This is a genomic window from Streptomyces sp. NPDC001843 (assembly GCF_042891955.1).
In the GTDB taxonomy this organism is placed as follows: Bacteria; Actinomycetota; Actinomycetes; order Streptomycetales; family Streptomycetaceae; genus Streptomyces.
This window is the reverse complement of the sequence record NZ_JBIATQ010000022.1, coordinates 1-101,496: the sequence shown is the minus strand read 5'-3', so window position 1 is coordinate 101,496 and position 101,496 is coordinate 1. Positions and strand designations below refer to the sequence as shown.

Sequence of the window (101,496 nt, the reverse complement as noted above, 5' to 3'; positions counted from 1 at the left end):
TTGCCGGCGCCCTGCGGGCCGGTGAGGAACGGGGCCGGGACGGGCACGTCGGGGCCCAGGCAGCCGATGAGCCAGGCGATGGCCAGGCACTCGGTCTCGGCAGTGGCGAAGTTGCACAGCCGCATCAGGAGATCGATGCCCTTGCCGTCGGTGTCCTTGACCGGCAAGGGCAACTCCCCAGTGAGCTGGGTACGCCGCCAGCAGACGTCCTGCGGGTCCGGGATACGGATGTCCCATCCGGTGGGGTGGATACGCACGGACTGCCCGTCACTGCGCCCCAAGTCCAGCCATGTCGCACCGTCGTACCCGGGGGCGACGCGGATGTGCACGGGCTGCACGTCCTCGGTCAGCGCCAACGCTTCGATCAGGTCGAGCGCTTGTCCCAGCTCCTTCAGCTCTCACCGGGCGAATGGGTGGTGGAACTGCACCGGACCACCTACACCGCAGACGGAACCGTGTGGAATTTGCGATCGGCGTTCACGCGGCAACACGCTTCGCGTGGACCTACGACTTCAAGGTGCCCGACTCGGCGAAATCGGAGGGCGAGGCCAAGTGATTTCAGCGCAGGCGTGGACGGACGCTCAGCGGCTTTGGGACTTCCAGCAGATGGGCCACGAGGTACGCCCCTGCTCTGTGGCGATCGGGCTCGGCAGCCACGATCTCGGGGTTGCCGACACGACTGCTGACCTCTACCACCACGGCATGGCGCCGCTGATTGTGTTCACTGGCGCGACCAGCCGCACGACCCGCGACCGCATGCCACGAGGTGAGGCCGAGCACTGCCGCGAACGGGCAATAGAACTGGGCGTTCCCGCGGAAGCCATCCTCGTTGAGCCGCAGGCACGGAACACAGGCGAGAACATCCGCTTCTCCCGGGCCCTCCTCGAGGAACGGCACGTCCCCGTCTCCTCGGCCCTACTGGTCAGCAAGCCGTACGAGGAACGACGGGCCTACGCGACAGCTTGCAAGCTGTGGCCTGAAGTCGAGTGGTTGTGCGCCTCCACGCCCATGGCGCTGAGCGAATACGTCGACTCGATCCGAGACGCGCACCTAGTGATCGACATGCTGGTCGGCGCTCAGCAGCGACTCATGATCTACCCCCGACAGGGGTTCATGATCAAGCAACACATCCCCGCCGACGTGGCCGCAGCGTACGAGCGACTGCGTGATGCGGGCTTCACCACCCGGCTCGTACGGGACGCCGTCGCGAAGGACTGACGGGACGCGAGCTGCAAACTGGACCGTCCGAGGGTGGCCTGTGGCAGTGATCTCCGCAAATCTGAGACCGTTTGGGGGATGCTGCGGCAAGCTGATCAGTTGTGAATAGTGAAGGCAGCGCGGGCGGGCGTGCAAGGTCGTACTTCAAACACTGGATCGGAGGAGGGGCCCTTGTCCTAGGGGCAGCTGCGGTGGTGGCCCTGGTAGATAAAGCCCCGCTGGCTATCCTTCTCGGCTGGCCGCCGCCGCTGCCTCTGCCGTTCCGGCTCCTTATGTCTGGCGCTGTCGTTGGGGGCGGGGCATGCGTCCTACTGGCGAAGTGGGGCACGAAGTCCGATGACTCGCTAGCACGCTTGCGCGAGGCGGAGCAGGGCCTGACGGAGGCATTGCGGGCTGCTCCGCTTCCATATGGCCAAGGCATTCCACTTCCCTCACAGACAGCTCACGGCGATGCCGCAGGGCCTGCGCAAGCCTCTTACGACTTGACACTCGCGGCTCTATGGGATGTGACGCACGAACAACTGCACGCCTACCACGGGATCGCGACGCGTCAGGCGAAATTGTCGTTCTGGAGTGCACAGGCGGCAATGGTTCTCGGCTTCGTAATGCTGGGTTCATTCGTGCGGGTGGCGTTCACTGCAAGCACGACGGCGGGGGCTGTGGTTGCCGGTGGCCTGGGCGTAGTGTCTGCGGCTCTGGCGGGATTCATCAGTCGTACGTTCGTGAAGTCGCAGGAGACAGCAGCCGGGCACCTCAAGGCGTACTTTGATCAGCCATTGGAGTTCTCCAGGTACCTCGCCGCTGAGCGACTGATCGCCAATGCGCCCCTAAGTCCGGAGCAGAGAGCGGACACCATCTCGGCATTGGCCCAGGCAATCGTCGCGGGCCCTGGAGCTGGGGCATCTCAGCCACCGGCGGGGACTGTCGTCGGCAGCGGCATGCCGACGCCTGTGGCCGCACCGCAGGGGCAGCCGTAGAGGGCAGCCCGCTAGCCCTGAGGGCTAGCCTTGACTGGGCCGTCTGGGGGCCGTCCGAGGGCAGCCAATGACGACCAACAAGGACCAGCAGCGACGGCGATGGCGCAGCTATCCGGAGGGGTGCGGGACAATGCCGCACCCCGTCGGCGAGCCGGTTCAGAACCAGCGCTACTGAGCAGCCCGGGACGATCACGCGCGCCCTCAACTGGCTGCGCGCGCCCTCTTGTTGACTCGTCCTTTACCTGCGACCCTAAAAGCACCCTCACTTGTGAACTTGTGAATCGATGAACCATGTCCTTCACGGGTTCGCCGGACTCGTTGGAGGTGGCTCCTTCCCATGCTCGTCCGCGACGCCATGAGCACGGTGGTCCTCACCGTCGGTCCCGCCCACACCCTCCGCCAGGCCGCCGCCCTGATGTCCGCCCGTCGGGTGGGTGCCGCCATCGTCCTCGACCCGGACGCCGGCGGCATCGGCATCCTCACCGAGCGCGACATCCTCAACTCCGTGGGCCTCGGCCAGAACCCGGACACGGAACGCATCCACGCCCACACCACCAACAACGTCGTGTTCGCCACCCCCACCTGGACCCTCGAGGAGGCGGCCCGCGCCATGGCCCACGGCGGCTTCCGTCACCTCGTCGTGCTGGACGGCGGCGAGCCCGCCGGGATCGTCTCGGTGCGTGACATCATCCGCTGCTGGGCACCGGTGCCGGACCGGCCGCTCGCCGTGCGGGCCTGAGAGTCCAATAGTCTGGATCGAGTCCAAAAACAGGTGATGTCCAAAGTCACACCTGTTCGGAAACTGGTCCGATTGCTGATACGCTGAGACGTATGAGCGACCTTCTGGAACGGCTGCGCGGACGCGGATGGCGGATGACCGCGCAGCGACGCGTCGTGGCCGAGGTCCTCGACGGCGAACACGTCCACCTGACGGCCGACGAGGTCCACGCGCGGGCCGTCGTCAGGCTGCCCGAGATCTCCCGGGCGACCGTCTACAACACGCTGGGTGAGCTGGTCTCCCTCGGCGAGGTGATCGAGGTCTCCACCGACCAGCGGGCCAAGCGCTACGACCCGAACGCGCACCAGCCGCACCAGCACCTGGTCTGCGCCCGGTGCGGCGCCATTCGGGACGTGCATCCGACCGGCAACCCGCTGGCCGACCTCCCCGACTCCGAGCGCTTCGGCTTCACGGTCTCGGACGTCGAGGTGACGTACCGCGGCGTCTGCCCGAACTGCGCCGCCGCCTGAGACGCGCCCACCGAAAGCCCCGGCCCCCCAACGGTGCCGGGGCTTCGTGCTGTCCACGGGGTTCCTGAATCTGACGGGTCGTCATATCGTCGACGGCACCCACCAGTCCGTTCCGCACTCCGCGAGGAGACCCCGTGGGAGAGCCGTATCCAAAACTCGAAGCGACCGACCTCACCCGCACCTTCGGCCGAGCCCCCCACCAGGTCCACGCGCTCGGCCCCGTCGACCTGGCCGTCTCCCCCGGCGAGTTCGTCTGCCTCGTCGGCCCCTCCGGCTGCGGCAAGTCCACACTGCTGCGCATCGCCGCCGGCCTGCTGCGACCCAGCAGGGGCCGCCTGGAGATCCGTACATCGAGCTCCCACCCGGCCGCGATGATCTTCCAGGACTACGGCATCTACGACTGGAAGACAGTCCTGGCCAACATCCGCTTCGGCCTGGACGTCCAGCGCGTCCCCCGGCGCGCCGCGAACGCGCGAGCCGCCGACTGGCTGGCCCGGATGGGCCTCGCGGACTTCGCGCACGCCTACCCTGCGGCACTGTCGGGCGGAATGCGCCAGCGCGTGGCGATCGCCCGGGCCCTTGCGGTGGAGCCGGAGCTGCTCCTGATGGACGAGCCCTTCGCCGCCCTGGACGCCCAGCTGCGCACGATCCTCCAGGACGAGCTGCTGGAGCTCACCCAGTCCACCCGCACCACCACCCTCTTCGTCACCCACAGCCTGGAGGAGGCGCTCGTCCTGGGCGACCGCGTCCTGGTGATGTCGGCCCGCCCCGGCCGGATCATCGCCACCCGCCGCCCGCCTTTCGCACGCCCGCGCACCGGCGGCATCCGCTCCACGGCCGAGTTCACGGCCCTGAAGGACGAGCTGTGGGACCTGCTGCGGAAGGAGGCGGTACCGGCATGACGACCACGGCACCCGTGAAGGAACCGGTACTGGTCCGGCGCCCCGGCCCCGGCGAACTGCACCCGGTGCGCACCCACCGCCGCCGGCGTGCCCTGGAGGTGTCACTGGCCACGGCCGTGCCGCTGCTCCTGGTCCTGCTCTGGCAGCTCGCCGCGGCCCGGGGCTGGATCGACGACCGCGTCTACCCCGCCCCGTCCACGATCCTCGCCGACGGCTGGGACCGGGCCACGGCGGGCGAGCTGTGGCCGGACGTGTGGGCGACACTGCGCCGCGTCCTGGCCGGGTACGCGCTCGGCACCGCGGCGGGCTACGTCCTGGGCCTGCTCATGGGCTCCGTGCCCCTGGTCCGCGCCGCGCTGGAACCGCTCCTGGACGCCCTGTACGTCGTACCGAAGCTGGCCCTGCTGCCCGTCTTCCTGAACATGTTCGGCCTGGGCGAGGGCCCCCAGGTCGCCCTGGTCGCGGCCACCGTCTTCTTCTTCGTGTGGATCTCGACCATGTCGGCGGTGATCGCCGTGCCGTCCGGTCACCGCGACGCGGGCCGGGTCTTCGGCGCCTCGCCCTGGCAGATGTTCCGGCATGTCCTGCTGCCCGCCTCCCTCCCGTCGGTGCTGGTCGGGGCGCGGATCGCGGCCGGCGTGGCGGTGCTCGTGATCGTCGCCTCGGAGCAGATCGCCGCGACGGACGGCCTGGGGCACCTGATCTTCGACTCGCGTGCACTGTTCCAGAACGACGTGATGTTCGTCGGCATCGTCTGTGTGGCCGTCCTCGGCGTGCTGTTCTCGGAGCTGGTCCGGCTCGCGGGCCGGCTGCTGACACCGTGGGCGCCGCGGGACCGAGGACGGGGGCAGTCATGAAGGGGCGCACGAGGCGCGAGTTCGGCGTGGCCCTGGCGGTCGGCCTGCTGCTGGCGTCGGCGGGGTGCTTGTCGAAGCATTCCGGGGACGCGGAGCCGGAAACGGGGGCGGGCAGCCGTACGATCCGGCCGGTGGACGGGTGCGGCAGGACGTCCTGGACGGACCCCGCGGACCGCTCGCCGGACCGCGCACCCGCCCGCTGCGAGGCGCGTGCGCCCGCCGCGCGGCCCCTGCCCGAACGGCGGAGGATCACCATCGCGACGGGAACGCTGAGCGCGGAGTACGTGGCCCCGCTGGAGGTCGCTCTCGACAAGGGTGAGTTCAGGGCGGAGGGTCTGGACGTCACGCTCAAGGTGCTGCCCACGCCGGACGCGCTGCCGCTGCTGGCCAAGGGCGACATCGACGCGCTCTGGGCGGCTCCCGAGGCAGCCGTGATGAACGGCGTCCGCGGCGGCTTCGACATCAAGTGGGTCGCCGGGAACTTCTCACCGGACCCGGCATCGAAGAGCGGCCTGTGGGTGAAGCTCAAGAACGGCGAGACGGCCGCGGGGGTCTGGATGGCCGACCGCAGCATGGGGACGATGATCGGCAAGGGGTCCGTGATCGCCTACCCCATGCAGAAGGCCCTCGGCGAGCACGGCGGCGGCCTCGACAGGATCCGCTACCAGCAACTGGGCTCGGCCGACGTTCTCACGGCTCTGCGGAACGGCGGCGTCGACTCGGCCTGGCTGCTGGACCCGGTGTGGCGCCGGGTCGACGGAAAACCCGGCTACGCCTTCCTCGGCGGCCAGCCCCTCGGTGAGCCGCTGGGAGGCATGCTGTACGGACGTGCACTGCTCCATGACGACGGGGACGCGGGAGTGGCACTGCTGCGCGCCTACATCCGCACGGTCAACACCTACTTCTCGGGCGACTACAAGAAGGATGCGACGTTCGTCACCTACCTGGCGAAGCTCCTGAAGACGGACGCGGACATCCTGAGATCGACCCCGCCCCTCCGTATGGACTGGGAGATCCGCTCCGGCACGACGACCCGGCTCCAGTCCGCCTACCGCGCCCAGGGTGCCACCAGGGGGCCCACCCTGCCGGAATCGAAGGTCGTGGACCGCTCGCTCTACGCGGAGGCGGTCGGCCACACCCCTTGAACCGTCACACGCCGAGGTGCAACACCGAGGGCCGGAACCCATTTCTGGATTCCGGCCCTCGGCTTCAGTAGCGGGGACAGGATTTGAACCTGCGACCTCTGGGTTATGAGCCCAGCGAGCTACCGAGCTGCTCCACCCCGCGTCGGTGAACACGACATTACGTGAAGGATGCGCGGGGAAGCAAATCGCTTCCCCGCGGGCACCGTCATGCCTGCACCCTCACGCCGACAGCTCCTGCCGCAGGGCGTCCCGCAGCCGGGCAGCCCGCTCGCCCACCTCGGGGGGTCCGAGCGTCACCGCGCGATCGGCCCACCGCTGCGCGACCGCGAGCTCCCCCCGACGCGCGTAGACCAGGGCCAGCCGGAGTGCCGCCCGCCCGTGCCCGGCGCCCGCGGCCCGCTCCCACCACACCGCCGCCTCGGGCTCGCTGCCCTCCCGGGCCAGCAGCAGCCCCAGGTTGAACGCCCCGTTCCGCGACCCGGCCTCGGCCGCCTGCCGGTACCACCGCGCCGCCTCGACCACGTCCCCCCGGGCGGCGGAGAGCATCCCGACCCGCACCTGCGCCCGCCGGTGCCCCTGGGACGCCGCCCGCTCGTACCACTCCTCGCACTCGGTCTTCTCGTGCACGACCTCGCCGAGCTCGTGGGCCGGCTCGGCCGGCCGTCGCGCGTCCAGCACGGTCGCCAGCCGGTACGCCGCCTCCGCGCTGCCGCCGCCCGCAGCGCACCGCAGATGCCGCTCCGCCTCCTGCTCGTCGCCCTCCCTCAGACGCGCGATGCCGACCTGCAACGCCGCCTCCGTGTGCCCGGCGGCGGCGGCACGCTCGTACCAGTCCAGCGCGGCCCCGTCCTCGCCCCGCCCGGCGTACAGGATGCCCAGGTTGAACGCGGCGTCCACGCTCCCCGCCTCGGCCGCCTTGGAGAACCACGGCTCAGCGCCCACCGTGTCGCCCTCCTGCAGCAGCAGGATCGCGAGCGCGTTCGCCGCCTCCCGGTGCCCGGCGTACGCGGCACGCCGGTACCACTGCTCGGCCTGCGCGGTCCGCCCCTGCTCGGCGCAGAGCAGCCCGAGGTTGTACGCGCCGTTGTCGTCCCCGGCGTCCATGGCCGCGCGGTACCACCGCTCGGCGGTCTGCGTCTCGCCCCGCTCCGCGTGCAGCGCGCCGAGCGCGTTGGCCGCGTTCCCGTCGCCGTCCTGCGCGGCCCTGAGCCACCACACGGCCGCGCTCTCGGTGTCCCCCGCGTCGCGCAGCAGGAAGCCGAGCGCGCAGGCGGCCCGCGCCTCGCCGTCCTTGGCGGAGGTCAGGTACCAGCGCCCGGCCTCCTTGAGCTTCCCCCGCTTCTCCAGGATCGCGCCGAGGTGCAGGGCGGCGCGCCGGTGCCCGCGCGCGGCGGCCTGGCGGTACCACTGCTCGGCCTCCTCGACGGCGCCGCCGGGCTCGGCCTCCTCCTCGTGCGCGGCTCTGCGGTCCAGGGCGCGTGCCAGCCGGTAGGCGGCCTCGCGGTGACCGCGCTCGGCGGCGGCCCGCATCCACTGCTCGGCGGTGCCGTCCCCGCGGTGCTCCAGCAGGTCGGCGAGCGCGTAGGCGCCGAGCACATGGCCCTGCTCGGCGGACTGGCGCAGCCAGTACTCGGCGGCGGGCTCGTCGCCCCGCTCGCGGTGGTGCCGGCCCAGCGCGTGCGCGGCCGCCGCGGAGCCGGCCACGGCGGCGATCCGCCACCATCCGGCGGCCTCGTCGGCGTAGCCGCGCTGGTGCAGGAGGACGCCCAGGTTGTTCGCGGCGGCCCGGTCACCGGCCGCCGTCGCGGCACGCAGGTGGGGTTCGGCTCCGTCGAGGTCGCCGCGGCGCAGCAGCATGGCGCCGAGGACGCTCATCGCCTCGACGTCACCGGCCTCGACGGCGAGCCGCTGACGCGCCTCCTCGGCGGCCTCACCGGCCTCGTCGCGGTCGGCGGGCGGCACGAGGTCGACGGACTGCTCAAAGTCGGCATCCCGCACAAAGGATGCAGGCTGCACAAAAGACCCGGTCTCCAACAGAGTTGCCTTGTCCCCCATAACGTCCATCGTCGCACCACCTGCAGCCTGGGTACACCCGGTATACCGCAAGCCTGTGAGGTCACTTCAGCGTTTTGTCGACATGCCCACAGAGAGACAAGTCAAACACAAATCGCCGAACTCCCCACGGCGGCGCGGCGGCTCGGCGTACCGGCACAAGCGTTCGCCGCCCGTCCGCACACCACGAAGGCCCGGATCCTGTGGTAAGGATCCGGGCCTTCGTTTCCAGTAGCGGGGACAGGATTTGAACCTGCGACCTCTGGGTTATGAGCCCAGCGAGCTACCGAGCTGCTCCACCCCGCGCCGTTGCGTTGCAACCGTATCACGACGCGGGGCGGCTCTTGATCAACCCGGTCAGCCGCCGCTGGGCTTGCCGGGCTTGCCGGCCTCGGACTGTGCCTTCTCGGCCCGCTTCAGCGCGTCCTGGAGGTCCTTCTGCGCCTGGCCGTACGCCGTCCAGTCGTTCTTCTTCAGGGCCTCCTGACCCGCGTCGAACGCCTTCTGGGCGTCGTCCAGGGCCTGTCGGACCGTCGGGTTGCTCGACGTGGGCGGCTCGGTGGTGCCGGTGTCCGGCGGTGTGGCCGCAGGTTTCGTGCCGAAGACCGCGTCGAGGGCTTCGTCGAGGGTGTCCTTGAAAGCGGTCTTGCCTCCGTAGGTCACCAACACCTTCTTCAGCAACGGCAGCTTGAGGCTGCCACCGCGCACGTAGACCGGCTCCGCGTACAGCAGGCCGCCGTCGAGCGGCACGGTCAGCAGGTTGCCGTACTCGATGTCGGAGTCGCCGCCCTTGAGCAGCCTGATGGCCGCGGCGATCTCCTGTTCGGAGTTGAACTTGCTCTGGACCTGTTTCGGCCCTTCGACCGCCGTACTCGTCGGCAGTTTCAGGATTCTGATCTTGCCGTAGTCACTGCTGCCCGCATCGGCGTCCACCGACATGAAGGCGCTGAGGTTGTCCCGGCCGTTGGGCGTGAACGTCGTCGACAGCGAGAACGCCTGCGACGCCTGGCCGGGCATCTTCATGCTCAGGTAGTACGGCGGTACCGCGTTGCCCGACTTGTTGGTGGGGTCGTTCGGCACCTGCCAGACCTCGCTGCCCGTGAGGAAGGTCTGCGCGTCCGTCACGTGGTAGCGGGTGAGCAGCTCGCGCTGGACCTTGAACAGGTCCTGCGGGTACCGCAGATGGGCCTTGAGGGACTCGGAGATGTCGCTCCGGGGCTCGACCGTGCCCGGGAAGGCCTTCATCCAGGTCTTCAGGACCGGGTCCTTGGTGTCCCACTGGTAGAGCTTGACCGCGCCGGTGTACGCATCGACGGTCGCCTTCACCGAGTTGCGGATGTAGTTGACCTGATTCTGCTGGGCCACCACCGCCCGGTTGTTGTTGGTGGCGGTCAGCGAGTCGGCGGTCGTGTCGCCGAGAGTGGTGCGGGAGGCGTAGGGATATCCGTTCGTCGTCGTGTAGGCGTCGACTATCCACTGGATGCGCCCGTCCACGACCGCCGGATAGGCGTCTCCGTCGATGGTCAGCCAGGGGGCGACCGCCTCGACACGCTCCTTGGGGGTGCGGTTGTAGAGGATCCGCGAGCCCTTGCCGATGGCACCCGAGTAGAGGATCTGCGGCTCGTTGAAGGCCACCGCGTAGGCGGCGCGGTTGATCGGACTGGAGAGACTGACCCCGCTCTTGGCCTTGTAGCTGGTGGTCTTCTCGCCCTCGTTGTCCGAGTAGTCGACCTCTTTCTGCGGGCCGCCGACGATGGAGTACGTGGTGGTCTTCTCGCCGTAGTAGACGCGCTGCTGGTACGTCGGCAGGTCGCCCCTGGACGGCAGGTTGGACTCCGTGAAGACCGGCTGCCCCTGGGAGTCCGCCTCGGTGCCCTTGGCGGCGACCACCCCGTAGCCGTGGGTGTAGCGGAAGTGGTTGTTGATCCAGTTCTTCTTGGGGATGCCGGCGAGGTTCAGCTCGCGCAGGCCGATGACGGTGTCCTGCTCCTGGCCGTCCTTGGCGTACCGGTCGACGTCGAGGTTGGTCGGGAAGCCGTAGTAGTTCCGCATCTGCTGCATCTGCTGGAACGTGGGCGAGACGATGTTCGGGTCGAGGATCCGGATGCTCGCCGCCTTGCCGACGTCGTCGCGCAGGGTCGTCCTGTCCTTGGCGGTGCTCTTGCCCGCGTACTCGGAGACGCTCGCGTCGTCGATGCCGTAGGCCTCGCGCGTGGCCTTGATGTTCTTCTCGACGTACGGGGCTTCCTTGGCCTGCTCGTTGGGCTGGACCTGGAACTTCTGGACTATCGCCGGGTACAGCCCGCCGATGAGGATCGCGGAGAGGACCATCAGCCCGAAGCCGATCATGGGCAGCTGCCAGGTGCGCCGCCACAGGGTGGCGAAGAACAGCAGCGCGCAGATGACGGCGATGCAGAACAGGATCGTCTTGGCGGGCAGATAGGCGTTGGCGTCGACGTACCTCAGGCCGGTCCAGTGGTCGCTGGCCTTGAAGTCGCTGGACTTGACCGCCAGCCCGTACCGGTCGAGCCAGTAGGCGACCGCCTTCAGTGCGACGAAGACGCCGAGGAGCACCGACAGGTGGCCGGTCGCCGCGGCCGTGGCGCGCGCGCCCGGGCTGGTGACGCGCAGCCCGCCGTACAGGTAGTGGGTGAGTGCGGCGGCGATCAGGGAGAGGATCGTGGCGGCGAAGCCGAAGGCGAGCAGGAACCGGTACCAGGGGAGGTCGAAGGCGTAGAACGAGACGTCCAGGTGGAACTGGGGGTCCTTCTGGTGGAAGGGCACGCCGTTGACCCACATCAGCCAGGTCCGCCACTGGCCGGCCGCGGACGCGCCCGCGATCAGGCCCACCAGCGCGGTGATGGCGAACAGCAGCCACTTCTTGTACGGGGCGATGCCCATCCGGTAGCGGTCGAGGCTCTGCTGCTCCACGGACATGGCGCTCAGCGGGGGCCGCAGCCGGTGCGCGAACCAGATGTTGAAGCCGACCGCGACGGCCATCAGCAGCCCGAAGACGAAGAAGAGGCCGGTCTTCGTCGACAAGGTGGTGGTGAACACGGACGAGTAGTGCACCGAGCGGTACCAGAGCCAGTCGGTCCAGAAGCCGGCGAACATGGTGAACGCCATGCCGAGCGCGGCGAGGACCCCCAAGGTCATGAGCAGGGTCCTGGCCCGCCGGGACGGGCGGCCCACTCTGATACGCGGCCCCGTCGGGCCTCCGCCGCGGTCCGGCATCTGGAAAGCCAAGGTGCGCCCCTCGAAGTTCGCTGTCGATCCGTCAGGCCCTCGTGTTCTCGGGCCGTCCGTGGTCCCCCGTGATCGCGGTCCCACACCTATGCAACTTACTCACGGTTTACTCGGTTCCCGCTTCCGGCCAGGAACGAGGCAGGATTGTGACCATGTCCAACACTCCCATGGCAGCGAGCCCGCTCACCCGGGCGGTACTCGAGATCGACGAGTACGCCTCCGGCCTCGGCTGGGACCAGCCCGCTCGCCTCTTCGCCCTTGTAGACACCGCGCGGCTGCGCGCCCAGGAACCCTCGCTCGCGGCGCAGCTCGGCCTGCAGGACGAGCCGGAGACCACCGGTCTCACACCGATCGAGCAGGACGAGATTCCAACGAACCGGGCGCTCGACGAGTTCCTCGGCACCATCGCCTGGCCCGACGCGGTGACCGGCTGCGCGCTGACCGTGGAGCGTCTGATGCTGCCCCCGTCCGCTGAGGCCCAGGTCCCCGAGGGCCTGGACGAGAAGAGGCTGGCGAAGTGGGTGGCCACCCACCCCGAGCGCCAGGAGGTCCGCATGACGGTCGCGGTGCTGCGCGACGGCACCCGCGAGTCGGCGCTGCGGCTGCGCGAGAAGGATTCCCCCACGGAGGTCCTCACCGGCCCCGACCTGGTGCCGGGGCTGGCGGACGCGCTGACGGCGACATTCGCCGACTGAGCCGGGCTGAGCCGGCCGACTGACCAACCGGCTGAGGTGACGGAGCCGAGCTGAGCCGGCTGTGCTCCCGGGCGGCCGGGGTCAGCCCTTGGTGGTGCACTTCGGCAGGTCGGCGGTGTCGCCGCCGCGGATGTCCTTGAGAGCCTTCAGGGCGTCCGCGATGGTGTTCACCTTGACGAGCCGGAGGCCGCTCGGGGTGTCCTTGGCGGCTTCCGCGCAGTTGTCGGCGGGGGTCAGGAAGTACTGGGCGCCCTTGCCGCGCGCGCCGATGGTCTTCATCTGGATGCCGCCGATCGGCCCGACCTTGCCGTCGTCGTCGATGGTCCCGGTGCCGGCGACGAACTTGCCGCCGGTGAGGTCCCCGGGGGTGAGCTTGTCGTAGATCCCGAGGGAGAACATCAGGCCGGCGCTGGGGCCGCCGACGTCGGCGAGCTTGATGTCGATGCTGAACGGGAAGGTGTGGTCGGTCCCGGCGGAGATCCCGACGATGGCGCGCTCGGGGCCGGTGTCGTTCGACGTCTTCGTGGTGATCTTGACGTCCTTGGTGGTGGTCGCCGTCCGCTTCTCCTTCTCGGCGGCGGCCTGCTCCTTGGCCGGGACGACCCTGAAGACGACGTCCTGACCGGGCTTGTGCTTGGTGACCAGCTTGGCGACGTCGTCCGGCTTCCTGACCGCCGTGCCGTCCACGGCCTTGATCACGTCACCGGCGTGCAGTCTGCCCTCGGCCGGGGTGTCCTTGCCCACCGTGGAGACGATCACCCAGGACTTGACCGGGATGCCCAGCTCCTTCAGGGCGGCGACCTTGGCGCTCTCCTGCGACTGGGTGAACTCCTCGGCGTTCTCCTGGGTGGACTGCTGCTCCGTCTTGCCGTCCGGGTAGAGGGTGTCGTGCGGCACGACCTTGCTGTCGTGCGCGAGCCAGCCGTAGACGGCCTCGACCAGGTTCATGCGGTAGTCGGCACTGGTGACCCTGACGGTGGTCATGTTGAGGTGCCCCGAAGCCGCGTACGTCTTGTGCCCGGAGATCTGCAGCACCGGCTCGCCGTCGTGGTCCCCGAGCGTGTTCACGGTCGGTCCCGGAGACATCTCCGAGTACGGCACGGGAATGAAGACCCCCGCGCACAGGAGCGCGATCAGCATCAGGGTGGAGGCGAGCATCGTCGCGGTGCGGCGTGGCATGCATCGACAGTACGGGACGCCCCTGTCAGCGCACCGTCAGGGCCGCCCTTGAACCGTGCCCGTCAAGTGCCGGAGTGGGACCTCTCCATGGCCTCTCGGAACCGGGCGTATCCGTCCAGCTCGGGACCGTCGCTCCGTACTCTCCGCGTCCGGTTGGCCCACGTGCCCCACAGACCGGCGCCGATCGCAGCCACCAGCGGAATCAACAACCAGGCGAGCGCCGCCATGCCGACCTCCCAACCCCATGCGAGTGTCCGCAACTGACTGATCAGCAGATTAACCTTCCGTCCTGACAACGCTCGCGGCAGGGGTGCGGTTACGCAACCGGGCGACGGCGCGTGGACTCAGCAGGCGCCGACCCACTCCTCGGTGCCGTCGGAGAACTTCTGGTGCTTCCAGATCGGCACCTCGTGCTTGAGGTCGTCGATCAGCTTCCGGCAGGCCTCGAAGGCCTCCGCCCGGTGCGGACACGCCACCCCGACGACGACGGCGAGGTCCCCCACCCGGAGGTCACCCACACGGTGCACGGCCGCCAGCGCCCGCACCGGATACTCCGCGACGACCTTCTCCGCGATCCGCCGCATCTCGGCCTCCGCACTGGGATGACACGAATACCCCAGCGCGTCCACGTCGGCACCCCCGTCGTGATTGCGCACGGTCCCCACGAACAGCGCGATCCCGCCGGCGGCGTCGTCCCCGACGGCCTGGAAGACCTCGTCCACGGAGAGGGCGGTCTCCCGGACTCCGATCAACCTGACGGGGTCCTGGGCGGCGCGCTCTCCGGGGTGCTCATTGCTGGATGCCATGCCCCCATCGTGCCGCACACGACGTGGCGGAGGGGCGGAGCCCCTGGAGACCGGGAAGGGCAGGGGCGGCGGGCACCCCCCTCAGATCCGCCGCCGCGCCTTCCGGGCCCGCCGCACCACGGCGGCAGCGCCCAGCAGAGCCACCGTCGCCCCCGCGGCCCCCGCCGCGGTCGCGTCCTTCCGCCCCAGCCGCCGCCCGGCCACCGTGTGCCGTCCGGAGACCTCCTCCAGCAGCTCCTCGAGGACCTCCTCGTTGGTCCACTTGGGCCGCCACCCGGCGTCGTGCAACCGGCTCCCGCTCACCACCCACGGGTACATCGTGTACGCGAGATCCCCGGCCGGCGACGGAGTGAGCCCGATCCGGTGCAGCCGCGCCGCCGCCCCCAGCGCCACCGCCGACGGCAGCTCCATCCGCCGGATCCCGCTGAGCTCCTCGACCTCCTCCTGCTCCAGCCACCCGTCGCACCCGACGGCCAGTTCCCCGTCGACCTTCTCCAGCACGGCGTACTCCAGCGCGCTGCACAGGTCCTCGACATGACAGAACTGCCAGGCCGGCCGCGACCCGGCCACCACCAGCAGCCGGGGCGACTCGAAGTAGCGCGTCAGCGCGGTGTCGGTGCCGCCGACCAGCACCGCGGGCCGGACCATGGTGACGTTCAGCCCCGGATGCGCCCGCGGAGCGCGCCGCGCCAACCGCTCGATCTCCAGCAGGTCCCCGACTCCGGTCGCCTCGGCCGTCGCCCGCAGCTCCGCGTCCTCCGACAAGGGCAGCTCGTTGTCCGGCAGCGCCCCGTAGACCATCGCGGAGGTGCACAGCACCACCCGGTGCACCCCGGCCGCCGCCGCCGCGGTCAGCACGGTCTGCGTCCCCCGGACGTTGTAAGCCGTACGCGCCGCCGGGTCGGTCTCCAGATCCAGGTCGAGCGCGAGGTGGACGACGACGTCGGCGCCCCGCAGCTTGTCCGCGATCGCCGGGTCGCGCACGTCGAGGATGTGCCACTGCGCCGCCGCGCACTCCCCGCGCCGCTCGTCGATGGCCACCACCTGCTTGACCCCGTCCGACTCGGCGAGCCGCTGGGTGAGCAGCGCCCCGACCCCGGTGGCGGCACCGGTGACGGCGACGACGGGCCCGCGCGGGGCAGGACCGGTTGCAGGGTTTCGCGCTGCGCGAACCTGCGGATCTGGGGAACTCACCAGGCGTCTCCAGCGGTTGTCTTCAGTACGGGCGCGGGTGACGCGTACGTACCAGGTGGCATCCATCCTGCCGCAGGCCGAGAGTCGGCGAAGCACCGAGGCCCGATCGGGTCGGGGTGTCTACGCTGGGTGGTGTTGTCGGGCAGCCGCGCCGCCGGAAGAACCGGTGGCCTTACCAGCCGAGGAACCCAGTGAGTGACACCCCATTCGGATTCGGCCTTCCGCCGGAGGAGCCGGACGACGGCGACGAGGGCAAGATGAAGGACCACGAGAGCGGTGGTGGGCAGGGACCGGCCAACCCGTTCGGTTTCGGGCTGCCCGGAGCCGGAGGCTTTGGCGGCCCCGGCGCCGACAATCCGCTCGCTGCCATGTTCGGTTCGCTGAACCCCACCGACCTGGGCGCCGCCTTCCAGCAGCTGGGCCAGATGCTCTCCTACGAGGGCGGCCCGGTGAACTGGGACATGGCCAAGCAGATCGCCCGCCAGACGGTCGCCCAGGGCAGCCCCGACGGCGTCAAGGACTCGAGCGTCGGCCCGGCCGAGCGCCAGTCCGTGCAGGAGGCCGTCCGGCTGGCCGATCTGTGGCTGGACGACGCGACGTCCCTGCCGTCCGGTGCCGGTACCGCGGTGGCCTGGTCCCGCGCGGAGTGGGTCGAGGCGACCCTGCCGGCCTGGCAGGAGCTCGTCGACCCGGTCGCCGAGCGGGTCGGCGCGGCCATGGGCGACGTCCTGCCGGAGGAGATGCAGGCCATGGCGGGCCCGCTGATCGGCATGATGCGCTCGATGGGCGGCGCCATGTTCGGCACGCAGATCGGACAGGCCGTGGGCGTGCTCGCGGGCGAGGTGGTCGGCTCCACCGACATCGGTCTGCCGCTGGGCCCGGCCGGCAAGGCCGCGCTGCTCCCTGTGAACGTGGACGCGTTCGGCCAGGACCTGGGCGTGCCGAAGGAAGAGGTGCGGCTCTACCTCGCCCTGCGCGAGGCCGCCCACCAGCGTCTGTTCGCGCACGTGCCGTGGCTGCGCTCGCACCTGTTCGGCGCGGTCGACGGCTACGCGCGCGGGATCAAGGTCGACACCGCCAAGCTGGAGGACGTGGTCGGCCAGTTCGACCCGCAGAACCCCGAGCAGCTGCAGGACGCCCTCCAGCAGGGCATGTTCCAGCCGGAGGACACTCCGGAGCAGAAGGCCGCCCTGGCCCGTCTGGAGACGGCTCTGGCGCTCGTCGAGGGCTGGGTCGACGCGGTGGTCCACGCGGCCGCCAAGCCCCGTCTGTCGTCCGCCGACGCGCTGCGCGAGACCCTGCGCCGCCGCCGCGCCACGGGCGGCCCGGCCGAGCAGACGTTCGCCACGCTGATCGGCCTGGAGCTGCGCCCGCGCCGCCTGCGCGACGCCTCCCGCCTGTGGGCCTCGCTCACCGACGCGCGCGGCGTGGACGGCCGGGACGCCCTGTGGGCCCACCCGGACATGCTGCCGACGGCGACCGACCTCGACGACCCGGACGGCTTCGTCCACCGCGAGCAGCTGGACTTCTCCGAGCTGGACAAGATGCTCGGCGAGGCGGCGGACAAGCCCGACCTGCGCAAGAAGGACGACGGCGAGGCCAAGGGCGACGACGCCGAGTGAGCCTCCACGACGACGCGGTCCTCGTGCTGAAGGGGTACGAGAACCACTACGAGGGCCAGGAGGAGCTGCGCCAGATCTATCTGGCGCACCTGGACGCGCATCCGGACGGGATGTGGAAGGCCTGCGAGGACGGGCACATCACGGCGAGCGCCCTGGTGATCGACCCGGAGCGCGAGCGGGTGCTGCTGACCCTGCACAAGAAGCTGCGGATGTGGCTGCAGATGGGCGGTCACTGCGAGCCGGACGACACCGCGCTGGCGGGCGCCGCCCTGCGCGAGGCGACGGAGGAGTCGGGCATCGCGGGGCTCGCGCTGCTGCCCGGTGGGCCGGTGCGCCTGGACCGCCATCTGACGCCGTGCGCCTGGCACCTCGACGTCCAGTACGCGGCGCTCGCTCCGGCCGACGCCGTGGAGGCGATCAGCGACGAGTCCCTCGACCTGCGCTGGTTCCCCTACGACCGGGTGGCCGGCGTGGCGGACGAGTCCGTCGTACGACTGCTCGAGGCCACACGCGCGAGGCTCTGAACGGGCCGGGCAGAGGTGGACGTAAGGGGTGACCGCCTGGGCGGTCACCCCTTACGCATGCTCAGCTCCAGACGTTGCCCTGGTTCTGCCCACGCGCTCCCTGCTGCCCCATGCCGAACTGCGCGGCCATGCCCTGACCGATCTGGGCGTTCTGCGGCGGCAGCAGTTCACTCGGCTGGACCAGCGCGAAGCCGCTGCCCATGAAGCTGAGCTCCCAGCCCTCACCGGTGTTGCCCCGGCGCCGCCACACCCCCGACGAGTGCGTCTGGGCCTGCATCTGCACCCGCAGTCCGGTCGACCAGGCGACGATCGCGTCGGCGTCGCAGTTGACGTACTTGTCGGGCGTGACCTGCATCAGCAGCGGGGCGCCCGAGGTCATCAGGGCCACCTTGCCGCGTCCGGTGATGTTGAGCTGGTACTTCCCGGAGCCGGAGATGCCGTACAGGCTGTCGACGGCGATGACCTCGTGGTGCAGGGAGGAGTCCATGGCGAGGACGTAGCTGCTGTCGACGGTCAGCCCGTCCTGCTCCACCTCCATGACGTGGACGTGCTGGGCGAGGTTGGCCAGGTAGACGGTGCCCTGCCCGTGGCAGCGCATCAGGTCCAGGCCCTCCCCGGTGTAGGCACGCGCGCGTGCCTGGTTGTTGCTGCGGTACTCGGCGTCGAACTCGACCAGGCCCTGGTAGGCGACCATGGTGCCCTTGCGGGCGAGGATGTCGTCGTGGCCCTCCAGGACGACGCGGAGCATCTGCTTGTTCTGCAGGCTCCAGCGCTCCTGCGTCTGCAGGTCGTTGTGGGCGAAAAGCGGGCTCTGCATGGTGTGTGCTCCCCCTCAGCCCCGGATCCGGAGGCGGTCGGTGCTGTCCTCGCTGGGCTGGACGACGACGATGCCCTGGCCGGAGAAGGCCATCTGGTAGGCCTCGCCGCTGCCCCGGCCGATCAGCGACTGCGCCTTGAAGCTGCGCTTGCCCTTGACCTTGAGGTTCGGGGACCAGGCGACGAGCGCGTCCGGGTCGACGTACGTCTCGTCCTCGCCGCCGCCGCAGTCGACGACGATCGGCTTGCCCCGCGAGGTCAGGGCGACCCAACCCTGCCCGGTGATCTTCGTGTTCCACAGGCCCTGACCTGCGAACTTCGCCAGGCCCTTGACCCGCTCGACGCCCCAGGTGAGGTGCGCGTCGAAGGCGAGCAGATTGGTGGCGTTGACGGAGATGCCGTCGCCGTTCAGGTTGATCACTACGACGTCGGCGCCGTAGTCGGCGAGATAGAGCAGGCCGTCGCCGGTGCACTTCATCAACGGGGCGCCCTCACCGGTGATCCAGTCCCGGGCGATCTGGCGCACGGCCGGCGGGTTGGGCTCGTACTGGATGAAGCCCTCGTAGGCGACCATCGAGCCCACGCGCGCGAAGAGGTCGTTCCCGGTCTGCATGGCGACCTTCAGCATGTGGTTGCCGTGGTTCTCCATGCGGGCGGTGACGGGTGCGGGAGCGTAGCCCGCGAGCGGCTGGTTCATGACGGGCTCCCTCAGACCTCGTACGGCTGGACGACGATGAAGTTCCCGGGCGCTCCCCGGAACTGCAGGTTGACGCTCTCCCCGGTGTCGCCCGGGTAGGCGTTGCGGCGCATGCGCACCTGGCTGGAGACGATCACCTGCGAGGCGGCCGACCAGGCGACCACCGCGTTGCAGTCGGCGAACGTGGTGGGCGTGACCGGCAGGACGACGGGGGTGCCGTGTGTCTTGACGACGATCGTGCCGGTGCCCTGGAACTGCATGGTGAACAGGGCGCCGCCGGGGATGCCGTGCCCCTCGATGCGGCGGACCTCGTACTGCAGGCTCTCGTCGAAGGCGAGGACGTTGTCGGCGGAGACGCAGATCGCGTCCCCCTGGAGCTCCACCGGGTGCAGATGGGTGGAGTTCTCGGCGAGGAACACCTGGCCCTGGCCGGTACAGCGCATCAGCTGCATCTCCTGGCCGGTCGCGTTGCCCACGATCCGGCCGGCGAAGCCCGCTCCCTTGTAGCTGAAGTCGACCTTGCCCTGGTAGAGCACCATGCTGCCCTGGCGGGCGAGCACGGGCTGGCCGCCGATGCCGAGGTCGACGCGCATGAGCTTCTTGTTCTGCTGCGTCCAGCGCTGCCCGGTGGGCGTCTCCTTGAACTGCTGGAGCGCGGCGCTGACACCGGCGCCCTGCGGGGCGCCCTGGGGCACGCCGTACGGCGCGGTCTGCTGGCCCGGGACCTGCCCGAACGGCGGCTGCTGACCGTAGCCGGGCGGCGCGGTCGGCTGGCCGTAGCCGGGCGGCGGGGCCGGGGCGTGCGGCGCCTGGGGCTGGCCGTAGCCCGGGGGCATGGGCGCGCTCGGGGCGGCCGACCCCCCGTACTGGGGTGCCGGGGCCGGGGGCGGGACCGTGCCGGGCGGGGTCAGGGGGGCGATCACGGTCGGCGCGGCGTGCATGTCGTGCGCGGGGGCCGGGGCGGACGGGGCCTGGGGCGGCGTGGGCGCGGGCGGCGGCGTGAAGCCCTGCGGGGCGGGGGCCGGCGCCGGGGCGGACGGGACACCGAACGCGGGGGGCGGGCCGGCCTGTGCGGGCGGGGCGAAGCCGGGGGCGGCCCCGGTCTGCGGCTGTTGGGGGGCGGGCGCCTCCTCCTCGGCCACCTCGCCGCCGAAGTTCTTCAGCAGCGCCTCCAGGCCGCCGTCGAAGCCCTGCCCGACGGCCGCGAACCGCCACACGTCCTTCAGGTAGAAGTCGCCCAGCATCACGGCCCGTTCCGTGGAGAACTCCGAGCCGTCGAACGAGTACCGGGCCACCTCCTCGCCGCCGGCCACGATGCGCAGGTACCCGGGGTTGATCTGCGACATCTGCCCGGCGCCGTCGATGGTCGCCGTGAACGACAGCTTCTGGATCTGCGGCGGGATCCGGTCCAGAGTGACGCGGAAGGACTCGGTGTCGCCCGCCTGCGCGCCCAGCAGCTGGATGGACTCCTCGGGGGACTTCGGCTGGTTGAAGAAGACGAAGTACCGGTCATCGGAGAGACGTTCGTCGGCGTCGAGACCGAAGCAGCTGATGTCGAAGGTCAGTCCGGGGGCGGTGATCTGCACGCCTACGTACAGATCGGTGCCCGCCGTGAGGTCACTGATCCTGGCCTTGTGGCCGCGTTGGAATTCCCTGGCCATGCGTTACGACCGTCCCCCATCCCGAGTGCGAGTGCGTCGCGCCAGGCTAACGGCAAACCCTGACACCGGACGAAGCCGGTACAGAGCCGGTACACAACCGTGGTCCGCGGCGTCAGGGGGCGTGTCGCGCCGCCGTCACTCAGCCACGCCCGGCGCGTGGGGCAACCGGTCGGCGGCGACCACTCCTTCGAGGTAGCCACGGGCCCGTTCGGTGCGCGGATAGGCCTCCAGCAGCTGCCAGAACCGCGGGCCGTGGCCGGGGACGAGCAGGTGCGCGAGCTCATGGAGGAGGACGTAGTCGACGACGTACTCGGGCATGCCCTGCAGCCGGTGCGAGAGCCGGATGCTGCCCTCGGCAGGGGTGCACGAACCCCAGCGTGTGTTCTGGTTGGTGACCCAGCGCACGGTGGTGGGCCGGGCCCGGCCGCCGAAGTACTGGGCCGACAGCCGCTGTGCCCGCTCGGCCAGTTCGGTGTCGGGCAGCACCCGCTTGCTCTCCTGGGCGGCCAGCTTGTCGAGCATGACGCTCACCCAGCGCTGCTCCTCCGCCTCCGACATCCGGGCAGGGATCAGTACGACGGTGCGATCGCCCTCGCGGTACGCGGATACCGTCCGGCGGCGCCGGGTGCTCCTGCGGACCTCGATCGCGCTCGCCCCCGAGCCGCTCGGCGGCTGGCTCGTCGTGCTGCGCTGTGGCTTTCCGGCGCGGTGCAGTGGATCGGCGGGCACGCCCCGACGTTACCCGCTGCGCATGCGGGAAGTCCCGGGTCCGGAAGGGTTGGCGGTGGATCCCCCGCCATGCGTTTGATTCGTAGCACTGATCCACGCACTGATCCGCGGACTTGATTTATATGACGAACCCTGCCGCTTGTGGACAACTTCGGGCACCGGTCCGGCGGACCGGGCATGCTGTCAGTCGTCGGCGGAGCGTGACCGGCTCCACCGCACGGAAGACGTTCGGGGATTTTTCAGGGTTACGGGGGCCTGCGATGCATCCGATGGTGAAACCCGCGCTGCGGCGCGGCTGGCGTGACCTCAATACCGTGCAGTTCGGGATGACTCCGGCGCATGCGATGACGCTCGGTCCGATGGACACGGCGACGGGCAGTTTCCTGGATCTGCTCAACGGCACTCGCGGGCTTCCGCTCCTGCGGGAGGAGGGGCGCCGCATGGACCTGCCCGACGGCCATGTCGACGGGCTCGTACAACAGCTGGCACGGGCGGGACTCGTCGACGACGCACAGGGCGGCGGCCAGGGCGCCGACGCCCTGCGTGCCGAGCCGGATGTGCTCGACCGGCTGCGGCCGGACCTGGCGTCGCTGTCGCTGACCGCTTGCGAGCCGGGCGAGGCGATGGCCCGGCTGGCGGCCCGCCGATCGCAACGCGTCCAGATCAGGGGTGCCGGCCGAGTCGGTGCCCTGCTGGCCTCGTTGCTGTCGGGCGCGGGTGTCGGCGAGGTGGACGTGCGTGACGTCGGGTGCGTCGAGCCGTGGGACGTCGGGCCGGGCGGGCTGCCGGTCGAGTCCGTCGGCGAGCGCCGGGCGGAGGCCGCGCGGCAGGCGGTGCGCGCAGCGGCCCCGGGACGACCGTCGCGCCGTGGTCGGCGGCCGTCGCCGGACAGCGGCGACCCCGGCTTCTCGCTGGTGATCCTCAGCCCTCGCGACGACGTGACCGTGCACGCCCCCGACCCGGCCGCGACCGAGCCGCTGATGGTCTCCGGAACGCCTCATCTCCATGCCGGCGTGGTGGAGGGAACCGGCATCGTGGGCCCGCTCGTACTGCCCGGCGAGACAGGCTGCGCCGGCTGCCTGAACCAGGGCCGTACGGACCGGGATCCGGCCTGGCCCCGCCTGGTCGCGCAGTGGCGCTCGGGGAAGGCCCACCCCGTGCCGCCGTGCGATCTGGCGCTGGCGACGACGGTCGCCGGGCTGGCGGCCGCGCATGCCCTGGCCTTCCTCGACGGCGGGGCGCCGTCGAGCACGGGGGCGCGCTGGGAGGTCTCCGTGCCCGGTCTGAACTGGCACGCCCGGCCGATCTGGCCGCATCCCGCATGCCCGTGCGGGGCCGCGGACAGAGGAAAGGGGGCACACTCCTCCACTAACGGAGAGCCGCACGAGACAATGGCGGTGCAACGGCCGTCGACGAATCGACGAAGCACGGAAGACGCGGCGCGGCCGACTGGGACTTGGAGGGCTCATGTCTGATCTTCCCCGGAAGGCGGTCACCCGGACCGCCAAGCTCGCCGCGCTCCCGCTCGGCTTCGCCGGGCGGGCGACCTGGGGCCTGGGCAAGCGGATCGTGGGCGAGTCCGCGGAGATCGTCGGCCGCGAGCTGCAACAGCGGACTGCCGAGCAGTTGTTCAAGGTGCTCGGCGAGCTGAAGGGCGGGGCCATGAAGTTCGGGCAGGCACTGTCCGTCTTCGAATCGGCGCTGCCCGAGGAGGTCGCCGGGCCCTATCGCGCGGCACTGACGAAGCTGCAGGACGCGGCTCCTCCGATGCCGACCCGGACGGTGCATGCCGTGCTGGAGGAGCAGCTGGGGCCGCGGTGGCGTGAGCTGTTCCTGGAGTTCGAGGACAAGCCCGCGGCGGCGGCCTCGATCGGACAGGTGCACCGCGCGCTGTGGCAGGACGGCCGCGAAGTGGCGGTCAAGGTGCAGTACCCGGGGGCGGGCGAAGCCCTCCTGTCCGATCTGAGCCAGTTGAGCCGCTTCGCCCGTCTGCTGGGTCCGCTCATCCCGGGCATGGACATCAAGCCGCTCATCACGGAACTGCGGGACCGTGTCTCCGAGGAGCTGGACTACGGTCTCGAGGCCCAGGCACAGCAGGCGCACGCCGAGGAGTTCGCGGACGACCCCGACGTGGTGGTCCCCGCGGTGGTGCACCAGTGCGATCAGGTGCTGGTCACGGAGTGGATCGACGGCATCCCGCTCTCCGAGGTGATCGCGGACGGCAGCACGGAACAGCGCGACCGCGCCGGCCAGCTCCTGGCCCGCTTCCTGTTCTCCGGCCCGGCCCGCACCGGCCTGCTGCATGCCGACCCGCATCCGGGCAACTTCCGGCTGCTGCCCGACGGCGAGGACAGCTGGCGTCTGGGCGTCCTGGACTTCGGTACCGTCGACCGCCTCCCAGGGGGCCTGCCGACGCCGATCGGCGAATCCCTGCGCATGACCCTCGAAGGCAGGGCCGACGAGGTCTACGAACTGCTGTGCACCGAGGGCTTCGTCAAGGAGTCCATAGAGCTGGATCCGGACGCGGTCCTGGACTACCTCCTGCCGATCATCGAGCCGGCCCAGGCGGAGGAGTTCACCTTCACCCGCTCCTGGATGCGCAGCCAGGCGGCCCGCATCGCCGACCCCCGCTCCCCCGCCTACCAGCTGGGCAAACAGCTCAATCTGCCGCCGTCCTACCTCCTCATACACCGGGTCACCCTGAGCACCATCGGGGTCCTGTGCCAGCTCGGGGCGACGGTAAGGCTGCGCGAGGAACTCCAGGAGTGGCTGCCGGGGTTCATGTCCGAGGAGACGACGGAGGAGCCGGCGGCAGAGGCGTGAGCACCCAGCAACATGCAACCGAAAAGTTGCACAAAGGGTCGTGTGGGTGCAACCTTTGGGTAGCACTTCCTGACGAGAAGAGGTTGCCATGACCCCCGACACGATCGAACGCGGCATAGTGATCAACGCCTCGCCGGAACGGGTCTGGACGGTGCTCACCGAGCCCGCGTTCCTCGGACGCTGGTTCGGCAGCGGGGAGCCGGTCAAGATCGACCTGCGCCCCGGTGGTCTGCTGCTCTTCGATCACGGCGTCCATGGCGCCATCCCCGCCCGCATCGAGCGGGTCGAGCCGCCTCGTGTCCTGTCCTGGCGGTGGTCCCAGGGTGCCGCCGGAGAGGAACCGGACGACAGCAATGCCACCCTGGTCGAATTCACCCTGACCACGGACGGCCCCGCCGGAGACACCCGGCTCACCATGGTCGAGAGCGGCTTCGCACGACTCGGGCTGCCGGGCGACGAGGCCGCCGTCCGCCACCGCGCCAACAGCCAGAACTGGCCCGGCAAACTCGATCACCTGCGCACGGACTGCGAACACCCCGCTCCATGACCGCCAGCACCGATACCGAACCGGCCCCGGAAGACGTCCTGGTGGCCCTGGCCGATCCGATCCGCCGTCAGATCCTCGCCACCCTCACCGGGCAGGGCGGTGCCACCTCGACATCGCTGGCGGCGGGACTTCCCGTCACTCGGCAAGCGGTGGCCAAACACCTGGCCGTCCTCGACCGTGCCGGGCTCGTCCGTGCCCACCGCACCGGACGCGAGGTGCGCTACGAAGTCGAACTGCACCCGCTGAAACAAGCGACGCGCTGGATGGAGGCGCTGGCCACCCAGTGGGAACACCGACTGCGGGCGATCAAGGACCTGGCGGAGAAACCCCCCGGGACCTGAACACGGCGTTCCGTAACACGGCGTTCCGTCGGACACCTCCGCCCGGCACGACGCACCGCGGGGGCCGGTCCGTGCGGACGGACCGGCCCCCGCGGGAAGCCACCGCCTCCCCCGATCGGGAGGCCACCGCTTCAGGTGTGGTCGGTTACTGCATGACCGCCATGGCGAGCGCCCGGCGGGCGCGCAGCGAGGCGCGCTCGGCCCGTCGCTGCATCCGGCGGGCGGTCGCCAGGCGCACGGCCCGGCGTTCCCGCTCGGCCTCATGCAGGCGCTCGTGCATATGGGCACGAGCCAGGGCTTCTGGGATGAGTTGCATCTCTCGGGTCCTGTTCTGACGCGAGTCGGTCGCGCCGGTGGTGGTGAAGTCTGGAGTCGCGGAGCCTGTGGGCTCGCTGGTGGACGGCTTCATCGGGGCCTGCTTCTGGGGATCGTGCGTGAGAGGGCGGTCGATTGTTCCTGCGATGTTCATGCCGTGACCGGGTTCTTGCGCGGGCGACCACGCGGCCGCTTCCGGGCGACGACGACACCCTGGACGAACAGCTCGCCACCCCAGACGCCCCAGGGCTCACGCCGCTCCTTGGCCCCGGCGAGGCAGGCCTCGATCAGCGGGCAGGTGCGGCAGAGGGACTTGGCGTACTCGACGTCCGCCGGCGACTCGGCGAAGAAGACCTCCGGGTCGTAGGAACGGCAGGGGACGGGTACGCCGAGGTTCTCGATGGCGTCGTCGAGCGCGGTGAGCGCAGTGAGCGGGATCAAGGTGGGGTCCTTCGTGAGGCCGGGCGGGGGGATCGTTTCGGAAGGCGGTACGGACGGGGCGTGCGCTTCGAGTTGCACGATTCGTCTTCCTCGTCTGGTCGGTCCGGCCGGTTGACCGGGTGTCGGCTTGGTACCGGGTTCTTTTCTTGTCCCGAGGCCCCTTCTCCGCCCTCCCCGTTCGGGGAAAACAGAAGGGCCGCGGATCCCGGATGGGGTTCCGCGGCCCTGAAGGCGCCGACCTGATCGTCGATCAGGCTGGATCACTCCAGGGTTTTGGCCCACGGAAGGCCCACATCAGGTGGTGCTGCGTCGTCTGCTTCCGGTATCCGGCACCGGCCGCCGTAAAGGCATAGGCCTGCGCCTGTGCCACTACTGCTTCCAGTGCCTTGGTCGGTCGCTCATTGCGCTCACGGACGGGAAGGCCCGCGAGGGCAACGGAGGACGCCGGACGCACGGCAGAGCTGCCGGACAGACCGGTGCCCAGGTCGGAGGCGCCGAGAATGCACAGGGAGACGGTCGAGCGATCGGTCAGTTTGGCCGTGCTGATGGTGCTGGTGTTGATGCTGATCACTGGACTCGCCTCCTCTCGGCGTCTATGGGACTGGGGTGAACCAGCCCGTTCGGATATGCAAGTACATCACGGAATCGGGGTCTTGGAGAAGGCCGCCGCTTCCGTGCCTAGAACCTATGGGGATTCCCACGGCATGCGCAAACTATTTTTTCGACGAGTTCGCGTCAGTCTTCCCCGGCGTCTGCCGAACCTTCCTGGCCTGCGCAGATGGCCAGAACATCGGCTCCGTAGCGGTTGAGCTTGCGCACGCCGACGCCCGGGATGCGGGCCAGCTCCCCGTCGTCCTCGGGGACTGCCTCGGCGATGGCCATCAGTGTCTTGTCGGTGAACACGCAGAACGCCGGCTGTCCGCTGCGCCGGGCCTGCTCCGCACGCCACTCGCGCAACCGCTCGTAGAGCCCCTCGTCCATGTCCGTGGGGCAGTCCTCACAGCGCATCAGTTTCATCTCGCCCGCGTCGGTGAGTGTGCGGCCGCAGACGCGGCAGCGGGCCGGGGTGCGCCGGACCCGCCGTGGGGCGAGGGCCTCCGAGCCGTTCACCGAACCGCGCTCGACGCCCCCCGAGGCTCCGGCGGCCGGACGGCCGACGGTGGCGGCCGAGCCAGGACGCAGGCCGTCGAGGAAACGGCTGGGCCGCCGGACGGCGCGGCCGCCGGGCGATCGAGCCAGCGCCCAGGAGACGTGGAGCCGTTCTCTGGCGCGGGTCACGCCGACGTAGAGCAGGCGGCGCTCCTCCTCGATCTGCTCCTCGGTCTTGGCGTAGGTGATCGGCATCATGCCCTCGGCGATGCCGACCAGGAAGACCACGTCCCACTCCAGGCCCTTGGCGGAGTGCAACGAGGCGAGCGTGACGCCCTGGACGGTCGGGGCGTGCTGGGCGTTCGCCCGCTCGTCGAGTTCGGCGACGAAGTCGCCGAGTGTGGCGTCGGGTTTGGCGGCCGCGAAGTCATGGGCGAGGTTGACCAGCGCGGCCAGTGACTCCCAGCGCTCCCTGACCACGCCGGACCCGGCCGGGGGCTCGCCGGTCCAGCCCTCACCGGACAGCACCGCGCGCACCTGCGACGGCAGGGTCACGGCGTCGTCCAGGAGGGAGTCGTTGCCGCCGAAGCGGGCCGCGCCGCGCAGCGCGATGCCCGCCTTGCGGACCTCGGGGCGGTCGAAGAAGCGCTCGGCTCCGCGCAGCTGGTACGGGACACCGACGTCCGCGAGAGCCTGTTCGTAGGTCTCGGACTGGGAGTTCGTACGGAACAGGACGGCGATCTCGGCGGCCGGGACCCCTGCGTCGATGAGTTCGCGGATACGGCGGGCGGCGCCCTCCGCCTCGGCCGGCTCGTCGGTGTACTCGGCGTAGACGGGCTCGGGGCCGGGGGCGCGCTGGGAGACCAGTTCCAGCCGGTGGTCGGCGGCGCGGCCGTGCGCCTGGGCCAGCAGGCCGTTGGCGAGATGGACGACCTGCGGGGTGGAGCGGTAGTCGCGGACCAGTTTGACGACCGTGGCGCCGGGGTGCCGGATGCGGAAGTCGAGGAGGTGGTCCGGGGTGGCACCGGTGAAGGAGTAGATCGTCTGGCTGGCGTCACCGACGACGCACAGGCTGTCCCGGTCACCGAGCCACAGTTCAAGGAGGCGCTGCTGGAGGGGGCTGACGTCCTGGTACTCGTCGACCACGAAGTGCTGGTACTGCGAGCGGACCTGATCGGCGACGTCGTGCCGGTCCTGGAGGACGGCGACGGTCAGCAGCAGGACGTCCTCGAAGTCGATGACCGCCCGGTCGCGCTTGAGGTCTTCGTAGACGGAGTAGAGCTGGGCGATCTCGGCCGGGTCCCGGGGGACCTCGCGGCCCGCCTTGGCGGCGGCGAGCGGGTAGTCGGCCGGCACGGTCTGGGTGACCTTGGACCACTCGATCTCGGCGGTGACGTCCCGCAGCTCGCCCCGGTCGAGGCGGAGGCGGCAGGCGGCGGCCGCGTCCGCGACGAGCTGGATCTTGCGGTCGACGAGCCGGGGCATGGAGCCGCCGATCGCTTTCGGCCAGAAGTACTGGAGCTGGCGCAGCGCGGCGGAGTGGAAGGTGCGGGCCTGGACGCCGTGTGCGCCCAGCTGCCGGAGCCGGCCGCGCATCTCGCCCGCGGCACGGTTGGTGAAGGTGACGGCGAGCACGCTCGAGGGCTGGAGGATCCCGGCGCGCACCCCGTAGGCGATGCGGTGGGTGATCGCCCGGGTCTTGCCCGTGCCGGCGCCCGCCAGGACGCACACCGGACCGTGCAGGGCGGTGGCCACCGCGCGCTGCTCGGGGTCGAGCCCTTCGAGCACCGCGTCGGCAGAGTCCGGTACCTGCGGGAAGAGGGTGGAGTGCGTTGCTGCTGTCACACAGCCATGCTGCCAGGTCGCCGGAGACGGCTGTGACGGTTGTCCACAGGCATGGCCTCGCGGTCGTACTAATGCGGCAGGCGTCGCGCCGGGGCGCATACCCCGGGCGGGAATGGCGGCCCGGTCGTCTGCGTTCCTCTCCTGGACGACCTTCCCCGATGCCACAGAGGAGCGCGAACGAGATGCAGGGCACCGTGACGATGTACAGCACCACGTGGTGCGGCTACTGCCGCCGGCTGAAGAGCCAGATGGACCGCGAGGGCATCGCGTACACCGAGATCAACATCGAGCAGGACCCGGAGTCCGCCGCGTTCGTGGAGAAGGCGAATGGCGGAAACCAGACGGTCCCGACGGTGCTCTTCGCCGACGGTTCGACGCTGACGAACCCGTCACTGGCCCAGGTGAAGCAGAAGATCGGCGTCTGAGCACCTCGCGGCAGCGGCAGAGGGCGGCACCCGGGTCCGGGTGCCGCCCTCTGCCGTGCTGCGACTCACACGAAAGTGCGGGTCGGCAACGGCTTGCCGTACCAGAGCTCGATCAGCCGGGCGGCGATGGAGATGCCGTACGGGGGCAGCACCTCGCCGGATTCGAAGGCGGCGCGCAACTCCTCCCGGGAGAACCAGCGGGCCTCGTGGATCTCGTCGCCGTCGACGTCGATCTCGGTAGAGGTGGCCTGGGCCATGAAGCCCAGCATGAGGCTGGACGGGAAGGGCCAGGGCTGGCTGGCGACGTACTCGACCTGGCCGATGCTGATGCCGACCTCTTCCTGGACCTCGCGGCGCACCGACTGCTCGATGGACTCGCCGGGTTCGACGAAACCGGCGAGCGTGGAGAAGCGGCCCTCGGGCCAGTGGACCTGGCGGCCGAGCAGGATGCGGTCCTCCTGGTCGGTGACGGCCATGATCACGGCGGGGTCGGTGCGCGGGTAGTGCTCGGCGCCGCAGGCCGGGCAGCGGCGGATGTGGCCGGCGGCCGCGATGACCGTGCGTTCGCCGCAGCGGGAGCAGAAGCGGTGGGTGCGCTGCCAGTTCTCCAGGCCGACCGCGTGCACCATGAGGCCGACGTCGCGGGGCGAGAGCAGCAGGCCCGCCTCGCGCAGGCCCGCCGGGCGGGCGGACTGGTCGATGCGGCCGGGCAGCGAGTCCTTCTGGAGCGCGAAGTAGCTGACGCCCTCCTCGTCGATGCCCAGGAAGTAGCGGTGGGCCTCGGTCAGCGGTGCCTCGAAGGAGGGGGTCATGACGAGTTCGGTCCGGCCGTCCGGCGTCTCGTCGATGAGGACCTGGCCGCCGGAGACCACGAAGCAGCGGGTCGAGGGGTGGCTCCACGCCGCCGCGAGCCAGGCCTCGTCGAGCCGGTGGTGGGCGGCCCGGTCGATGCCGCTCGGGGCGGTGAGCGAGATGGGTCGGTCGGCGGTGTGGTCGGTCCAGGTGGTCACGGGTGCTTCCAACTCCCCCGGTGGAACGGATGTGTTTCGGCGGGATGTGTTGCGGCGGGCGGTTCGGCGGGACGTGCGGCAGTGGGACGGTCAGGGCGCATGGCGCCAGTGCTCGGCGAGGTCGTCCCACAGGTAGGCACTGGTTTCGACGCCCTTGAGCAGGAGGTCGAGCTCGACCTTCTCGTTCGGGGCGTGCCAGCCGTCGGAGGGGACGGAGATGCCCAGGAAGAGCACGGGTGTGCCGAGGACCTCCTGGAGGTCGGCGGCGGGCCCGGACCCGCCCTCGCGGGTGAAGCGGACGGGCTGCTGGAAGGCACGGCCCATGGCGCGGACCACGGACTGCAGAGCGGGGTGGTCGAGCGGGGTCAGGCACGGGCGGGTGGCCGGGCGGAAGGTGATCTCGTACCGGATCCCGGCGGGCACCTGGTCGGCTGCCCAGGCGCGAACGGCCTTCTCGATGTGGTCGGGGTCCTGTCCGGCGACCAGCCGGAAGGAGAGCTTCACCATGGCGGAGGACGGGATGATCGTCTTGCTGCCGGGGCCTTGATAGCCGCCGCCGATGCCGTTGACCTCGGCCGTGGGGCGGGCCCAGATCCGCTCCAGGGTGGTGTGTCCGGCCTCGCCATGGGTGGCGTGCGACTTGGCGGTGCGCAGCCACTGCTGTTCGTCGAAGGGGAGCTCGGCGAAGAGGGCGCGTTCGCGGTCGGTGAGTTCGACGATGCCGTCGTAGAAGCCGGGGACCGCCACGCGTGCGTGCTCGTCGTGCAGGGCGGCGACCAGGCGGGCGGCGGCGGTCGCCGGGTTGGGCACGGCTCCGCCGAATGAACCGGAGTGGATGTCCTGGTCGGGGCCGTACAGGTGGATCTCGCACTCGGCGAGACCACGCATGCCGGTGCAGACGGTGGGGGTGTCCTCGGCCCACATGCCGGTGTCGGAGACGATCACGGCGTCGGCTGCCAGACGCTCGGCACACCCCTCGACGAGGGTGCGGAAGTGCGGGGAGCCGGACTCCTCCTCGCCCTCGATCAGCAGCTTCAGGTGGACGGCGGGGGCGGTGCGGCCGGTGGTGGCGAGGTGGGCGCGCACGCCCAGTGTGTGGAAGAACACCTGGCCTTTGTCGTCGGCCGCACCGCGCGCGTAGAGGCGGTTGTCCCGGACGACGGGCTCGAAGGGCTCGCTGTCCCAGCCGTCCTCGCGGGCGGCCGGCTGGACGTCGTGGTGGCCGTAGACGAGGACGGTCGGCGCGTGGGGGTCGTCGGCTGGCCAGTGCGCGAAGACCGCCGGGGCGCCCGCGGTCTCCCAGACCTCGGCGGTGGGAAAACCGGTGTCCTTCAGCTTGGCGGCGAGCCAGTCGGCGCTGCGCCGCACATCGTGCGCGTGGTCGGGCTGGGCCGACACGGAAGGAATGCGCAGCCACTCGGCGAGGTCGCCGAGGAAGGCGGCGCGGTGCTGCTCGATGTACGCGCGGACGGCGCTGTCCGGGGTCTGGCTCATGCTCACGAGCCTATCGGCCCGCCCGGGCATCCTCGGCGGGCGGTTCGTCACACTCTGCCTGTCCCAGGAGCAGCCTCTCCAACTCCTCCCGGCCGGGCAGCCGCCCGGGCCGTACGACCTCGCCGGTGCGCACGTACAGGAACACGGCGGTGACCGACTCCGGCGGCACCCCCTGCTGCTCGGCCCAGGCGAGCCGGTAGACGGCGAGCTGCAGTGGGTCAGCGGTGCGGTCGCGGCCGGTCTTCCAGTCGACGATCTCGTACGTCGTCCCGTTCCCGTCCCCCGTGCCGTCGTCGTACCGGTAGACGGCGTCGATACGCCCTCGTACGACGCGGCCGGCGAGGGCGAGCTGGAAGGGGGCCTCGACGCGGTAGGGGGTGCGGTGCGCGTACTCGGTGCGTTCGAAGGCGTCCTTGAGCGCCTCGAGGTCGCGTTCGTCGGCGATCTCGGCCTCGCCGCCGGGCAGTTCCTCCGGCTCCAGCATGGGCAGGGTCAGCTCTTCGAACCGGGCCTCCACCCAGGCGTGGAACCGGGTTCCCCGGCGCGCGGCCGGTTGCGGGGGGCGCGGCATGGGGCGCGCGAGTTCCTGCGCGAACCCGTCGGGGTCGGCGGCCAGGTGCAGCAGCTGGGACGCGGTGAGCGTGGTCGGCAGCGGGACCTCCGTGACGCTCTGCCGGGCGCGCTGGAGCTCCCCGGTGAGGGCGTCGAGGTCGCGGTCCCAGGAGGCGATGGTGCGGGCCTCCTCGGGGGTGAGCGGCGCCGGGGCTTCCGGCTCGGGGGGACGGGGCCGGGCGACGGGCGGCTCGGGGGCCTTCGCCTGGTGCGGGACCGCGGGGCGGTCGGTGGCCCACGCGTCCCAGTCGGCCGGATCCTCCGCGAAGGGGTCGGGTTCGTCGTACGGGGGCTGTTCGTCGTACGGGAACCCTTCCTCGTCCGGCGGGGCCGGCCAGTCCGGGGCGTCGTGGGCGCCGGGGTCATGGGCGGCGACCGGGTGACCGGTGTCCCCGATGGCCAAGGCCTCGAGGTGGGCCAGGACGGTCTCCGCGGCGGCACGGCGGCGGGCCAGTGCGGCGTCGTCGAGCGGCAGCGGCCAGACCTGTTCGGCGGTCGCCCCGTGCAGCACGGGGTTCTCCTCGTCCTCCTCCGGTTCGTCGGCCCAGGCCTCGATCTCGCCGTGGCCGGCGGTGCAGTGGTCGTAGAGAGCCTGGAGGAAGTCGGACGGGCCGCGGGGTTTCTTCTGGCTGGGGCCCCACCAGTGGCCCGAGCCGAGGAGCAGGGAGCGGGGGCGGGTGAAGGTGACGTAGCCGAGGCGGAGTTCCTCGGTGTGCTGGTGGTCCTTCATGGCCTCGTGGAAGGCCTTCATTCCCCGGGAGTCCCAGCTCTCGACGTCGGGCAGGGTGTCCGCGTCGCCCCGCAGCCGGTGCGGCAGCACCTTGGCCTGGGAGGTCCACTTCTCTCGGCCCTGGCTGCTGGGGAAGGCGCCCTTGACCAGGCCGGGTACGGCGACGACGTCCCACTCCAGGCCCTTCGACTTGTGCGCGGTGAGCACCTTGACGGTGTTCTCACCGCCGGGCAGGGCGTTGTCGAGGCCTTTCTCGTACTGGGCGGCGGTGCGCAGGAAGCCGAGGAAGGCCAGCAGGGAGGCCTCGCTCTCGTTCGCCGCGAAGGACGCGGCGATGTCCAGGAAGTTCGACAGGGTCTCGCGGCGGCGCGCGGCGAGGGCGTGCGGCGACGCCGACAGTTCCACCTCCAGGCCGGTGACGGCGAGGACGCGGTACAGGACGTCCATGAGGGGGTCGGCCAGTGAGCGGCGCAGCTCGCGCAGCTCGGCCGCCAGGCGCGCGAACCGTACGCGCGCCTCCGCGGAGAAGGGCAGCCCGTCGTCGTCCGCGTTGTCCTCGACAGGCGATTCGAGGAACGTGTCGAGTGCGTCGGCGAGCGATGTCACCTCGGACGGGTCGACTCCCTCGACGGCCTCGGCGAGCCGACGGTCAGGGTCGTCCTCGGCGCCTGCGCGCGCGTGGGACACGAGCAGACGCGCGCGCCGCCCCAGCAGGGCGAGGTCGCGGGGGCCGATGCGCCAGCGCGGGCCGGTCAGCAGGCGGACCAGGGAGGCGTTGGCGCCGGGGTCCTGGAGCACCTCGCAGACGGCGACGAGGTCGGCGACCTCGGGCAGGTGCAGCAGTCCGGAGAGGCCGACCACCTCGACCGGGATGTCCCGGGCGACGAGGGCGCCCTGGATCTGGGCGAAGTCGGTCGCCGCGCGGCACAGCACGGCGATCTCGCCGGGGGCCTTCCCGGTGCCGACGAGGTGGGCGATGGAGTCGGCGATCCAGTCGATCTCCTCGGCGTGGGTGCGCAGCAGGGCACAGCGGACCATGCCGTCCCGCTCGGCGCCGGGGGCCGGGCGGAGGGCCTCCACGCCCGCGTGCATGGCGCGCAGGGGCTCGGCGAGGCCGTTGGCGAGGTCGAGGAGGCGGCCGCCGCTGCGGCGGTTCTCGCTGAGTGCCTGGCGGGTGGCGGAGCGGCCGTCGGCGTGCGCGAAGTGCTCGGGGAAGTCGTCGAGGTTGGCGACGGAGGCGCCGCGCCAGCCGTAGATGGCCTGGCAGGGGTCGCCGACGGCGGTCACCGGGTGCCCGGTGCCACCGCCGAACAGGCCCGCCAGGAGGACGCGCTGGGCCACCGAGGTGTCCTGGTACTCGTCGAGGAGCACCACGCGGAACTCCTCGCGCAGGGCCCGGCCGACGTCGGGGAGCCGTGCCAGGGCCGCGGACAGGGCGATCTGGTCGCCGAAGTCGAGCAGGTCGCGCTCGCGTTTGGCGGCCCGGTAGCGCAGCACCAGCTCGGCGAGTTCGCGCCGGGCGGCGGCCGTCTCGGGGACCTTGCGCAGGTCGGCGTTGGTGAGCTTGGCGCCTTGCAGGGTGCGCAGCAGGTCGGCGTCCCAGGTGCGCAGGTCCTCGGGGCGTACGAGATGTTCGGCGAGTTCGGCGTCGAGGGTGAGCAGGTCGCTGACGAGGTCGGCGAAGGAGCGGGTCAGCGCCGGGTACGGGCCGGGTGCCTCGCGCAGCACGTGCGCGGCGAGCTGGTAGCGGGTGGCGTCGGCGAGCAGGCGGGACGTCGGTTCGAGGCCGATGCGCAGACCGTGGTCGGTCAGCAGGCGTCCGGCGAAGGCGTGGTAGGTGGAGATCACCGGTTCGCCGGGCGGGTTGTCGGGGTCGATGAGGTCGGGGTCGGTGACGCCGGCCCGAATCAGGGCCTTGCGGACGCGTTCGGCGAGTTCACCCGCGGCCTTGTTGGTGAAGGTGAGGCCGAGGACCTGTTCGGGCGCGACCTGCCCGGTGCCGACCAGCCACACCACACGTGCGGCCATGACCGTGGTCTTGCCCGACCCGGCTCCGGCCACGATCACCTGCGGAGCGGGCGGTGCGGTGATGCAGGCCGTCTGCTCCGGGGTGAAGGGGATGCCGAGGAGCTCCTTGAGCTGCTCGGGGTCGGTGATACGTGCGGGCATTCCTCAGAGGCTAGTGGCGGCCACTGACAGCCGATGCCGAACCGTCCCCCCGCGCCGGTTGATGCCCAGGTCAGCACGGGGGGTGCGGTCCGTCACCCGGGTCACTCGACGACGTGTCGGCCTTCGGGCCGTGCGCTGCAGGACGCCCGGAAGGCGCAGTGGGTGCAGTGCTGACCGGTGCTCGGCGTGAACCGTTCGTCGAGGACCTTCCCGGCGGCGTTGGCCAGCAGTTCGCCGACCCACTCGCCCTCCAGCGGTTCCTGGGACTGCACCTTGGGCAGGGTCTCGCCGCCGTCCCGCTGGGCGGCGCCCTGCCTGAGGTGGACGAGTTCGGCGCCGCCGGGCTCTGGGCGCCCGCCGTCGAAGGCGTCGTCCACGGCGCCCTCTCGGACGGCGAGCTGGTAGACGGCCAGCTGCGGATGCCGTTCCACCTCGCGCGCGGTCGGCGCCTGCTTGCCGGTCTTGAAGTCGACGACGTAGGCCCGGCCCTCGCCGTCCGCCTCGACCCGGTCCATCTGGCCGCGGATGCGCACCTCGTAGTCGCCGGCTGCGAGGGTGACGTCGAAGTCGTGTTCGCTCGCCACCGGTGTCCGCACGGCCCGGTCGAGCACGTGCCATTTCAGGAAGCGTTCGAGGGCCGCGCGCGCGTGTCCCTTCTCCTGCTCCGACTTCCAGGGGGCGTCGAACGCCAGCGCGTTCCACACGGAGTCCAGGCGTTCCATGAGGACGTCGAGGTCGGCGGGGGTCCGCCCGGAGGCGACCTCGTCGGCCAGGACGTGGACGACGTTGCCGAAACCCTGCGCGGCGGTGGCGGGCGTGTCGGCCTTCACCTCGCGGCCCAGGAACCACTGGAGGGCGCAGGTGTTGGCGAGCTGATCCAGGGCGCTGCCGGACAGCACGACCGGCTGGTCCCGGTCGCGCAACGGCACCTTGCTCTCGGTCGGATCGAACATGCCCCACCAGCGGTACGGGTGCGCGGAGGGGACCAGCGGGCGGCCGTCCTCGTCGGCGAGGGCGGCGAGCCGGGCCAGGCGTCGGGCGGCGGCCTCCCGCAGGGCCGCTGAGGCGCGCGGGTCGACCGTCGTGGCGCGCAGTTCGGCGACCAGCGCGGCCACGGACAGCGGGCGGCGCGGGCGGCCGGTGACGTCCTGTGGTTCGACGCCGAGTTCGCTGAGGAACCGGGAGGGCTGGTCGCCGTCGTCCGCGGGCGCCTTCACGGCGGTGACGACGAGGCGTTCACGCGCGCGTGTGGCGGCAACGTAGAACAGGCGGCGTTCCTCGGCGAGGAGCGCCCCCGGGGTGAGCGGTTCGGCGAGTCCGTCACGGCCGATGCGGTCGGCCTCCAGCAGGGAGCCGCGGCGACGCAGGTCCGGCCACAGTCCTTCCTGGACACCGGCGATCACGACCAGGCGCCACTGGAGGCCCTTGGAGCGGTGCGCGGTCATCAGGCGCACGGCGTCGGGTCGCAGCGCCCGTCGGGTGAGGGTGTCGGCGGCGATGTCCTCGGCCTCGATCTCCTCGAGGAAGTTCAGGGCGCCCCGGCCACCGGTGCGCTCCTCCGCGCGCGCGGCGGTCGCGAACAGGGCGCACACGGCGTCCAGGTCGCGGTCGGCGTTGCGGCCGGCCGCGCCGCCGCGCCGGGCCGCCCGCTGCAGGCGGTTGGGCCACGGGGTGCCCTCCCACAGGTCCCACAGCGCCTCCTCGGCCGTACCGCCGCCCGCCAGGCGCTCACGGGCCTTTCTGAGCAACGCTCCGAGGCGCTGGGCCCCGCGCGCGTACGCGGGGTCGTGCGCGACCAGACGTTCGGGTTCGGCGAGCGCCAGCGTGAGCAGTTCGTCCGAGGGGCGCGGCAGCGGGTTGCCGGCCGCCCGCTCCTCCTCGCGCAGGGCGCGGCCCAGCCGGCGCAGGTCCGCGGCGTCCATGCCGGCGAGAGGGGAGGTCAACAGGGTGAGGGCGGTCTCGGTGTCGAGCCAGCAGGAGTCCTGGCCGGACTGCTGGGAGTCTTGACCGGACTGCTCGGAGTCTTGACCGGACTGCTCGGAGTCCTGGCCGGGCTGCTGGGGGGCCTGACCGACCTGCCGGAGGGCCTGACCGGGTTGTCCCGCCGCCTCGGCGGAAGCCACCGCGCGCAGCGCCGTCAGCAGCGGTGCCACCGCCGGTTCATGGCGCAGGGGCAGGTCGTCGCCGTCGATGTCCAGGGGGACGCCGGCCGCCGTGAGGGCGCGGCGGACCGTCGGGATGGTGCGGGACCCGGCGCGCACGAGGACAGCCATGTCGCACCAGGCCACCCCGTCCTCCAGATGTGCCCGGCGGAGGATGTCGGCGATGTTGTCCAGTTCCGTGCCGGGTGTGGGGTACGTGTGGACCTCGACGCGGCCGCCGTCCCGCACCGGGGTGAGCTCACGGTGGGCGCGTACCTTGTCGGCCGGGAGGCGGGTCAGCGGCATGCGCTGGGTCAGCAGCCGGGTCGCGTCCAGCAGGCCCGCGCCGGACCGGCGCGAGGTGCGCAGCACCTCGACGGGGGCCGGGCGGCCGTCCGCGCGCGGGAAGGTCCGCGGGAAGTCCAGGATGCCGTTCACGTCGGCGCCCCGGAAGGCGTAGATCGACTGGTCGGGGTCGCCGAAGGCGACCAGCGTGCGGCCGCCGCCGGCCAGGGCGTGCAGCAGGCGGACCTGGGCCGGGTCGGTGTCCTGGTACTCGTCGACGTACACGGCGTCGTACCGGGCGGCGAGGTGTGCGGCGACCTCCGGACGGCGGGCGAGGAGCACCGCGCGGTGGACGAGCTCGGCGTAGTCCAGGACGCCTTGCAGGTCGATGACGTCGAGGTACTCGGCCAGGAAGGCGGCCGCGGCCCGCCAGTCGGGGCGGCCGATCCGCCGGGCGAAGGCGTCCAGGGCATCGGGGCCCAGGCCCAGCTCGCGGCTCCTGGCGAGGACCGCGCGGACCTCGTCGGCGAAACCCCGGGTGGTCAGACAGGCGCGCAGCTCGTCCGGCCAGCGCACATGGTGCAGCCCTAGCCGCTCCAGCTCCGGCTGTCCCGCGAGCAGCTCACGGACGGTCACGTCCTGTTCGGGGCCGGAGAGCAGGCGCAGGGGCTCCATGAACAGGTCGCTGTCCTGGTGGGCGCGGACCAGGGCGTAGCAGTAGGAGTGAAAGGTGGTCGCCTGGGGGGCGCGGGCGGCCCCTGAGCGCCGGGCCATGCGGTCGCGCAGGTCGACGGCCGCCTTGCGGCTGAACGTCAGCACGAGGATGCGCTCGGGGTCTCCGCCCCTGGCGATCCGGGCGGCCACGGACTCGACGAGCGTGGTGGTCTTGCCGGTGCCGGGGCCCGCGAGGACGAGCAACGGGCCGGCCCAGTGATCAACCACGGCACGCTGGGCGGCGTCCAGACGGATGGGATCCGGCTCGGCCGGAGGGGTACGCACCAGTCTGTAAGCGCCACTGTTCCCCTGCCGCACCGGGGGGTGGGGCAGGCGCCTGGTGGAAGAAGAGGAGCTCACGTGGTTCGCCGGTCCTGGTGGGTGTGCTGGTTGGCAGGCGGTCACGCGTACGTGACGGTGGCCGCGCGGTGAGGGGAACGCGCGCAGCCGACGCTACGCCGGGAAAAAGAGCGGAAGCAGGTTCTCCGCTTCATCCCTCCCGACCCTCGTGCCACGCGGGTCCCGTCTCACACGAACGTACGTCATGCCACGGACGTGCCCCCTGTCCCCCTTACGGGCCACAGGTTCCCCCCTTCGGTGTCCGATGGCGGAAGCTGTCAGGTGTGAACCTCCGCGCACTCGTCGCCGCCCCATCGGGCCCGCCTCATGTCGAGGCGGGGCAGATGGCCCTCGGCCGCTCTGGCCGCTTCCTTCAAGGGGGTGCCCTCGGCGCGGTACCGCTCGAGTGCCCGCAGCTCGTGGCCGGGCAGCAGGACGCCGTCCGCGCGGACGACCCGCCACCACGGAACGGCTCCGCCGTACAGGGCCATCACCCGGCCCACCTGGCGCGGGCCGCCCTCCTGCAGCCACTCCGCGACGTCCCCGTACGTCATGACCCGCCCGGGCGGGATGTGCTCGGCCACGTCGAGGACCCGCTCGGCGTACTCCGGGAGCGCGTCCGCGTACCCCGCGCCCGCGTCCTCCGGAAACCCCTGCTCGCTCATCCGCCCCATCCTGCCGCACGCCACCGACAAAGGGACGCGGGCCGCGGCAGGACCACCCCTCGCCCTCCGGCGGCGCTTCCGGCAGACTGTGCGCCCCCGCATTTGCTCCCTGATGCCCCCGTGTGTCGGTGCGGCATGCCACCATCGTGCGGGCGGTGACTGGTGATACGAGACCAAGAAGAGACGATGAAACAGCAGGGCGTGCACCCCGAAGGCGCGGAGGGCACCTCTGCAGCGGCGTCGCGCCCTGACACCGCCGGACCGCGCGAACAGGACTCCGACCCCGGGGACACCCGGCGGCCGGACAAGGACGCCGCTCCCGGCCCCGACCCCGCTGAGGAGGTGCACGCCGACGCCGTGGAGGGCGACGAACCGCTGCTCCCCGCGCGCGTGCACCGTCCCTCCGACCTGATGCGGCTGCTGGTGGGCATCCTCGCCATCGCCGTACTGCTGGCGATCGCCGCGTTCGCGCACGGGACCACCTCGGGGCTCGAACAGGACATCAACAAGGGCACCGGCCAGGCGCCCGATCTGCTGATCAGGTTCGCGGGGCTGGCGTCGAGCATCGCGATCCTCCTGGTCCCGGTCGCGTTCGCGATCGAGCGGCTGATCAAACGGGACGGGCTGCGCATCGCCGACGGCGTGCTCGCGGCGGTCCTCGCGCACGGTGTGACGCTCGCCACCGACCTCTGGGTCGCCCGGGCCGCCCCGCCCTCCATCCAGGACGCGCTCACCCAGCCCTCCCCCGGTGACATCCACGCCCTGACCGACCCGGTGCACGGCTACCTCGCCCCCGTCATCGCCTACATGACGGCCGTGGGCATGTCCCGGCGGCCACGCTGGCGGGCGGTGCTGTGGATCGTGCTGCTGCTCGACGCCTTCTCGATGCTGGTCACCGGCTACACGACACCGTTCTCGATCATCTTGACCGTGCTGATCGGCTGGACGGTGGCCTACGGCACCCTGTACGCGGTCGGCTCCCCCAACGTCCGGCCCACCGGCCAGACCCTGATGGCAGGGCTGCGGCACGTCGGTTTCCACCCGGTCAGCGCGGCCCGCGAGGACGCCCCGGACACCGACGGGGACCGCGGCCGACGCTACTTCGTCACCCTGGAGGACGGCCCGCCGTTGGACGTCACGGTCGTCGACCGGGAGCAGCAGGCCCAGGGCTTCTTCTACCGGGCGTGGCGCAACCTCACCCTGCGCGGCTTCGCCACCCGTTCCAGCCTCCAGTCGCTGCGCCAGGCGCTGGAACAGGAGGCGCTGCTGGCGTATGCGGCCATCGCGGCGGGTGCCAACGCGCCGAAGCTGATCGCCACCTCGGAGCTGGGTCCCGACGCCGTCATGCTCGTCTACGAGCACACCGGCGGGCGCACCCTCGACTCGCTGGCCGACGAGGAGATCACCGACGACCTGCTGCGCAACACCTGGCACCAGGTGCAGGCCCTGCAGTCCCGGCGCATCGCACACCGCAGGCTCGCGGGTGACGCGATTATGGTGGATCGTTCCGGCACGGTGATCCTCACCGACCTGCGCGGCGGCGAGATCGCGGCCGGTGACCTCCTGCTGCGCATGGACGTCGCCCAGCTGGTCACGACGCTCGGCCTCCGGGTGGGCGCCGAACGGGCGGTGGCCTCCGCGGTCGGCGTCCTCGGCCCCGACGCGGTCGCCGACTGCCTGCCGATGCTCCAGCCGATCGCATTGACCCGCTCCACTCGCGCCACGCTGCGAAAACTGGCCCGGGAGCGGGCCCAACGCGAGCGTGACGCCGTGCTCGAGGCGTCCCGGCAGGCCAAACAGGCCCGCCTGGAGGAAGCCTCGGACGACAGCAGACCCGCACTGGAGAAGCCCGACAAGAAGACCGTGCGGGCCGAGCAGCGGGCCGAGAAGCGGGCCATCGACGAGGCCCTGGAGGAAGCGCGCGAGGAGGACCTGCTCACCCAGATCCGGCACCAGGTGCTGCGCATCAGGCCGCAGGCGCCCGTGGAGCCGGCCCGGCTGGAGCGGGTGCGACCGCGCACGTTGATCAGTTTCATCGCCGGCGCGATCGGTGCCTACTTCCTGCTGACGCAGCTCACGCACATCGAGTTCGGACCGCTCGTGGCGAACGCCCAGTGGGGATGGGTCGTCGCGGCCGTGCTGTTCGCCGCGCTCAGTTATGTCGCGGCGGCGATGCAGCTCCTCGGGTTCGTGCCGGAGCGGGTGTCGTTCGCGCGGGCCGTGGCGGCTCAGGTGGCCGGCTCGTTCGTGAAGATCGTGGCACCGGCCGCGGTCGGCGGTGTGGCACTCAACACGCGGTTCCTGCAGCGCGCCGGAGTGCGGCCGGGGCTCGCCGTGGCGAGCGTCGGCGGCTCGCAGCTCGCCGGGCTCGGCTGCCACATCCTGATGCTGCTGTCCTTCGGCTATCTGACCGGGACCGAGAAGACGCCGTCGCTGTCCCCGTCCCGGACGGTCATCGCCGGTCTGCTGACGGTGGCGGTGCTCGTACTCGTGGTGACGTCGGTGCCGTTCCTGCGGAAGTTCGTCGTCACGCGCGTGCGGTCGCTGTTCGCCGGTGTCGTGCCGCGCATGCTGGACGTTCTGCAGCGCCCGCAGAAGCTGGTCACCGGCATCGGCGGCATGCTGCTGCTGACGGCCTGCTTCGTGATGTGCCTGGACGCGTCGATCCGGGCGTTCGGCGACGGCACGACCTCGCTGAGCATCGCCAGTGTCGCCGTCGTCTTCCTGGCAGGCAACGCGCTCGGTTCCGCGGCGCCCACCCCGGGCGGCGTCGGAGCGGTCGAGGCCACCCTGACCGTCGGGCTCATCGCCGTGGGCCTGCCCAAGGAGGTCGCCGCACCGGCCGTCCTGCTGTTCCGGCTGCTGACGCTGTGGCTGCCGGTCCTGCCGGGCTGGCTGGCCTTCAACCAGCTGACGCGCAAGGGCGCACTGTAGGGCCTGCCCGGCGTACGCCCCGCCCGGACGCACGCGGGGCGTACCTCGTACGGCCTGCGCCCCGCGCGCCCCGGCGGACGCGCCCCCAGGATGGGAGTATGCGCCGCTTCCGGATCCGAGCCGCCGCCCTGGTGTCCGCCGTGCTGCTGTCCTTGCTGCCGGCGGGGTGCGGTGACGGCAGCAAGGACGGGGACCTGACGGCGCAGAAACTGGACTGGAAGGACTGCCCCGCTCCTTCGGCCGCGGAAGGCGGCGGCAGCGCCCCCTCGCCGCTGCCGGACGGGACGGTGTGGCAGTGCGCCACGCTGCAGGCGCCGCTCGACTGGAGCAAGCCGAAGGGCGATCGCATCGGCCTCGCGCTGATCCGGGCCGCAGCGAGCGGACCGGCCAGCAGGCGGATCGGCTCGCTGGTGTTCAACTTCGGCGGGCCCGGCGGCAGCGGTGTCAGCACGCTGCCGGCGTTCGGCGAGGACTACGCCAAGCTGCGCACCCGCTACGACCTGGTCAGCTTCGACCCGCGCGGCGTGGGCCGCAGCTCCCCCGTGGAGTGCGAGAACGACGCCCAGCTCGACGAGTACTTCCAGCAGGACGCCACACCGGACAACGGCGCCGAACGGGCCCGGCTCCTGGACCGCACCAAGATGTTCAACGCGGCCTGCGAGAAGCACTCGGCGAAGATCCTGCCGCATGTGCGCACCACGGACGCGGCCCGCGACATGGACCTGATGCGGAAGGTCCTCGGCGACGCCAAGCTGTACTACTTCGGCATCTCCTACGGCACCGAACTCGGCGCCGTCTACGCCCACCTGTTCCCGAGGCACGTCGGCCGCGCGGTGTTCGACGCGGTCGTCGACCCCACGCAGAACGCCGAACAGAGCTCGCTCGGGCAGGCCAGGGGCTTCCAGCTCGCGCTGGACAACTTCGCCGAGGACTGCACCTCCAAGACGACCGAGTGCCCGATCGGCGACACCCCGCAGGACGTCAAGGCCCGCATCGCCAAGCTGCTGAGCGACCTCGAGCGCAAGCCGATCCCCGGGGTCTTGCCGCGTGAGCTGACCCAGACCGACGCGACCAACGGCATCGCGCAGTCCCTGTACTCGAAGGACTTCTGGGAGTACCTCACCGAGGGGCTCCAGCAGGCCTACGGCGGCGACGGCAAGATCCTCATGCTGCTGTCCGACTCGATGAACGGCCGCGACGAGAACGGGGAGTACAGCAACATCACCGCGGCGAACATCGCCATCAACTGCTCCGACGAGAAATCCCGCTACACCAGCGCCTACGTCCAGCAGCGGCTGCCCGAGTTCCGCGCCGCCTCGCCCCTGTTCGGGGACTACCTGGCCTGGGGTCTGGTCGGCTGCACCGACTGGGCCGTGCCGGGCGCCGCCGACCATCCCGACGTGAGCGCGCCCGGATCGGCGCCGATCCTCGTCGTCGGCAACACCGGGGATCCGGCGACGCCGTACGAGGGTGCGAAGAAGATGGTGGACTCGCTCGGCAAGGGCGTCGGAGTCGAGCTGACGTACAGGGGACAGGGACACGGCGCGTACGACAGCAAGAACAGGTGCGTACAGGACGCGGTGAACGGTTATCTGCTGGACGGGAAGGTGCCCGCCGCAGGGACCGTCTGTTCCTGACGACCTCGAACGTCCCCATGAATGCGCAGGTCAGAAGGTTATCCACAGGTCGGAACCGGTCCGGGAAGATCCGCCTACCATGGCCGGAGAGCTCACCGCCACGAGACGCGGAGGGCCAGGGAACGGGGGTGCGCATGTCGCGTTTCGTACGGTGGTCGGCCGCGGTCGCCGCCACGCTGCTGCTGGCCGGCTGCAGCGGCGGATCGTCGGGCGGGGACGAGGGCAAGGGGCGGTCCGGCCCGCCATCGACGGCGCCGAGCGGCGCGTCCGCCGCGGACCTCCCCGCCTCGCTCGCGTCGCAGAAGCTCGGCTGGGGTCGTTGCAAGGCCACTGGGGGCTCCTCCGCGCCGAGCGGTGAGTGGCAGTGCGCGACGCTGAAGACGCCGCTCGACTGGAGCAGGCCCGAGGGCGACACCATCGGCCTGGCGCTTGTCCGGGCGAAGGCCACCGGCGGTGACCGCATCGGCTCGCTGCTGTTCAATTTCGGCGGACCCGGCGGCTCGGGCGTGTCGACCATGCCCGCCTTCGGGCCCACCATGTCCGCGCTGCGCGAGCGGTACGACCTGGTGAGCTGGGACCCGCGTGGGGTGGGGGCGAGCGAGGGCGTCCGCTGCCGCAGCGACAAGGACATCCAGGCCGCCGAGACGGTGGACGCCACACCCGACACCCCGGCCGAGGAGAAGGCCTATCTTCAGGACGCCGCGGACTTCGGCAAAGGCTGTGCGCGAGCCGCCGGGAAACTGATGGCCCATGTCTCGACCACCGATACCGCCCGCGACATGGACCTGATCCGCCAGGTGCTCGGCGACACCAGGACGCACTACTTCGGCTTCTCCTACGGAACCGAACTGGGCGGCGTCTACGCCCACTTGTTCCCGCGACACGTGGGCCGTCTGGTCCTCGACGCGGTGGTCGACCCGAGCGCGGACGCCGTGGGCCACGCCGAGAACCAGGCCAGGGGCTTCCAGCGGGCACTCGACGACTACCTGAGGTCGCGGAGCCAGGACCCGAAGCAGGGCACGCAGAAGATCGCGGACCTGCTGAAGCGCATCGACGCACGGCCGCTGCCCGCGTCGTCCGGGCGGAAACTGACGCAGACACAGGCCGTCACCGGCATCGTCCTGCCGCTGTACAGCGAGTCCCGCTGGCCGGAACTGACCAGCGCTCTCGCGGCGGCGGAAGCGGGAGACGGTACGGAACTGCTCGCACTCGCCGACGACTACAACGAACGTGACTCTTCCGGGCACTACGGCACGACGACCCACGCCCAACGGGTCATATCGTGCCTGGACAACAAGGAGCGGCCCACGCTCCGGGAGACGAGGAAGCTGCTGCCCGAATTCGAGAAGATCTCGCCGGTCTTCGGGGACTTCCTGGGCTGGGACACGGCCGGCTGGTGCCACGACTGGCCGGTGTCCGGACAGTACGAGACCCCGGAGGTGAGCGCACCGGGCGCGGCGCCGATCCTCCTCGTCGGCAACACCGGCGACCCGGCGACACCGTACGAGGGCACCCGCAGAATGGCCGACGAACTGGGCCCGGGCGTCGGCATCGAGCTCACCTGGAAGGGCGAGGGCCACGTGGCATACGGCCGTGGGAGCGACTGCGTCGACTCGACGGTGAACGCCTATCTGCTGAACGGCACGGTCCCGAAGGACGGCAAGGTCTGCTCATGACGACGTCGGGGGCTCCGCGCACCCTTGGTGCGCGGAGCCCCCGACGCGGGACGAGTGGAGCGAACCGCGGTTCAGTAGACCGGCTTGTCCGGTTCGATCTGGTTGACCCAGCCGATGACGCCGCCGCCGACGTGTACGGCGTCCGAGAAGCCCGCGGACTTCAGGACGGCGAGGACCTCCGCGCTGCGGACGCCCGTCTTGCAGTGCAGGACGATCTTCTTGTCCTGCGGGAGGCCCTCGAGGGCGGTGCCCATGAGGAACTCGTTCTTCGGGATCAGCCGGGCGCCGGGAATGGAGACGATCTCGTACTCGTTGGGCTCGCGGACGTCGATGATCTCGATGCTCTCGCCCTCGTCGATCCACTCCTTGAGCTGCTTGGGAGTGATCGTGGAGTCGGCGGCCGCAGCCTGGGCCTCCTCGGAGACGACGCCGCAGAAGGCCTCGTAGTCGATGAGCTCGGTGACGGTCGGGTTCTCGCCGCAGACGGCGCAGTTCGGGTCCTTGCGGACCTTGACCTGGCGGTACTGCATCTCCAGGGCGTCGTAGATCATCAGGCGGCCGACCAGCGGATCACCGGTGCCGGTGAGGACCTTGATCGCCTCGGTGACCTGGATGGAGCCGATGGACGCGCACAGCACGCCCAGGACGCCGCCCTCGGCGCAGGAGGGGACCATGCCGGGGGGCGGGGGCTCCGGGTAGAGGCAGCGGTAGCAGGGGCCGTGCTCGGACCAGAAGACCGAGGCCTGGCCGTCGAAGCGGTAGATCGAACCCCACACGTACGGCTTGTTCAGCAGCACGCACGCGTCGTTGACCAGGTAGCGGGTCGCGAAGTTGTCCGTGCCGTCGACGATCAGGTCGTACTGGCTGAAGATGTCCATCACGTTGTCGGCCTCGAGCCGCTCCTGGTGAAGGATCACGTTCACGTACGGGTTGATGCCCTTGACGCTGTCACGCGCGGACTCGGCCTTGGAGCGTCCGATGTCGGACTGGCTGTGGATGATCTGACGCTGCAGGTTCGACTCGTCGACCTCGTCGAACTCCACGATGCCGAGCGTGCCGACGCCCGCGGCGGCCAGGTACATCAGCGCCGGCGAGCCCAGGCCGCCGGCGCCCACACAGAGCACCTTGGCGTTCTTCAGCCGCTTCTGCCCGTCCATCCCGACGTCCGGGATGATCAGGTGGCGGGAGTACCGGCGGACCTCGTCTACGGTGAGCTCAGGAGCGGGCTCGACCAGGGGTGGCAGCGACACGGGGACTCCGTTGGTCGGTCAAACAGTACGGTTGTTCTTCCCGTAACACTGCCACGGCCTTTTTCATTCCGAGACACCCGTTCCGACACGCGAGACGATCTCGTCCCAGTAGCCGGGCATGCCCTGCCAGGGGTCGGCGCGGCCGCCGCGGTCCGTGCGGTCGGTGAACCAGATGGTCGCCGCGCCCTGCCAGCGGGCGATGCGCAGCGCCTCGTCGAGGTGGCCGCGGGGCACCCCGTGCACGAAGTGGCAGAAGCGGTCCGGCGGGTAGTCGGCGGTCCACTCGGCGACCTGCGACCAGCGGTAGTCGCTCCAGGAGCCGGAGAAGGTCACCAGTTGGTCGGCGTTCTCGGCGTACCCCGGATACGGGTGGGTGCCATGGCCGAGGACGATGTGGGCGTCGTCGCGGATCACACGGAGGGTGGCGACCGTGCGGCGGACCTCGCCGAGCGCGGCGCGTTCGGCGGGGCAGCGGTCCAGCAGGAAACCGTCGGCCTGGTACCAGTCCAGGAAGCGGTGGGCGTCGGCGACCAGCTCACCGAAGGCCCGGGTGCCGTACGCGACGTCCAGGTGGCCGAGGACGCGGACACCGGCGTTGCGCAGCCGGCCCGCCGCCTGGAGGCAGTCCGGGTCGGGGCGGACGCCGGGGCCCCGGGCGACGTCGAGGACGACCCAGTCCAGGGGCGTGCCGGGCCGGGCCAGTCCGGCCCACTCGGCCGGGGCGAGGAGGGGGTGGGCGTAGCCGGGCACGCCCAGGCCGGTGCGGACGCCGGTGCTCGCCGCGCCCGACCTGGTGCCGGTCACATGCGGCATGCCGCCTCCATCCAGATGTCGGCCAGGGACTCCTCGAGGTTGATCCGCGGTCGCCAGCCGAGCCGGTCCCGGGCGGTCCGCACGTCGGCCTGCTGCCAGCTGCCGCAGCCGTCCGGGTACGGGTACGCGACCGGGGAGTGGTCGCCGTCGGGGCGGGGGTGGCCGATGGGGGGCCGGAGCGGTCCGGGCGGTCCGTCGAGTTCGTGCAGGGCGCCGCCGTACCCGGCCACCCGGGCCAGGACGGAGGCGGCGTCCCTCAGTCGCACCGCGCGACCCGAGCCGATGTTGATGACCCCCTGCGCGGCGGACAGCGAGGCGGCGTGGACGGCGCGGGCGACGTCGCGTACGTCGACGAAGTCCCGCTGGACACCGAGACCGCCGAGCTTGAGCTCGCCGTCGCCGGACTGCATGGCGCGGCGCATCGCCTCGGCGAGGCGGCCGAGCGGGGAACCTGCCGGCGTACCGGGGCCTACGGGCGAGAAGACGCGCAGCACGACGGCGTCGAGGCCGGAGCCGAGGACCAACTCGGTGGCCGCGAGCTTGCTGACGCCGTACGGACCGCCGGGGCGGGGCACGGCGTCCTCGGCGGTGGAGGAGCCGGGCTGGCTGGGGCCGTACTCGGAGCCGCATCCGATCTGCACCAGCCGGGCGACGCAGCCACTGCGTCGCATGGCTTCGCAAACGGTGGCGACGGCGACGGTGTTGTGCCGGGTGAGCTCGCGGGCACCGCCGCGGGTGGCGCCCGCGCAGTTGATGACGACGCCCGGGTGGACCGCGTCGAGGAAGCGGGTGAGGGCTCCGGGGCTGCCCGTCGCGAGGTCGAAGCGGACGTCGGCGTCGTCGCCGCGGCCGAGTGCGGTGAGCTGGACGGCCGGGTCGGCGAGCAGGCGGTCGGCGACGAAGCGGCCGAGGTAGCCGTTGGCTCCGATCAGCAGGACTCTCATCGGGCGGCTCCCGGGATGCGTGCTCCGGATGCTCCGGTGGCTCCGGACGCTCCGGGTCGGGAGGTGGTCATCTGGTGTTCTCCTTCAAGGGCGGTGGTGCGGTTGCCTCCGGCGGTGGGCCGGCGCCTGCGGCTGGGTGGTCAGATCACGGGGCGGCCTCCATGGGGCGGGGAGCCGGTCGTGGGTCCGTCATGTCCGGTCTGGCGTCATGTGTGGTCTCGCGTCCCCTCTGCCGTCGGCTCTTCCGTCCGGCCCGTCCCGCCCGCCGGGCCCGTTCGGTCTTCCGCCGATGCGTGGGCCGAGGCCCGGGTCAGGGTGCGGCCGGCGTGGACCAGCAGGGCCATGGCCGCGCTCGCGCAGGCGAGAGTGGGTACGCCGCCCGGACCCCAGGTGTCCACGAGGAACTCGACGGGGGTGGCCAGGAAGGGGCGTCCGGTGAGGCGGCCCGCGAGGACCAGGGCGGGGGCCGCGGCCTCGGTCGCGGCTGCGACGGCCAGGACGAGAGCCGGGGCGTGGCGGTGACGGTGGACGGCGAGCAGGCGGGCCGTCAGGAGGAGGGCGCCCAGGGCGAGGGCCTGGGGGTGGACGGCGGGCTGGTGCAGGGCCGCGCCGCAGAGGGCGAGCAGGGCCGCTAGGGCGCCGAGGTAGAGGACGAACGTGCCGAACAGCAGCGGTCGCGCGGCGGCGGAGAACTCCTCCAGGCCCCGGCTGGACGCGAGTCTGCGGCGGGCCCGCACGGTGAACAGGTGGGCGCACCAGGCCGCCGGGGCGCAGCTCAGGACGAGGGCCAGGACGGGCGCGGTGGCCAGGGGCCAGGGGCCGTCCGCCGTGCCGGTCGGCAGCCCGTGGGGGCCGCCGTCCAGGGCGGCTCGGAGCAGGCCGTCGCCGAGCAGGGCGTAGACCAGCAGCCACGCGGTCGACACGCGTGTGCCCGTCGCCGTGCGCCACGCGCGTGTGCCGGCCGGCGTGCTCAGCGGGCCCCGGCGCAGGGCCGCGCGTAAGGCGAGGAGCACGGCGAGGAGGCCGACCGCGGCGGCCAGGGGACGCGGCCGGCCGGGGGTGAGGTGCAGTCCTGTCACCACCGCCGCGCCGAGGGCGCCGGGCAGGAGGGTGAGCAGCGCCCAGCCGAGGCGTGCCCGGGGAGGTGCGGTGGCGCCGGTGGGCGGAGGGGTCTCGCCGTCGCGGGACACGCGGGCGAACATCTCCTCGGCGAGCGAGAAGACGTCCCGGTGCCGGAAGCGTGCGGCAGTGCGGTCGGTGACACCGTGTGCCTCGAGACCCGCCGCGATCTCCAGCGGGTCCACGGCCCCTTCGCACAGCTCGCGGTGACGGTGCATCAGGGCCTTGACCGGGTCGGCGGCCCCTCGGCGGCGGGCCTGCCCGCGCGTGCCGCCCGAGTCCTCGGTGCCGTCGTGGGTGCCGTCGTGGGTGTCGTCGTGTGCCCATGCTCCGGGGCCGTCGGGGACTCCCGGCTGGTCCAGTTCCTCCAGGCTGCTCATCGTGCCCCCTCCGCCGCCGGCCCGGTGGCCTGTGCCAGTGCGTCGCCGCCGGCCCATCCCGGGCCGGCGCGGCCGACGACGCGGGTCGCGGGGTCGGGCCAGTGGCCGGGCAGGTGGGCCTCGGCGGGGACGGCGAACGGGAGGGGGTCACCGGTCTCGTCGAGGATCGGGCGGCGCACGGGACAGTGCGCGACGATCTCCAGGTAGATGCGGTGGAACGCGGCGACGTTCTGCTCGACGGTGAACAGTTCGAGGGCGCGGGCGCGGGCGGCGGCGCCCAGGCGCGCACGGCGCTCGGGGTCGCGCAGCAATGCCACGCACGCCTCGGCGAGTGCCCGCGGATTGCGCGGGGGGACGACGAGTCCGGTGCCGCCGACGGCCTCGACCACCGCGCCGACGTCCGTGGAGACCGTGGCCCGGCCGCAGAGCATGGCCTCGGCCAGGCTGATCGGGAAACCCTCGACGACGCTGGAGAGGACGACGACGGTGCCCGCCGCGTAGGCGTCGGCGAGGGTGGGTGCCTCCGGAGCGCCGATCTCCTCGAAGGAGACGGGGTTCTCGCCGACCGCGTGGGCGCCCGTCGCCTCGTCCGGGAAGAGCTGGGCGGCGAGCACCTTGCAGTGGCCCAGGTACTCCTGGGCCTCGCGTCCGGTCGCCGCGCCCACGATGCGCAGCCGGGCCGCGGGCTCGGCCCTGCGCACCTCGGCGAAGGCGTGCAGCAGCGACACGAGGTCCTTGGCGGGGTCCACCCGGCCGACCCAGACCAGGGTGTCCGGATCGGCGCGGTCCGGGGACTCGCCGGTCTCCGCGAAGCGGGACGCCTCCAGCCCCGGGTAGACGGTGCGGATCCGGGTGCGGTCCGCGCCGCAGCGCTCCTGCCAGCGGCGGGCGTGCGCGTTGCCGGGCGTGATGATCGCGGCCCGCCGGTAGACCTCGGTGGCGAGCAGGCGGTGGAAGGAGGCGAGCAGCGATCGTACGGCCGGGGCCGCGGTGCCGGGGCCGGAGGCCAGGTAGTGGGAGCGCAGCTGTACGCCGTACTCGGTGACCAGCAGCGGCACCTCGCAGAAGTGGCCGGCGAGGAGTCCGGTCAGGGCCGCGGAGCCGCCGGTCGCCGCGTGGCACAGGTCCACCGAGCCGAGGCCGTCGTCCGCGTACCAGTCGAGGGAGAGGGGGCGCAGGACGCGTTCGAGATGGGCGGCGACGGTGAGCAGTCCGGGAACGCGGGCCTCGCGCGCCGCACGTTGGGCGCCGGGCGCGCGACAGGCGCGCTCGAGGGCGCGTACGGCGGTCTCGGAGCGCAGCGTGCCGGGTAATCCGCCCTGTTCGCGGGCCAGTTCGGCGAGTTCGAACAGCGCATTGCCGAAACGGTCCGTCAGGTGAGTCGAGGCAGCGGCGGAGGCCCCATGCGAGGCTGCTCCGGAGGCCGTGCCCGAGGCAGTACCCGAGGCGGCGTCGGACGCGGCGTCGGATCCGGTGTCGGACGTGGCGTCCGGCCCGGCGCAGACCGCCGCGGCGAGTTCGCCGTAGCACTCGGTGAAGCGTCGGCGCGCGCGCCTGCCGTATGCCGCCCCCTCGTCCTCGGCGGTCCACAGTGGTGCGGTGCGCACCCGGCTGACGTGCGGTGGCAGCGGGACCCATCCCTCGTCCTCCTGCCGCCGGCTGCGGCTGAGCGCGTAGATGTCGAACTCGTGCTGCCCGAGCCCGCGTACGAGCCGGTCGCACCAGAGTCCGGCGTCACCGCCCACATACGGGTAGCCACCCTCCGTCAGCAGTCCGATGCGCACGTGTGCACCCCCGATCTCACGTCTGGCCGGCCGCCGTTCGTCCCGGCGGCTCGCAGCGGGACGAACGTATGCGGACAAGCCGGTGGCGCGACGGACGGTTGTCCATCGCGCCACCAAAAGGGGTGAACGGTCGTAACTTTCCCGTGCGGGTCGCGTTCTGTCGCGCTAGGCAATCGGGCGGACGCGCCGGGTCACGTCTCGCCCGGTCACGCCGCGGCCGGCTCCCGGCGGGCGGCCCGCCGCTCGGCCGCGACGTCGGGGTCGAGGGCGGGTACGGCGGCCAGCAACTGCTGGGTGTACGGGTCCTGCGGGTTGTCGTACACCTCGTCCGCGGGCCCGGACTCCACGATCCGCCCGCGGCGCATCACCGCGACCCGGTCGCTGACCTGTCGCACCACGGCGAGGTCGTGCGCCACGAACACCAGCGCGAGTCCGAGTTCCCGCTGCAGCTCACCGAGCAGCGCCACCACCTGGGCCTGGGTGGTGACGTCCAGGGCGGAGACGGGTTCGTCGCAGACGATGACGCGCGGGTCGGCCGCGAGCGCCCGCGCGATGCCCACGCGCTGACGCTGTCCGCCGCTGAACTCGTGCGGGTAGCGGTCGTAGTGCGCCCCTTGGAGTCCCACGCGTTCCAGCAGTTCCGTCACGCGTCCGCGGATGCGCTCCTCGTCCCGGTCTCCCCGCGCGCGCAGCGGGTCGGCGATGGACTCGCCCACGCTGCGGCGGGGGTTGAGGGAGGAGACGGGGTCCTGGAAGACCATCTGCACGGCCGGGTTCACGCCGCTCACCGCACCGCCCTCGAAACGGACCTCGCCCGCCGTCGGCTCCAGCAGTCCCACGAGCATGCGCCCGAGCGTCGTCTTGCCGCTGCCGCTCTCACCGACGACACCGAGGGTCTCGCCCCGGTGGACCGTCAGCGACACGTCGTCGACTGCCGTGAACGAGCCCTTGCCGCGGCCGAACTCGCGTCGCAGACCGGTCGCCTCCAGTACGACCTCCTCGGTCGCCCCGGAGGCGGCACGGGGCGCGTCCACGCGGGGCACCGCGCCGAGCAGCTCCCGGGTGTACGGCTCGGCGGGCGCTCCCAGGACGGAGCCGACGAAGCCGCGCTCGACCGCCTTGCCGTGCCGCATGACCAGCACCTCGTCGACGCTCTCGGCGGCCACGCCGACGTCGTGGGTGACGAGCAGCAGGCCCATGCCGGTCTCCTCGCGCAAACCGTGCAGCAGGTCGAGGATCTGGGCCTGGACGGTCACGTCGAGGGCGGTGGTCGGCTCGTCGGCGATGAGCAGTTCCGGCTCGCAGGCCAGCGCCATGGCGATCAGTGAGCGCTGGCGCATGCCGCCACTGAACTCGTGCGGCCGGGAACGGGACCGCCGCGAGGCGTCCGGGATGCCCACCCGGTCCAGCACCTCGACGGCCCGCGCGCGTGCCGCCCGCCGTGACGCGCGTGTGTGCACGCGGTACACCTCGGCGATCTGGTCGCCGATCGCGTAGTACGGGTCGAGCGAGGACAGCGGGTCCTGGAAGACCATGGCGGCCTTCGCCCCGCGCAGCCGCCGCAGTTCCTCTTCCGAGGCCTGCTGCACATCGGTGCCGGCGACGTGGACCGAGCCGCCGACCCGGGCTCCCGTGCCCCGGTGCAGGCCGAGCAGGGCACCGGCGACCGTCGACTTGCCGGACCCGGACTCTCCGACCAGGGCGAGGGCGGCGCCGGGCTCCAGCCGGAACGACAGCCCGTCCACGGCCCTCAGGGACCCGAACGCGACGCTCAGGTCCGTGACTTCCACCAGGCTCATGCGAGCACCACCCGTCGGTCGGCCACCGCGTACAGCACGTCCGCGACGGCGTTGGCGAGGACCACGAAGAAGCCGACGACCAGGACCATGCCGACGACCACCGGCAGGTCGACGACGTTCACCGCGTGCACCAGCTCCTGGCCGATGCCGGGCAGGCCGAACAGGGTCTCGGTGAGGACCGCGCCGCCGACGGCCGAGCCGACGTTGTTGGCGTTCAGCGCGATGACGGGCGCCAGCGCGCCGCGCAGCGCGTGCCGTCCCACGATCGACCGCTCCCCCACGCCGTACGCGCGGAAGGTGCGGATGTGGTCCTCGGCGAGCGTCTCCAGCATCGCCGCCCTGGTCAGCCGGGCGAACGCGGCGGCCTCGATGAGCGCCAGCGACAGCCAGGGCAGCAGTAGGTTCCACGCCCACTGCTCGGGGTCGTCGGTGAAGTTCACGTACTCCGGGAAGGGCAGCAGCTGCAGTTCGCCGCAGACGACGATCATCAGGACGAGCCCGATGACGAACACGGGGGTGGCCGTGCCGGCGAGCGTGACCGCGGTCAGGACCCGCTCGGAGATCCGGCCGCGTCGCCAGGCCGACAGCACACCGGTCCCGACACCGAGGACCAGCCACAGCACCATCGCGCCGAGCACGAGCGAGAGGCTGACGGGCAGTTTCGTCAGGATGAGGTCCGTGACCTGCTGGTCGCTCCGGTACGACAACCCCAGGCAGGGCGCCGGGCAGTGCGCCACGGACGTTCCCGTCGAGTAGTCCTGGCCGGCGACGAGCCCCAGCAGGAAGTGCCAGTACCGCACGTACAGCGGGTCGCCGAGCCTGAGCTGCTGGGCGACCTGGTGCACCTGCTCCGGCGAGCAGCGCGGACCGCAGGTGATCTGGGCGACGTTGCCGGGGGTGACGTAGAAGACGACGTAGACGATCACCGAGATGGCGAACAGGGTGACCAGGGCGCCGACGGCGCGGCGCAGGACGAATCCACCGAAGCCGTTCATGCCTTCCCCTCCCGCTTCCGGCCCGTGCCGACGCGCAACCGGGAGGCCGCGCGCGGGTCGAGGGCGGTGCGCACGCCGTCGCCGAGGACGGTGAGCGCGAGGACCGTGAGGAACAGCGCGCCGGCGGGCAGCAGCAGGTACTGCGGTGCCGCCTGGTACCAGACGTCGGCGGCGGTGAGCATCTGTCCCCAGGAGGGCGTGGGCGGTTTCACGCCGACGCCGAGGAAGGACAGGGCCGCCTCCACGGTGATGTTGGTGGGGACGAGCAGGGCCGCGTAGGTGATGACGGGGGCGGCGAGACCCGGCAGGAGTTCCCGACGGGCGATGCGCCAGGTCCCCCAGCCGCTCAGCCGGGCGGCCGAGACGTAGTCGAGCCCCTTCAGGGTGAGCGTCTGGGCGCGCACGATCTTCGCGACGTTGCCCCAGGCGATGAGGCCGATGACCAGCGAAACCAGGACGGGCCGCGGGAAGCTCGACGGGACGATCGCGAGCAGCGCCAGCGACATGATCATCAGCGGCATGGCGACGATGACCTCGGTGGCCCGGCTGAGCAGTTGGTCGACCCAGCGGTTGCCGATCGCGGAGGCGACCCCGATGGTGACGCCGATGGCGATCTGCACCACCGTCGCCGCCAGCGCGACACCGAGGGACACCCGCGCCCCGTACACCAGCCGCGCGAACAGGTCACGGCCGGTCTGCGGCTCCACGCCGAGCCAGTGGTCGGCGCTGACGCCGCCGAACGAGCCGACGGGCACGCCACCGCGCGCGGAGTCGATGAGGGAGGGGTGGTACGTGGTGGGGTCCTGGCCCTCCAGGGCGGTGAGCAGCGGCGCGGCGAGCGCCACCAGGACCAGCAGGGCGACGACGGCCGCCGCGACGACGGCGGCGCGCTGCTGCCGCAGCCGCCGCCAGAACTGACGGGCCCCCGAGACCGCCGGGACGGAAGCGTCCGCCCCGGCGGCCTCGACGGCGACAAGTGCCTCGCTCACGGTGCTACTTCACCGCGACCTGCGAGATGTCCAGCACGCCGGTCCAGTCGCTGATCACGACGTTCTTGATGTCCTTGCCGACCAGGCGCTTGTAGACGGGGTGGAACAGCGGCACGACGAGGGCCTGCTCGCCGATCTTCTTGTCCAGCGCGCCCCACCGCTTGGCTGCGGCCTGCAGATCGGTCAGCTTGTTGATCGCGTCGATCTCGTCGTTGACCGACTTGTCGTCGAACTGGCCCGTGTTGAAGTTGGCGCCGTCCTTGACGATCTGGCGGCCGTCGAAGATCGGGGCGAGGAAGGGACCGCCGGAGGGCCAGTCGGCACCCCAGTGGGCGAGGAAGAGACCGGGTTCGGTCTTCACGCTGTGGATCTTGTCCCGGTAGTCGTTGTCCTCCAGGCCCTGCAGCTTGACCGTGATGCCGGCCTTCTTCAGCGCGTCCTGGACGGCGGTCGCGATCTCCGGGCTGGTCTCGAAGTCCTTGCTGTTGGAGTGCGTGAGGGTGATGGTGAGCCCGGACTTGTAGCCGGCCTCCTTCAGCAGCTCCTCGGCCTTGGCCGGGTCGCCGGTCCTGCCTGCCGGGAAGGGGTCGTACGGCGTGTAGCCGAAGGACTTCTGGTTCGGCAGGAAGGTGGTCGCGGGTTCGGCCAGCGCCGAACCGCCCGCCGCGTTGATGACGGAGGACCGGTCGATGGCGTAGGAGATCGCCTGCCGCACCTTGGCGTTGTCGAACGGCTTCACCTTCGGGTTGAACGCGAGGTAGTTCGTGTAGCCGAAGTGGCCGGTGCCGACGCGCGCGGCCAGTTCCTTGTCGCCGGACACCTTGGCGAGTTCGGCCGGGCCGAGGTTGGTGTCGGTGGTGACCGCGGCGGCGTCCGCGCCCTGGGAAGCGGACAGCCGCTGGTTGATCACGGAGGAGTCCAGCCCGGACCGTACGTCGACGGTGTCGGGGTAGGCCTTGCGCTCGGCGTCGACGGCCGTCGACCAGTACTTGTTGCGCTCCAGGACCAGGTGTTCGCCGTCGTTCTCGTTCTTGACGACCTTGTACGGACCCGAGGAGATCGGGTGGCTCTCGTACTTGGTGCCGGTATCCTTGCTCTTGGGGACCGGCGTGAACTGGGTCTGCGTTGCCAGGTACGGGAACTCGCCCTCGGGCTTGTTCAGATGGAAGACGATGGTCCGGCTGTCCGGCGTCTCGATGGCCGACAGGCCCTTCTTGTCCTTGTACGGCCCCTGGTAGTCCGCCGCGCCGACCAGCCAGTCCCTCAGGTAGGGCGCACCGCCGGAGAGTTCGGGGGCGAAGGAACGCTCGACGCCGTACCTGATGTCGGCCGAGGTGATGGGGGTGCCGTCCTCGTACTTGAGGCCCTTCTTCAGGGTGTACGTCCACACGGTCGCGTCCTTGTTCGGGCGCCCGGTGTCGGTGGCCAGGTCGGGGACGACCTTGGCGCCGGCCGCGCCGTTCTCGCGGTTGCGGGTGGTGAGCGTACGGAAGACGAGGGACGGGACGTTGCCGCCCCCGGAGGTGTACAGGCGGGCGGGGTCGAAGTCCGTCTGCGGCTCGGAGTTGAGGACCGTGAGGGTGCCGCCCTTGTGGGGCGTGGAGTCACCACCGGAGGCCTTGGCATCGTTGTCCTTCGGCCCGCACGCGGCGGCGCCCGCTGCCACGACCAGGCTGACGGATGCCGCGGCCAGGCGGCGCGCTCTGATGGACGGTTGACGCATCGGAATGACGACCTCTCGGATGATGAGACAGATGGACGAGGGGTGAGACGGAAGTGAACAGACGTCTGCCCCGGCGCCGGGTCGTCGAAAAAACCGTGACCAGGTCACGGAGAGGTGAGGGAACGTCGCGACGCGAACGCCAGGAGGCGGCGTCAGCGACAGTGGATGTCGGCCACGCAGAGCGCGGTCACGCCGATGAGCGCCAGCTCGATGGCGGCGCTGCTGTCGACGGCATGACTAGACCACATGCGCAGAAATATGAACGAACTTTCGGCGCGTGTCAATGTGACGCAAGCGCTCTCTGTCAACTCTTCGGGTACGGCCAGGGATTGGGCAGGCAGTGGATCCCGTCGTGGTTCAGGAACTTGGTCTGCTGCTGCATCACCGGGGCCAGTTCACCGTCCTTGTCGCAGGTGACGTGGCCGTAGCCGAGCCGGTGGCCGACCTCGTGGTTGATGAGCATCTGACGGTAGGGGTGGATTTTGTCGCCGTATGTCTTCGAGCCCTGCGCCCAGCGGTAGGCGTTGATCATCACGCGCTCGGTGGCGGCCGAGTCGCAGGACACGTTGTCCTCGGTGGTGTCCAGACCCGACTTGGCGCACCACTCGGCGGTGGTCCCGGGGCTGGCGAGCGTGATCACGAAGTCGGCCTTGCCGGAGCCGACGCGCTCGAAGGTGCGGGCGCCTGCGTGGGCCCAACTGCGGTCGTCGTTGAGGGTTTTCTGCACGGCCTCGGCGAAGAGTTCGCCGTCCAGGCCGAGTCCCTGCTCGATGTCGACGCGGTAGGTGTACTTCCGCCCCTTGCCGGGGGCCTTGTCCGCGCCGGGGACCGCGTCGAACTTCCCCGGGCCTTTCAGGGTGGCGCTCAGCGGGTACTTCTCGCTCATCTTCTGCGCATACGTCAGCGTCGCCACGCCCGGAGCCGCGGAGGTTCCCTGCGAGGCGGAGTCGCCGGTGCCGGGGGCTTGGTCGGTGGCGGCCCCGGACCGTGCGGCGGTGCCGTCCTGGCCGTGGGTGACCTGCCCGGCCACGATCACCGCGAGCACGGTGGTGACGGCGGCCGCCGCGATGCCGGCGAACGTCCGACCCTTGGCTCCCTTCGCCTGCTTGGGCTCACCGGTCGGCGGTGCGACGTCGTCCGCGTCGGCGGTCCCGGGGGCGGGGACGTACGAATCGGCGCGCTGCCTGCCGACTCCCGGCCGGGGCGCGAAGACGCCGCCGTCCTCGTCGAAGGCGTCCAGATACTCCTTCCGGGGCCCGCCCGGACCCCCTTGTCCCGGCACGCCGGTCCCGGTCCCGGCCGCGCCGGGACGCACGGCCCGGCCCCGGAACTCGCCCCAGCCACCGCCGGGTTCCCGCTGCTCGGGGTGACCGCCACGGGCCTGGGGGCCACTGTGGCCGACGGCACCGCCGGGAACCCGCGACACACCACCGGCCTCGGTGCCGTCCGGCAGACGCGGCACACCACGGGCGGGCGTGCCGTCGGCCGGCCGCGAAGTCCCCTTCGCCGGAGTGCCGTCGGCCGCGCGCGGCGCACCCTGAGCGGGCCCGCCACCCCGGGTACGCGGCACACCACGGGCGGGCGTGCCATCCGGTGGACGCTGCACACCACGGGCAGGCGTGCCGTCGGAGAGTCGCGGAGCCCCCTTCGCGGGTGTGCCCTCGGGTACCCGCGGCCCTCGGTATGCCGGTCCCCCGCTCAGCGGGGCCCGGCGTTGTCCCGGCAGCGGCACGGGGGCGGTGTCCGGCCGGGCCCCCGGCGTCGCCGGCCGGGCCGCGCCCGGCTGGTGTCGGTCCGGCGCCGGGCCGGGCCCGGTGTCACTCCCGGCGGCGGTCTGTGCGGTTGTCTCCGCGGAGTCGGCGTCGGGCGCCTTCCCGCGGCGGCTGTGGCGTCCCACGTCGCCCCTCAGCCCCCCGTACCCGTGACGGCGCTGTCGCCCCCGGCATCCGCACCGGTGGCGCCCGCGGCTCCCGAGCCCGGGCCCGAGCCCGCGGCAGCACCCCGAACCGGCCCCAGGTCCCCGACCTCGGCGAGGAGTTCCCGGACCGCCGCGCCCACCGTCTCCGGGTACTCCATCATCGCCACGTGCCCGGCGTCCGGCAGGGACAGCAGACGGGAGTCACGGAAGGCACGGGCCGCCTTCTGGGCCATGCGGTAGCCGACCAGCTGGTCACGGCCGCCGTAGATCAGCAGCGTCGGGGCGAGGACCCGCTCGGCCTGGCGCCACAGGCCGTGCTGGCCGCCGAGCGTGTAGGCGTTCACGATGCCGCGCGCGGAGCGCGTCATGGCGTCCCAGAAGTACGGCAGCCGCAGCCGCCGCTCGAGCTCCTCCACGGCGTGCCGGAACGCCTCGGGCGACACCCGCCCGGGGTCCCCGTAGCACAGGGCCATGACGCCGCGGACGCGCTGCTCGGCCGTCCACTCCTTGGTGAACCGGGTGAAGAGCGCGGCGACGCCGGGCACGCCCAGCAGCCCGGTCGGCACCGCGGTCCGCTGCACACGCAGTTCGGGGAGGGCGGGCGAGACCAGGGTGAGGGTCCGTACGAGATCGGGCCGGACGGCGGCCACGCGCGTGGCGACCGCGCCGCCCAGGGAGTTGCCGAAGAGGTGGACGGGACCGCGCCCGGCCGCGTCGAGATGGCGGATCACCGCGCGCGCGTGCGCGGTGACGGAGTAGTCGCCGTCGTCCGGTGGCGGGGAGTCCCCGAAGCCCGGGAGGTCGACCGCCTCGCCGTCGAGGACGCCGTCGAGCTCGAGCATCAGGGCCGACCAGTTCTGCGAGGAACCGCCGAGCCCGTGGACGTACAGCGCGGGCGGCAGCCCCTCGCGCGCGGGCGGCCGTGACCGGACGGTCAGCGTGACCCCCGGCAGTCTTACCGACCTGAGCCGCTCGCCCTCCGCGACCCTGACGGGCGACACCCTCGGAAGGACGCTCGCGGCCGGGACGGACGGCAATTCGGTCGAAGACATGCGGCAATGTTACGAGACGATCACGTAGTGGTTCATGTGTTCGCCGTCACAGAGTGGAACGTTCCTCCCCGGTCAGTCACTGGTGAGCCGCACAACGATCGGCGGCACACGGCATAGCGCCCACATCGGGTGTCTCCTACGCTCTTACACAGGGCACCCGCATGTGGCCCCTGCTGATTCCAGGGACGTTCGAGGAAGGGAGCCCACCATGGCCTATGACCCCACCGATCCCGAGACCTTCGAGGATCACGAGGCCGAGAACGGCCTCACGGAGATCGACGTCGAGGCCCCCGAGGGCGACGCCGCCGAGCAGCACGCGGACATCGCCCCCGCCCACGACGACCCCCTCACCGGCGTGGACCCGGACCGCGCGAACGAGGCGGACCTCGTCGAACAGGCACGGGTCGTCACCCTCGACGAGGACGACTACCGCTGACCGGCGGCCGGCCATCGGCGCCCCGGTCCACGGCGACCTGCCCTGTTTAGGGGCGTCCGTACGTCTTTCGCCGGCGTCCGGTACGTGAAATTCTGCGCTCTCACCGCGCACAGCACGGTTACCGAAAAGTACGATGGCCGCGCGGCGCACACCGCATGTGGACGTGATTTTGGAGGCGGCGTGACAGCCATCGAGCAGACAGAGGCGGCACGCCCGCGGGGCACTCGCCTGCCGCGCCGTGCCCGCCGGAACCAGCTCCTGGGTGCCGCCCAGGAGGTCTTCGTGGCCCAGGGGTACCACGCGGCCGCCATGGACGACATCGCCGAGCGCGCCGGGGTCAGCAAGCCGGTGCTCTACCAGCACTTCCCGGGCAAGCTCGACCTCTATCTCGCCCTGCTGGACCAGCACTGCGAGTCGCTGATCCAGGCCGTGCGGAACGCGCTGGCGTCGACGTCCGACAACAAGCAGCGCGTCCGGGCGACGATGGACGCCTACTTCGCGTACGTGGAGGACGACGGCGGCGCCTTCCGCCTGGTCTTCGAGTCGGACCTGACGAACGAGCCCGCGGTGCGCGAGCGCGTCGACAAGGTCACGAACGAGTGTGCCGAGGCGATCTGCGACGTGATCGCCGAGGACACCGGCCTGTCGCGGCCCGAGTCGATGCTGCTGGCCTCCGGTCTCGGCGGCCTCGCCCAGGTGGTGGCACGCTCCTGGCTGCACAGCGACCGCAGCGTCCCGCGCGATCAGGCGGTGCAGCTGCTGACCTCGCTGGCCTGGCGGGGCATCGCGGGCTTCCCGCTGCACGGCATCGAGCACCACTAGGACCACGTGCCTCCGCGGCATCACACGCTTCGGGGCGTTTGTTCCCGCGTGCTGTTCGCTCCTGGCGTTCTCGCCCGGAGCATGCGGGTCCCCTCACCGGGCTAATGTGTGCTGGGTACGGCGCGGAAGGTCGCGCACTCACTGACCGTCGGAGGGACATAGCCGTGGAGGTCAAGATCGGCGTGCAGCACGCGCCCCGCGAGATCGTTCTGGAGAGCGGTCAGAGCGCGGAGGAGGTCGAGCGCGTGGTGGCCGAGGCGCTGGCCGGGAAGACGCAGCTGCTGAGCCTCGAGGACGAGAAGGGCCGCAAGGTCCTGGTCCCGGCGGACCGTCTCGCGTACGTGGAGCTCGGCGAGCCGACGGTCCGCAAGGTGGGTTTCGGCCCGCTGTAGTCCGTACGCGGGAGACGCCCTGAGCGCAGTGTGAAGGGCCCGGTGGCCGGTCGCCGCCGGGCCCTTCATCATGTCCGCGCACGGACCCACGAAGCCTGCACAGGACGCACACAGCGAGGATTGCATTCCGCAGGTCACGGGTATGACGGGCTACGACCGTGAAGCGCAGCCGGCCGTGTGGGAGGGACCCCCGTCATGATCTTGGAAGCTCTCGGCTCCGCCCTGATCGGTCTGGGACTCGCCTGGGCCGCGGCGCACCGACTGGCGCACCGGCTGCCGGCCCGCGCCCTGGTGTTCGGCACGGGCGTCGCCGGAGCCCTCTTCGGTGACTTCGTCACGCACAGCGCGCTGGGCACCGGCACCGTCCTGCCGAGCCTGCTCGGTGCGGCGGTCGTCTCCGCGGCCTCGCTCTCGCTGCTGCTGCGCCCGGCGGGCCGCCTGCGCCGACGATCGGCGCCGGCGTAGCCGGCGACCGGCGGGGGCGCGGCCACCGGCACGGCCGGGACCGCGCCCGACGAAGGGCTGGGCCTGTCCTGCGGATCAGGTCGCAGGAAACGGGCAGTGCCTCATCGGTGCTGGTGAGCGGGGCTTGGTGCGTCCAGCTGCAAGGCGGAGGAGGGCGTCGACGCGATGGGGGTCCCCCCGCTCGAGCGAAGCCGAGAGTGGGGGAGGGCGTGCCAAGCCGCGCGTCTGCGACGTGATCCGCCGGACAGGCCCTAGGCCGCCAGGCCCAGGGCCGCCATCCGCTTGGTGTGGCCCTCGGTGATGCGGGAGAACATCTTGCCGACCTCGGCGAGGTCGAAGCCGTCCGCGACGCCGCCGACCAGCATCGTGGACAGCGCGTCCCGGTCGGCGACGACCCGCTGGGACTGCGACAGGGCCTCGCCCATCAGACGCCTCGCCCACAGGGCGAGGCGGCCGCCGACGCGCGGGTCCGCGTCGATCGCGGCGCGCACCTTCTCCACCGCGAAGCCGGCGTGCCCGGTGTCGTCGAGGACGGCCAGCACCAGCTCACGGGTGTCGGAGTCGAGGCGGGCCGCGACCTCGCGGTAGAAGTCGCTGGCGATCGAGTCGCCGACGTACGCCTTGACCAGGCCCTCCAGCCAGTCCGAGGGCGCGGTCTGCTTGTGGAAGCCGTCCAGTGCCGCGACGAACGGCTCCATGGCCGGGGTCGGCTCCGCGCCGATCTCCGTGAGCCGGTCCCGCAGCCGCTCGAAGTGGTGGAACTCCGCCGATGCCATCTTCGCCAGCTCCGCCTTGTCCTCCAGGGTGGGCGCCAGCTTGGCGTCCTCCGCGAGCCGCTCGAACGCCGCGAGCTCTCCGTAGGCGAGCGCGCCGAGCAGGTCCACGACCGCGGCGCGGTACTGCGGGTCGGCGGAGGCCTTGGCCCAGTCCTGGGCGGCGACCCCGGTGTGTTCGGCGGTGGCGTTGTCAGGCTTGTCAGAGCTCGTCATGAAGCGCACAATAACCCGCTCGCCGCCCGTAGGAAGCCCCTGGTCAACCAGTGTGACGACGACGACGTGACCGAATCGGCCATCGCATGTGCGCGAATCCGGGGTATGGTGGTATTGCGCCTGCTGGATACGCCGACCTTTCTCGACGTACCTCGACAGGCCGCACGCATGAGGATGCCCGGTCGGTGGCCCGATCGGCTCCGACCCGACAGCCCTCCCGGCCGTACAGCTCGACGCTTACGACAACCGGAGGGACCCTCAAGCGGTTCGAGCGCTAGAGCGTCGGCAGAGGTCCCGTGCCACGGCTTGCCCATGGCGGTTCGCCCGTACGGCAGCCGACGTCCCCGGCACGGTCCGACACGACCCCCGCGCTCGCCTCGCGCCGCACACACACAGAAGAGGCAGCACGCTGACTACGACGTTTCGAGAACTCGGAATCCTTCCCGAGACCGCCGAGGCCCTGGAGGCCGTCGGCATCACCACTCCCTTCCCCATCCAGGAGATGACGCTCCCCGTGGCCCTCTCGGGCACGGACGTCATCGGCCAGGCCAAGACCGGCACCGGCAAGACGCTGGGCTTCGGCCTTCCGCTCCTCGAGCGCGTGACCGTCCCCGCCGACGTCGAGGCCGGCCGCGCCCGGCCCGAGGCGCTCACCGACGCCCCGCAGGCGCTCGTCGTCGTCCCCACGCGCGAGCTGTGCACCCAGGTCACCAACGACCTGCTGACCGCGGGCAAGGTGCGCAACGTGCGCGTCACCGCGATCTACGGCGGCCGGGCCTACGAGCCCCAGGTGGAGGCCCTCAAGAAGGGCGTCGACGTGGTCGTCGGCACCCCGGGCCGGCTGCTGGACCTGGCCGGGCAGCGCAAGCTCGACCTGAAGCACATCAAGAGCCTGGTCCTCGACGAGGCCGACGAGATGCTCGACCTGGGCTTCCTGCCCGACGTCGAGAAGATCATCAACATGCTCCCGGTCAAGCGCCAGACCATGCTCTTCTCGGCCACCATGCCGGGCGCGGTCATCGGCCTCGCGCGCCGCTACATGTCCCAGCCCACCCACATCCGCGCCACCGCGCCGGACGACACGGGTGCGACCGTCGCGAACACCAAGCAGTTCGTCTACCGCGCGCACTCCATGGACAAGCCGGAGATGGTCGCCCGCATCCTGCAGGCCGAGGGCCGCGGACTGGCGATGATCTTCTGCCGCACCAAGCGCACGGCGGCCGACATCGCCGAGCAGCTGCAGCACCGCGGGTTCGCCTCCGGCGCGGTCCACGGCGACCTCGGCCAGGGCGCCCGCGAGCAGGCGCTGCGCGCCTTCCGCAACGGCAAGGTGGACGTCCTCGTCTGCACCGACGTCGCCGCGCGCGGCATCGACGTCGAGGGCGTCACCCACGTCATCAACTACCAGTCCCCCGAGGACGAGAAGACGTACCTGCACCGCATCGGCCGGACGGGCCGCGCGGGCGCGAAGGGCACGGCGATCACGTTCGTCGACTGGGACGACATCCCGCGCTGGCAGTTGATCAACAAGGCCCTGGAGCTGGGCTTTCCCGACCCGGTGGAGACGTACTCCAGCTCTCCGCACCTGTTCTCGGACCTCGGTATCCCCGAAGGCACCAAGGGCACCCTGCCGCGCTCGGAGCGTACGCGCGCCGGGCTGGACGCGGAGGAGCTGGAGGACCTGGGCGAGACCGGCGGCCGCGGTGGACGTGGCCGCGGTGGGCGGAACGGTCGCGGTGACGCCCGTGACGGCCAGGCCCGCACGGCCGAGCGCGAGCGTCCGGCGCGTACGCCGCGCCGCCGCCGCCGCACGCGCGGTGGCGCCGCGCTGGAGTCCGCGCCCGGCGCGGCTCCGGTCGAGTCGGCGTCGCCGGCCGCCGAGGCGGTCACGGCGGAGGAGACGACCGCTCCGCGTACGCTGCGCCGCCGTCGCCGTACCCGCGGCGGGGCTCCGGCGGAGGCGGCACCGGCCGTCGAGACGCCGGTGACCGAGGCCGCCCCAGCCGCTGAGGCCGCCGTTGCGACGGCGGAGGGCGAGGCCACTGCCGACGCCGCCGAGAAGCCGCGCCGCCGCCGCACCCGCAAGTCGGCGGAACCGGTCGTGGCACCGGCCGAGGAGACGCCCACGGTCGAGGCCGCGGTGACCCCCGTCGTGGAGACGCCGGAGGAGAAGCCGCGCCGCCGCACCCGCAAGACGGCGGCCGCCGCCGAGGCAGCGGTCGACACCGCCGAGGCCACCGAGACCAAGCCCACGGCACGCCGCACCCGCAAGACGGCAGCCGCCGCCGAGCCCACGGTCGACACCGCCGAAGCCACCGAGGCCAAGCCGCGCCGCCGCACCCGCAAGGCCGCCGAGGCAGCGGTCGACACGGCCGAGGCCACGGAAGCCAAGCCACGCCGCACCCGCAAGACCGCGGCGACCACCCCCGAGGCACCCGCCGAAGCCGAGGCCAAGCCCACGGCACGCCGCACCCGCAAGACGGCAGCCACCGCCGAGGCAGCGGTCGACACGGCCGAGGCCACGGAAGCCAAGCCGCGCCGCACCCGCAAGACCGCGGCAACCGCCCCCGAGGCACCCGCCGAAGCCGAGGCCAAGCCCACGGCACGCCGCACCCGCAAGACGGCGGCCACCACCGAGGCAGCGGTCGACACGGCCGAGGCCACGGAAGCCAAGCCGCGCCGCACCCGCAAGACCGCGGCAACCGCCCCCGAAACCGTGGTCGACACGGCCGAAGCCACCGAGGCCAAGCCGCGCCGCCGCACCCGCAAGGCCGCCGAGGCAGCGGTCGACACGGCCGAGGCAACGGAAGCCAAGCCGACGGCACGCCGCACCCGCAAGACCGCGGCGACCACCCCCGAGGCACCCGCCGAAGCCGAAGCCGAGGCCAAGCCCACGGCACGCCGCACCCGTAAGACCGCGGCCGTGGCCGAGATCCCGGCGCAGGCGAGCGAGGAGCCGGCGGTCAAGCCGCGCCGCCGTACGCGCAAGACGGCCGAGGCGGCGGTCGACACGGCCGAGGTCACGGAGCCGAAGCCCCGCCGGACCCGTAAGGCGGCGGCGGCCGTGGAGGCGCCGGAAGCCTGACCCGGCCCCGCGGAGAGGCAAGCGACGCAGTGACCGACGGCCCGGCCCACCTCGTGTGGGACCGGGCCGTCGGCGTACCGCCCTTCTACCGCTCCCGATAGCCTCTGCGCATGAGCCAGCCGCCCACCTTCGCCCCGCCTCCTGGCGCCCGCGCGTACGCGCTGCGCACCGCCCGCGGTGAGTTCGCCGTCGTCGACATGCCCGTGGTCGCCGGTGTCGAGCCCAAGGGGGTCGCGCTGCTGGTTCCCGGGTTCACCGGCAGCAAGGAGGACTTCAACCCGCTGCAGGTGCCGCTCGCGGAGCGCGGGTACCGGACCGTCGCCGTCGACGGCCGCGGCCAGTTCGAGTCCGACGGCCCGGAGCACGAGGAGTCCGCCTACGCACAGGAGGAGTTGGCGCGGGACGTGCTGGCACAGGCCGAGGCGCTCGGTACGCCGGTGCACCTGCTGGGGCACTCCCTGGGCGGTCAGATCTCCCGCGCGGCCGTCCTCGCCGACCACTCCCCCTTCCGTTCGCTCACCCTGATGGCGTCGGGGCCGGCACAGATCTCCGCCGGCCAGCAGCAGCGCGTGAAGCTGCTGCGGGACGCGCTGACCGTGATGACGATGGCTCAGGTGTGGGACGCGATCCAGGCGATGGAGCTGCCCGAGGGGACCGATGCCGGCGAGCTCGACGGCGGTCTCGACGACCGGGCGGACCTGCGGCGGCGCTGGCTTGGCAACAAGCCCGCCCAGCTCATCGCCACCGGGCGCCAGTTGTGCACCGAACCGGACCGGGTCGCCGAACTGGCCGCCGTGCCGCTGCCCTGCCATGTGCTGTCCGGCGCGGTCGACGACACCTGGCCGGTGCCGCTCCTGGACGAGATGGCCGCACGGCTCGGCGCCCACCGCACGGTCATCGAGGGCGCGGAACACTCGCCCAACACCGACCAGCCGCTCGCGACGGCCCGTGCGATCGCCGGCTTCTGGGACGGGTCCGGCTCCCTTGCCTAGTACTGCGTCCGCAGGTGCTCCCAGAAGCCGTCCCGCAGGGCGCGGCGCAGCTCTGCCTGGCCGCGCAGGGAGTACTGGAGGATGCCCTCGGCCTCGACGAGGAGGTCCTGGTCCACGGAGCCGGGCAGGTAGGGGTGGCCGGGCAGCAGCTCGACCAGGGCGTCCCGGCCCCGGGCGGCGAGCCACTTCGCCGCGATCTGGGCGCCGGTGAACCGGACGTCGTCGCGGGTGGGCCGGGCAGCGGCCGACGCGTCGTAGGCGAGGGCGGTGCGCCGGGACACGTACGGCTTGCAGAACTCGAGGTCGAAGGTGCGCTGGCTGTCGACCTCCCAGAGCAGCGGTTCGGCCTGGTTGCGGCCCTCGGGGGCCTCGATGCCCCAGAGGTGGACGCGGGCGCCGTACCCCTGCGCCGCCTCCACGGCCGACACCAGGTCCTCGTCGCCGCCGAGGAGGGCGGCGTCACTGATCGCCCGGTGCCGGGCGAGGGACTCCAGGTCGGAACGGATGAGTGAGTCGACGCCCTTCTGCTGGTTGTTGGCGTTGAGGTTGCCCAGGCGCACCTTGACGTCGGGCAGTTCGGCGATGGACTGCTGCTCGGCGGTGTGGATGCGGCGCCGGGCGCCGTCGTACCAGTAGACGCGCAGCAGCCGGCTGTCCGCGAAGATGCTGCGGGCGCGGTCGATCAGCGCGTCGATCAGGCCCTCGGCGTCGAGGTCGAAGGCGCGACGGTCCTCGGTCCCGGCCACCAGCCGACCCGCGGCAGCGTAGAGGTAGCCCGCGTCGACGAAGATCGCATGGGTCGAGGGCGTCTTCGCCACTTCGAGCAGCATGCGCTGGAGCAGTTCGTTCGTGCGGTCGATGCGGGAGCGCAGGGCCGCGAGGTCGTCGTTCATCGACTCCATTGTCCCGGCGGTCACGCTGCGAACACAACCGGTCCCGGTCAGTCTCGTGAACCGGCCCTACCGGTCAGTAGTTAGCCGTTCGAAAAATTTCTTTAGCGTAGGGAATGTTTGTAACACGCAGCTCGTTGAATACGTATGTCACGACGACACCAGTAGTTCTCCGCAGGAGGATGACCAGACGAAGGGAGAAGCCATGCGCTTCGAGATCATGCGACTCGACGAGGTCGACGGCACCACCGTGGACAGCACCGTCGTGGACGCCGCCTCCGTCAACCGGATCGTGCAGCAGGCCGCCGCCATCGGGCAGCGACTGTGGATCCGACCGGCCGAGACCCCGGCCTCATAACAGACGCAGAACACCAGACGCAGAACACCAGACGCCGAGCATCAGACGCAGAACGACAGACGCGGATCACCGCAGAAGCTTCAGAGCCCCCCTACGGCAACGCTGCCGTAGGGGGGCTCTGCGCATCGGTGGCCGTACGAGCGGCTCAGGCGCCCTTGATCACCTGCGTGACGCCGTTGATGATCTGCTGCACCGCGATCGCGGACAGCATCATGCCCGCGAGCCGCGTCACCAGGACCACGCCGCCGTCCTTGATGACCCGGATGATCAGCAGCGAGTAGCGCATCACCAGCCACAGCACGACATGGATCGCGAGTATCGCGGACCACACGGACACCTGGGCGGCGACACCGCCGGCCTTCTGCACGGCCAGGATCACGGACACGATGGCCCCGGGGCCCGCCAGCAGCGGCATGCCCAGCGGTACGAGGGCGACGTTGACGTCCTTCGTCTGCTTGGGCTCGTCCGTCTTGCCGGTGAGCAGGTCCAGCGCGATCAGCAGGAGCAGCAGCCCGCCCGCGATCATCAGCGCGGGAACGGAGACGTGCAGGTAGTTCAGGATCTGGTGGCCCAGGACACCGAACACGGCGATGACTCCGCCGGCCACACAGACCGCCTGGAAGGCCATCCGCTTCTGCACCTTGGCGGGGCGTCCGGCGGTCAGGGCCAGGAAGATCGGGGTGATCCCGGGGGGATCCATGATGACAAAAAGGGTCAGGAACAGGGAGCCGAAGACGGCGATGTCGAACATGGGTGAGGAACAGGCCTTGCTGGAAGAGGGGGAAGCGGGAAGGAGAAAGGGAAAAGGGAGGCGAACGTGAAGGGGCGGGCCGAGCTCAGGCTCCGCCGGTGCCCGGCACCGGGAACGCCCCCGTGGCACGTCGCGTGATCTCCCCGTACACCTCGGGGTCCGTCGTGTACTCGCCCAGCGCCACCGTCTTGCGGCTGCCGTGGTAGTCCGACGATCCCGTGACCAGCAGCCCCAGTTCCTTCGCCAGCCCGCGCAGCCGCGCCCGGGCGTCGGTGTCGTGGTCCATGTGGTCGACCTCGATGCCGTCGAGGCCGGCCGCGGCCATGTCGGCGATCCGGGCCTCGGGCACCGTGCGGCCCCGCTTGGCGGCGGCCGGGTGGGCGAAGACGCAGACTCCGCCCGCGCCCTTGACCAGGCGGATCGCCTCGAAGGGGTCGGTCTCGTGCTTCTCCACGAACGCCCGGCCGCCGTCGGCCAGCCACTGGTCGGTGAACGCGTCGCTCACCGTGGGCACGACACCCAGCTCGACGAGCGCGGAGGCGACGTGCGGGCGTCCGACCGAGCCGTTCCCGGCGATGCGCTCGACCTGCTCCCAGGTGACCGGCACGCCCAGCTCGTTCAGCTTGGCGATCATGCCCTTGGCCCGGGGCACCCGGTCGTCCCGGACCAGCTCGCGCTCGGCCAGCAGGGCGGGCTCCTCGGGGTCGAAGAGGTAGGCCAGCAGGTGCATGGAGATGTCGTCGACCCGGCAGGACAGCTCGGCACCGGTGACCAGGGTGAGGCCCGCGGGCAGCGCGGCGATCGCCTCGGCGTGGCCTCGGGTGGTGTCGTGGTCGGTCAGCGCGACGACGTCCAGGCCGGCCGCGGCGGCGTTCCCCACCAGTTCGGCCGGGGTGTCCGTACCGTCGGAGGCCGTGGAGTGGCAGTGCAGATCGATGCGCACGACGCGGGCTCCAGGCGGGGGCGGTTCGGAAGGGGACACCTAAGGATAGCGGCACCGAACGGTCGCCCTGTCACACCCGCAGCCCCGCTGCGCCCCCTACAGCCGGCGTTCAGGGTTCCAGCAGTCGCGGGGACAGCGCCCCGCACGGCACCAGGTCCAGCTCCGCCCCGGCGTCCCGCAGATCCGTCAGCACCAGTTCGTCGTACATCAGCAGTCCGGTCGTCTCCGGCCACACCACCGCCCACAGCCACAGCCCGAGCGCCTCGCCCGCGAAGACGGCGCGGTCGTCGGGGGTGCGGTAGACGTGCCAGAGCGGGGTCGGGCGGCCGGCCGCGAGGACCTTGGCCTGGGGCGGCTTCTCGACGTTCATGTACGGCCCCGGGTCGGGGGCGTCGATGCCCGCGTAGCGCGCGCCGAGACCGACGCCGAGCTCCTCGGCCACCAGGATCAGCTCACCGACGCCGCCGAGGGGGCCTGGTCCGGAGCAGGCCACGGCGGCGGCACGGCCACCGCTGCGGTCGTCACCCGCATACCGCACACCCGTGAACAGCCAGCCGACCGGCAGCGGCCACGGCATCCACACCGGCACCTGAGTACGGCGCACGACCACACCGAGGGCCTCGACGCTGGGCGGGATCACGGGCTGCAGGGGGTACACCGCCCCGTGCACATCGCACTGCCAGGCATCGGCGAAGAGACCGGGAGCCCTGACCCGGCCACCACACTTCGGGCAACTGGGTTCGCCCCTCATAGGGCTCCACGGTCCTACCCCTGTTGCCTCACGTCAAGGACGATCACCCGTCCGGCGCGAATCACCTGACCGGCAAGAGTTAGATGCAGCTTGCATTAATTAGCAACCCTAACCTACTATGTGTAAATACCAACTATCTGGATGGGAGAGAAAGGCATGGACACCCTCGATGCGGGAGCCGGCGGGCTCCTGCGGCAGCCCAAGGCGGTCTGGGCGACGGCCGGCGCGTCCGTCGTCGCCTTCATGGGGATCGGTCTGGTCGACCCGATCCTGCCGTCCATCGCCCAGGGTCTGAACGCCACCGCCGGCCAGGTCTCCCTGCTCTTCACCTCGTACTTCCTGATCACCGCCGCGGCGATGCTGCTCACCGGCTTCGTCTCCAGCCGCATCGGCGGCCGCAGGACCCTGCTGCTCGGCCTGGCCTTCGTGGTGGTCTTCGCGGCCCTCGCCGGCACGTCGGGCTCGGTCGCCGAGCTCGTCGGGTTCCGGGCCGGCTGGGGACTGGGCAACGCCCTGTTCGTGTCGACGGCCCTCGCGGTCATCGTCGGCGCGGCGGCCGGCGGCAGCGCCGCCGCGATCCTGCTGTACGAGTCCGCCCTGGGCCTCGGCATGGCCTGCGGCCCGCTGCTGGGCGCGGCCCTCGGCAACGCCAGCTGGCGCTACCCCTTCTTCGGCACGGCCGCGCTGATGGCGATCGGCTTCCTGTGCATCACGGCGTTCCTGAAGGAGCAGCCGAAGCCCGCCCGGAAGACCTCGCTCCTCGATCCGCTCAAGGCGCTCGGCCACGGCGGCCTGGCCACGGCGGCGGCCTCGGCCTTCTTCTACAACTACACGTTCTTCACCGTGCTGGCCTTCACGCCGTTCGTGCTGAACATGACCCCGTACCGTTCGGGCGCGGTGTTCTTCGCCTGGGGCCTGCTGCTCGCCGTCTTCTCGGTGCTCGTGGCACCGCGCCTGCAGGAGCGGTTCGGCTCGCTCAAGGTGCTCGGCGGCTCGCTGGTGCTGCTCGCGGTGGACGTGCTCGTCCTCGGCTACGGCGGCCACACCGCCGCCATCGTCTGCACGATCCTGTCCGGCGCCTTCATCGGCCTGAACAACACGGTCTACACCGAGCTGGCCCTCGGCGTGTCGGACGCGCCGCGCCCGGTGGCGAGCGCGGGCTACAACTTCGTGCGGTGGTTCGCGGCCGCGGCGGCGCCCTACTTCGCGCCGAAGATCGAGGAGTGGACCGACATCCACATCCCGTTCGTGGCCGCGGCGGTCACCGCGGTGCTGGCCGCGCTGGTCGTCCTCGTGCGGCGCCACGCCCTCACTCACGAAGCAGAGGAACTGGAGCCGCGGCACGCCACCGAGGACAGCGTCACCGTCTTCGCCAACTGACCGCCCACCGAAGGGGCTTGGTGAGCTTGCTCACTCCAGCGGGACGGACCTGCGGGAAGGATCCCTCAGGTCCGTCCCGTTCGTCAGCCAGCGCTCCTGGAGGGCCTGCGCGCCGTGCACCCGCTTCCAGGCGGCCTCGTTCGGGGTCATCGGCAGCAGGGGCAGGAACCGCACCGGGTCCATGGGGTCGTCGAGCCGCAGGTCCTCGACCAGACCGCCCGGCTCGCCGACCAGCACCGAGGTGAACGGGGCGCCGGGCCACAGCGGCTCACCCACGTCCAGCGAGGCGCCCGGGGCCACCACCACGCCCTCCACCTGCGGGGACGCGCCGAGCACGGCCAGCGGGCGGAGCACCTTGTCGGTTTCCGCCAGACCTGCGCGCACCGACAGGACCAGCTCGGCGCGGGGGCCCTTCACGGGGTCGGCGAGCATCGCCGTGGGGTCCGTCATGGGGTGCGCGGACATGCCCAGCGTGGCGTAGCGGACGACGTCCCCCTCCTGGAAGCGGAGGACCTCGATGCGGTCCGTGCCGAGAAAGGTGACCGCGGCGCGCGCGTCCGGTTCACCCAGCGCGGTGCTCAACCGTGCCTCGACCAGAGGAAGAACATCAACCATGCGGTGAGCATAGAACTCGTCAGCAGCGGGCAAAGCGGCGCCTTGACACTTCGGGCGGCTGATACTCTGAGCCGGTGGTTCGGGGCAGCACGCAGAAGCGTGGCTATCGGGTCCCGACGCCGACGAGACTCCCTTACGAGGGACCGGCCGGAGGAGGTGGGGCTGTCATGGATCGAAGTCGACCGTGCAGTACCACTCGCTCTTCCGGCTGCTGATTCTGTTTCTGGCTGGCTGCCGCCTTCACGTTCGCGTCGTCGTTCGGTCGTCGTTCGGCCGTCGTTCGGAAGAGCACTTCATTCGCTTTGCCTGATCTGCCTGATCTCCATCAGTTCTGCATCAGTAGCGAAGACGCCACCGCGACGGTGCGGTGCTCCCCGCTTTGTGGACGTGCCAAACATCCGCGGTGAAAACGTCCTCATTCCGGGTAGTTCCACTCGCCGCCGGCGGTCTTTCGTTGCTCGCCCGCGAAGGAGCCTGCCCATGTCGATGATCCGCGATCTGCGTGCCGTCGTCCGCCCCTCCCGCGTCTCGCTGCGCAAGGACGCCGGCGTGTACGACACCACCCGTGACCCCGCCACGCCGTCGGCCGTCGTCGACTGCGCCGTCTACCGCGACGGTTCCCGCGTGGACTTCGGCAAGTCGCCGACGCCGCAGGAGGCGATGCGCCAGGTGCGGCGCGACGGGGGCTTCGTGTGGATCGGGCTGCACGAGCCGACCGAGGCCGAATTCGCCGGAATCGCCGCCGAGTTCGGGCTGCACCCGCTGGCCGTCGAGGACGCCGTGCAGGCGCACCAGCGGCCCAAGCTGGAGCGCTACGACGACTCGCTCTTCACCGTCTTCAAGACCATCCACTACGTCGAGCACGACCGGCTCACCGGCGACAGCGAGGTCGTGGAGACCGGCGAGGTCATGTGCTTCACCGGCCGGGACTTCTTCATCACCGTCCGGCACGGCGGCCAGGGCTCGCTGCGGGCCCTGCGGCACCGGCTGCAGGACGACCCCGAGTTGCTCGCCAAGGGCCCCTCGGCGGTGCTGCACGCCATCGCCGACCACGTCGTCGACGGGTACATCGCGGTGGCCGACGCCGTGCAGGACGACATCGACGAGGTGGAGACCGAGGTCTTCTCGCCCGGCCGCAAGGGCGGGGTGTCACGCGGTGTGGACTCGGCCCGGATCTACCAACTCAAGCGCGAGGTACTGGAGTTCAAGCGCGCGGTGTCGCCGCTGCTGCGGCCCCTGCAGCTGCTGAGCGAGCGTCCGATGCGGCTGATCGACCCCGACATCCAGAAGTACTTCCGGGACGTCGCCGACCACCTCGCCCGGGTCCAGGAGCAGGTGCTGGGCTTCGACGAGCTGCTGAACTCCATCCTGCAGGCCAACCTCGCGCAGGCGTCCGTCGCACAGAACGAGGACATGCGGAAGATCACGGCCTGGGCCGCGATCATCGCCGTGCCGACGATGGTGTGCGGGGTGTACGGCATGAACTTCAGGTACATGCCCGAGCTGCACTGGAAGTACGGCTACCCGGTGATCATGGGCATCACGGTGGTCATCTGCCTCGGCATCCACCGCACCCTGAAGCGCAACGGCTGGCTGTAGGGAGTGTCTTGTGGATCAGGCCGGTCTGGACCGACGGCGCCTTCCAGTCACCCCGCGACCCCGGCATGATCCACAAGACACCCCCTAGTCTAGGCACCGCATGGATAGGCTGGGCGCATGACAAGCGCGGAGCTGCTCGACCGGGCCCTCGTCGAGGAGGCCACGAAGAAGTCCGGCCTCATCTGGGTCAAGGGCGCCGGCTCCCCTGCCGCGCGTGCGCTGTGGCACGTGTGGCACGAGGGTGCCGTGTGCCTGGTCGGCGACGGGCCCGGGGAGCAGCCGCTGCCCGGCCTGACCGACGGCGGCTCGGCCGAGGTCACCGTGCGCAGCAAGGACAAGGGCGGCCGGCTGGTCACCTGGACGGCCACCGTGTGCGAGCTCGCGCCCGGCTCCGAGGCGTGGGAGGCGGCGGTCGCCGAGCTGAAGGGCAAGCGGCTGAACGCACCGGACGGCGAGGCGATGACGCGGCGCTGGCTCAGCGAGTGCCGGGTGCTCCGCCTGGTTCCGGCGGGGACGTCGGTGCCGTTGCCCTCGGGCAGCCTGGCCGAGCCGCCGGTGCCGACGCCCGCGACGACGCGTCGGCCGATCCCGGCGGGGTTGCCGCGGCTGCTCTCGCGGCGACGCAAGGGCAAGTAGCGGGGCGGGGCACGGTTCGGCATCGCCGGCGACCACCGTGGTGACCGAGCGGCGTCGCGGCGGGAGTTTTCCGACCGGCGGTCGGACAGTGCTGGCCGACGGAAGTTCCGACCGGCGGTCGAACAGGCCCGGCAAACGGCCACGGCCACCGGCCCGGGAAAGTCCGCCGCGACGGCGATCAGTCCCGACGGCGGCGTCCGGCGGTGCCGAACCGACCGCCACCCGCCCGGCAGGGCCACGGCAGGCCCCCGCCCCCTACGACGTCGGCAGCTGCCTGCCGTAGTCCACCGTCTCCCCCTTGGCCGGTTGCGCGACCGAGAAGTCCTTCTCCCAGTCCGAGAAGCGGAGCGTCCCCGCTCCGCCGCCGCGGACCAGGCGGAGCGGATACGGCTTGCCCTCCAGGGAGACGTCCAGCGTGCCGCCGGAGCCCTTGTCGCCGGTGATGCGGACGGTACGGACGCCGGACTGCTCGTAGCGCCCGTCCTTCGCCAGCGTGCCGTGCAGGGCCAGCAGTCCGGAGAGGAGGAGGTCCTTGTCCGTGAAACCGCTGAACTTCTTGTACGCGGGGTCGCGCGTCGGCACCCTGACGTACTTGCCGTCGAGCTTGCCCACGGCGCCCGCGGTGCCGTCGCTGCCGTCGGCGTGGTTCCAGAAATCCGCGTTCGCCTTCAGATACAGCTGCTTGCCGACCCGCAGCAGCCGGAAGGCCGCCCCCTGCGACGTGACCGACCCGGTGCCGCCGTCGTCCTTCAGCCGCATGTCGAGCGTGTACGTGCGCCCGCTGGTGACCACGGTCCCCGACAGCCGTACCGCCCCCGCGGACCTGGCCGCCGTCAGCGCCTGGGACTGGATCCGGTCCGGGCCGAGCTTCCCCACCCCGTTGGTGCCCGCGTCCGGATCCTCGCTGCTGCACCCCGCGAGCGCCGCCCCTGTCATGACCAGTGCGCACGTCGCGCTCACCAGCGCGGCCCGGCGGGTACGGCCCTGGGCAATCGCAGTCACAGGTGGGGCTGCCTTTCTGACGGGTCCTGAGCGGCGTACGGCAGCGTACCGGGGCGCCGGACCGCGGGCGGAGCCGGTCCGTCCGGACCGTCCGCCGGCGCACCCGCCATCGGGACGGGCTAGCCTGAAGCCCACCCGAGCGGGCAATTCGGAAAAGGAGCGCATCTAGGGGGTGTCCTGTGGATCATGCCGAGGTCGCGGGGTCTGGCACGCACATCTGCCGTGTTGTCGTCGGTTGCCAACGCTCCGCGTTGGCGCCCTCCTCCGCCTTGCAGCTGCACGCACCAGACCCCGCTCGGCCCAGCCATTCCAGGCACCGCCGGTCCGTATCGGCCTGATCCACAGGACACCCCCTAGCGCAACAGCCCGAAGCACGCCGTAAGAAAAGGAAGCGCAACCATGGCAGCCGGCGCCCCCCGGATCTTCGTCTCGCACCTCGCCGGTGTCCCCGTCTTCGACCCGACCGGCGACCAGGTGGGCCGCGTCCGCGACCTGGTCGTGATGCTGCGCGTCGGACGACGCCCCCCGAGGCTGCTCGGCCTGGTCGTCGAACTGGCCACCCGGCGCCGTATCTTCCTGCCCATGACCCGGGTGACCGGCATCGAGTCCGGACAGGTCATCACCACCGGGGTGCTCAACGTGCGCCGTTTCGAGCAGCGGCCCACCGAGCGTCTGGTCTTCGGGGAGCTGCTCGACCGGCGCGTCACCCTGGTCGAGGCCGGTGAGGAGGTGACCGTGCTGGACCTGTCGGTGCAGCAGCTGCCGGCCCGCCGGGACTGGGAGATCGACCGGGTCTTCGTGCGCCGGGGCAGGAAGGGCAGCGCCTTCCGCCGGGCCAAGGGGGAGACCCTGACCGTCGAGTGGTCCGCCGTGACCGGGTTCTCGTTGGAGGAGCACGGGCAGGGCGCCGAGAGCCTGCTCGCCACCTTCGAGCAGTTGCGCCCCGCCGACCTGGCCAACGTGCTGCACCACCTCTCCGCCAAGCGGCGTGCCGAGGTCGCCGCCGCCCTCGACGACGACCGGCTCGCCGACGTCCTCGAGGAGCTCCCGGAGGACGACCAGATCGAGATCCTCGGCAAGCTGAAGGAGGAGCGCGCGGCGGACGTCCTGGAGGCCATGGACCCCGACGACGCGGCCGACCTGCTCGCCGAGCTGCCCGAGGAGGACAAGGAGCGGCTGCTGAGCCTGATGCAGCCCGGGGACGCGGCCGACATGCGGCGTCTGATGGCGTACGAGGAGCACACCGCGGGCGGTCTGATGACCACCGAGCCGATCGTGCTGCGGCCGGACGCCACCGTCGCCGACGCCCTCGCCCGGGTCCGCAACCCCGACCTGTCCCCCGCCCTCGCCGCCCAGGTCTACGTCTGCCGCCCGCCCGACGAGACGCCGACCGGCAAGTACCTCGGCACGGTCCACTTCCAGCGCCTGCTGCGCGACCCCCCGTACACGCTGGTCAGCTCGCTCGTCGACGACGATCTGCAACCGCTCGACCCGGACGCCGCGCTGCCCGTCGTCGCCGGGTTCTTCGCCACGTACGACATGGTCGCGGCACCCGTCGTGGACGAGTCCGGGGCGCTGCTGGGGGCGGTCACCGTGGACGACGTACTGGACCACATGCTGCCCGAGGACTGGCGGGAGACGGAGTTCCACCTGGACGAGGAAGAGACGGAAGGCACGGCGGCGGACGAGGGGGCTGGTGTCCATGGCTCCTGAGCGTGAGAGCGCCACCCGCGAGCGCACCCCGGCGGGAGCCACGGCCACCACCCGGCCGCGCGCACCGCGCCTGGACCAGCCGCGCCCGCCCCGGCGCCGGTTCCTGCCCGAGTGGGACCCGGAGGCCTTCGGCCGGCTGTCGGAGAAGATCGCCCGGTTCCTGGGCACGGGCCGGTTCATCGTCTGGATGACGGTCGTCATCGTGCTGTGGGTGGTGTGGAACGTGGCCGCGCCCGCCGCCCTGCGCTTCGACAACTACCCGTTCATCTTCCTGACCCTGATGCTGTCGCTGCAGGCCTCCTACGCGGCACCGCTGATCCTGCTCGCGCAGAACCGGCAGGACGACCGGGACCGGGTCAACCTCGAACAGGACCGCAAGCAGAACGAGCGGTCCATCGCCGACACCGAGTACCTGACCCGTGAGATCGCCGCGCTGCGGATGGGCCTGGGCGAGGTGGCCACCCGCGACTGGATCCGCTCCGAGCTCCAGGACCTGGTCAAGGAGCTGGAGGAGCGGCGGCACCACGACGGCCACATGACGATTCCGACGGTCCCGGCAGTTCCGGCAGAACGGACGGAACGGTCGCCGGGACGTGACGCAGACGACCGGTGAAGGGCTACCCGAAGGCCCCTCGGGGCGCCGTACCATCGTCCTATGGCTACGGAAGACGCGGTGCGCGAGGCGCTGGCGACGGTGAACGACCCCGAGATCAACCGCCCCATCACCGAACTGGGGATGGTCAAATCGGTGGAGATCGGCGCGGACGGGACGGTCGCGGTCACCGTGTACCTGACGGTCTCCGGCTGCCCGATGCGCGAGACGATCACGCAGCGCGTCACCGACGCGGTCTCCCGGGTCGAGGGCGTCACCCACGTCGACGTCACGCTCGACGTGATGAGCGACGAGCAGCGCAAGGAACTGGCGAACGCCCTGCGCGGCGGCCAGGCCGAGCGCGAGGTCCCCTTCGCCAAGCCCGGCAACCTGACCCGGGTGTACGCGGTCGCCTCCGGCAAGGGCGGCGTCGGCAAGTCCTCGGTGACGGTGAACCTGGCGGCGGCGATGGCGGCCGACGGCCTGAAGGTGGGTGTCGTCGACGCCGACATCTACGGCCACTCGGTGCCGCGCATGCTGGGCGCCGACGGCCGTCCCACCCAGGTCGAGAACATGATCATGCCGCCGTCCGCGAACGGCGTGAAGGTCATCTCCATCGGCATGTTCACCCCGGGCAACGCCCCGGTCGTCTGGCGCGGCCCGATGCTCCACCGCGCCCTGCAGCAGTTCCTCGCGGACGTCTACTGGGGCGACCTCGACGTCCTGCTCCTGGACCTGCCGCCCGGCACCGGCGACATCGCCATCTCCGTGGCCCAGCTGATCCCGAACGCCGAGATCCTGGTCGTGACGACCCCTCAGCAGGCGGCGGCCGAGGTGGCCGAGCGGGCGGGCTCCATCGCCGTCCAGACCCACCAGAAGATCGTCGGTGTCGTCGAGAACATGTCCGGGCTGCCCTGCCCGCACTGCGGCGAGATGGTCGACGTCTTCGGCACGGGCGGCGGCCAGCTCGTCGCGGACGGCCTCACCCGGACGACGGGCGCGACGGTCCCGGTCCTCGGCAACATCCCCATCGACGTCCGCCTCCGCGAGGGCGGCGACGAGGGCAAGCCGGTCGTCCTCACCGACCCGGACTCCCCGGCGGGCTCCGCGCTGCGCGCCATCGCGGGCAAGCTGGGCGGCCGGCAGCGGGGGCTGTCGGGGCTGTCGCTGGGGATCACCCCGAAGAACAAGTTCTGAGGCAACGACCCGCAGCCGCCCGACGGCACAAGGGCCCTACGACGAAGGGGCGCCGGAACCGACCGGCGCCCCTTCGTCGCGCGCAGGGGTGTCACGCGTAGGCGGAAACATCCTTGATCGCGGCGAAGCCCAGCCCGTACGCGCTCATCCCCCTGCCGTACGCCCCCAGGTGCACCCCCTGCTGCGTCGTCCCGGCGAGCACCCAGCCGAACTCGGACTCACGGTAGTGGAACGGCGCCGGTACACCGTCCACGGGCAGGGACAGCGTCGACCACTCGGGGCCGTCGAGGTCGTCCGCCAGGGCCCACGCCGTCTCCGTCTGCTGCTCCAGCCAGTCGTCGCGCAGGCTGTGGTCCAGGTGGCCGGGCCAGGTGCAGGACAGCAGGCCCACGCCGGCCAGCCAGGCCGCGGAGGAGACCGACGTCGCCTCCAGCAGCCCCGTGCCGTCGGCGCTCCTGCGGGGCGGGTTCGCGGCCACGGTGACCACGACCGCGAACTTCTCCCTCGGCTCGTCCGCGGAGGCCGCGACGTGCTCATTGCGTACGGAGGGTTCGTCGCCGTGCCCGATCGACCCGTGCGTGACGGCGCCGTCGGCCGCCGTACCGACCTGCATCAGCCGGCGCGGCCCGGTGAACGCCTCGTCGAGGCCGTACCACGGGAAGGGCGCCAGCAGGTAGCCGTCGACCGTGCGCCGGGCGGAGGGGGCCTGCTGTCCGCCCTCCGCGGCCGGCGCCTGCGCGGCTGACCGACTTGTCGTCTCCATGTGCCCGGACGCCTCCTTGCTCTCGTCGGGCCGGGACGGCCCGCCCCCCTTCGGGCGTACTCGCCCGGCCCGCACAACAACTCGGCAGCATATCCACACCGCCGGGAGCAGCAGCGAAGCCGCCCGGCACGTGCGTCCGCACGGGCGGCCGGTTCAGCGCGGGGGCGCGATGCTCAGGTGGCGTCCGCGTCGAAGGGCGGACGGTCGTCCTTGACCGGGTCCTCGGGCTTCTTGACCATGTCGACACGGCCGCCGGAGGTACCGGCGGAGCCCGCCCCGGACGAGGCGGAGGCCTCGGCCTCGCGGCCGTTGACCGCGTCCGTGACCTCGGCCATCTCCTTCTTCAGGTCGAAGCCGTTGCGGATCTCCTTCAGCCCCAGCTCGTCGTTGTCCAGCTGCTTGCGGATGAAGGTCTTGGGGTTGAGGTCCTCGAACTCGAAGTCCTTGAACTCGGGGCCCAGTTCCTGCCGGATGTCCTGCTTGGCGCTCTCGGAGAACTCGCGGATCTTCCGCACCGTCCGCGTGATGTCCTGGATCACCTTCGGGAGCTTGTCCGGACCGAAGACGAGCACGGCGAGCACGACGATCGTCACCAGCTCGAGTGGTCCTATGTCATTGAACACCTGAAGCTCCTCGCGATGTCCTCGGTCCTCGGCCCTCAGCGGTCTGCGGTGCGGGTCTTCCGTGGTCCGGGCCGGATCCACGGTACCCGGCGTTCCCGTCGGACCGGTACCGTCCCGAGGTGTCCGACCGGGTGTGGACGGCCGGTTTTCCGGGTTGTTTGCCTTGTCGGGCCACGAGTGGGGGCCCGAGCTGTGAGGTTCCTGTCAGTTGCTGCCGGAAGACCCCAGTACGAGCGGTACCTCCCGCGTCCGGCCGCCGCGCCGGACGGTGAGGCGAAGCCGGTCGCCGGGGCGGTGGGCGCGGGTCCTGACGATCAGCTCATCGCCGGAGTGGACGGCCTTGCCGTCGACCTCCGTGATGACGTCACCCGCTTTGAGGCCGGCCCGGTAGCCGGGGCCACCGACGGTGACCGCGGGACCGCCGTCCCCGCCCTTGGCACCGATGCGGGCGCCGTCGCCGCTGTAGTCCATGTCGAGGGTGACGCCGATCACCGGGTGGGTCGCCTTGCCCGTGTTGATCAGTTCCTCCGCGACGCGCCTGGCCTGGTTGACCGGGATGGCGAAACCGAGGCCTATGGAGCCGGCCTGGCCGCTCCCGGAGTCCGAGCCGCTGTCGGCGGAGCGGATGGCCGAGTTGATGCCTACGACCCGGGCCAGGGAGTCGAGGAGGGGCCCACCGGAGTTGCCCGGGTTGATGGGGGCGTCGGTCTGCAACGCGTCGACGTACGACACGTCGCTGCCGTCCCCGCTCCCGCCGCCCGCCGTGATGGGCCGTTCCTTGGCGCTGACGATGCCCGAGGTGACGGTGTTCGCGAGGTCGAAGGGCGCGCCGATGGCGACGACGGGGTCGCCCACCTGGACGTTGTCGGAGTTGCCGAGCGGCAGGGGCTTCAGTCCGCGTACGCCGCTGACCTGGACGACGGCCAGGTCGTAGCCGGTGTCCCGGCCGACGATCCGGGCCTTGGCGGTGTCGCCGCTGCTGAACGCCACCGTGATCTCGCCGTCGGCCGCGGCGGGCTGGACCACGTGGTTGTTGGTGAGGATGTGGCCGCGCGTGTCGAGGACGAAGCCGGTGCCGGTGTCCTGCTCGTCGTCGCCCTTCACGTGCAGCGTGACGACGCTGGGCAGCGCGCGGGCGGCGATCCCCGCCACGCTGTCCGCGGGGCGCCCGGCGGGCTCCTTGCCGGCCTGCGGCAGCCGTACGGTCCCCGGGCCGCCGTCGCGCTCCAGATACGCGCCCACGACACCACCGACACCCCCGGACACGAGCGCGAGCAGCAACGCCCCGCCCGCGAGGATCCGCCCGGCCCGCCTGCGCCGCTGCCTCGCCGTGGGCACGGCGGCACCGGACTGCTGGAACGGGGCGTGGGCCTGGGACGCGGCGGCCCAGGGGTCGTAGCGCTGCCAGGGGCCGGGGGGCGGCGCCTCCGGGGGAAGCTGGGCGGTGGCACCGGGAGGCGCGGCGGGCGGTGGGCCGGCAGGCGCCGGAACGACCGCTGGCGCCGGAACCGCCGCTGTGTGGGCCGCCGGGTGCTGGACCGGCGGAGCGGGTGCCCAGGGACCCGGCCGACCGTACGGCGGCGTGCTGTACGGGTCGGGGTCGTGCAGGGGCCTGGGCCGTTCGACGGGCGGGGAGGCCGAACCGGCGACGGACACCGGACCGGCAGCGGACGCCCGGTCCACCGGCTCACCGGCACCCTGCCCGGTCGGCGACGCCGCAGCCTCGGCCACCATCCCCTCGGGCTCCCCCACGGCCGGGCCCGGCGCACCTCGCGGTCGCCCTGCCGCATCCCCGCCGGACTCCCGCACGGCCGGGGCCACAGGAGCTTCGGACTCCAGGACCGCCGCAGGCCCACCGGACTCCCCCACAACCGGCCCCACCGGAACCGTCGGCTCCCGGCCGGGCACCGGTGCGTCAAAAGGCACGGTGCCTGCCTCGTGCTCTCCGGCCACGCCCCGGGCCACGGGATCGTCCGGGCCGGTCACAGGGCCGCCGGGGCCGCGCGTCGGCGGGACCGGTGCCGGGTCGGCCAGTTCGAAGTCGCCCTCGGTCGAGGCGTCACGCGCGGCTCGGGTCGGCTCGAAGTCGGCGCCGCCCTGCCCGGTCTCCCCCTGCTGGGCCCCGTTCCCCTCGTTCATGTTCTCCCCACCGCTCGCCGCGGCCCGGCTTGTCCGTGGTGGCCGCGGATCGTCGATTCCGCGCCCCCGTCACACCGCGGGCACGACCCACACAGGATTCAACCAGGTGTGCGGGCCCTGACGCGGAGCGCCGGGTCAGGGAGCCGTGCGGGAAGAGGTGGAGGGCGAGGGGACGACAGGGGCGGAGGTGCTGTCGGGGACGGGAGCGGCGAGCAGGCCGGGGCCGGTGACCTCGGGGATCGAGGACCACGTGGTCAGGGTGAACGGCGGGGTGGGACCGATCGGCCGTATCAACGGGGACATGACGCCCGCACCGGCCATCAGCGGAGTGGCCGACACGGTCTGCTGGTCCCGCCCGGCGGGAGACGGCATTCCGGGCAGCAGGGGGGCGGCCACGGAGGTCGGCGCCGTCAGCGTCGGTCCCAGCCGTGTGCCCTGCGCCAGCAGCGGCGCTGCCGAGCGGCGGCGCTGGTTCTCGGTCGCCGGTGTCGCCCCGGAGCCGGTCGTGCGGGCCGGAGCCACGGTTCCGCCGGTGCCGGAGCCGCCGCGCGCGTCCGCGGCCGGGTCGGCCGGGAAACCGGTGGTCACACCGCCCAGCGCGACCGCGGCCAGTGACACCGCCCCGGCGGCGACGAACGCGAACCGCCGCCCTCGCGAGGCGGACCGTTCGGCTTCCGTCCGGCCGACGGGGTGGATGCGGAAACCGCGGTCGGCGACGGAGGCGGGGATGTGCGGGCGGGCGGGGACGTACCCGAAGGCGAACCGCTCGCCGCGGCTCACTCCGAAGACGCCGGTGTCGGAGGCCCTTGCGGAGAATCCCCCGGGCGACGGCGAGCCACCGCCATCCGCATCACCTCCCCCGGGGAGCCCCTGGAGACGGGCCAGGAGGCTCTCCGAGGGAGGCGGCGGGGCCGCCTCCGCGAACACGTTCTTCAGACGGCGCTGGGCGTCCGCCTCCGCCTTGCACCGGGCGCAGGTGGCCAGGTGGGCCAGGACGCGCTCACGGGCCTCATGACCGAGCTCTCCGTCCACCAGGGCGGAGAGCCGGTCTCCCAGATGCTGCTCTGCCAGCTGCCCCTCGGCAGGTTTCGGCCGTGATCCACTCACGCGGTCGCGCCCCCTCCTCCCAGGACGGGGACACGGGCCACGAAGGAGCGCCGCCGCTCGGCCGCCCGGGCCTCCGGCGAGCGGTGCGCCAGGGCCTTGCGGAGCTGGGAGCGGCCGCGGTGGATGCGGGAGCGCACCGTGCCGAGCTTCACGCCGAGGGTCGCGGCGATCTCCTCGTACGACAGCCCCTCGATGTCGCACAGCACGACGGCGGCACGGAACTCCGGCGCGAGGGTGTCCAGGGCCTGCTGGACGTCCGCGTCGAAGTGCGCGTCGTTGAAGACCTGCTGGGGGGTCGGCTCCTTGCTGGGCAGTCGCTCGGCGGCGTCCTCGCCGAGGGCGTCGAAGCGGATGCGCTGCTTGCGCCGGACCATGTCCAGGAAGAGGTTGGTGGTGATGCGGTGCAGCCAGCCCTCGAAGGTGCCCGGCGAGTACGTCGACAGGGAGCGGAAGACACGGACGAAGACCTCCTGAGTGAGGTCCTCGGCGTCGTGCTGGTTGCCCGTGAGACGGTACGCCAGCCGGTAGACCCGGCCGCTGTGCGTGCTGACGATCTCCTCCCAGGTGGGCGGAGTCCACGCCTGCCCGTCCGCGTCGGTGGAGAAGGTCGCGGTCTGGGCGACGTCGGCCGTGTGGCCGTGGTCGGCAGCGGTGTCGTTCACGGATTTCGGCCTGCCCGCCGATCCGAGGAAGCGCCGCAGCACTCCTCCCCGGTCCAAAGGCGTGGCCGCACCTCCCCTGTCAGCTCTGGTGGTGTCCAGTGGAGCCCCTACCATAGCCACCTCGTCCGTTAGCTCCGGATAAGCGGTTTTACGAGAATTTGATCTGTGCTGACACGGCTCGTGCGGCTGCGTCAGCACTTGCTCGGCACCCTGCTCCATCTCCTGCCCCCCGTCGGGATCCCCCGTGACTCGCTCACCCCTCTAAACGCCTGGTCCCATCTGCGGGTTCCCGGGGCAACGGATACAGTCACGCCAGGCAAACACGGGACAGGAGAGGGCCATTACCGGCAACCGGCTGACGAGCTCGGCGTTCGCCGACGCCTTTGTCGCCGAGGACGACGCTCTGCGCTGGGCCCGTGACCGGGCCAGGGAGGCCGGGCTGCGCTCGGTGACGCCCGGCACCGGCGCCGCGCTGCGGTTGCTCGCCGCCACCGCGGACGCGAAGGCGGTCGCGGAGATCGGCACCGGTACCGGCGTCTCCGGGATCCACCTGCTGCACGGGATGCGCCCGGACGGGGTGCTGACCACCGTGGACCCCGAGCCGGAGCACCAGCAGTTCGCCCGGCAGGCCTTCCGTGCCTGCGGCTTCGCCAGCAACCGCGCCCGCTTCATCCCCGGCCGCGCCCTGGACGTGCTGCCCCGCCTCGCGGACGCGGGCTACGACCTGGTCTTCTGCGACGGTGACCGCCTGGAGTACCTGGACTACCTCGCCGAATCGTTGCGTCTGCTGCGTCCGGGGGGCCTGGTGGTGTTCGAGGGCGTCTTCGCGCACGGCCGGACGATGGACTCGGGACCGCAGCCCACGGAGGTGCTGCGGCTGCGGGAGCTGCTGCGCACGGTCCGGGAGAGCCAGGAACTGGTCCCGTCCCTGCTGCCGGTGGGCGACGGCCTGCTGTGCGCGGTCAAGCGGTGACACGCGGCCGTCCGTCGTGGGCGCCCCTCGTGGCCGTTCGTCGTGCCGTCCGGCGCGGCCGGGCGTGAACGCCGGGGCGGCGGGTACCCGAGCGCGGGGACAGGTCTGGGGATGCGGCTGCCCCCGGCACCGTGGCGGTGCCGGGGGCAGCCGGAAGTACAGGATCGCCGGCGCGTCAGACGACGACCTTCTTGAGGGCGTCGCCGAGCGCTTCGGCCTCGTCGGGGGTCAGCTCGACGACGAGCCGACCGCCGCCTTCGAGCGGAACGCGCATGACGATGCCCCGCCCCTCCTTGGTCACCTCGAGCGGGCCGTCACCCGTCCGCGGCTTCATGGCCGCCATGCTCGTTCCCCTTCCTGAAACCCAGCTCATCGTCAGCCGACGGCCCTGGGCGGGCACGCACGGTCCGGACGGACACGCGACACCGGCATCGAACACATTGCTTCCAGGCCATTATCCCGCATCGCACGACCCGATGACCAACATCGGTAGGCATCGCTTGGGCAACGCGCGCGAGCAAAACCACTCAATTCGGCGATGCGACTGCGATACTGCGCCACCGCGCGGACGTCCGGGGGCCCAGGACACGAGAACATTCTTTGACGCAGGTCACACGTCCGGTCCGATACGCCGACGACGATCTCGGCCATGCTGTCCTTCAGACACCGGACGTACCGAGCGGTACGCCGGACCGTGACACCGGAACCGGAGGGGACACGCCATGGCCGACACCGTGCTCTACGAGGTCAGCGACGGGCTCGCGACGATCACGCTGAACCGCCCCGAGGCGATGAACGCGCTGAACATCGCGACCAAGGTCGCCCTCCGGGAGGCGGCGGAGGCGGCGGCCTCCGACGAGGCGGTACGGGCCGTGCTGCTGACCGCGGCCGGGGACCGGGCGTTCTGTGTGGGGCAGGACCTCAAGGAGCACATCGGGCTGCTGGCCGCAGACCGGGAGACCGGCTCGGGGCACACGATGAGCACCGTGCGGGAGCACTACAACCCGATCGTGCGAGCTCTGACCGGCGCACCGAAGCCGGTGGTCGCGGCGGTGAACGGGGTCGCGGCGGGGGCGGGCTTCGGGTTCGCGCTCGCGGCCGACTACCGGGTGGTGGCGGACACGGCGGCCTTCAACACGTCCTTCGCGGGCGTCGCCCTGACCGCCGACTCCGGGATCTCGTGGACGCTGCCGCGGGTCGTCGGCCCGGGCCGGGCGGCCGACCTGCTGCTCTTCCCGCGCAGCATCACCGCGCAGGAGGCCTACGAGCTCGGGATCGCGGGCCGTCTCGTGCCCGCCGGTGAGCTGCGGGCCGAGGCCGAGAAGACGGCGCGGGCCCTGGCCGAGGGGCCCACCGTGGCGTACGCGGCGCTCAAGGAGGCCGTGGCGTACGGGCTCACCCACTCCCTCGCGGAGAGCCTCGAGAAGGAGGACGAGCTCCAGACGCGGGCGGGGCAGTCCGAGGACCACGCGATCGCGGTGCAGGCCTTCGTGAACAAGGAGAGGCCGAAGTACCTGGGCCGGTGAGGGTCGCGCTCAGGCCCGTCGCGCCGCGCAGGTCACGAGGTGGTCGTCCACCAGGCCGCACGCCTGCATCAGCGCGTACGCCGTCGTCGGGCCGACGAAGCGCAGGCCCCGCTTCTTCAGGGCCTTCGACAGGGCCGTCGACTCGGGCGTGACCGCCGGGACGTCCGCCAGGGTCTTCGGCGCGGGGCGGCCGTCCGGGTCGGGGGCGTGGGACCAGATCAGCTCGTCCAGCTCGCCCGGAGACCAGTCGGCGAGCACGCGTGCGTTGGCGAGCGTCGCGTCGATCTTGGCGCGGTTGCGGATGATGCCGGGATCGACGAGCAGGCGCTCACGGTCCTCGTCGGTGAAGGCGGCCACCGCCTCGATCTTGAAGTCGGCGAACGCGGCGCGGAAGCCCGGGCGGCGGCGCAGGATGGTGATCCAGGACAGGCCCGACTGGAAGGCCTCCAGGCTGAGCCGCTCGTAGAGGGCGTCGTCGCCGTGGACCGCGCGACCCCACTCCTCGTCGTGGTACGTCACGTACTCCGCGGCGGACAGCGCCCACGGGCAGCGCAGCAGGCCGTCCGGGCCGGCGAGGGCGGTGCCGTCGCTCACTGCTGCTCCTCCTGGACGGGCTTGTCCTGCGGGGCGTGGGCCGCCGCGTGGGCGCCGGCCAGCGCGGACTCCAGGTCGGCGATACGGGCGTCCCGCTCGGCGAGTTCGGCGGCGAGGCGGCCGAGGGCGTCGTCCACGTCGGCCATGCGGTACCCGCGGGGCGCGAGCGGGAAGCGGAGCTTCTCCACGTCGGCGCGGGCGACCGGGCGGTCCGGCGGCAGCGGGTCGTGCAGGCGCTCCGGCGCGGCCTCGGGCAGCGGACCGCTCTCGCCGCCGCCCACCACGGCGAGAGTCACCGCGGCGACCACGACGGCGAGCGCGACGACCAGGAACAGAAACATAACCATCGCTGAGGGTCCCCACGCTCGGTGTGCTCGTTGTCGAAAGTGCTGGGTCCGATCGTGCCATGCGAGGCTGACGGTTAGGGTCGCAGGCGGCTGTGGAGACGGACGTACTAGGAGAGGTCACAGGGGATGCTCAGGCTGGGCAGGCGGGAATTCGGACCGCACGAGCCGGTGATCATGGCGATCGTGAACCGGACCCCGGACTCCTTCTACGACCAGGGGGCCACCTTCCGTGACGAGCCGGCCCTCGCGCGCGTGGAGCAGGCGGTGGCCGAGGGCGCCGCGATCATCGACATCGGCGGGGTGAAGGCCGGGCCCGGCGAGGAGGTGTCCGCGGTGGAGGAGGCGCGGCGCACGGTCGGGTTCGTCGCGGAGGTGCGGCGGCGGTTCCCCGACGTGGTCATCAGCGTGGACACCTGGCGGGCCGAGGTGGGGGCGGCGGTCTGCGAGGCCGGGGCGGACCTGCTCAACGACGCGTGGGGCGGGGTGGACCCGGGGCTGGCGGAGGTCGCGGCGCGGTACGGGGTGGGGCTGGTGTGCACGCACGCGGGTGGCGCCGAGCCGCGGACGCGGCCGCACCGGGTGACGTACGACGACGTCATGGCCGACATCCTGCGGGTGACGCTGGGGCTGGCCGAGCGGGCGGTCTCGCTCGGGGTGCCCCGGGAGTCGGTGCTGATCGATCCCGGGCACGACTTCGGGAAGAACACGCGGCACAGTCTCGAGGCGACGCGGCGGCTGGGGGAGATGGTCGCCACGGGGTGGCCCGTGCTGGTGTCGCTGTCCAACAAGGACTTCGTCGGCGAGACGTTGGACCGGCCGGTCAAGGAGCGGGTGGTGGGGACGCTGGCGACCACGGCCGTCTCGGCGTGGCTGGGGGCGCGGGTGTACCGGGTGCACGAGGTGGCGGAGACCCGGCAGGTACTGGACATGGTTTCGTCGATCGCGGGCCACCGACCGCCGGCTGTCGCCCGCCGGGGCCTGGCGTAGCCCACCGGGGCTGACCCGCGGTCTCCTCGCCCCTGCCGCCCCTCCCCTTCCCCAGGGGCCTCCGCTCCCTGAACCCCCGCGGGGCTCCGCCCCTGCATCCCGCCGGGGGCTGCGCCCCCGGACCCCGCTTCGGCCTGAACGGCCTCGTGTGGTGGGTGGGCGCAGGCCCGGGGGTCTGGGGGGCGGAGCCCCCAGCGGGGTCCACCGGAGCCTCCCGCACCCGCGCAGACCCAGCGTCAGCGGCCCGTCAGCGGCCGGCTTCCTTGGACACCAGGGCCACCGCCTCGTCCACCTCGTCCGTGACGTGGAAGAGGAGGAGGTCCTTCTCCGCCGCCTTGCCCTGGGCCACCAGCGTGTTCTTCAGCCAGTCGACGAGACCGCCCCAGTACTCGCTGCCGAAGAGGACGATGGGGAAGCGGGTGACCTTCTGGGTCTGGACGAGGGTGAGGGCCTCGAAGAGTTCGTCGAGGGTGCCGAGGCCGCCGGGCAGCACCACGAAACCCTGGGCGTATTTGACGAACATCATCTTGCGGACGAAGAAGTACCGGAAGTTGAGCCCGATGTCGACGTAGGGGTTGAGCCCCTGCTCGAAGGGCAGCTCGATGCCCAGGCCGACCGACGTGCCGCCCGCCTCAGAGGCGCCCTTGTTGGCCGCCTCCATGGCGCCCGGGCCGCCCCCCGTGATGACCGCCCAGCCCGCCTGGACCAGGCCGCGGCCGAGGCGGACGCCGGCCTCGTACTCGGGTGAGTCCACGGGCGTCCGCGCCGAGCCGAACACACTGATGGCGGGCGGGAGTTCGGCGAGGGTGCCGAAGCCCTCGATGAACTCCGACTGGATGCGCAGGACCCGCCAGGGGTCCGTGTGCACCCAGTCGGTGGGGGCGCGCTCGTCCAGCAGACGCTGGTCCGTCGTGCTCGCGGTCACCTGTCCGCGCCGTCTCAGGACCGGTCCCAGCCGCTGCTCCTCCGGTGGCTGCTTCTTGCCCTCGGGGTTGCCGGTAGCCATGTGCGCTCCCTCCGCTTGCCGGGTCTTTCCGCCTCAGCGTAGATCGCCGGGGGTTACGGACGGGGGACGCGCGCGTGTCCGCCACGCAGCGGCGGCCGGGGCGTCAGTCCGTGAGCCAGGCGCGCAGCCGTTCCTCGCCCGCCAGGATCTTCCCGGTTTCGACCCGTTCGTCCCGCTTGTGCGCCAAGTGCGGGTTACCGGGACCGTAGTTGACCGCGGGGATGCCCAGGGCCGAGAACCGGGAGACGTCCGTCCAGCCGTACTTCGGCTGCGGGGTACCACCGACCGCCTCGATGAACCGGACCGCCGCCGGGTGGGACAGCCCCGGCAGCGCCCCACCGCTGTGGTCGTCCACCACGAACTCCTCGACACCGCAGCCGGCGAAGACCTCGCGGACGTGCGCGACGGCCTCCTCCTCCGTACGGTCGGGCGCGTAGCGGAAGTTGACCGTGACCACGCACTCGTCGGGGATGACGTTGCCGGCCACGCCGCCGCTGATCCCCACCGCGTTCAGGCCCTCGCGGTACTCCAGGCCGTCGATGACGGGGTAGCGCGGCTCGTACGAGGCCAGGCGTGCCAGGACGGGGGCCGCCGCGTGGATCGCGTTCGAGCCCATCCAGGCGCGCGCCGAGTGGGCCCGCTCGCCCTTGGTCTTCAGCAGCACCCGGAGCGTGCCCTGACAGCCGCCCTCGACCTGTCCGTCGGACGGTTCGAGCAGCACCGCGAAGTCGCCCGCCAGCCATTCGGGGTGGGCCTCGGCAACGTGCCGCAGGCCGTTGAGGTCGGCGGCGACCTCCTCGTTGTCGTAGAAGACGAAGGTGAGGTCGCGGTTGGGGGCCGGGACCGTCGCCGCGACGCGGAGCTGGACCGCGACGCCCGACTTCATGTCGCAGGTGCCGCACCCCCACAGGACGCCGTCCTCGTCGAGACGCGAGGGGACGTTGCCGGCGATGGGCACCGTGTCGATGTGGCCGGCCAGGATCACCCGCTCCGCCCGGCCGAGGTCGGTGCGGGCGATCACGTTGTTGCCGTACCGGTCGACCCTCAGGTGCGGCAGGGCACGCAGCGCGCTCTCGATCGCGTCCGCGAGCGGCTTCTCGGCGCCGCTCTCGGAGCGGAAGTCGACCAGCCGCGCGGTGAGCGCGGCGGCGTCCAGAGTGAGGTCAAGCGTGGTGTCGGCCATGGTTTCGACCCTAACCTGCCACCCGGAACCCGGCGCAGGGGTCACAGCGGGCTCCAGTACCTTGTACGCGTGCCAGAGCCGTCCCCAACTACCCCTGGCGTTCCCAGTGGTCCCGGCAGTCCGGGTACCGCGAACGCCCCCAAGCGCCGTGGCCGCCTCTTCCGTTTCGGGGCGGCCATCGTGGTCCTTCTCGCCGTCGTGGGCTATCTCCTCGTGCAGTACGTCACCGGAGGCGCGGGCGCTCCGGGCTGCCGGGTCGTCTCGGCGAAGGGCGACGGGGCGTCCTACGAGTTCACGCCCGAACAGGCGGTGAACGCGGCGACGATCACCGCCGTCGGCACCGGACGCGGAATGCCCGAGCGGGCGGTGGCCATCGCCCTGGCGACCGCACTGCAGGAGTCGGGGCTGCGCAACATAGAACACGGGGACCGCGACTCGCTGGGCCTGTTCCAGCAGCGGCCCTCGCAGGGCTGGGGCACCGAGAAGCAGATCATGGACCCGACGTACGCGGCGGGCATCTTCTACGAGCACCTGGCCAAGGTCCCCGACTACAGGGAGCTGCCGCTCACCGTGGCCGCGCAGCGCGTGCAGCGCAGCGGCTACCCGGAGGCGTACGCCAAGCACGAACCCGACGCCACGCTGCTCGCCGCCGCGCTGACCGGGCGCGCGGCGGCCACCCTGACCTGCGACGGCCGTCCGCAGACACAGGTCGCGGCGATCGGCCCGGACGGGGTGCGCACCGCACTGGTACGGGACTTCGGGCGCGACGCCCTGCAGGAGGCCGGCGCCGAGGTGAGCGGCAAGGGGGCGGCGACGCCGTCCCCGAGTGTGACGACCGAGGCGCACGGGCGGACGGTGACCGTGCCGGTGCCCGCCGACGTGCCGGCGCACGGCACGAACACCCGGGCGAAGCGGGCGGCGCGGGAGCGCGGCTGGCAGTTGGCGCACTGGGCGGTGGCCAACTCCTCGGCCCTGCACATCGAGCGGGTGTCCTACGCCGGGCGCGAGTGGACCGCCGGGAGCACGCGGAGCCGGTGGCGCAGCACCGGGTCCACGAGTACCGGCGGCGCCGGGGCGGCGGCCACGGATGCCGTGCGGATCGTGACCGGGCAGTAGTACGGGAACTCACCCGTCAGGGTCATGCGGTGCGGGTCGGGGGTGTGGGTGCGCAGGTTTTCGCGCGGTCACCCTCCGGCTCGCCGAACCCTTGCGGAAAAAGGGCCGTAAGGTTTCTGCGGGACACCCCTCGGGACACCTTTCGCTCGCTTTTATCCACAGCAGATAATGCGATGCGTTATCAATTCGTTACCCCTCGCCTCCGCAACCTTCGCGGGACTCGTGCGGTATTCACTGCGTCCGAGTACGGACGATCAGTTCTTCTCCCTTCCGCGAAGGAGCATCATGTCCCTCCCCCTGACCCGCCGGATCGCCCGTGCCGCGCTGATTGTCGCAGCGGGAGCGGCCGCCGGGGTCGGTGCGGCCGGCTCTGCCGGCGCGGCCACGAACCTGCCTGCCACCCCGAACACCGGCGGGCTGACCGCACTGGACGGGGCCAGCGCCGGCAACGCCATCGACAGCACCACGCAGAACGTCACCGGGGTCGCGGGTGAGACCGGTGGCCAGGCGGTCAAGAAGGCGGTGCCCGCCGCGGGCAAGACCGGTGGCAAGCTTCTGAAGAAGGCGACGCCGGCGGCGCAGCGGACCGCCGGGGAAGTGGCGGGAACCACCGGCGGTGTCGTGGGCGACACCGCGTCCACGGCCACGAAGGGCGGGCTGCCGACGGGTTCCCTCACCAAGGGCGGGGTGCCGGGGGCGTCGCTCCCGGTGGCCAAGGGCGGGCTGCCGACGTCCTCGCTCCCGGCCCCGTCGCTGCCGAGCACCAAGGGTGTGCCCCAGCTCGGCGCCTGAGTCCGGCTGCTGATCTTCGCGGCGAAGGGGCCCGGGACGTCTCCCGGGCCCCTTCGCCCTGTGCTGTCCCGCGTCGGTCCGCGCGGAGGCGGCGCTACTCGGTCAGCCTGCGTACCGCGGCCGCGACCCGCTCGTCCGTCGCCGTCAGGGCCACGCGTACGAACTTCTCGCCCGCCGGACCGTAGAAGTCGCCCGGGGCGACGAGGATCCCCCGGTCGGCCAGGTGGGCGACCGTCTCCCAGCAGGACTCGTCACGAGTGGCCCACAGGTAGAGACTGGCCTCGCTGTGCTCGATGCGGAAGCCGTGGGCGAGGAGGGCGTCGCGGAGCACGGTGCGCCGGGCCGCGTAGCGCTCGCGCTGCTCGTGGACGTGGGTGTCGTCGCCCAGCGCCGCCACGACGGCCGCCTGGGTGGGGGCGGAGGTCATCATGCCGCCGTGCTTGCGGATCTCCAGCAGCGGGCCCAGGACGGCCGGGTCGCCGGCCAGGAAGGCCGCGCGGTAGCCCGCCAGGTTGGAGCGCTTGGACAGCGAGTGGACGGCCACGACACCGTCGTACGAGCCGCCGTTCACGTCCGGGTGCAGGACCGAGACCGGGTCGGCCTCCCAGCCCAGCTCGAGGTAGCACTCGTCGGAGACCAGCAGCACGCCGTGCTCGCGGGCCCAGGCGACGATCCGGGTCAGCTCCTCCTTGGCCAGCACCTGGCCGGTGGGGTTGGAGGGCGAGTTCAGCCAGAGCAGCTTCAGGCCCGCCGGGTCCAGCTCGGTCGCATCGTCGTAGGCCTCGTACTCGGCACGGGCCAGCCGGGCGCCGACCTCGTACGTCGGATAGGCCAGACGGGGGAAGGCGACCCTGTCACCGGGGCCCAGGCCCAGCTGGGTGGGGAGCCAGGCCACCAGCTCCTTGGAGCCGACGATCGGCAGCACGTGGCGGTGGGTGACCCCACGGGCACCGAGGCGGCGCTCGACCCAGCCCGTGATCGCGTCGCGCAGCGCCGGGGTGCCCCATACCGTCGGGTAGCCCGGGGAGTCGGCCGCGGCGATCAGGGCCTTCTGGACGATCTCGGGGACCGGGTCCACCGGCGTACCGACCGAGAGGTCGACCATGCCGTCCGGGTGGGCCGCGGCCGTCTTCTTGTAGGGCTCCAGCTTGTCCCAGGGAAAGGTCGGGAGCCGGTCGGAGACTGCGGACACGGGGATCTGGCTCACTTTCTGCTTCGGCAAACGCCTCGGCCCCGTACGGCGGCGATCAGGACGATCGTGCCGTACGGGACCGAAGGAGCGCGGATGCGGCCGCTCTTACTGGTTCTGCGGCGGCAGCGCGGCGATGAAGGGGTGGTCCCGCTCGATCAGCCCCAGCTTGCTGGCGCCGCCCGGGGAGCCGAGCTCGTCGAAGAACTCGACGTTCGCCTTGTAGTAGTCCTTCCACTCCTCCGGAGTGTCGTCCTCGTAGAAGATCGCCTCGACCGGGCAGACCGGCTCACAGGCACCACAGTCGACGCATTCGTCCGGGTGGATGTACAAGGACCGCTGGCCCTCGTAGATGCAGTCGACCGGGCACTCCTCGATGCACGCCTTGTCCTTGACGTCGACACAAGGCTGCGCGATGACGTAGGTCACGCTGTCGTTCCTCCTCGATAGGGCGCTGGCGGGCCTCCTCAGGCTCCGCCGCCTGGCGCGCGGGAGCGCGGCGTCGTCGATGCCCGCCCCTAGTATCTCCGTTCCTGGGCATGATCCGAACAGGAGGGGTGAACTGACCTGTGGAAATCTCGGCCGCTGGGCACTTCACAGTCCGTGTCACCGCTGCTGACGTGGGCAAACGAGTCTCCGTACGGCGCTTGAGGGACACTGAAGCGTCGGAGGAGAAGTTCACCGACACGGTGGGTGTTCTCACATCATGGGACGACGGCGTGCTGCTGATCACACAGCGCAACGGCGAGAGCGTCCGGATTCCGGAGTCCGCGCTGGTCGCGGGCAAGGTGGTCCCGGCCGCCCCGGCGCGTCGCCGGGGCCCGTCCGCCACCCACTCCGAGCTGGCGCACGTCGCGTCCCGGGCGTGGCGTCCGGTGGAGAGCGAGCGGCTGGGCGAGTGGGAGCTGAGGGCTGCAGTCGAGAAGGTGCCGCGCGATGGGGGTCCCCCCAGGCGTTCAGCTCCGGGGGAGCGTCCGTGGGGGGCGGTGGCCGGGCGACGGGCGGGCTTCACCAGGCGGGCGAACAGCGTGTCGGCGGCCGGCGATCCCGGGCTGCCCCTCGACGAAGCCCTGGCGGCCGTACGACGCTGGTACGGCGAGCGCGGTCTCCCCGCGTACATCCAGACCGCCACCGGCGCCGAGGGCACCCAGGAACTGCTCTGCGCGGAGCTGGAGCGGCGCGGCTGGGTGCGCGAGGTGAGTGCCGAGCTGTGGATCGGCGCACTGGCGCCGGTCGCCGACCGGGCCGAGGGCACCGAGGTGGTGCTGGCCCGGGAGGCGGACGAGGCGTGGCTGGCGCGGTATCAGCGCAAAGGGGTGAGTGAGGTGGCCCTGAAGGTGCTGGGCTCGGGGCCGTCGGTGTGGTTCGCGACGGTTCCCCCGGACCCCCGGGAGGACGGTGGCGCACCGCTCGCCATCGGCCGGTGTGTCGTGGACGGTCGGTGGGCCGGTTTCGCCGCCGTCGAGGTGGACCCGGCCGCACGGCGGCGCGGGCTGGCCACGGCCGTGATGGCCGCCCTCGCCCGCCGGGCCATGGAGGAGGGCGCCTCGGCGGCCTGGCTGCAGGTCGAGACGGACAACGAGGCCGCTCGGGCGCTGTACGCCGGGCTGGGCTTCTCGGCGCACCACGCGTACCACCACTACCGCGCGCCGGAGGACCCCGCCGGCCCGCCGCACGGATCCTGCTGAACGGGGCAGGTGCCTGTCATGAGTGCCCCCTATCCCCCACCCCCCGGGCGGACCGCCGAGCTGCGGCAGCGGTTCGCCGAGGAGGCGCGGTCCGAGCGGCCCGACCTGTCGGCGCTGTGCCTGCTGCTCGCCGCGCAGGCGGACGGCTCCGTGGACGAGGCCGGCCTGGACGCGGCGCAGGTGGAGCTGGACCGGCTGGCGGGAGAGCTGCCGTTCCGGCCGGGTGGTCCGCACGCGTGGGCGGTGGCGCTGTGCGAGCTGCTCGGCGACCGGTACGGGTTCCGGGGCTGTGCCGCGGACTACCAGCGGCTGGAGTCCTCGCTGCTGCACGAGGTGCTGCGGCGGCGGCGCGGGCTGCCGATCCTGTTGTCGGTGGTGTGGATGGAGGTCGCCCGGCGGGCCGGGGCACCGGTGTACGGGGTCGCGCTGCCGGGCCACTTCGTGGTCGGGCTGGGAACGGCCGCGGAGCAGGTGCTCGCCGATCCGTTCGACGGCGGGCGGGTGCTGACCGGGTCCGACGCCGAGTTGTTGGTGGCCGGGGCGACGGGGGCTCCGGTGGATCCGGCGATGCTGGTGCCCGCGGCGCCCTTGGATGTGGTGACGCGGATCCTGAACAACGTCCGGGCGTGGGCGGCGGCCCGCCCGGAACGGTCGGATGTGGGCTTGTGGGCCGTGGAGTTGTCGTTGCTGCTGCCGTCCCGTCCGGCCCGGCTGCGCTATGAGCGGGCTCAACTACTGGTGCAGCGAGGCGACTTCACCGAGGGCGCGGCCGAACTCGACGCGTATGCCGAGCTGGTGGAAGTGGTGGACGAGACGGCCGCGGACCGGGTACGGCAGCAGGCGCATGCGGCACGGGCGATGCTGAACTGACCGCCTGGGCGGGTCCGTTCCGCTACAGCCAGCCCTTCTCCCGTGCGATCCGGACCGCCTCCGCCCTGTTGCGTACCGCGAGTTTCTGGATCGCCGTGGAGAGGTAGTTGCGTACCGTCCCCTGGGACAGGTGCAGGGCGGCCGCCAGTTCCGCGTTGGTGGAGCCGTCGGCGGCGGCGCGCAGGATCTCGCGTTCGCGGTCCGTGAGCGGATTGGCGCCCTCGGCGAGGGCCGCCGCGGCGAGGGTGGGGTCGATGACGCGTTCGCCGGCCAGCACCTTGCGCACCGCCGCGGCGAGCTGGGCGGCGGGGGCGTCCTTGACCAGGAAGGCGTCGGCGCCCGCCTCCATGGCGCTGCGCAGGTAGCCGGGCCGCCCGAAGGTGGTGAGCACGACCAGCTTGACCGCGGGCAGCTCCTTGTGGACCTGGGCGGCGGCCTCGATACCGGTGCAGCCCGGCATCTCGATGTCGAGCAGGGCGACGTCCACGCCGTGCTCGCGGGCGGCGGCCAGCACCTCGTCCCCGCGCGACACCTGGGCGACGACGTCGATGTCGTCCTCGAGGCCGAGCAGGGCGGCCAGCGCCTCCCGGACCATCGACTGGTCCTCGGCGAGGAGGACCTTGATCGTGCTGCTCATGCCCCGGATATTACGTCCCCGGCGGTGGGCGCGGGTACACGGGCGACCAGCCGGAAACCCCGTCTGCCCCGGCCCGCCTCGAGGGTGCCGCCGGCCTTCTCCAGACGCTCGGTCAGGCCGGTGAGGCCGTTGCCCGGCCCCTTGCCCGAACCGCCCGACCCGTCGTCCTCGACGGCGAGTTCGAGGACGGGGCCGTCCAGGGTCTGACGGCGCAGGACCTCCACGGTGCAGCGTCCGGCACCGCTGTGCCGTACCACGTTGGTGACCGCCTCGCGCAGCGCCCAGGCGAGGGTGGCCTCGGTCTCCTCGGGGACGCCGGCCAGGTCCGGTTCGGCGGGCACCTCGGCGACGACCCCGGCCGCGGTCAGGGCGACCTGGGCACCGGCCAGTTCGGCCGCCAGGCGCGGGCGCCGGTAGCCGGTGACCGCCTCCCGTACGTCCACCAGCGCCTGGCGGCTGACCTGTTCGATGTCGGCGACCTGCTGGGCCGCCTTGTCGGGGTGGTCGGGGAGCATCCGGCCCGCCAGCTCGCTCTTCAGCGTGATCAGGGACAGCGAGTGGCCGAGCAGGTCGTGCAGATCGCGGGCGAGGCGCAGCCGTTCCTCGTTGGCGGCGAGCTGGGCGACGGTGGCCCGGGCCTTGCGCAACTCGACGGTCGTACGGAGGAGTTGCACGACCCCGGTCATGGCGAACCCGATGAGCACGACCAGGACGAGCAGGTTCTGGGCCTCGTCCTCGCCGGCGTGCAGACCGACCAGGAGCATCGTCCCGGCCGTCGCGGGGATCGCCCAGCGCGCGATCCGCAGCGGGAGGGTGGACCCGCAGGCGACGGAGACGTAGCAGTACAGGCCCAGCCAGTGCGCGCCGAGCGTGAGGCTCAAGCCGGTCGCCAGCACGCCGAGGGCGACGAGCACACCGGCGACGCGCCGCGGGGCCATCACTGTGCCCATGTTCCGGAAGACCAGCGCCAGGTAGAGCCCGACGAACACCGCGAGGCCCAGCCAGCCGGCCGTGGTGCCCGCGACGGTGTGGTTCCCGGCGACGAGATCGTGGATGGGCGAGCTGAGGAAGACCAGCCAGACACCGATCCACAACACCTTGCGCAGCAGCATGTCCTTGCGGCTGCTGGGCGACTGCCCCAGAGGGATCGGCGACTCCCTCCGGGGCTCCCCGGCCACCGGGACTTCCGTCATCGTGCTCACGCCTTCAGCGTGTCCTTCCGGTACAGCCAGGCCGCGCCGCCCGCGAAGAGGAGGAAGTAGACGGCGAGGACGGCGATGTCCTGGGTGTGCGGGGCCTGGCTCTGTTCGATCGCCCGTCCGAGGGCAGCGTACGCGTGCGTGGGCAGCCACTTGGCGATGTTCTGCAGCCACTGCGGGAAGGTCGTCGACGGCATCCACAGGCCGCCGAGGATCGACATCCCGAAGTACACGATCATCGTGATGGGGCGGACCGCGTCCCCTGAGGCGACGTAGCCGATGGCGACGCCGAGCGCGGCGAAGACCAGGCTGCCCGCCCAGATGACACCGGTGAGAGCGAGCCACTGCCAGGCGTCCAGTCGTACATGCTTGACGGTCGCGGCGACGATGAACACCACGATGATCGACGGCAGGCTGACCACCGCCGCGCTGGCGGTCTTGGCGAGGACGTAACCGCGCCCGGGCAGCGTGGTGAGCCGCAGCTGCCGTACCCAGCCGCTCTCGCGCTCCTTGGCGATGCGCTCGCTGTTGCCCATCAGGACGGCCGTCAGGGCGCCGAAGGAGGCCATGGAGACCATCAGGTAGGTGGCGACGGTCAGCCCGCTGTCGCCGACCTTCTCGCCCGAGCCGGCGCTGCTCGAGAAGATCAGGTAGATGAACGAGGGGTAGAGCACCGAGAAGAACAGGAACTTCTTGTTGCGCAGGGCGCGGGCCAGTTCGAGCCTGATCAGCGAGTTCATGACTGCTTGGCCTCCTCGGCCTCCGTGATGGCGACGAACGCCTGCTCGAGTCCGAGCCCGGCGACTTCGAGGTTGCGGGGGTAGACGCCCAGGCCGTACAGGGCGTGCACGGTGGCGTCGGCGTCGGTGGACTGGATGCGGACGGTCTGGCCCGATATGTCGATCGCGCCCAGGAACGGCAGGCCGCGCAGGGCGGTCTCGTCGATCTCGCCCTCCAGGTCGAAGGAGACACGGCGGGCGCCCGCCTTGGCCTTGATCTCGGCGGCGGTGCCGTCGGCCAGCAGCCGGCCCCGGTGCAGGACCAGGACGCGGTCGGCGATGGCGTCGGCCTCTTCCAGGTAGTGCGTGGCGAACAGCACGGTCCGCCCCTGGTCGGCCTGCTCGCGCATGGTGGCCCAGAAAGCCTGGCGGGCGGAGACGTCCATGCCGGTGGTCGGCTCGTCCAGGACGATCAGGTCGCTGTCGCCGGCGGTGGCGAGGGCGAAGCGGACGCGCTGGGCCTGGCCGCCGGAGAGCTTGTTGACCTTGCGGTCGGCGATCTGGTTGACACCGGCGCGGGCGAGCACGTCGGTGACCTTGTACGGCCTCGGGTGCAGGTCGCAGGCGAGCCGGACCAGCTCGGCGACGGTGACCTCGTCCATCAGCCCGCCGCTCTGCAGCATGGCCCCGACACGTCCGGCGACGATCGCCTGGCGCGGGCTGGTGCCGAAGACGCTGACCGTGCCGCCGTCGGCCTGCTTGAGGCCGAGCAGCAGGTCGAGGGTGGTGGACTTGCCGGCACCGTTCGGGCCCAGCAGGGCCACGGTCTCGCCCGGGTGCAGCCGCAGCGAGAGCCCGTCCACGGCCCGGGTGCTCCCGTACGTCTTGCTCACCTGATCGAACCCGACCACCGGGGTGCCGGTGGTCGCCGCTGTCGTTGTCATGACGTACATGCTGGCCCCGGCGGCCGGTGCGCCGTCAGTGTCGGCGGTCCCGAGTGCCGGATGACAGATGTCATGCGGCGGGGGGTGACATGACGTGAGGGAGGGGGGGGGGGGGGGGGGGCGCGGCCCCCCCCCCCCCCCCCCCCCCCCCCCCCCCGCCGGGGGGGGGGGGGGCCCCCGGGGGGGCCCGGGGGGGGGGGGGGGGGGGGCGGCGGGCCCCGCGACCGGGTACGGCGATTGAGGACCGGGCAGCGGGGG

90 protein-coding genes, 2 tRNA genes and 2 pseudogenes are annotated in these 101,496 nt (G+C 71.8%); 38 read left to right on the top strand and 56 right to left on the bottom strand.

Annotation, left to right across the window (positions count from 1 at the left end; all coding sequences use genetic code 11):
* Nucleotides 1-380, bottom strand: a pseudogene (locus tag ACFYZQ_RS36980) (ATP-binding protein); the annotation flags it as partial.
* Between the two features lie 3 nt (nt 381-383).
* On the opposite strand from ACFYZQ_RS36980, the pseudogene ACFYZQ_RS36975 reads away from it, so the two are divergent.
* From ACFYZQ_RS36975 to ACFYZQ_RS36945, 7 genes and pseudogenes are all read left to right on the top strand, one after another.
* A pseudogene (locus ACFYZQ_RS36975) lies at nt 384-556 on the top strand (UTRA domain-containing protein); the annotation flags it as partial.
* Nucleotides 553-1,218, top strand: coding sequence for a YdcF family protein (locus tag ACFYZQ_RS36970; protein WP_389157827.1), 666 nt, complete (start codon nt 553-555; stop codon nt 1,216-1,218). The pseudogene ACFYZQ_RS36975 and the gene ACFYZQ_RS36970, both read left to right, overlap by 4 nt.
* A gap of 1,314 nt (nt 1,219-2,532) precedes the next feature.
* On the top strand, nt 2,533-2,934 hold the full coding sequence (locus ACFYZQ_RS36965; RefSeq protein ID WP_389157825.1) for a cyclic nucleotide-binding/CBS domain-containing protein: 402 nt from the start codon (nt 2,533-2,535) through the stop codon (nt 2,932-2,934).
* A gap of 92 nt (nt 2,935-3,026) precedes the next feature.
* Nucleotides 3,027-3,443 (top strand): Fur family transcriptional regulator, encoded by a 417-nt coding sequence (locus ACFYZQ_RS36960; protein WP_389157822.1) that lies wholly within the window; start codon nt 3,027-3,029, stop codon nt 3,441-3,443.
* Between the two features lie 134 nt (nt 3,444-3,577).
* Nucleotides 3,578-4,345, top strand: a complete 768-nt coding sequence (locus ACFYZQ_RS36955; RefSeq protein WP_389157820.1) for an ABC transporter ATP-binding protein — start codon at nt 3,578-3,580, stop codon at nt 4,343-4,345.
* Nucleotides 4,342-5,202, top strand: a complete 861-nt coding sequence (locus tag ACFYZQ_RS36950; RefSeq protein ID WP_389157817.1) for an ABC transporter permease — start codon at nt 4,342-4,344, stop codon at nt 5,200-5,202. The genes ACFYZQ_RS36955 and ACFYZQ_RS36950 overlap by 4 nt, the downstream gene beginning before the upstream one ends.
* Entirely contained in the window at nt 5,199-6,347 is a 1,149-nt protein-coding gene (locus ACFYZQ_RS36945) for an ABC transporter substrate-binding protein (protein WP_389157815.1), read from the top strand. Before ACFYZQ_RS36950 ends, ACFYZQ_RS36945 begins: the two co-directional genes overlap by 4 nt.
* Before the next feature lie 68 nt (nt 6,348-6,415).
* Here the strand turns inward: ACFYZQ_RS36945 and ACFYZQ_RS36940 are convergent.
* The 4 genes from ACFYZQ_RS36940 to ACFYZQ_RS36925 form a co-directional block, all read right to left on the bottom strand.
* Nucleotides 6,416-6,489: transfer RNA gene (locus tag ACFYZQ_RS36940), tRNA-Met, on the bottom strand.
* A 77-nt stretch (nt 6,490-6,566) separates the two neighbouring features.
* Nucleotides 6,567-8,411, bottom strand: coding sequence for a tetratricopeptide repeat protein (locus ACFYZQ_RS36935; RefSeq protein ID WP_389157812.1), 1,845 nt, complete (start codon nt 8,409-8,411; stop codon nt 6,567-6,569).
* A 220-nt stretch (nt 8,412-8,631) separates the two neighbouring features.
* Nucleotides 8,632-8,705 (bottom strand) — tRNA-Met (locus ACFYZQ_RS36930).
* 51 nt (nt 8,706-8,756) lie between these two features.
* Complete coding sequence (locus ACFYZQ_RS36925) at nt 8,757-11,633, bottom strand: UPF0182 family protein (RefSeq protein WP_389157842.1); 2,877 nt, start codon at nt 11,631-11,633, stop codon at nt 8,757-8,759.
* 164 nt (nt 11,634-11,797) lie between these two features.
* Between ACFYZQ_RS36925 and ACFYZQ_RS36920 the strand changes: the two genes are divergently transcribed.
* On the top strand, nt 11,798-12,340 hold the full coding sequence (locus ACFYZQ_RS36920; protein WP_389157810.1) for a PPA1309 family protein: 543 nt from the start codon (nt 11,798-11,800) through the stop codon (nt 12,338-12,340).
* 81 nt (nt 12,341-12,421) lie between these two features.
* Here ACFYZQ_RS36920 and ACFYZQ_RS36915 read toward each other — a convergent pair whose 3' ends face one another.
* The 3 genes from ACFYZQ_RS36915 to ACFYZQ_RS36905 form a co-directional block, all read right to left on the bottom strand.
* A complete protein-coding gene (locus ACFYZQ_RS36915) occupies nt 12,422-13,519 on the bottom strand; it encodes a PDZ domain-containing protein (protein ID WP_389157808.1) in 1,098 nt (365 codons plus the stop codon).
* 344 nt (nt 13,520-13,863) lie between these two features.
* A complete protein-coding gene (locus ACFYZQ_RS36910) occupies nt 13,864-14,325 on the bottom strand; it encodes a molybdenum cofactor biosynthesis protein MoaE (protein WP_389157805.1) in 462 nt (153 codons plus the stop codon).
* A gap of 81 nt (nt 14,326-14,406) precedes the next feature.
* Nucleotides 14,407-15,519, bottom strand: coding sequence for an SDR family oxidoreductase (locus ACFYZQ_RS36905; RefSeq protein WP_389157802.1), 1,113 nt, complete (start codon nt 15,517-15,519; stop codon nt 14,407-14,409).
* Between the two features lie 191 nt (nt 15,520-15,710).
* Between ACFYZQ_RS36905 and ACFYZQ_RS36900 the strand changes: the two genes are divergently transcribed.
* Entirely contained in the window at nt 15,711-17,141 is a 1,431-nt protein-coding gene (locus tag ACFYZQ_RS36900) for a zinc-dependent metalloprotease (protein ID WP_389157800.1), read from the top strand.
* The gene (locus ACFYZQ_RS36895) at nt 17,138-17,665 is read left to right on the top strand and encodes an NUDIX hydrolase (protein WP_389157797.1); all 528 of its coding nucleotides are present in this window, start codon (nt 17,138-17,140) and stop codon (nt 17,663-17,665) included. The genes ACFYZQ_RS36900 and ACFYZQ_RS36895 overlap by 4 nt, the downstream gene beginning before the upstream one ends.
* Before the next feature lie 61 nt (nt 17,666-17,726).
* Here the strand turns inward: ACFYZQ_RS36895 and ACFYZQ_RS36890 are convergent, their stop codons facing one another.
* The 4 genes from ACFYZQ_RS36890 to ACFYZQ_RS36875 all read right to left on the bottom strand — a co-directional run bounded on the left by ACFYZQ_RS36890 (nt 17,727) and on the right by ACFYZQ_RS36875 (nt 21,568).
* A complete protein-coding gene (locus ACFYZQ_RS36890) occupies nt 17,727-18,482 on the bottom strand; it encodes an AIM24 family protein (RefSeq protein ID WP_389157794.1) in 756 nt (251 codons plus the stop codon).
* Between the two features lie 15 nt (nt 18,483-18,497).
* Nucleotides 18,498-19,178, bottom strand: a complete 681-nt coding sequence (locus tag ACFYZQ_RS36885) for an AIM24 family protein (protein WP_389157791.1) — start codon at nt 19,176-19,178, stop codon at nt 18,498-18,500.
* Nucleotides 19,179-19,189: 11 nt separating this feature from the next.
* A complete protein-coding gene (locus ACFYZQ_RS36880) occupies nt 19,190-20,839 on the bottom strand; it encodes a TerD family protein (protein ID WP_389157788.1) in 1,650 nt (549 codons plus the stop codon).
* Nucleotides 20,840-20,974: 135 nt separating this feature from the next.
* Complete coding sequence (locus ACFYZQ_RS36875; protein WP_389157785.1) at nt 20,975-21,568, bottom strand: M48 family metallopeptidase; 594 nt, start codon at nt 21,566-21,568, stop codon at nt 20,975-20,977.
* A gap of 260 nt (nt 21,569-21,828) precedes the next feature.
* Between ACFYZQ_RS36875 and ACFYZQ_RS36870 the strand changes: the two genes are divergently transcribed.
* The 4 genes from ACFYZQ_RS36870 (at nt 21,829) to ACFYZQ_RS36855 (ending at nt 25,279) form a co-directional block, all read left to right on the top strand.
* On the top strand, nt 21,829-23,043 hold the full coding sequence (locus ACFYZQ_RS36870) for a TOMM precursor leader peptide-binding protein (RefSeq protein ID WP_389157782.1): 1,215 nt from the start codon (nt 21,829-21,831) through the stop codon (nt 23,041-23,043).
* A complete protein-coding gene (locus tag ACFYZQ_RS36865; RefSeq protein WP_389157779.1) occupies nt 23,036-24,391 on the top strand; it encodes an ABC1 kinase family protein in 1,356 nt (451 codons plus the stop codon). Before ACFYZQ_RS36870 ends, ACFYZQ_RS36865 begins: the two co-directional genes overlap by 8 nt.
* 88 nt (nt 24,392-24,479) lie before the next feature.
* Complete coding sequence (locus ACFYZQ_RS36860; protein ID WP_389157777.1) at nt 24,480-24,938, top strand: SRPBCC domain-containing protein; 459 nt, start codon at nt 24,480-24,482, stop codon at nt 24,936-24,938.
* Nucleotides 24,935-25,279 (top strand): ArsR/SmtB family transcription factor, encoded by a 345-nt coding sequence (locus tag ACFYZQ_RS36855; RefSeq protein ID WP_389157774.1) that lies wholly within the window; start codon nt 24,935-24,937, stop codon nt 25,277-25,279. The genes ACFYZQ_RS36860 and ACFYZQ_RS36855 overlap by 4 nt, the downstream gene beginning before the upstream one ends.
* Nucleotides 25,280-25,424: 145 nt before the next feature.
* Here the strand turns inward: ACFYZQ_RS36855 and ACFYZQ_RS36850 are convergent, their stop codons facing one another.
* The 4 genes from ACFYZQ_RS36850 to ACFYZQ_RS36835 form a co-directional block, all read right to left on the bottom strand.
* On the bottom strand, nt 25,425-25,748 hold the full coding sequence (locus ACFYZQ_RS36850; RefSeq protein ID WP_388792382.1) for a hypothetical protein: 324 nt from the start codon (nt 25,746-25,748) through the stop codon (nt 25,425-25,427).
* On the bottom strand, nt 25,745-26,113 hold the full coding sequence (locus tag ACFYZQ_RS36845; RefSeq protein WP_388792380.1) for a WhiB family transcriptional regulator: 369 nt from the start codon (nt 26,111-26,113) through the stop codon (nt 25,745-25,747). Before ACFYZQ_RS36845 ends, ACFYZQ_RS36850 begins: the two co-directional genes overlap by 4 nt.
* 172 nt (nt 26,114-26,285) lie before the next feature.
* Nucleotides 26,286-26,606: a hypothetical protein gene (locus ACFYZQ_RS36840; protein WP_389157771.1), complete on the bottom strand. Its 321-nt coding sequence runs from the start codon at nt 26,604-26,606 to the stop codon at nt 26,286-26,288.
* Nucleotides 26,607-26,770: 164 nt separating this feature from the next.
* Nucleotides 26,771-28,969, bottom strand: coding sequence for an ATP-dependent DNA helicase UvrD2 (locus tag ACFYZQ_RS36835; protein WP_389157769.1), 2,199 nt, complete (start codon nt 28,967-28,969; stop codon nt 26,771-26,773).
* A 182-nt stretch (nt 28,970-29,151) separates the two neighbouring features.
* Between ACFYZQ_RS36835 and ACFYZQ_RS36830 the strand changes: the two genes are divergently transcribed.
* Nucleotides 29,152-29,394, top strand: a complete 243-nt coding sequence (locus ACFYZQ_RS36830) for a mycoredoxin (protein ID WP_389157766.1) — start codon at nt 29,152-29,154, stop codon at nt 29,392-29,394.
* Between the two features lie 65 nt (nt 29,395-29,459).
* On the opposite strand, the gene nudC is transcribed toward ACFYZQ_RS36830, so the two are convergent.
* The 5 genes from nudC to ACFYZQ_RS36805 all read right to left on the bottom strand — a co-directional run bounded on the left by nudC (nt 29,460) and on the right by ACFYZQ_RS36805 (nt 39,553).
* Nucleotides 29,460-30,404 carry an NAD(+) diphosphatase gene (gene nudC / locus ACFYZQ_RS36825; RefSeq protein ID WP_389157763.1) on the bottom strand — a complete coding sequence of 315 codons (945 nt, stop codon included), beginning with the start codon at nt 30,402-30,404 and terminating at the stop codon, nt 29,460-29,462.
* 90 nt (nt 30,405-30,494) lie between these two features.
* Nucleotides 30,495-31,898, bottom strand: coding sequence for a dipeptidase (locus tag ACFYZQ_RS36820; protein ID WP_389157760.1), 1,404 nt, complete (start codon nt 31,896-31,898; stop codon nt 30,495-30,497).
* 10 nt (nt 31,899-31,908) lie between these two features.
* A complete protein-coding gene (locus ACFYZQ_RS36815; RefSeq protein ID WP_389157757.1) occupies nt 31,909-35,409 on the bottom strand; it encodes an ATP-dependent DNA helicase in 3,501 nt (1,166 codons plus the stop codon).
* Nucleotides 35,410-35,510: 101 nt separating this feature from the next.
* Nucleotides 35,511-38,909, bottom strand: coding sequence for an ATP-dependent helicase (locus tag ACFYZQ_RS36810; protein ID WP_389157754.1), 3,399 nt, complete (start codon nt 38,907-38,909; stop codon nt 35,511-35,513).
* Nucleotides 38,910-39,166: 257 nt separating this feature from the next.
* Entirely contained in the window at nt 39,167-39,553 is a 387-nt protein-coding gene (locus tag ACFYZQ_RS36805) for an MGMT family protein (RefSeq protein WP_389157751.1), read from the bottom strand.
* Between the two features lie 186 nt (nt 39,554-39,739).
* Between ACFYZQ_RS36805 and ACFYZQ_RS36800 the strand changes: the two genes are divergently transcribed.
* The 3 genes from ACFYZQ_RS36800 to ACFYZQ_RS36790 all read left to right on the top strand — a co-directional run bounded on the left by ACFYZQ_RS36800 (nt 39,740) and on the right by ACFYZQ_RS36790 (nt 45,800).
* Nucleotides 39,740-42,487 carry a lysylphosphatidylglycerol synthase domain-containing protein gene (locus ACFYZQ_RS36800; RefSeq protein ID WP_389157748.1) on the top strand — a complete coding sequence of 916 codons (2,748 nt, stop codon included), beginning with the start codon at nt 39,740-39,742 and terminating at the stop codon, nt 42,485-42,487.
* Nucleotides 42,488-42,585: 98 nt separating this feature from the next.
* Nucleotides 42,586-44,124 carry an alpha/beta hydrolase gene (locus ACFYZQ_RS36795; protein WP_389157745.1) on the top strand — a complete coding sequence of 513 codons (1,539 nt, stop codon included), beginning with the start codon at nt 42,586-42,588 and terminating at the stop codon, nt 44,122-44,124.
* Nucleotides 44,125-44,258: 134 nt separating this feature from the next.
* Nucleotides 44,259-45,800, top strand: a complete 1,542-nt coding sequence (locus ACFYZQ_RS36790) for an alpha/beta hydrolase (protein WP_389157742.1) — start codon at nt 44,259-44,261, stop codon at nt 45,798-45,800.
* Nucleotides 45,801-45,871: 71 nt separating this feature from the next.
* Here ACFYZQ_RS36790 and moeZ read toward each other — a convergent pair whose 3' ends face one another.
* The 12 genes from moeZ to ACFYZQ_RS36730 form a co-directional block, all read right to left on the bottom strand.
* A complete protein-coding gene (gene moeZ / locus ACFYZQ_RS36785; RefSeq protein WP_389157739.1) occupies nt 45,872-47,050 on the bottom strand; it encodes an adenylyltransferase/sulfurtransferase MoeZ in 1,179 nt (392 codons plus the stop codon).
* Between the two features lie 63 nt (nt 47,051-47,113).
* Entirely contained in the window at nt 47,114-47,863 is a 750-nt protein-coding gene (locus tag ACFYZQ_RS36780; RefSeq protein ID WP_389157736.1) for a spherulation-specific family 4 protein, read from the bottom strand.
* Nucleotides 47,851-48,807 carry an NAD-dependent epimerase/dehydratase family protein gene (locus tag ACFYZQ_RS36775; RefSeq protein ID WP_388792353.1) on the bottom strand — a complete coding sequence of 319 codons (957 nt, stop codon included), beginning with the start codon at nt 48,805-48,807 and terminating at the stop codon, nt 47,851-47,853. The genes ACFYZQ_RS36780 and ACFYZQ_RS36775 overlap by 13 nt, the downstream gene beginning before the upstream one ends.
* Nucleotides 48,808-49,013: 206 nt before the next feature.
* Entirely contained in the window at nt 49,014-50,306 is a 1,293-nt protein-coding gene (locus ACFYZQ_RS36770; RefSeq protein WP_389157734.1) for a hypothetical protein, read from the bottom strand.
* On the bottom strand, nt 50,303-52,090 hold the full coding sequence (locus ACFYZQ_RS36765) for a DUF3492 domain-containing protein (protein WP_389157731.1): 1,788 nt from the start codon (nt 52,088-52,090) through the stop codon (nt 50,303-50,305). The genes ACFYZQ_RS36770 and ACFYZQ_RS36765 overlap by 4 nt, the downstream gene beginning before the upstream one ends.
* Before the next feature lie 206 nt (nt 52,091-52,296).
* A complete protein-coding gene (locus tag ACFYZQ_RS36760) occupies nt 52,297-53,889 on the bottom strand; it encodes a dipeptide ABC transporter ATP-binding protein (RefSeq protein ID WP_389157728.1) in 1,593 nt (530 codons plus the stop codon).
* On the bottom strand, nt 53,886-54,884 hold the full coding sequence (locus ACFYZQ_RS36755; RefSeq protein WP_389157725.1) for an ABC transporter permease: 999 nt from the start codon (nt 54,882-54,884) through the stop codon (nt 53,886-53,888). The genes ACFYZQ_RS36760 and ACFYZQ_RS36755 overlap by 4 nt, the downstream gene beginning before the upstream one ends.
* Nucleotides 54,881-55,873 carry an ABC transporter permease gene (locus tag ACFYZQ_RS36750; protein ID WP_389157722.1) on the bottom strand — a complete coding sequence of 331 codons (993 nt, stop codon included), beginning with the start codon at nt 55,871-55,873 and terminating at the stop codon, nt 54,881-54,883. The genes ACFYZQ_RS36755 and ACFYZQ_RS36750 overlap by 4 nt, the downstream gene beginning before the upstream one ends.
* 4 nt (nt 55,874-55,877) lie before the next feature.
* Nucleotides 55,878-57,596, bottom strand: coding sequence for an ABC transporter substrate-binding protein (locus ACFYZQ_RS36745; protein WP_389157719.1), 1,719 nt, complete (start codon nt 57,594-57,596; stop codon nt 55,878-55,880).
* Nucleotides 57,597-57,748: 152 nt separating this feature from the next.
* Nucleotides 57,749-57,844, bottom strand: coding sequence for an Ms4533A family Cys-rich leader peptide (locus ACFYZQ_RS36740; RefSeq protein ID WP_338058722.1), 96 nt, complete (start codon nt 57,842-57,844; stop codon nt 57,749-57,751).
* 56 nt (nt 57,845-57,900) lie between these two features.
* A complete protein-coding gene (locus tag ACFYZQ_RS36735; RefSeq protein WP_389157716.1) occupies nt 57,901-59,493 on the bottom strand; it encodes a DUF3152 domain-containing protein in 1,593 nt (530 codons plus the stop codon).
* Between the two features lie 8 nt (nt 59,494-59,501).
* Complete coding sequence (locus ACFYZQ_RS36730) at nt 59,502-60,566, bottom strand: alpha/beta fold hydrolase (protein ID WP_389157713.1); 1,065 nt, start codon at nt 60,564-60,566, stop codon at nt 59,502-59,504.
* A 208-nt stretch (nt 60,567-60,774) separates the two neighbouring features.
* Between ACFYZQ_RS36730 and ACFYZQ_RS36725 the strand changes: the two genes are divergently transcribed.
* From ACFYZQ_RS36725 to ACFYZQ_RS36710, 4 genes are all read left to right on the top strand, one after another.
* Nucleotides 60,775-61,002, top strand: coding sequence for a hypothetical protein (locus ACFYZQ_RS36725; protein WP_389157710.1), 228 nt, complete (start codon nt 60,775-60,777; stop codon nt 61,000-61,002).
* A 180-nt stretch (nt 61,003-61,182) separates the two neighbouring features.
* Nucleotides 61,183-61,824: a TetR/AcrR family transcriptional regulator gene (locus tag ACFYZQ_RS36720; RefSeq protein WP_389157707.1), complete on the top strand. Its 642-nt coding sequence runs from the start codon at nt 61,183-61,185 to the stop codon at nt 61,822-61,824.
* 164 nt (nt 61,825-61,988) lie between these two features.
* Entirely contained in the window at nt 61,989-62,216 is a 228-nt protein-coding gene (locus ACFYZQ_RS36715) for a DUF3107 domain-containing protein (RefSeq protein ID WP_355936001.1), read from the top strand.
* Between the two features lie 195 nt (nt 62,217-62,411).
* Nucleotides 62,412-62,681, top strand: a complete 270-nt coding sequence (locus ACFYZQ_RS36710; protein ID WP_389157704.1) for a hypothetical protein — start codon at nt 62,412-62,414, stop codon at nt 62,679-62,681.
* A gap of 251 nt (nt 62,682-62,932) precedes the next feature.
* On the opposite strand, the gene ACFYZQ_RS36705 is transcribed toward ACFYZQ_RS36710, so the two are convergent.
* Nucleotides 62,933-63,679 carry a ferritin-like domain-containing protein gene (locus ACFYZQ_RS36705; RefSeq protein ID WP_389157701.1) on the bottom strand — a complete coding sequence of 249 codons (747 nt, stop codon included), beginning with the start codon at nt 63,677-63,679 and terminating at the stop codon, nt 62,933-62,935.
* Nucleotides 63,680-64,172: 493 nt separating this feature from the next.
* Between ACFYZQ_RS36705 and ACFYZQ_RS36700 the strand changes: the two genes are divergently transcribed.
* Both ACFYZQ_RS36700 and ACFYZQ_RS36695 read left to right on the top strand, forming a co-directional pair.
* Nucleotides 64,173-66,755: a DEAD/DEAH box helicase gene (locus tag ACFYZQ_RS36700; protein ID WP_389157699.1), complete on the top strand. Its 2,583-nt coding sequence runs from the start codon at nt 64,173-64,175 to the stop codon at nt 66,753-66,755.
* Nucleotides 66,756-66,865: 110 nt separating this feature from the next.
* The gene (locus tag ACFYZQ_RS36695) at nt 66,866-67,747 is read left to right on the top strand and encodes an alpha/beta fold hydrolase (protein ID WP_389157696.1); all 882 of its coding nucleotides are present in this window, start codon (nt 66,866-66,868) and stop codon (nt 67,745-67,747) included.
* Here the strand turns inward: ACFYZQ_RS36695 and ACFYZQ_RS36690 are convergent.
* Nucleotides 67,744-68,649 carry an NYN domain-containing protein gene (locus ACFYZQ_RS36690; protein WP_389157839.1) on the bottom strand — a complete coding sequence of 302 codons (906 nt, stop codon included), beginning with the start codon at nt 68,647-68,649 and terminating at the stop codon, nt 67,744-67,746. The genes ACFYZQ_RS36695 and ACFYZQ_RS36690 overlap by 4 nt on opposite strands.
* A gap of 193 nt (nt 68,650-68,842) precedes the next feature.
* Here ACFYZQ_RS36690 and ACFYZQ_RS36685 point away from each other — a divergent pair, with 193 nt between their 5' ends.
* Nucleotides 68,843-68,995 carry a hypothetical protein gene (locus ACFYZQ_RS36685; protein ID WP_330337947.1) on the top strand — a complete coding sequence of 51 codons (153 nt, stop codon included), beginning with the start codon at nt 68,843-68,845 and terminating at the stop codon, nt 68,993-68,995.
* Between the two features lie 145 nt (nt 68,996-69,140).
* Here ACFYZQ_RS36685 and ACFYZQ_RS36680 read toward each other — a convergent pair whose 3' ends face one another.
* The 3 genes from ACFYZQ_RS36680 to ACFYZQ_RS36670 form a co-directional block, all read right to left on the bottom strand.
* Nucleotides 69,141-69,746 (bottom strand): MarC family protein, encoded by a 606-nt coding sequence (locus ACFYZQ_RS36680; protein WP_389157693.1) that lies wholly within the window; start codon nt 69,744-69,746, stop codon nt 69,141-69,143.
* An 85-nt stretch (nt 69,747-69,831) separates the two neighbouring features.
* Nucleotides 69,832-70,689: a PHP domain-containing protein gene (locus tag ACFYZQ_RS36675; protein WP_389157690.1), complete on the bottom strand. Its 858-nt coding sequence runs from the start codon at nt 70,687-70,689 to the stop codon at nt 69,832-69,834.
* 109 nt (nt 70,690-70,798) lie between these two features.
* Nucleotides 70,799-71,440: a DUF6758 family protein gene (locus tag ACFYZQ_RS36670; protein ID WP_389157688.1), complete on the bottom strand. Its 642-nt coding sequence runs from the start codon at nt 71,438-71,440 to the stop codon at nt 70,799-70,801.
* Between the two features lie 156 nt (nt 71,441-71,596).
* Between ACFYZQ_RS36670 and ACFYZQ_RS36665 the strand changes: the two genes are divergently transcribed.
* Nucleotides 71,597-72,820, top strand: coding sequence for an MFS transporter (locus ACFYZQ_RS36665; RefSeq protein ID WP_389157685.1), 1,224 nt, complete (start codon nt 71,597-71,599; stop codon nt 72,818-72,820).
* A gap of 30 nt (nt 72,821-72,850) precedes the next feature.
* Here the strand turns inward: ACFYZQ_RS36665 and ACFYZQ_RS36660 are convergent, their stop codons facing one another.
* On the bottom strand, nt 72,851-73,435 hold the full coding sequence (locus tag ACFYZQ_RS36660; protein WP_389157682.1) for a suppressor of fused domain protein: 585 nt from the start codon (nt 73,433-73,435) through the stop codon (nt 72,851-72,853).
* Nucleotides 73,436-73,915: 480 nt separating this feature from the next.
* Here ACFYZQ_RS36660 and ACFYZQ_RS36655 point away from each other — a divergent pair, with 480 nt between their 5' ends.
* Together ACFYZQ_RS36655 and ACFYZQ_RS36650 are read left to right on the top strand one after the other, a co-directional pair.
* Complete coding sequence (locus tag ACFYZQ_RS36655) at nt 73,916-75,034, top strand: magnesium and cobalt transport protein CorA (RefSeq protein WP_389157679.1); 1,119 nt, start codon at nt 73,916-73,918, stop codon at nt 75,032-75,034.
* Between the two features lie 117 nt (nt 75,035-75,151).
* Nucleotides 75,152-75,670: a hypothetical protein gene (locus ACFYZQ_RS36650; protein WP_389157677.1), complete on the top strand. Its 519-nt coding sequence runs from the start codon at nt 75,152-75,154 to the stop codon at nt 75,668-75,670.
* Between the two features lie 255 nt (nt 75,671-75,925).
* Here the strand turns inward: ACFYZQ_RS36650 and ACFYZQ_RS36645 are convergent, their stop codons facing one another.
* Nucleotides 75,926-76,672, bottom strand: a complete 747-nt coding sequence (locus tag ACFYZQ_RS36645; RefSeq protein ID WP_389157674.1) for a hypothetical protein — start codon at nt 76,670-76,672, stop codon at nt 75,926-75,928.
* 399 nt (nt 76,673-77,071) lie between these two features.
* On the opposite strand from ACFYZQ_RS36645, the gene ACFYZQ_RS36640 reads away from it, so the two are divergent.
* From ACFYZQ_RS36640 to ACFYZQ_RS36630, 3 genes are read left to right on the top strand one after another with little or no spacing between them, the layout of a single operon-like run.
* Nucleotides 77,072-78,385 carry a magnesium transporter MgtE N-terminal domain-containing protein gene (locus ACFYZQ_RS36640; RefSeq protein WP_389157672.1) on the top strand — a complete coding sequence of 438 codons (1,314 nt, stop codon included), beginning with the start codon at nt 77,072-77,074 and terminating at the stop codon, nt 78,383-78,385.
* Nucleotides 78,375-78,998: a DUF1003 domain-containing protein gene (locus ACFYZQ_RS36635; protein ID WP_389157669.1), complete on the top strand. Its 624-nt coding sequence runs from the start codon at nt 78,375-78,377 to the stop codon at nt 78,996-78,998. Before ACFYZQ_RS36640 ends, ACFYZQ_RS36635 begins: the two co-directional genes overlap by 11 nt.
* Nucleotides 78,999-79,040: 42 nt before the next feature.
* A complete protein-coding gene (locus ACFYZQ_RS36630) occupies nt 79,041-80,174 on the top strand; it encodes an Mrp/NBP35 family ATP-binding protein (protein ID WP_389157666.1) in 1,134 nt (377 codons plus the stop codon).
* A 91-nt stretch (nt 80,175-80,265) separates the two neighbouring features.
* On the opposite strand, the gene ACFYZQ_RS36625 is transcribed toward ACFYZQ_RS36630, so the two are convergent.
* The 5 genes from ACFYZQ_RS36625 to sigE form a co-directional block, all read right to left on the bottom strand.
* The gene (locus ACFYZQ_RS36625; RefSeq protein ID WP_389157664.1) at nt 80,266-80,937 is read right to left on the bottom strand and encodes a hypothetical protein; all 672 of its coding nucleotides are present in this window, start codon (nt 80,935-80,937) and stop codon (nt 80,266-80,268) included.
* Between the two features lie 173 nt (nt 80,938-81,110).
* Nucleotides 81,111-81,560: a sec-independent translocase gene (locus tag ACFYZQ_RS36620; RefSeq protein ID WP_389157660.1), complete on the bottom strand. Its 450-nt coding sequence runs from the start codon at nt 81,558-81,560 to the stop codon at nt 81,111-81,113.
* Nucleotides 81,561-81,764: 204 nt separating this feature from the next.
* A complete protein-coding gene (locus ACFYZQ_RS36615) occupies nt 81,765-83,699 on the bottom strand; it encodes a trypsin-like peptidase domain-containing protein (protein ID WP_389157657.1) in 1,935 nt (644 codons plus the stop codon).
* A 135-nt stretch (nt 83,700-83,834) separates the two neighbouring features.
* Nucleotides 83,835-84,806: a zf-HC2 domain-containing protein gene (locus ACFYZQ_RS36610; protein WP_389157654.1), complete on the bottom strand. Its 972-nt coding sequence runs from the start codon at nt 84,804-84,806 to the stop codon at nt 83,835-83,837.
* Nucleotides 84,803-85,510 carry an RNA polymerase sigma factor SigE gene (sigE, locus tag ACFYZQ_RS36605; RefSeq protein WP_389157836.1) on the bottom strand — a complete coding sequence of 236 codons (708 nt, stop codon included), beginning with the start codon at nt 85,508-85,510 and terminating at the stop codon, nt 84,803-84,805. The genes ACFYZQ_RS36610 and sigE overlap by 4 nt, the downstream gene beginning before the upstream one ends.
* A 259-nt stretch (nt 85,511-85,769) precedes the next feature.
* Here sigE and ACFYZQ_RS36600 point away from each other — a divergent pair, with 259 nt between their 5' ends.
* On the top strand, nt 85,770-86,441 hold the full coding sequence (locus tag ACFYZQ_RS36600; RefSeq protein ID WP_389157833.1) for an O-methyltransferase: 672 nt from the start codon (nt 85,770-85,772) through the stop codon (nt 86,439-86,441).
* Nucleotides 86,442-86,616: 175 nt separating this feature from the next.
* Here the strand turns inward: ACFYZQ_RS36600 and ACFYZQ_RS36595 are convergent, their stop codons facing one another.
* The gene (locus tag ACFYZQ_RS36595) at nt 86,617-86,784 is read right to left on the bottom strand and encodes a DUF3117 domain-containing protein (RefSeq protein ID WP_018544333.1); all 168 of its coding nucleotides are present in this window, start codon (nt 86,782-86,784) and stop codon (nt 86,617-86,619) included.
* A 379-nt stretch (nt 86,785-87,163) separates the two neighbouring features.
* On the opposite strand from ACFYZQ_RS36595, the gene ACFYZQ_RS36590 reads away from it, so the two are divergent.
* Complete coding sequence (locus ACFYZQ_RS36590) at nt 87,164-87,967, top strand: enoyl-CoA hydratase/isomerase family protein (protein WP_389157652.1); 804 nt, start codon at nt 87,164-87,166, stop codon at nt 87,965-87,967.
* Nucleotides 87,968-87,976: 9 nt separating this feature from the next.
* On the opposite strand, the gene ACFYZQ_RS36585 is transcribed toward ACFYZQ_RS36590, so the two are convergent.
* On the bottom strand, nt 87,977-88,561 hold the full coding sequence (locus ACFYZQ_RS36585) for a DNA-3-methyladenine glycosylase I (protein ID WP_389157649.1): 585 nt from the start codon (nt 88,559-88,561) through the stop codon (nt 87,977-87,979).
* Nucleotides 88,558-88,908 (bottom strand): DivIVA domain-containing protein, encoded by a 351-nt coding sequence (locus ACFYZQ_RS36580; RefSeq protein ID WP_389157646.1) that lies wholly within the window; start codon nt 88,906-88,908, stop codon nt 88,558-88,560. The genes ACFYZQ_RS36585 and ACFYZQ_RS36580 overlap by 4 nt, the downstream gene beginning before the upstream one ends.
* Before the next feature lie 126 nt (nt 88,909-89,034).
* On the opposite strand from ACFYZQ_RS36580, the gene folP reads away from it, so the two are divergent.
* Nucleotides 89,035-89,895: a dihydropteroate synthase gene (folP, locus tag ACFYZQ_RS36575; protein WP_389157644.1), complete on the top strand. Its 861-nt coding sequence runs from the start codon at nt 89,035-89,037 to the stop codon at nt 89,893-89,895.
* 247 nt (nt 89,896-90,142) lie between these two features.
* On the opposite strand, the gene ACFYZQ_RS36570 is transcribed toward folP, so the two are convergent.
* Together ACFYZQ_RS36570 and dapE are read right to left on the bottom strand one after the other, a co-directional pair.
* A complete protein-coding gene (locus ACFYZQ_RS36570; protein WP_389157641.1) occupies nt 90,143-90,901 on the bottom strand; it encodes a TIGR00730 family Rossman fold protein in 759 nt (252 codons plus the stop codon).
* A gap of 103 nt (nt 90,902-91,004) precedes the next feature.
* Nucleotides 91,005-92,084 (bottom strand): succinyl-diaminopimelate desuccinylase, encoded by a 1,080-nt coding sequence (dapE, locus tag ACFYZQ_RS36565; RefSeq protein WP_389157639.1) that lies wholly within the window; start codon nt 92,082-92,084, stop codon nt 91,005-91,007.
* A gap of 180 nt (nt 92,085-92,264) precedes the next feature.
* On the opposite strand from dapE, the gene ACFYZQ_RS36560 reads away from it, so the two are divergent.
* Together ACFYZQ_RS36560 and ACFYZQ_RS36555 are read left to right on the top strand one after the other, a co-directional pair.
* The gene (locus ACFYZQ_RS36560; protein WP_389157636.1) at nt 92,265-93,200 is read left to right on the top strand and encodes a heavy metal transporter; all 936 of its coding nucleotides are present in this window, start codon (nt 92,265-92,267) and stop codon (nt 93,198-93,200) included.
* A gap of 285 nt (nt 93,201-93,485) precedes the next feature.
* On the top strand, nt 93,486-93,992 hold the full coding sequence (locus ACFYZQ_RS36555) for an ATP-binding protein (RefSeq protein ID WP_389157634.1): 507 nt from the start codon (nt 93,486-93,488) through the stop codon (nt 93,990-93,992).
* A gap of 94 nt (nt 93,993-94,086) precedes the next feature.
* On the opposite strand, the gene ACFYZQ_RS36550 is transcribed toward ACFYZQ_RS36555, so the two are convergent.
* Together ACFYZQ_RS36550 and fdxA are read right to left on the bottom strand one after the other, a co-directional pair.
* Nucleotides 94,087-95,184 carry a bifunctional succinyldiaminopimelate transaminase/glutamate-prephenate aminotransferase gene (locus tag ACFYZQ_RS36550; RefSeq protein WP_389157632.1) on the bottom strand — a complete coding sequence of 366 codons (1,098 nt, stop codon included), beginning with the start codon at nt 95,182-95,184 and terminating at the stop codon, nt 94,087-94,089.
* Between the two features lie 105 nt (nt 95,185-95,289).
* Nucleotides 95,290-95,610, bottom strand: coding sequence for a ferredoxin (fdxA, locus tag ACFYZQ_RS36545; protein ID WP_030669097.1), 321 nt, complete (start codon nt 95,608-95,610; stop codon nt 95,290-95,292).
* 140 nt (nt 95,611-95,750) lie between these two features.
* Here fdxA and ACFYZQ_RS36540 point away from each other — a divergent pair, with 140 nt between their 5' ends.
* Together ACFYZQ_RS36540 and ACFYZQ_RS36535 are read left to right on the top strand one after the other, a co-directional pair.
* Nucleotides 95,751-96,869 (top strand): GNAT family N-acetyltransferase, encoded by a 1,119-nt coding sequence (locus tag ACFYZQ_RS36540; protein ID WP_389157630.1) that lies wholly within the window; start codon nt 95,751-95,753, stop codon nt 96,867-96,869.
* Between the two features lie 18 nt (nt 96,870-96,887).
* On the top strand, nt 96,888-97,739 hold the full coding sequence (locus tag ACFYZQ_RS36535) for a tetratricopeptide repeat protein (protein ID WP_389157627.1): 852 nt from the start codon (nt 96,888-96,890) through the stop codon (nt 97,737-97,739).
* A gap of 22 nt (nt 97,740-97,761) precedes the next feature.
* On the opposite strand, the gene ACFYZQ_RS36530 is transcribed toward ACFYZQ_RS36535, so the two are convergent.
* Genes ACFYZQ_RS36530 through ACFYZQ_RS36515 form a run of 4 tightly spaced genes read right to left on the bottom strand, consistent with a single transcriptional unit; the run spans nt 97,762 to nt 101,238 of the window.
* A complete protein-coding gene (locus tag ACFYZQ_RS36530; RefSeq protein WP_389157624.1) occupies nt 97,762-98,376 on the bottom strand; it encodes a DNA-binding response regulator in 615 nt (204 codons plus the stop codon).
* Nucleotides 98,373-99,569 carry a sensor histidine kinase gene (locus ACFYZQ_RS36525; RefSeq protein WP_389157830.1) on the bottom strand — a complete coding sequence of 399 codons (1,197 nt, stop codon included), beginning with the start codon at nt 99,567-99,569 and terminating at the stop codon, nt 98,373-98,375. Before ACFYZQ_RS36525 ends, ACFYZQ_RS36530 begins: the two co-directional genes overlap by 4 nt.
* A 5-nt stretch (nt 99,570-99,574) precedes the next feature.
* Complete coding sequence (locus tag ACFYZQ_RS36520; RefSeq protein ID WP_389157621.1) at nt 99,575-100,315, bottom strand: ABC transporter permease; 741 nt, start codon at nt 100,313-100,315, stop codon at nt 99,575-99,577.
* Nucleotides 100,312-101,238 carry an ABC transporter ATP-binding protein gene (locus ACFYZQ_RS36515; protein ID WP_389157618.1) on the bottom strand — a complete coding sequence of 309 codons (927 nt, stop codon included), beginning with the start codon at nt 101,236-101,238 and terminating at the stop codon, nt 100,312-100,314. The genes ACFYZQ_RS36520 and ACFYZQ_RS36515 overlap by 4 nt, the downstream gene beginning before the upstream one ends.
* Nucleotides 101,239-101,496 lie beyond the last annotated feature (258 nt).

What these genes read in the sequence shown, in the direction of transcription:
- ACFYZQ_RS36965 (WP_389157825.1), top strand. Translation starts at nt 2,533, where the DNA reads ATGCTCGTCCGCGACGCCATGAGCACGGTGGTCCTCACCGTCGGTCCC.
- ACFYZQ_RS36960 (WP_389157822.1), top strand. Translation starts at nt 3,027, where the DNA reads ATGAGCGACCTTCTGGAACGGCTGCGCGGACGCGGATGGCGGATGACC.
- ACFYZQ_RS36950 (WP_389157817.1), top strand. Translation starts at nt 4,342, where the DNA reads ATGACGACCACGGCACCCGTGAAGGAACCGGTACTGGTCCGGCGCCCC.
- ACFYZQ_RS36945 (WP_389157815.1), top strand. Translation starts at nt 5,199, where the DNA reads ATGAAGGGGCGCACGAGGCGCGAGTTCGGCGTGGCCCTGGCGGTCGGC.
- ACFYZQ_RS36935 (WP_389157812.1), bottom strand. Translation starts at nt 8,411, where the DNA reads ATGGACGTTATGGGGGACAAGGCAACTCTGTTGGAGACCGGGTCTTTT.
- ACFYZQ_RS36925 (WP_389157842.1), bottom strand. Translation starts at nt 11,633, where the DNA reads ATGCCGGACCGCGGCGGAGGCCCGACGGGGCCGCGTATCAGAGTGGGC.
- ACFYZQ_RS36920 (WP_389157810.1), top strand. Translation starts at nt 11,798, where the DNA reads ATGTCCAACACTCCCATGGCAGCGAGCCCGCTCACCCGGGCGGTACTC.
- ACFYZQ_RS36915 (WP_389157808.1), bottom strand. Translation starts at nt 13,519, where the DNA reads ATGCCACGCCGCACCGCGACGATGCTCGCCTCCACCCTGATGCTGATC.
- ACFYZQ_RS36910 (WP_389157805.1), bottom strand. Translation starts at nt 14,325, where the DNA reads ATGGCATCCAGCAATGAGCACCCCGGAGAGCGCGCCGCCCAGGACCCC.
- ACFYZQ_RS36890 (WP_389157794.1), bottom strand. Translation starts at nt 18,482, where the DNA reads ATGCAGAGCCCGCTTTTCGCCCACAACGACCTGCAGACGCAGGAGCGC.
- ACFYZQ_RS36885 (WP_389157791.1), bottom strand. Translation starts at nt 19,178, where the DNA reads ATGAACCAGCCGCTCGCGGGCTACGCTCCCGCACCCGTCACCGCCCGC.
- ACFYZQ_RS36880 (WP_389157788.1), bottom strand. Translation starts at nt 20,839, where the DNA reads ATGGCCAGGGAATTCCAACGCGGCCACAAGGCCAGGATCAGTGACCTC.
- ACFYZQ_RS36870 (WP_389157782.1), top strand. Translation starts at nt 21,829, where the DNA reads ATGCATCCGATGGTGAAACCCGCGCTGCGGCGCGGCTGGCGTGACCTC.
- ACFYZQ_RS36865 (WP_389157779.1), top strand. Translation starts at nt 23,036, where the DNA reads ATGTCTGATCTTCCCCGGAAGGCGGTCACCCGGACCGCCAAGCTCGCC.
- ACFYZQ_RS36860 (WP_389157777.1), top strand. Translation starts at nt 24,480, where the DNA reads ATGACCCCCGACACGATCGAACGCGGCATAGTGATCAACGCCTCGCCG.
- ACFYZQ_RS36855 (WP_389157774.1), top strand. Translation starts at nt 24,935, where the DNA reads ATGACCGCCAGCACCGATACCGAACCGGCCCCGGAAGACGTCCTGGTG.
- ACFYZQ_RS36850 (WP_388792382.1), bottom strand. Translation starts at nt 25,748, where the DNA reads ATGAACATCGCAGGAACAATCGACCGCCCTCTCACGCACGATCCCCAG.
- ACFYZQ_RS36830 (WP_389157766.1), top strand. Translation starts at nt 29,152, where the DNA reads ATGCAGGGCACCGTGACGATGTACAGCACCACGTGGTGCGGCTACTGC.
- ACFYZQ_RS36820 (WP_389157760.1), bottom strand. Translation starts at nt 31,898, where the DNA reads ATGAGCCAGACCCCGGACAGCGCCGTCCGCGCGTACATCGAGCAGCAC.
- ACFYZQ_RS36815 (WP_389157757.1), bottom strand. Translation starts at nt 35,409, where the DNA reads ATGCCCGCACGTATCACCGACCCCGAGCAGCTCAAGGAGCTCCTCGGC.
- ACFYZQ_RS36805 (WP_389157751.1), bottom strand. Translation starts at nt 39,553, where the DNA reads ATGAGCGAGCAGGGGTTTCCGGAGGACGCGGGCGCGGGGTACGCGGAC.
- ACFYZQ_RS36800 (WP_389157748.1), top strand. Translation starts at nt 39,740, where the DNA reads ATGAAACAGCAGGGCGTGCACCCCGAAGGCGCGGAGGGCACCTCTGCA.
- ACFYZQ_RS36795 (WP_389157745.1), top strand. Translation starts at nt 42,586, where the DNA reads ATGCGCCGCTTCCGGATCCGAGCCGCCGCCCTGGTGTCCGCCGTGCTG.
- ACFYZQ_RS36790 (WP_389157742.1), top strand. Translation starts at nt 44,259, where the DNA reads ATGTCGCGTTTCGTACGGTGGTCGGCCGCGGTCGCCGCCACGCTGCTG.
- ACFYZQ_RS36780 (WP_389157736.1), bottom strand. Translation starts at nt 47,863, where the DNA reads ATGCCGCATGTGACCGGCACCAGGTCGGGCGCGGCGAGCACCGGCGTC.
- ACFYZQ_RS36775 (WP_388792353.1), bottom strand. Translation starts at nt 48,807, where the DNA reads ATGAGAGTCCTGCTGATCGGAGCCAACGGCTACCTCGGCCGCTTCGTC.
- ACFYZQ_RS36770 (WP_389157734.1), bottom strand. Translation starts at nt 50,306, where the DNA reads ATGAGCAGCCTGGAGGAACTGGACCAGCCGGGAGTCCCCGACGGCCCC.
- ACFYZQ_RS36760 (WP_389157728.1), bottom strand. Translation starts at nt 53,889, where the DNA reads ATGAGCCTGGTGGAAGTCACGGACCTGAGCGTCGCGTTCGGGTCCCTG.
- ACFYZQ_RS36755 (WP_389157725.1), bottom strand. Translation starts at nt 54,884, where the DNA reads ATGAACGGCTTCGGTGGATTCGTCCTGCGCCGCGCCGTCGGCGCCCTG.
- ACFYZQ_RS36745 (WP_389157719.1), bottom strand. Translation starts at nt 57,596, where the DNA reads ATGCGTCAACCGTCCATCAGAGCGCGCCGCCTGGCCGCGGCATCCGTC.
- ACFYZQ_RS36740 (WP_338058722.1), bottom strand. Translation starts at nt 57,844, where the DNA reads ATGTGGTCTAGTCATGCCGTCGACAGCAGCGCCGCCATCGAGCTGGCG.
- ACFYZQ_RS36730 (WP_389157713.1), bottom strand. Translation starts at nt 60,566, where the DNA reads ATGTCTTCGACCGAATTGCCGTCCGTCCCGGCCGCGAGCGTCCTTCCG.
- ACFYZQ_RS36725 (WP_389157710.1), top strand. Translation starts at nt 60,775, where the DNA reads ATGGCCTATGACCCCACCGATCCCGAGACCTTCGAGGATCACGAGGCC.
- ACFYZQ_RS36710 (WP_389157704.1), top strand. Translation starts at nt 62,412, where the DNA reads ATGATCTTGGAAGCTCTCGGCTCCGCCCTGATCGGTCTGGGACTCGCC.
- ACFYZQ_RS36700 (WP_389157699.1), top strand. Translation starts at nt 64,173, where the DNA reads ATGACGCTCCCCGTGGCCCTCTCGGGCACGGACGTCATCGGCCAGGCC.
- ACFYZQ_RS36695 (WP_389157696.1), top strand. Translation starts at nt 66,866, where the DNA reads ATGAGCCAGCCGCCCACCTTCGCCCCGCCTCCTGGCGCCCGCGCGTAC.
- ACFYZQ_RS36690 (WP_389157839.1), bottom strand. Translation starts at nt 68,649, where the DNA reads ATGGAGTCGATGAACGACGACCTCGCGGCCCTGCGCTCCCGCATCGAC.
- ACFYZQ_RS36685 (WP_330337947.1), top strand. Translation starts at nt 68,843, where the DNA reads ATGCGCTTCGAGATCATGCGACTCGACGAGGTCGACGGCACCACCGTG.
- ACFYZQ_RS36680 (WP_389157693.1), bottom strand. Translation starts at nt 69,746, where the DNA reads ATGTTCGACATCGCCGTCTTCGGCTCCCTGTTCCTGACCCTTTTTGTC.
- ACFYZQ_RS36670 (WP_389157688.1), bottom strand. Translation starts at nt 71,440, where the DNA reads ATGAGGGGCGAACCCAGTTGCCCGAAGTGTGGTGGCCGGGTCAGGGCT.
- ACFYZQ_RS36665 (WP_389157685.1), top strand. Translation starts at nt 71,597, where the DNA reads ATGGACACCCTCGATGCGGGAGCCGGCGGGCTCCTGCGGCAGCCCAAG.
- ACFYZQ_RS36660 (WP_389157682.1), bottom strand. Translation starts at nt 73,435, where the DNA reads ATGGTTGATGTTCTTCCTCTGGTCGAGGCACGGTTGAGCACCGCGCTG.
- ACFYZQ_RS36655 (WP_389157679.1), top strand. Translation starts at nt 73,916, where the DNA reads ATGTCGATGATCCGCGATCTGCGTGCCGTCGTCCGCCCCTCCCGCGTC.
- ACFYZQ_RS36650 (WP_389157677.1), top strand. Translation starts at nt 75,152, where the DNA reads ATGACAAGCGCGGAGCTGCTCGACCGGGCCCTCGTCGAGGAGGCCACG.
- ACFYZQ_RS36640 (WP_389157672.1), top strand. Translation starts at nt 77,072, where the DNA reads ATGGCAGCCGGCGCCCCCCGGATCTTCGTCTCGCACCTCGCCGGTGTC.
- ACFYZQ_RS36635 (WP_389157669.1), top strand. Translation starts at nt 78,375, where the DNA reads ATGGCTCCTGAGCGTGAGAGCGCCACCCGCGAGCGCACCCCGGCGGGA.
- ACFYZQ_RS36630 (WP_389157666.1), top strand. Translation starts at nt 79,041, where the DNA reads ATGGCTACGGAAGACGCGGTGCGCGAGGCGCTGGCGACGGTGAACGAC.
- ACFYZQ_RS36625 (WP_389157664.1), bottom strand. Translation starts at nt 80,937, where the DNA reads ATGGAGACGACAAGTCGGTCAGCCGCGCAGGCGCCGGCCGCGGAGGGC.
- ACFYZQ_RS36615 (WP_389157657.1), bottom strand. Translation starts at nt 83,699, where the DNA reads ATGAACGAGGGGAACGGGGCCCAGCAGGGGGAGACCGGGCAGGGCGGC.
- ACFYZQ_RS36595 (WP_018544333.1), bottom strand. Translation starts at nt 86,784, where the DNA reads ATGGCGGCCATGAAGCCGCGGACGGGTGACGGCCCGCTCGAGGTGACC.
- ACFYZQ_RS36590 (WP_389157652.1), top strand. Translation starts at nt 87,164, where the DNA reads ATGGCCGACACCGTGCTCTACGAGGTCAGCGACGGGCTCGCGACGATC.
- ACFYZQ_RS36580 (WP_389157646.1), bottom strand. Translation starts at nt 88,908, where the DNA reads ATGGTTATGTTTCTGTTCCTGGTCGTCGCGCTCGCCGTCGTGGTCGCC.
- folP (WP_389157644.1), top strand. Translation starts at nt 89,035, where the DNA reads ATGCTCAGGCTGGGCAGGCGGGAATTCGGACCGCACGAGCCGGTGATC.
- ACFYZQ_RS36570 (WP_389157641.1), bottom strand. Translation starts at nt 90,901, where the DNA reads ATGGCTACCGGCAACCCCGAGGGCAAGAAGCAGCCACCGGAGGAGCAG.
- dapE (WP_389157639.1), bottom strand. Translation starts at nt 92,084, where the DNA reads ATGGCCGACACCACGCTTGACCTCACTCTGGACGCCGCCGCGCTCACC.
- ACFYZQ_RS36555 (WP_389157634.1), top strand. Translation starts at nt 93,486, where the DNA reads ATGTCCCTCCCCCTGACCCGCCGGATCGCCCGTGCCGCGCTGATTGTC.
- ACFYZQ_RS36535 (WP_389157627.1), top strand. Translation starts at nt 96,888, where the DNA reads ATGAGTGCCCCCTATCCCCCACCCCCCGGGCGGACCGCCGAGCTGCGG.
- ACFYZQ_RS36530 (WP_389157624.1), bottom strand. Translation starts at nt 98,376, where the DNA reads ATGAGCAGCACGATCAAGGTCCTCCTCGCCGAGGACCAGTCGATGGTC.
- ACFYZQ_RS36525 (WP_389157830.1), bottom strand. Translation starts at nt 99,569, where the DNA reads ATGACGGAAGTCCCGGTGGCCGGGGAGCCCCGGAGGGAGTCGCCGATC.
- ACFYZQ_RS36520 (WP_389157621.1), bottom strand. Translation starts at nt 100,315, where the DNA reads ATGAACTCGCTGATCAGGCTCGAACTGGCCCGCGCCCTGCGCAACAAG.
- ACFYZQ_RS36515 (WP_389157618.1), bottom strand. Translation starts at nt 101,238, where the DNA reads ATGACAACGACAGCGGCGACCACCGGCACCCCGGTGGTCGGGTTCGAT.